We start from the raw sequence: 115,343 nt of genomic DNA on the forward strand, positions 1-115,343 counted from the left end.
GCACACCATCGCCGGCGACGGCGACCCGGTGGACGTGCTGGTCGTCACCCCCTTCCCGCTCGCCCCGGGTGTCGTCATCCGCTGCCGCCCTGTCGGCGTGCTGAAGATGGAAGATGACGGCGGTGTCGACGCCAAGGTTGTGGCCGTGCCGGTGTCCAAGCTGACCCCGCTGTACGACAAGGTCCAGACCACCGACGACCTGCCCGAGCTGTTGATGAAGCAGACCGTGCACTTCTTCGAGCACTACAAGGATCTCGAGCCGGGCAAGTGGGTCAAGGTCCTGGGCTGGGGCACCGTCGAGGAGGCCAAGGCCGAAATCGTCAACGGCCTGGCTGCCGCCAAGAAGTAATCCGGATCGAACGATCCGCCCGTGGCGCCGGCAAGGGCGCCACGGAAGCGAAGAAACCGCGGAACGCTCCGCGTTTTTTTTTCGCCCACGCGTGGCGCAGACCTGTTTCTCGGCCTGTTCGAGGTCGCGGCGGCGATGAGTGTGTTCTTCCTTGTGCTGGGCGACGGCGGCTGGCGCACGAGCGATGGACGTCCGGCCAGCCAGTGCCTTCATCGCACCGGTGCACGGGGGTATGCCGGGTCTGCGGTGCGGCCTCAGCGATTCACACGCATGATTGCCTCAGGAATCCCCTCCAGCGGCACGACGCTGTCGACGGCGCCCAGGCGGATGGCTTCTTTCGGCATGCCGAATACCACGCAGCTTGATTCGTCTTCGGCAATGGTCGGCGCACCCGCATCGTGCATTTCCTTCAGCCCGCGCGCGCCGTCGTCCCCCATGCCGGTCATGATGACGCCGACGGCGTTCTTGCCTGCGAACTTTGCGCAGGAGCGGAAGAGCACATCCACCGACGGCCTGTGGCGGTTGATCAGCGGACCATCGACCACCTCGACCGTGTATTGCGCGCCGCTGCGCGCCAGCATCATGTGCTTTCCACCGGGCGCGATCAGCGCTCGGCCCGCCACCACGCGGTCGCCGTGTCGCGCCTCCCGCACCTGGAGCGCACACAGGCTGTCGAGGCGCTCGGCGAACATCGCGGTGAAGCGCTCGGGCATGTGCTGAACGATGACGATGCCGGGGCAGACTGCCGGCAGTCGCGTAAGCACCGCTTCCAGCGCCTGCGTACCGCCAGTCGACGTGCCGATCGCGATGATGCGCTCGGTGGTGCGCACCATGTTCGATCCGCTGCCCAGACCGGCTCCGAGGATGGCATCGGCACTCAGCTTGGGTGCCGGCGCCTGCGGTGTTGCCGCCCGGGCCGCCAGCCGGCCGGCATTGGCGCGGGCGGCTGTCCTGACGGCCTGCACCACGTCGTTGGCACTGTCTTCGAGAAACTGCTTCACGCCCATCCTGGGCTTCGTGATGATGGCCACCGCGCCGGCCGACAGGGCCTGCATGGTTGCTGCGGCACCGCTTTCGGCGAGCGAGGAACAGATCACCACCGGCGTCGGGCGTTCGGTCATGATCTTCTTCAGGAAGGTCAGGCCGTCCATGCGCGGCATTTCGATATCGAGCACGATGACGTCGGGCCACTGGCGTTGCATGTGGCTCATCGCGAAGACTGGGTCCGATGCTGCGCCGATCACCTCGATGCCGGGCTCGCGTTCCAGCATCTGACGCACGGTTTGTCGCACCACGGCCGAGTCGTCAACGATCATGACCTTGATGTTGGCGCTCATCGGCTTTGCCTCTGGGCGCGCGCCGGGCCCGTCTTGCCGTGTGCGCTCAAGGGTCCAAGCATGTGCGGCCGGCAGTAGTAGGTGGGGCGGATCGTCGCCAGCTGGTCCGTCACGCCGGTGAGTGTTTCGGAATGACCGATGATGAAGATGCCGTCCTCACGCAGGTGCGGCACCATGTTGGCAACGACCTTGCGCTTGGTTTCATTGTCGAAATAGATCATTACGTTGCGCAGGAAGATGAGGTCGAACTGCCCAAGGTCGCGGGTTTCCGGGGCGATCAGGTTGATGTGGCGAAACTCCACACGCTCGCGCAGCTTGGGAACGACCAGGAAGTTGCCGTCCTGGCTGCGGACCCCTTTGAGGCAGTACTTCTTCAGCAGTTCCGGCGGAATGCCCTTGCCGCGCTCCATCGGGTAGAGCCCGGTCTGCGCCTTCTCGAGGATGCTCAGGCTGATGTCGGAGGCGACGACCTCCCAGTCGGCCGCCAGGCCGAGCGTCTCGGCCAGCACCATGGCGATGGTGTAGGGTTCCTCGCCGCTGGACGAGGCACCGCTCCAGACCCGGAACGGACGGCCTCGCCGGCTGGCGGCAAAGCTCTGCAGGAAGTCGAAATGCGCGGCTTCGCGGAAGAAATACGTTTCGTTGGTGGTCAGCAGGTCGACCATCAACTGCAACTCGTCACGGTGCTCGTCGCTGGTCACCAGCTTGTAATAGGCACCGAAACTGTCCAGCTCGAAATGCCGCAGCCGGCGCGACAGGCGGCCGGCCAGCAGGGGCTTCTTGCTGTCGGCCATGTTGATGCCGGCGAGGCGGTAGATCAGTTTGCGAAACAGGGCGAATTCCTGGTCGCTGACGCCATGGTTGTCTATGCTTTGGGCGGGGCTCTGCACTCAGAACAGCTCGACGTTGGACTTGGGGGGCGGGCGCTTCAGCGACTCCGCATAGGCTTGCTCGGCGACCGCCACCTCCTGGGCGGTAGCCATGGTCGTGGTCATGCGCCGGCAGTAGGCGTCGCCGGTGGCGGGCACGAACAGCACCTTGCGCGAGCAGGCGCCAAGAAAGTCCGAGGACACCAGCTCGATGCCTTCGCGCGCCAGCCATTCCCGGGCGAAATCCACATTGCGTTTGCCGATGCCCGACGCGGCGATGCCGCTGATGATGGTGCCGCCGCCAAACGCCTTGGCCTTGAGTCGGTGGCGGGCGCCGCCGCGCTGAACGATACCGTTCAGCAGCACTTCCATCGCATAGTCGCCCGACAGCAGCGAATCGACGTCCACGCCGCCTTCGCGCTTGCGCATGTTGGGCAGCATGAAGTGGTTCATCCCGCCGACACCGACGGCCGGATCGAACATGCAGACCGCTACGCAGGAGCCGAGCAGGGTGGCGATCGGCCGCTGCATGTCGACGGCCCATTCGCCGGGCGAGATGTTCTGCGCCCGGCGTTCAACCTCCTGCGGAGACATGTTGTGCCAGTCGATCATGGTGGCGGTGGCTAAGCCGTTCATGCGTACGTGCGTGCCTGGGACTCGGGCAGCGAGAAGAAATCCATCAGCTCCTGCAGCTGCCCGGCCTGTCCGCCGAGCTCTTCGGCGGTGGCGGCGAGCTCCTCGGAGGCGGAGGCGTTCTGCTGGGTGGCCTTGTTGAGCTGGCCCATGGCGTTGTTGATCTGTCCGACGCCGGCGGTCTGCTCCTGGCTGGCGGAGGCGATCTCCTGCACCAGGTCGGAGGTCTTGTTGATCGAGGGCACCATCTCGTCGAGCAGCTTGCCCGCGCGCTCGGCCAGATGCACCGAGTTGCCGGCCAGTTCGCCGATCTCCTGCGCGGCGACCTGGCTGCGTTCGGCGAGCTTGCGCACTTCGGCCGCGACCACCGCGAAGCCCTTGCCGTGTTCGCCGGCACGCGCCGCTTCGATGGCGGCGTTCAAGGCGAGCAGGTTGGTCTGGTAGGCGATGTCGTCGATGATGCCGATCTTGCCGGCGATGTTCTTCATCGCCTGGACGGTCGACTTGACCGCCTCGCCGCCTTCGCCGGCCTCGGCCGAGGACTTGCTGGCCATGGCGTCGGTGATCTTGGCGTTCTCGGAGTTCTGGTTGATCGAGGCGCTCATCTGCTCGATCGAGGCCGAGGTTTCCTCGACGCTGGCGGCCTGCTCGGAGGAGGACTGGGACAGGCTCTGTGCGGTGGCCGAGACCTGTCCGGCGGCGTTGGTGAGCGCGTCGGCGGCGCCACGGACCTGCTCGATGATCTCGGCGAGCTTGTCCATGGAGTCATTGACCGCGTTCTGCAGCACCTGGAAGTCGCCGGCGTAGTTGTCGGTGATCTTCTGGGTCAGGTCGCCGCCGGAGAGCGCGACCATGACGCGCTTGACCTCGTTGATCGGCGCGATGACGGCATCGAGGGTCGAATTGACGCCTTCGACGATGCGGCGGTAGTCGCCCTGGTGCTTGGTGGCGTCGGCGCGGGTCTCCAGACGCCCCTCGACGGCCGCCTGGGCGAGCATCACCGCATCGGCGACCAGCTCGTTGACGGCGTCGATACAGGTGTTGAGGTTGTTCTTGATGGTGTTGAAGTCGCCGTTGTAGCTGTCGGTGATCCGCGCCGGGATGGCGCCGCGGGCGATGCGGTCGACGTAGTCGGCGGCGACGTTGAGCGGTCCGATGACGGCGTCGAGCGTGTCATTGACGCCCTGCACGATGCGCGCGTAGTCGCCCTGATGCCTGGCGGCGTCGGCGCGGGTGGCCAGCTTGCCCTCGACGGCGGCCCGGGAGAGCATGCCGGCGTCGGCCACCAGGGCGTTGATGGCGTCGATGGCGGTGTTGAGGTTGTTCTTGAGGGTGTTGAAGTCACCGTTGTAGGGGTCGGTGATCCGGGCCGGGATGGCGCCCTTGGCGATGCGGTCGACGTAGTCGGCGGCCACGTTCAGCGGCCCGATGACGGCGTCCAGCGTGGTGTTCACGCCTTCCACAATGCGCTGGTAATCCCCCAGGTGGCGCGAGGCGTCGGCACGCGTGCTCAGGCGCCCTTCGACGGCGGCCTGCGAAAGCATGGCTGCGTCGTCGATCATGGCGTGCAGGTTGGACTGCACTTCGGCGAGCGCATGTTCGATTTCGCCGAGTTCGTTCTGATTCTGCACCTCGATCTTCTCGTCCAGCTGGCCGAGGGCGATGCGGTGCGCGATCGCCGCGTTGCTACGCATGCCCCGCAATACGCCGGTCACCTGCAGACCGAAGAGAATGGCCACGATCAGCACCGCGCCCGTCATCGCGAGCGAAATGAAGAACCGGGTCGATGATGCTCCACGCAGGGCGTCGGCCTGATCCATCAAGGTCTTGGCGATGCGATCTTCCTCGACCTTGAGCAGGTCGATCTTGAGGGTGATGGTGCCGAACCAGTTGGTCGGCTCGACGCCGAAGGTGCCGGTGTCCATGCGTTCGAGCGCGACCTGGCGCATGGCTGCGGTTGCACGGCCGGGTTCGCTGTCCAGAACGGCCTGCAGCGCATCGTTCCAGGCCTTGGGTGCCATGGAGCGGAAAGTGGACAGGTAAGTCTCCTGCGTCGTCAGGATGGTGATGATGCGACGGTGCAGGGCAACGTCGGCCGGACTGTTCGCCGCGAACAGTCCGTTGATGGACGCGCGTTCCCGGCCGGCCTCTTCCTTGGCGCGCACGAACATCAGATAGGCCGTCATGCCACGCGCCAGCCCGACGTCCTCGGCCGCGTTGGCTGCAATCTCCAGACCTTTGACAAGCTGCTCGATCGTGCTGGTGTAGAAGGCGAAGGACTCGGGGCCGGCGATCGACAGGCCGCTCACCTTGGCGCGCGTGTCCTGCAGTTCGGACAGGCGTTTCTGCGCTGCGGATACCGCCTCCATCATGGCGGAACCCAGCACCGCGGGGTCTGCTTCACCCAGCCAGCCGTCCAGGGCAGCGCGTGCCTTGTCGGTGTCGCCGTGCTGTGTCGCCAGTTCGGAGCGGAAGCGGGCGCCACGCGAGCCGATGAAGCCGGCAGACATCCCGCGCTCCTTCTGCAGCTCGTGCACCACGCCGTTGATGCGCACCGACAAGGCACTGTAAAGCTGGCCCCGCGTCATCGCCTCGCGTGTCTGCCATTGCGTGCCCACATCCAGCAGGGCGTAGAACAGCACTGCCGCGATGACGAATGCAAAAAGCAGGAAAAGGCGCAGGCGAATCGAGCGCCAGCCGTAGGATTTTGTGCTCATGTCGATGTGCTCGTTGTTCATGAAGCGGTGCGCCCCGTCGTGACGGGGCGCAGACCGTCACTGGTCTTCGCCAGTCTGTTCGCCGTTGATGCCCGTGAGCATGGCGATCTCTTCGGTCGACAGCACTCTGTCGACGTTGAGGATGATCACGAAGGTGCCTGCCACCTTGCCCATGCCCTGGATGAAATCGGCGCGGATCTTGGCGCCGAAACTTGGCGGTGGTTCGATGTCGGCGCGGGGAATTTCCAGCACCTCGTTCACGGCATCAACGATCACGCCCAGATCCTGCCGGTCGTCGCCACTGCCCAGCTCGACGATCACGATGCAGGTGCGGCGCGACACCGTCGATGCCGCCCCGCCGAAGCGGGCCGACAGGTCGATCACGGGCACGACCGCGCCGCGCAGGTTGATCACGCCGCGGATGAAGGCCGGCATCATCGGAATCTCGGTGATGTTGCCGAACTCGATGATTTCCTTGACGTTGAGGATGCCGAGGGCGAACACCTCGCCGCCCAGGCTGAAGGTGAGGTATTGCTGCGGACTGTTGTCCGCAGCGCCTGCAAGCTGCTGCTTGTTCGTGGTGGTAAGGCTCTGGCTCATGGCCTGGCTCCTGCTGTCTGGCACACGCTCAGAATTTTTCGAAATCGCTTTCGTTGAAGCTGACCGGCTTGCCCGTCAACATGCGGCCGGCGCTGCGGGCAGGCTTGGGCGCTGCACGCTGGGACTGTGCGCCGGAGAGCGACGCGGGTTTCGCCGCGGCGCTGCGGGCAAAGCGCTTCTCGGCCTGATTGCCGGCAAGTGAGAAGAAGCCCATCAGCTCCTGCAGCTGCCCGGCCTGTCCGCCGAGCTCTTCGGCGGTGGCGGCGAGCTCCTCGGAGGCGGAGGCGTTCTGCTGGGTGGCCTTGTTGAGCTGGCCCATGGCGTTGTTGATCTGTCCGACGCCGGCGGTCTGCTCCTGGCTGGCGGAGGCGATCTCCTGCACCAGGTCGGAGGTCTTGTTGATCGAGGGCACCATCTCGTCGAGCAGCTTGCCCGCGCGCTCGGCCAGATGCACCGAGTTGCCGGCCAGTTCGCCGATCTCCTGCGCGGCGACCTGGCTGCGTTCGGCGAGCTTGCGCACTTCGGCCGCGACCACCGCGAAGCCCTTGCCGTGTTCGCCGGCACGCGCCGCTTCGATGGCGGCGTTCAAGGCGAGCAGGTTGGTCTGGTAGGCGATGTCGTCGATGATGCCGATCTTGCCGGCGATGTTCTTCATCGCCTGGACGGTCGACTTGACCGCCTCGCCGCCTTCGCCGGCCTCGGCCGAGGACTTGCTGGCCATGGCGTCGGTGATCTTGGCGTTCTCGGAGTTCTGGTTGATCGAGGCGCTCATCTGCTCGATCGAGGCCGAGGTTTCCTCGACGCTGGCGGCCTGCTCGGAGGAGGACTGGGACAGGCTCTGTGCGGTGGCCGAGACCTGTCCGGCGGCGTTGGTGAGCGCGTCGGCGGCGCCGCGGACCTGCTCGATGATCTCGGCGAGCTTGTCCATGGAGTCATTGACCGCGTTCTGCAGCACCTGGAAGTCGCCGGCGTAGTTGTCGGTGATCTTCTGGGTCAGGTCGCCGCCGGAGAGCGCGACCATGACGCGCTTGACCTCGTTGATCGGCGCGATGACGGCATCGAGGGTGGCATTGACGCCTTCGACGATGCGGCGGTAGTCGCCCTGGTGCTTGGTGGCATCGGCGCGGGTCTCCAGACGCCCCTCGACGGCCGCCTGGGCGAGCATCACCGCATCGGCGACCAGCTCGTTGACGGCGTCGATACAGGTGTTGAGGTTGTTCTTGATGGTGTTGAAGTCGCCGTTGTAGCTGTCGGTGATCCGCGCCGGGATGGCGCCGCGGGCGATGCGGTCGACGTAGTCGGCGGCGACGTTGAGCGGCCCGATGACGGCGTCGAGCGTGTCATTGACGCCCTGCACGATGCGCGCGTAGTCGCCCTGATGCCTGGCGGCGTCGGCGCGGGTGGCCAGCTTGCCCTCGACGGCGGCCCGGGAGAGCATGCCGGCGTCGGCCACCAGGGCGTTGATGGCGTCGATGGCGGTGTTGAGGTTGTTCTTGAGGGTGTTGAAGTCACCGTTGTAGGGGTCGGTGATCCGGGCCGGGATGGCGCCCTTGGCGATGCGGTCGACGTAGTCGGCGGCGACGTTCAGCGGCCCGATGACGGCGTCCAGGGTGTCATTGACGCCCTGGACGATCCGGCGGAAGTCGCCCTGGTGCTTGCTGGCGTCCGCCCGGGTGGCCAGCTTGCCGGCCACGGCGGCCTCGGACAGCATGCCGGCGTCGGCGATCATGGTCTTGATACTGGCCTGCACGTCGGCGACCGCGCGCACGACGTCGCCGACCTCGTCCTTGGCGTCCGACTTGAGCTCGAAATTGAAGTCGCCCTGGGCCATCTTCTTCGCGGCCGCACTCACCTCGCTCACCGGGCGGGTGATTGAACGTGTAATGAAGATTGCGAACACGATTCCGATCAGCAGCGCGGTAAGGGCTAGACCAACCAGTAGCATTACGGATTGCGCTCCGAGCGCCTCCGCCTTGCGGCCCGTTTCCTGTGTTAGCTGCGTTTGATAGGCGATAAATTGCTTGAGCGCGTCGAGGTAAGTGAGGAAAGCCGGACGGTAGGTTGCAGAAAACACCGAGATGGCTTGGTCGAAGTCGCGCTGCTGGATCAGCCTTTCGAATTCCTGCTGAATGCCGAGGAAGGCTTGCCGGGCAGACCTGATCCCGTTAAGCAAACGTTTACCCTCATCACCGTAGGATAGCTTCTCGAGGCCCTCCAGGTTCTTGAGGAGTTTGGCCCGCTCTTCGGTGACGGTCTGGGTGAATCCACGGATGTCCTCATCCCCGCGCATGATCAGCATGTTCCTATGGAGCATGCCGATCAGATCGATGGACGCGATCATCTCGTTCGAGGTCGCGAGCTTGACGTTCTTGTCGCTCACCATGTCGGTAATTTCAGTCTGCAGATTGCTGAGCCGCAGGCTGCCTAGGATGGCAATCGCGACCAGCAGCGTCAGGACGACGGCAAAACCGATACCAAGCCGGATGCCGATTTTCAGGTTCTTCATGACGAGCTCCAAGGGAAGGCTGGGGAGAGCAACAGGGCGTTGGAATGCTTCAAGGCTGCGCGCCGGTCGGCAGTGCGCGCGGGCCTGAGGAAGTGGGGATGAGCTGGGCCTCGTTGTTGGCGCAGCGTTTCACGAGTGCCTGGACGTCGAGGATCAGGGCGACCTCGCCGCTGCCGAGGATGGTCGAGCCGCCGATGCCGCGAATGTTGCGGAAGATGCTGCCGAGCGGCTTGATGACGGTCTGGAATTCGCCCATCAGCTGGTCCACTACGATGCCCGACTTCACCCCGGCATACTGCACGACGACGACGTTCTGGCGCGCGGGCGCTTCGCCCGAGATGGCAAACAGCTGGCGTAGGCGCACCAGCGGCAGCACTTCGCCCCGCAGGTTGACGTAGTCGCGTCCGCTGCCGTCGACGGCAAGCTCGATGCACTCGACCACGCTGTCGAGCGGGATCACATAGGCGGCGTTGCCCACGCCGACCAGGAAGCCGTCGATGATCGCGAGCGTCAGCGGCAGGCGAATCGCGAAGCGCGAGCCCTTGCCCGGTTCGGAGCTGACGTCGACGCTGCCGCGAAGGCCCTGGATGTTGCGGCGCACGACGTCCATGCCGACGCCCCGCCCCGAGATGTTGGTCACCTTCTCCGCAGTGGAGAAGCCGGGCTCGAAGATCAGGTTGAAGACCTCGGTATCGGTCAGGGCCTGTCCGGGCTGGACGATACCGCGCTCGACGGCCTTGGCGAGGATGCGGTCGCGGTTGAGGCCTGCGCCGTCATCCGCCACTTCGATGACGATGCTGCCGGAGTCGTGGCAGGCCGTGAGTTCGAGGCGGCCGCGCGCGGCCTTGCCATTGGCCTCGCGCACCGACGGCAGCTCCAGCCCGTGATCCATCGCGTTGCGCACCAGGTGCATGAGCGGGTCGCCGATCTTCTCCACCATCGACTTGTCGAGCTCGGTCTCGCCGCCGCTGATGACCAGCTCCACCTCCTTGCCCATCTCGCGCGAGGTGTCGCGCACGACGCGGTGGAAGCGGTTGAAGGTCTCGCCGATCTGGACCATGCGCAGCTGCAGGGCGGCATCGCGAATGCTCTCGACCAGGCGGCCGGTCAGCGAGGTGGCTTCGATCAGTTCGCCGAGCCCGGTCTTGCCGGCCAGCAGGCTGACGCTGGCGCCGGCGATGACGAGTTCGCCGACGAGGTGGTCGATCAGGCAGTCGAGCTTGTCGGCCTGGATGCGGATCAGGCGCGCCTCGGCCGCCTTTTTCTCGGTGACCTGCTTCTGCTTGGCGACCGCCGCTTCGACGAGTTCGGGCTGCACCGCCTTGTGCTCGACGAGGATCTCACCGAGCGGTTGCGGCTCCGCGACCGTGGCCTCGTCGGGGGCGTCCTCGGCGGGCTGGGGGGCGCTCTGTTCGGCCAGGCCACTGTCCAGTTCGCCCTGCGTGAGCGCGCCGACCTTCACCAGGATTTCGCCCAGGCGCATCGTGTCCTCGGGCAGCGCGCTGATCAGCGCGATGTAATCGGTCAGACGGCTGTGCGGCGGCAGGATGTTGAGCGTGCATTCGTCGCGCACGAAGTCGAACACGCGTTCGATGGCCGCCTTGTCCGCCGTGGACGAGAAGCTGATCTCGAAGCCGAGATAGCAGCTCTCGGGGTCCATCTCGTCGGCATTCGGCATGGCGTCGGCCATGGTCTCGAGGCGCTCGATGCGGCCGATGGTGGACAGATAACGCAGGAAGCTGAGCGGGTCCATGCCGTTGCGCAGCACGTCGGGGCCGAAGCGCAGCGAGATGTGCCAGCAGTCGGTTTCCACAGCACTGCCGCCGCTCGACTCGATCGGCGGCGCGATGGCGGCGGGCGGTCCGGAGGGCGATTCGGCCGTGCCCGGGTCGCGCTGCAGGCGCTTGAGCAGGGCTTCGCCTTCTGCAGCGAGATCTTCGTCCGGGCCGTTTGCGCCGGAGACGAGAACGCCGAGCAGGTGGCCCATGTGGTCGCCGCAGGCGAGCAGCAGCGCGATGAGATCGCTGTCGAGCGTGATCTCACGATTGCGCAGCTTGTCGAGCACGTTCTCGACCACGTGCGTGAATGCCACGATGTAGTCGCATTCGATGACGCCCGCGCCGCCCTTGATGGTGTGGGCGCTGCGGAAGATCGCGTTCAGGGTGTCGCTATCGTCCGGGTTGTCTTCGAGCTGCAGCAGCGCCGATTCGAGCGCGGCGAGTTGTTCGCGACTTTCGGTGACGAAGACGGAGGTGATTTCGTCCATGGTTCGCTCGGTCTCCGCTCAAGCCTTGTGGGCCGGGATCAGCAGGGGATCGCCGAATTCCGCCGCCATGTTGTAGAAGTCGATCACTTCGCGCACGGCTTCGCTGTGGGCGACGATCTGTGCCTCCTTGCCCAGCCGGCGTGCTTCGCGCTTCACCAGCATCAGCAACTGGAAGCCGGCGGTATCGATCTCGCCCACGGCGGACAGGTCGATTTCCAGCCGCTGGCCTGCCGCGAGGGCGTCGATCAGGGCCTGCTTCTGTACCGCGGCGTTGTAGATGGTCATGTCTTCGCCGATGGCGATGCGCTTGGCGGCGTTCTTCTTGCGTGTGGCCATGATCCGCCTCAGAACAGTTCGATCTTGGAGTTGGCGCCCCGTGCCGACGAAGACCTGCCGATGGCTTCGTCATGGGTGTTGCGCTGCTGGTCCATCACGTAGTGCGAATAGATCTCGTCCAGGTGCTCGGCGAGGGGCGTGTAGGAAAAGCTGGGGTTGTCGCTTTGCTCCAGCCGTTCGGCAAGCGCGGCCAGATGCTGGTCGAGCTTGATGATCGCGTCCGATGTGTGCTCGATCTGCTGCCGCGTTACGTCCTGGAACTGCACACTGGCCAGGGCGTCCATGAACATCGATGCCAGCTCCTCGCTGCTCTGGCGTACCGTATCCATGGCCGAGGACTGGGTGCGCAGGATGTCCTCGTAGCTGCGGCCCAGCTCGGCGAGCTGGTCCGCGAACTGGTTCAGCGCCTTGCGCTCTTCACCCAGGTCGGATGAGTTGAGCTTCTCTTCGAGCTGGGTCTCGATCGTGTTGGCGACGCCCTGGATGCCCTGGTTGATCGAGAGCACGGCCTTCTCGGTTTCGCTCGAAAGCTTGCGGACCTCGTCGGCGACGACGGCGAAACCGCGTCCCGCCTCGCCTGCACGCGCAGCCTCTATTGCCGCGTTCAGGGCCAGCAGGTTGGTCTGGTCGGCAATGTCCTTGATCAGCCGGGTGAGGGATTCGAGCGAGCGGGCCTCCTTCACCACCTGTGCCACGCTGGCCTGGTCCTCACGCGCCTCGCGAATGCGGAATTCGATGTACTCCTGCATGCGGGCGATCAGTTTCTGATTGTTCTGGATACGGACTTCGGAGTCATGCACCAGCTCGGCGGACTCGTTGGAGCGATCGGCGACGAAGGTGTTGAGCCGCTCGACGACCGTGTCGATCGTCTGCAGGCGTGCGCCGATACTGTTGGCCGCTTCTTCAGTCTGTTCCACGACCGAGCCGAGCTGCTTGCGAAGCACCGCGCTGAATGCGGGCACGGAACGCAATTCCTTGGCGATCTCGCGAATGACCTGTTCATTCCGGTCGCGCAGGTGGGACAGATCCTCGAGCTTTTGCCCCTGCCCGAACGCCTGGTCGCGAAAGAAGGCGAGCGAGACCACACGCACGCCAAAGAAGGACGCCACCACGACCAGTATCGAGCCAAACGCGTTGCCCAGGGGCTGCGAGATGCCGATTGAGGGCAGGAAGGTGCCGTTGAACCAGGTGTTCAGGAGATACACGGTGAGGCCGGTTGCCACCGCGATGGCAATCATCATCAACACCGAGCGGCGCAGGAAGGTCGAGGAACTCATGGTCAGCGGATGACGAGCTTGATGGTATTGAGCAACTCGTCGGCCGAGGCGGGCTTGACGATCCAGCCGGAGGCGCCCGCCGCCTTGGCCTCGGCCTTCTTCGACTGCTGCGATTCGGTGGTGAGGAACAGGATCGGCATGAAGCGATAGTTCGGCAGCTTGCGCACCTCCTTGATGAACTCGATGCCGTTCATGCCGGGCATGTTCAAGTCGGTGATCAGCAGGTCGACCTTGACGCCGGCCTGGAACTTCTTGAGGGCGTCCAGTGCACTGGGTGCCTTCTCGACCGCGTAACCGGCCTTGCTCAGGATGCCGGAGATGGACAGGAGGATGGTGGCGGAGTCGTCAACCAGGAAAATCGTTTTCATTGCGCAGAGGGGCTGTCTATGAAAAAAGCATTTTTTGGCGAATTTTTTTGGTCAAGGGCGATGCATCTTGATGCTTCGCTGACCGACATCCAGTGGGGCGAACAGGGGCGGGAGCCATTCCGTTCAAGTGCTTCATCGGCGCCGATGCTGAGAACTTGAGGCTTGGCCCGACTTCAGTACACCACGGAATCGATGTTAAAGCGTTCCGGCACGGCGCCCCGTGAAGGAATTGTGTCGCCGCCGAATATTATTCATTTTTAGAGATTGACTGTTTTTGAGTTTTTTGACAGTGCGGGGTGCAGCCCGGCGGGCTCGCCCATCACATGCGTGGCCGCCACTGCACGATCGTCGCCCAGCATCATCAGGACGAACAGGCGTTCGTCCAGGCTCGCGCAGTTCGCCATCCTGCGCGCGAGCAGGGGCGTGGCCTGTGGGTCCAGCACGACGAAGTCCGCCTCGTGGCCGGAGAGGAAACTGCCGATCTGCGCGTCGAGATACAGGCTGCGTGCGCCGCCCAGCGTGGCGAGGTAGAAAGCGTCTGTCGCCGACAGTCGCTGGTTGTTCAGCTGCAGCACCTTGTAGGCCTCGTTCAGCGTCTGCAGCATGGAGAAGCTGGTGCCGGCGCCGACGTCGGTGCCGATGCCGACGCGAATGCCCTGCGCCCGTGCGCTTGCCAGGTCGAACAGGCCCGAGCCGAGGAAGAGGTTGGAGGTCGGGCAGAAGCTCATCGCTGCACCGGTCGCGGCCATGCGCGCGCGGTCGGCGTCGTCGAGCCAGATGCAGTGCGCGTAGACGCTGCGCGGGCCGAGCTGGCCGAATCCGTCATAGACGTTGAGGTAGCTGCGCGCGTCGGGGTAGAGGCGGGCGATCCATTCGATCTCGCAGCGGTTCTCGGCGACGTGCGACTGCAGGTAGAGCCCGGGATGCTCGGCAAACAGCCGACCGGCACGCGTCATCTGCTCGGGGGAGGAGGTGGCGGCGAAGCGCGGTGTCACCGCGTACAGCAGGCGGTCGCGGCCATGCCAGCGTTCGACGAGGGCGCGCGATTCGGCATCGCCCGATTCGGCCGTATCGCGCAGGAAGTCCGGACAGTTGCGGTCCATCAGCACCTTGCCGGTGATCAGTCGCATGCGCCGTTGCCGAGCGGCCTCGAACAGCGCATCGACCGAGGTGCCATGCACGGTGGCGAAGGCCATTGCCGTGGTCGTGCCATTGCGCAGCAGTTCGTCGCAGAAGAAGCTGGCCACGGCCGCGGCGTGGTCCGGGTCGGCGAAGCGGGCTTCGGCAGGGAAGGTGTAGCGCTCGAGCCAGGCCAGCAGCTGCTCGCCATAGCTGGCGATGATGTCGGTCTGCGCGTAGTGGATATGGGTGTCGACGAAGCCGGGCAGGATCAGCTTGCCGCGGTAGTCGTCGAGCACGATGTCGGACGGCAGCTTGGCCAGCATGTCCTCCGCCGGCCCGAGTTCGGCGACATGGCCGTCGCGGATCGCGAGGATACCGTCGGCGAAGTGCTCGGACGCCGCCGCGCCGTACGCTGCGGGGTCGGACAGGAAGTGCAGGATCTCGCCGCGCACGGCGCGCAGGGTTTGGGGGGCGGGCAGGGTCATGGGCGCGGGCCCTCGAGGGTCTGGGGGGCGTGTGTGCCGTCCGTCCGGCGCTGTGCGGGGCGGGCGTCGAAGCGGGTGCCCCGCAGCTGCAGCAGTTCGGCCGCGACCGCGATCGCGACCACTTCGGGTTCCTTGCCATTGATGCCGGGCGCACCGATCGGACAGTGCAGCCGGGCGATGGCCGCTTCGCTGCAGCCGCGTGCCCGCAGCCGCCGCGCGAAGTTCTCGTGCTTGGCGTTCGAGCCGATCATGCCGCAGAGGCGGGCGTCGCCGCGGTCGAGAATGGCGCGCACCAGATCGAAGTCGAGCGCATGGCTGTGCGTCATCACCAGGAAGACGGCGTCCGACGGCGCGTCGCTGACTTCCGCCAGTGGCGTATCGGTGCTGCGGCAGTCGATACGGGACATGAACCCGGCTGCAGGGTCGGCCGGGAAGGCGTCGTCGCGGCTGTCGACCCAGGTCAGGCGCAGCGGGAGGCGCGCCAGTACCCTAGCCACGGCGCAGCCCACGTGGCCGGCACCGAACAGCACGACCTGCAACTCGGGGGGCACGCTGGCGTCGAGCAGCCAGTCGGCGTCGCCGCCGGGGCGGGTGTTGGCCAGCAGCGCGCCATCGGCGTGGCCAGCCAGCAGCGTGGCGGCGCGTTCGGCAAGCACCCGCACGCTGTCCGCGTCATAGCCTGCATCCGCATGCAGGGCGTGCAGGTGCGCATCGAACACGCGGGTCGGGGCGGGTGTCGCGCCGATGGCGACGACACGACCCCAGGGGCGGTGTGCCCCGGCGTGCGTCAGCGCCACACGCACCCATTCGCCCGTGTCCGCGCCGATGGGCTCGAACGCCAGTTCCATCACGCCGCCACAGCACTGGCCCACGCTGGCGCCGAGCGGGAAGCGCTGCACGCAGGGCCGGGTCGCGCCGTCGGCGATCATCGTGCGTGCCAGTTCGATCGCACGCAGCTCGAGCTGCCCGCCACCGATGCTGCCTGCGCTGTCCCGTGGCCCGACCACCATGTGGGCGCCCGGGGCACGCGGGGTCGAGCCGCGGGCGGCGGCCACCGTCACCAGAACGGCCGGCTGGCCGCTGTCGAGGCGGGTTGCGAGATCTTCGATCCACGACTTCATGTGCTTGCGTTCTCGCGGGCGGTTGGGAGTGAAGGCCGTGCAGGCCGGCGACAACATGGTACTGGATTGCACGGCGTGGACTGCGCGCCCGTCGCCGAATCGACGTGGCAGGTGGGGGGCGCGCGTGCTTGAATGGAAGCGGTGATTGTCTCCGCGCCGTGCCGATGCCCAGCCTGTTCATTTCATACCGCCGTGACGACAGCGCCGGATTCGCCGGCCGGCTGACGGATGCGCTCGAGCACCGCTTCGGCGCGGGCAGCGTGTTCCGTGACGTCGACGACATCCCGCCGGGCGCCGATTTCGAGGCGGTGATCGAGCGCGGCTTGCAGCAGGTGCAGGCCGTGCTGGTGATCATCGGCCCGCACTGGCTCACGGCTTCTGCCGCAGGGCAGCGTCGCCTCGATCTTGCTGACGACTACGTGCGGCGCGAGGTCGAGCGGGCGCTCGCGTCGGGCAAGCCGGTGGTGCCGGTGCTGGTCGGCGGGGCGGCGATGCCGTCCGCCGAGGCCTTGCCCATCTCGATCCGGGGCCTGGCCAACCGCCACGCCCTGTCGCTTAACGACGCCTCATGGACGACCGACCTGCAGCGGCTGCAGGACGTGCTGACGCAGTGGCTCGCCGCCCCGCCGGCGCCGCGCCGACGATGGCGGGGGGCGGCGCTGGGCGCAGGGTTGGCCGGCATCGCCCTGGCTGCGTGGCTGGCGTGGTACGACACCGCGCCCGGGGCGGAGGTCTTGCAGGGCGAGTGGCTGGCGGACGTGGTCTATCCGTGGAACCTGAGCGTGCAGGAGCGTTTCGAGTTCAAGGTGCGCGACGGCACGGTCGAGGGCACGGCGAGTTTCCTCGGTGTGCCACGCGAAATCGAGGCGCTCGAATGGCGGGATGACAGACTGCGCTTCGCCACGCGCGCCGAATCCGTCTCGGGCGACGATCCCCCGCGCGAACTGGTGCAGCGCTACGAACTGTGGCCCGAGGATGAGGCGCTGCGCGTGCGCCTGACGATCCATCGCAGCCACAGCGTGGATGCGCCGCTGGAGTTCGTGGCGCGCCGACCCTGAAACGGGGCGGGCCGCCCTGATTGCGCCACCGGTGGCCAGGCGCCCGCGCCGCGCTGGAATGCCGGCGGCCTGCATGGCAAAGTAGCGCCTCGATTCGTTCGAACGGAAATCCCCATGTTCTACGGCGTCACCGACCTCGCGACCTTCATCCTCGGCACGGTCTTCATCGTGCTGCTGCCTGGCCCCAATTCGCTGTACGTGATGGCGACGGCGTCACGCTGGGGCGTGGCGGCTGGCTACCGTGGCGCGGCGGGCATCTTCGTCGGCGACACCATCCTGATGCTGCTGGCGGTCACCGGCATGGCCTCGCTGTTGCGTGCGACGCCCGAACTGTTCATGGCGATCAAGTATGCGGGCGCGGCCTATCTGGCCTGGGTGGGCTTCAGCCTGCTGCGCGCCGGGCTTGCGGGATGGCGCAAGCGGGGCGATGAGGCGACGGGTGCGGCACCCGACTATCCGGCGGTGCGCGGAACGCCGCACCCCTTCCGCACGGCCTTGATCATCAGCCTGATGAACCCGAAGGCGATCCTGTTCTTCGTGTCCTTCTTCATCCAGTTCGTCGATCCGGCCTACGCGCACCCAGGCCTGTCCTTCCTGATCCTCGGCGTCATCGTGCAGGTCTGCAGCCTGCTCTACCTGTCGGTGCTGATCTTCGCCGGCGCCCGGCTTGCTGCCCAGTTCCGCCGCCACCGTCGCGCCGCGGCGGGCGCCACGGCCGGCGTGGGCGGGGTGTTCATCGGCTTCGGCGCCAAGCTGGCGACGGCGACACTGGGCTAGCGGTCCTCGGGCAACGCGACTACGTTGCGCAGCCAGCCTTCGAAGTCGCCCGCGGGCATCGGCCGCGCGAAGTGGTAGCCCTGGGCCTCGTCGCAATTCAGGCTGCGCAGCGCGGCGGCAAGGTGTTCGTGTTCGACGCCTTCGGCGATGGTCTTGAGCCCGAGGCTATGGGCCATCTGCACGATGGCGAGGACGAGGGCGGCGCTGTCGGCGTCGCGATCCATGTCGCGCACGAAGGATTGGTCGATCTTGAGCTTGTCGACGTCGAAGCGCTTCAGGTAGGCGAGGCTGGAGTAGCCGGTGCCGAAGTCGTCGATGGACAGTTGCAGGCCGAGCGCCTTGAGCTCGCGGACGGTCTCGAGCACGCCGTCGGCGTCATTGATCAGCAGCGACTCGGTCAGTTCCAGTTCCAGGCAGTCGGGTGACAGGCCCGAATCGGTCAGCGCGTCGGCGACGGTCTGGCAGAAGTCGGGCAGGCGGAACTGCACGGCCGACAGGTTGACCGCGACCACGAAGCGCGGCAGCCCCGCATCCTGCCAGGCCTTGGCCTGCCTGCAGGCTTCGCGCATGACCCAGTTGCCGATCGGGACGATCAGGCCGCTTTCCTCGGCGATCGGGATGAAGCGCGCGGGCGACACGACGCCCAGTTCGGGGTGCTGCCAGCGGATCAGCGCCTCGGCGCCGATCACCTCGCCGGTATGGAGGTCGATCTGGGGTTGGTAGTGCAGCCGCAGTTCGTGACGTTCGAGCGCACCGCGCAGCAGGCTCAGCAGGTGGCGACGCTCGACGAGCTGGGCGTGCATCGCTTCGTCGAAGAAACGGAAGGTGTTGCGACCCGCGGTCTTGGCCTGCGACATCGCCATGTCGGCCTTGCGGTACAGGGTGTCGAAGTCGGTGCCATCGTTCGGGAAGCGGGCGATGCCGAGGGAGACGGTGCAGGTCTGGAAGGTGCCGTCGAGCTGCACGGGCTCGGCAAGCAAGGCAAGGGTGCGCTCGGCGAAGGCAGCGAGCCGCTGCTGGTCGCCGGCATCGCCGACAAGCACCAGGAACTCGTCGCCGCCGACGCGACAGGCGAGGCCATGCTCATCGATCAGGGTTCGTACGCGCGCCGCGAGCTCGCACAGCAGCGCATCGCCGACCGCATGGCCGAGGGTGTCGTTGACGGCCTTGAAGTCGTCGAGATCCAGATACACCAGTGCGCAGTTGCGGCCCTCGCGTTCGGCGTTCAGCAAGGCTTCGTGGCATTGCTGCTGAAACAGCAGCTTGTTCGGCAGGGCGGTCAGCAGGTCGTGGTGGGCGAGGTATTCGATGCGCGCCGCGGCAGCCTTGCGACCGCTGATGTCGCGCACGAAGCAGTAGTAGCGTGGCACACCGCCGTACACCAGGCACTGCACGCTGAGCTCGACGTCGCGCAGTTCGCCGTCCTTGCGCCGCCAGCGGCTGTCGATGCGGGACGAGCCGTCACGTGCGATGTTGCGCATCGCCGCCTGCAGCTTGGGTTCGTCCACCGCAGTGTCAAGGTCGGAAACGCGCAGCCGCAGCAGCTCCTCGCGTGTGTAGCCGCTGAGTTCGCAGGCGGCGTCGTTCACTTCGAGCAGGCGGGCCTCCTCGTCGACCATCATGAAGGCGTCCATCGAGCTGCGGATGATGGCGCCGTAGCGTTCCTCGGCGATCAGGCTGTCGGTGACGTCCGTCGCGATGCCGCCCATGCCTACGACCGCACCGTGCTCGTCCTGCAGCGGGAAATGGACCGACTTGAAGTGGCGCGTCTCGCCCTGCTGGCTGGTGCCGACGTCCTCTGTCTCGAGCAGCGCCTGGTTGGTGGCGATCACGTTGTGATTGCGGCGATCGAGGCGAAAGGCGACGTCCTGCGGGAAAAGCTCGAAGGCCGTCTTCCCCAGGATCTCGCGCCGCGGCCGGCCGACCAGGCGCTCGAACGCGGCGTTCGCGAGGGTGTAGCGACAGTCGAGATCGGTGAGGTAGATCACGGCGGGCGAATTCTCGACCACGGCACGGTTCAGGGCCTGGCTCTTGCGCAGCGCCGAGGTGCGTTCGACGACCTTGCTTTCGAGCTCGGCCTCCTTCTGCTTGAGACTGCGGAACAGCAGGTCGAAGGGGGTGGCAAGGCCGGCGACCAGCACCGCACGGTAGAGCAGGAAGCTCGAGATGAAGAGCAGGTAGTGACCGACTTCGTTGGCGGAGTCGAATACGCCGGCATAGCTGGTGAAGGCGAAATCGGCCAGCGCGGAGATGAGCATCGAGGCGATCAGCAGCCGTGCGACGCTGGGGGCGAAATGCTGGCGCTGCAGGTAGATCGCGCCGGCGCACATCGAGAAGATCCCGATCAGGATGAACTCGCTGACGATCTTGAACGGCGTGAGGCCGCTGCCTTCGATGTAGCAGTCGGGGAAGTTGCCGCTGAAGATCAGGGTGGCGAGCAGCACCGTGACGATGCCCGTGGTGGTCAGCAGGAGGTGGGCCTGTACCGGCCGTCGGAGCCGGTGCACGGCGAACAGGAAGGCAATCCCTTCCATGTAGCGGAAGGCGATCCAGAGCTGGGTCGGCAGGTTGGCGTCATAGCCGGGAAACAGGTTGAGACCCTTGAACGCGAGGGTATGCAAGATTTCCAGCGCCGCAACCCCGAGCGAGGCGATGCCGACGATCACCAGGAAGCCGTCGCTCACCCAGCGCCGTGCGTTCCAGGCCAGTACGAAGATGCTGCCGAGCACGACGATGCGGATGGTCTCGACCAGCGTATGGAACAGCAGGTAGTTGTAGCGGGCGCTCAGGTGGAGCAAGGCACAGAACACGACCAGGCCGCCGACATGGCCAAGGCCCAACAGCGGCGTGGCCTTTCCCGGGGCAGCGTGGTCTAGGTTGAGTGCGATCATGAGCGGTTGCCCATTCTGGGGCGTTGTTTCGGTTTTCCGCAGTCTATCGACATATGCCGCAGGCAGCCAGTGCGGCAGGTCACGAGCGGACGCGGTAAGCGCCTATAGCGTGGAAAATGTCACACGAATCCTGCTGCGGATCGGAGGCACGCCTGCGGATCAGGCCTCGCCTCCATGGCATGAGCCGGTATCCCGATGCAGCTGCCGCAGCCCGGTTCGCTTTCCCCTCCCGCCCGCCTCAGCGCCCGTCGTGCGCCAGTTCGCAGCGTCAGCGCGCGATGTGCCGTGCGAGCTTGCCGAACAGCGCCTCGCGGTCGAAGGGCTTGACGAGGAAATCGATCGCTCCCGCCTTCAGGCTGGCCTCCAGCACCTGACGTTCGCTGTGACCGGTGATCATCACGATCGGGATGTCCGCCAGGCGCGGGCTGGTCTTCATGCGTCGGGTGATCTCGACGCCGTTGAAGTCGGGCAGCGCGACATCCATCAGCACGACGTCGGGATGCTGGCGACCGAGGACGGCAAGCGCCTCCGCGCCGGTGTGCGCGAACACGGTGCGGTACTTCTCGCTGCCCAGCATGCGTTCGAGCAGCTTGCACTGGAACGTGTCATCGTCGACCACAAGGACCAGCGGCATCGTGGTGTCGTTGAGCGCGCCGAGCTGACGAGCCGCGTCCAGCTGCGGCTTCACCGCCTGCTTGATGCCGCCGATCCACTCGGTGAGTGGTGTGATCCTGCGTTCCGCCTCATCGACCCTCAGCTTGACGGTATCGCGGATCTGCTTTGCTGCGGCCTGGAACAGGCGTGTCCGGTCGACTGCGCCTTCGGGCACGCCTTCGGTGTCGAAATCGAAGGTAAGTGGCGCCTCGGACGCCTCGGGGGCTGCAGCGTTTCCTGCAGCGATCCCCGGATCTAGCAACGGCGTCTGGCCGACATCGTGGATGGCCTGCCGCAGTGCCTCGCTGCGCTGCCGGCCGGTCTCGATGCTCTTGTCCAGCACCGCCTCGAGCGCACTGACCGAGCGCGCATGAGCGGCGACGGCGCGAACCGGCGTGCTGTGGCGCTGCGCCTCTAGCGAGCGTGCCGCGAGGATGATCGACATCGCCAGGCGGGGGGTGTCGTACACCAACGGCCAGTACATCACGTAGTCGTCGAAGTATTCCTTGCAGCACAGTTCGAAGGCGCGGTGAACGGTCTCCTTGCTGCAGAGCACGATGCTGCGGTGCGGCAGGGTATGCACCACCGTGCTGTGGCGATAAAGGCCCAGCGCGTAGCGCTCGGCCCGCTCCAGGCTATTGAAGGCCAGCACCACGACGTCGGGCTCGAAGCGCTCGAAGTCGGCGACAAAGCTGGCCTCATTGGTCGACAGCATTACTTGCTCGAACTGGTCTTCGAGCAGCTTACCGATCTGGGTCGCATCGGCCAGCACATCGGTGACGACGAGCACCTTCGTCTTCTCGGCTTTCATCGGGAGGCCTCCCACGTCGCCAGCGGTGAAGTGAAGCAGGGGGTAAGGGCGTATAGGGACGTCATGGGCATCCGCGGCGCGCCTCGATGGCAGACGATACCGCATCCACTGCGGCACGGAAGCCTTGCATCAGTTGCCCTGCATCCGCGGCGCGGCCGGCATGTCCCGCCGCTTCGAGGGCGGCGCACAGCTCACCGAGCTGCAGCGCACCGACGGAACGCGAGGCAGACTTCAGGCGGTGGGCGACCTCGCCCAGGCGCTGCCAGTCGTTCGCGGCGAGGGCGGCCCGCATCTGCCGCGCCGAGTCGAGCAGCGAGACGCGGTACTCGACGAGGAGCGCCTCGATCATGGCCTCGTCGTTACCGATCAGGTTCGCCAGCACACGCGGGTCGAGCAGGGCGAGGGCCGCTCCGGTCTTCGGGGCGGCCGGTGAGGGCGCAGGGTCGGCGATCCGGTCCGGAGCGCTCGGCAGTGACGCCGCCGGTGTCGAGCCGGAGGGTGCCCAGCGTTGCAGCGCGCGGCGCAGCGTCTCGAACTGGACGGGCTTGGCGATGAAGTCGTCCATGCCGGCGTCGAGGCAGTGTCTGTCCTCGCCACGCATCGCGTTTGCGGTGACGGCGATAATCGGCAGGCGCTTGCCGGTGCCGGACTCTTCGCGGCGAATATGGGCGGTCAGCTCGTAGCCGTCCATCTCGGGCATGTGCAGGTCGGTCAGCAGCAGTGCGTAGTCGCCCGTGCGCCAGCGTTCGAGCGCCTCGCGCCCGTTCTCCGCCATGTCGCACTGCAGGCCCAGCAGCGTGAGCTGGTGCTCGATCACGCGGCGGTTGATCGGATTGTCCTCGGCGAGCAGGATGCGGCCGAGCGCGATGTCGCCTGTCACCTGTCCCTCCCGGCCGCGGTCCGTTGCCGTCAGGGACGGCATGGCGGCCGCAGCGGGACTGACCGTGGCCAGCGGCAGCGTGACGACGAAGCGCGAGCCGCGCCCGGGAATGCTCCTGAGGTCGATGCGTCCCTTCAGCAGCTGGACCAGCCGTGCGGAGATCGTCAGCCCCAGGCCGGAGCCGCCGAAGCGACGGGTGGTGGAAGACTCCGCCTGCGAAAAGGGCTGGAAGATCTTCTCGAACACCTCGGGGGCGATGCCGATGCCGTTGTCGGTGACCATGAAGCGGATCAGGCCGGCGTCGGACACCTCGACCCGCAGTTCGACGCGGCCCGGGCGGTCGCGCCCTGCGGAGAACTTGATCGCGTTGCCGATCAGGTTCGTCAGTACCTGCCGGAGCCGCAGCTCGTCGGTGAGCATGAGCTCCGGGACGGTGTCGCCGATGTGCGTGCGCAGCTGCACGGCCGTCTTGCGGGCGTGGACGGCGAGGCTGTGTTCGATGTTCGCCATCAGCCCGCGAATGGAGACCGGCGCGATCTCGAGCTGCAGCTGCCCGGATTCGATCCGGGAGAAGTCCAGGATGTCGTCGATCAGGCGCAGCAGGGTCGCCGCCGATTCGTCCATGATGGCCACCAGTTCCGCCTGGTCGGCGGACAGCCCCTGGTGTGCGAGCACATCGAGGATCCCGATCACGCCATTCATCGGCGTGCGGATCTCGTGGCTCATCGTCGCGAGGAATTCGTCCTTGGCGCGGCTGGCGACCTTGGCCGCTTCGAGCGCCTGCTGCAGTTCGGCGGTGCGGCTCTCCACCAGGCTTTCAAGCTGCTCGCGGTGGCGCAGCAGCTCTTCTTCCATCCGGCGCTTTTCGGTGATGTCCTCCTTGACGGCGACGTAGTGCGTGGTGCGCCCGCCGTCGTCATCGTGGATCGGCGTGATCGTCACCCGCTCTAGCAGGATGCGGCCGTCGCGGTGCCGGTTGTGCAGTTCGCCGCGCCAGGTTTCGCCGCAGGTCAGCGTCGCCCACATGTCGCGGAAGGTCTCGCGTGGTGTCAGGCCCGATTGCAGGATGCGCGGGTTCTTGCCCAGCACCTCCTCCAGTGTGTAGCCGGTCTTCTCGACGAAGGACTGATTGACGTACTCGATCTCGCCGTTGGTGTTGGTGATGACGAGGCTCTCCGGGCTTTCCTCCACCGCGCGCGAGAGTTTGCGCAGCTTTTCTTCCGCGGCCTTGCGGGCGCTGATGTCGAGCGTGAACACGAAGCGGGCGACCGTCTCGCCACTGTCGTCCTGCAGTGCGGTGATGCCGATCAGCAGCGGAATCCGGCTGCCATCCTTGCGGAAGTGCACCGACTCGAAGCTGACGTTGCCGACCCGGTCGGCTTCGGCTAGCCGTGCCGGCAGCAGCGCACGCTCCTCGGGCGTGTACATCGCCATCACCCGCGTGCCGCGCAGCTCGTCGGGGGTGTAGCCGTGCTGCCGCGCGTACGCGTCGTTGACGTCGATGAAGGTATTCCCATCGACCTCGTGCATCGCGATGCCCAGGTGCGACAGGCGGAAGAAGCGTTCCCAGCGGCGCATCACCGTCTCGGCGCGCTTGCGCTCGGTGACGTCGTGCACGATCGAGAACAGCAGGGCGCGGCCTTCATCCTCGGTGGGGCCGCTGTAGACCTCGACATCGCGGATCGAGCCGTCCGCCCGCCGGTGGCGGAATTCGAAATGGTGGCGGCGCGTCGTTCGCGCGGCCTCGAGCTCCGCCTGCAGTTCGTGGTCGGACAGCGTATTGATCTGGCCGATGCGCATGCCGAGCAGCGTGGCCCGCGGCCAGCCGTAGAAGCGCTCCGCAGCCGGGTTCGCGTCGACGATTCGGCCCGTCTGCGGGTCGAGGATCAGCATGACTGCGTGGCCGTTGGCGAAGATGCCCTGGTAGCGCCCGCTACTGTTCGTGCTGGCGTGTTCGGCGTGGTGCTGGCGCGTCAGCTCGTTGATGTAGGACAGGATCGACACCGCGCGACCGGCCGAGTCGCGCCGGATGACGTTGCGCCACTCGGTGTGCGCGAGCGTGCCGTTGCGCGCGTAGTTGCGGACCCGTGCCTGATTGCGTTCGACCGTGCCCGCGAGCAGTTCGCCGACGGCCGCCTGGGCGACAAGGAGATCGTCGGCATGGAAGAAGGCCCATTCGTCCGGCCGGCGCCCGCGGACCTCGTCCTCGCGCCAGCCGAACAGCGATTCCGCGCCCTGCGACCAGCGCCGGACGCGCAGGTCGCGATCCCATTCGATGATGGCGAATGGCGCGCTGCGGATGAAGAAGTCGAGTTCCGTGCCGTCGTTGGGCGGCATCGCCTCCATGGCGGTAACCCTTTCGAAAGTGCGGCCGGGCGTCCGCACGCGAAGGCAGGAGCAGACCATGCCCCCGTCCTTGTGGGCTACAGATTAATACAGTGGGTGCGTTTTTTCTTTGTCTGAATCAATAAATTTGTTCTTGACGGTACGAATGCTTTTTTTAGCGCGCCTGCGGGTCGGCCTTGGGCTGCCTGTCACGCGGCGGTCTGCGGCTGACGCTGCCAGATGCGCCCCTCGAAGTCGCCGATCGCCTCCGGGCGATGGAACCTGAAGCCCTGGAAGTTGCTGCAGCCTTCGTCCAGCAGGGCTTGCACCTGGTGCGGTTCCTCGACGCCTTCGGCAATCACGCGCAGGCCGAGACTACGGGCCAGCCCTACGATGGTTCTGACGATGGCGAGGCTGCTGGCGTTGTCCGGCAGGTTCTGGACGAAGGAGCGGTCGATCTTGAGTTCGTCCAGCGGCAGGCGCTGCAGGTAGGCGAGCGAGGAGTAACCGGTGCCGAAGTCGTCGATGGAGAAGCGGATGCCCATCTCGCGCAGCGCGGTCATGGTCCGCACCGCGGTCTCCATGTCGTCCACCAGCATCGATTCGGTCAGCTCGAGGACCAGGCGGTCCGGCGGGCAGCCGGTGCGGGCCAGCAGTTCGCGCGTTTCGGTGACGAAGTCGGGCGAGTAAAGCTGCGATGCGCTGACGTTGACCGACAGGCGCAGGCTGGAGAAGCGCGCGTCGCCGGCCCAGCGCCCGAGCTGGGCGCAGGCCATCGCGATGAGCTCGCGACCGAGCGCCGGCATGAGGCCGGAGCGTTCGGCGATCGGGATGAACAGTCCGGGTGACACCATGCCGCGCACCGGATGGCGCCAGCGCGCCAGCGCCTCGACGCCATTGATGCGTCCATCGGCATCGCATTGCGCCTGGTAGTGGAGCTCGAACTGGCCTTGCGACAGGGCGTCGCGCAGGTCGTTCTCAAGCAGCAGGCGCTCCGACACCGTGCGATGCATGATCGGGTCGAAGAAGCGGATGCGGTTCTTCCCCAGGCGTTTCGATTCGTACATCGACAGATCGGCGCTCTGCATCAGCTCGTCCACGGTCTGCTCGTGGTCGCAGAACATGGCGATGCCGATGCTGGCCGTGCACACCATGCGTTGGTCGCCGATGAGATAGGGCGCGCCGAGCGTGGAGAGCAGGGCCTCCCCGAGTCGCTCGGCCGCGGCGGCGGCGGCGAGCGCGTCCTTGGGAAGCTGTTCGAGCAGGACGACGAATTCGTCTCCGCCGAAGCGGGCGACGGTGTCGGTCTCGCGCACGCTCGCCCGCAGCCGACCCGCTGCGCGGGCGAGCAGGGCGTCGCCGGCCTGGTGGCCCAGCAGGTCGTTGGTGTCCTTGAAGTCGTCGAGGTCGATGAACATCAGCGCGCCGCGCGAGCCGTCGCGGTTGCTTTGCGCGAGTGCGTGGCGCAGGCGGTCGGTGAGCAGGCGGCGGTTGGGCAGGCCGGTCAGCTGGTCGTAGAAGGCGAGGGCGTGGATCTCCTCCTCGTTCGCCTTGCTCAGCGAGATGTCGGTGAAGCTGCCCACGTAGTGCGTGACCGTGCCGGACTCGTCACGCACAGCGCTGATCGACAGGCGTTGCGGGTATACGTCGCCGTTGCGGCGGCGGTTCCAGACCTCGCCCTCCCACAAGTCGTGTGCCTTGAGCTGCTGCCACATCTCGCGATAGAAGCTCGGCCCATGGCGGCCAGACGCCAGGATTCGCGACGACTTGCCGATCACCTCGTCCGCAGCGTAGCCGGTGACCTCGGTGAAGGCCTTGTTGACGCGCAGGATGCGCGTGCCCGCATCGGTGACCAGCATGCCCTGCTGAGACTCGAAGGCGATTGCTGCGATCCGCCGCTCCTCCTCGAGCTGGGTGCGATGGGTGACGTCCTGCACGATCAGGACCACCATGCGCGGCCGCGCCTCGCTCTCGATGGCCTGGAGGCGCCCTTCGAAGATACATCGGCCTCTCGGCATGTCCAGCGCATACGTGGTGCTGACCGGCGCGCCCGAGTCGATCGTTTCCCGGATCGCGGCCATGATCTTCGATGCGGCCGGTTCGGGGAGCAGGGTGCGGATGTTCTGTCCGACCACGTCCTTGGCATCGCGGTAGAGCTGCCGCTCGTCGCGTGTCATCACCTCGACATAGCGCCCGTTCTCGTCCAGCACGAACAGGATGTCGGGTACGGCACCGGCGATCGCCCGCAGCCGCGCTTCGCGCTCCTTCAGTGCGTTCTCGTTCCGTCGGCGAACCTCCAGATCCCGCAGCAGCAGGCCGAGGAGGGCGGTCGCGGCCCCCATGATCAGCAGGTAGGGCAGGCCCAGGCGTTCGAACAGGCCGGCAATGCTCTGTCCGGGCACGAGGCCGACCAGCACGATCGAAACGCCATGCACTGCCACGCCGAAGGCGAAGAGACACTGGGGCCTGCGTGACAGCCTGCGGCCGCGCCAGGCGGCACGGTAGAGAAGGCCGAACGCCACCCCGAGCGCGATCGAGATGGTGCCGATGATCATGCCGTCGCCGCCGAGGGTGACGCGATAGATGCCCGCGATCGCGCCGGTGATCACGCCGGCGAGCGGACCGCCGAACAGACCTGCCATCGACAGGACCACCGAACGGCCATCGATGATCACGCCAGGCGCGAGCGTGATCGGAATCATCATCCCGATCACGCACACACCGCCGAACACGAGCCCGGATGCAATCTCCGCAAGCCGCGGGCGGTGCGACAGGAAGCGCAGGCAGAGCCCTTGCAGCAGGCTGAGGGCCAGCAGCAGGGCCGAGGTCTGGATCAGTTCGAGCGTCATCGGGGCCGCGGTCGAGGAGACTGAGCGCAAGCGTAATGCAGGCAGGCGCGTGTAGCCCGTAGCGGAATGCACGGCGACGGCGATAAGGCCGCAGACGATAGGGCCGCAGGCTTGATGCCTGCGGCAGGGTACGACAGCAGCTTCATGCGTCAGGCCGGTACGGTTTGCCCAGGGAGACGGGCGAGTTGAGTCGGATCGTGCCGGCGTTGCGCGAGATCGCCACCAGCACCACGATCGTCGCCCAGTACGGCAGGGACGACAGCAGTTGCGACGGGAAGTCGATCTGCAGCCCCGAGCCCTGAATGAAGAGTTGCGTGATCATCACGCCGCCGAACAGGTAGGCGCCGAGCATCACCCGAAGCGGTCGCCAGGTAGCGAACACCACCAGGGCCAGTGCGATCCAGCCGCGGCCGGCGACCATGCCTTCGGCCCACATCGGTGTGTAGAACACGGACAGGAAGGCGCCGCCGATACCGGCCATGGCGCCGCCGAACAGCACCGCCAGGTAGCGGATGCGGATCACCGGATAGCCGATGGCATGCGCCGACGCCGGCGATTCGCCCACCGCGCGCAGCACCAGGCCGGCGCGGCTGCGGTACAGGAACCACAGCAGGCCCCAGAACAGGGCCCAGGAGAAATACACCAGCGCCTGCTGGTTGTAGAGCGCCTCGCCGATCAGCGGCAGGTCGGCGATGAAGGGGATGCGGATCGGCGGCACCGCCTGCAGCGCCACCGCCTCGTAGGGTTTGCCGACGAAGGCCGCCAGGCCCACGCCGAAGATCGCCAGCGCCAGCCCGGAGGCCACCTGGTTCGCCATCAGCGTCAGCGTCAGCACGCCGAAGATCAGCGCCATCGCCATGCCCGCGCCCATGCCGGCCAGCACGCCCAGCCAGGGGTTGCCGCTCTCGTGGGTGACGGCGAAGGCGGCGACCGCGCCCATGGCCATCATGCCCTCGGCGCCGAGGTTGAGCACGCCGGCCTTCTCGCTCACCAGCAGGCCGAGCGCGACGATGATCAGCGGCGTACCCGCCACCACGGTGGCGAACAGCATCGAGGTGAAGAGGCTGGCGTCCATGTTTCGCTCGTCCTCAGGCCGCGCGGCGGCGCAGCCGCAGGCGGTAGTTGATGAACACGTCCGACCCCAGCAGGAAGAACAGCAACATGCCCTGGAACACCATCGAGATCGAACTGGGCAGGTTCAGGTACTGCTGCGCCTGCTCGCCGCCGATGTAGAGCAGCGCCATCAGCAGGCTGGCGAGGAAGATGCCGAAGGCGTTGAGGCGGCCGACGAAGGCGACGATGATCGCGGCGAAGCCGTAGCCGCTGCCGACCTTGTCGGTGAGCTGGCCCATCGGTCCGGCGACCTCGCCCATGCCGGCCAGCCCCGCTGCGGCGCCGCCCAGCAGCAGGCCGATCCAGATCATGCGCGGGGCCGAGAAGCCCGCATAGCGTGCGGCGTCCGGCGCTTCGCCCGCGACCCGCATGCGGAAGCCGGCGAAGCTGCGGTTCATGAAGGCGTAGCCCGCCACCAGCACCGCGAGCGCCAGCGCAAAACCCAGGTGCAGGCGGGTGCCCTCGAGCAGCACGGGCATCAGCGCTGCGTCGCCGAACATCTTGGTCTGCGGGAAGTTGAAGCCGTCCGGGTCCTTCCACGGTCCGAACACCAGCCACGACACGAACAGGTGCGCGACATAGACCAGCATCAGCGAGACGAGGATCTCGTTGGCGTTGAAGCGGGTGCGCAGCAGCGCCGGGATCGCCGCCCAGGCTGCACCGCCGAGGGCGCCGGCCATGATCATCGCCGGCAGCAGCAGGGCGCTCTCCGAGCCGTCGAAATACAGCGCCACCCCGGTCGCTGCCACCGCGCCGAACATGAACTGGCCTTCGGCCCCGATGTTCCACACGTTGGCACGGAAGCCGATCGCCAGACCGATCGCACACAGCATCAGCGGCGTGGCCTTGAGCAGCAATTCGGAGAGGCCGTACAGGTCCTTGACCGGGTTCAGGAAGAAGATGCGGAAACCTTCCAGCGGGTCCTTGCCGAGCGCAGAGAACACCAGCATGCCGCCGGCGAGCATCAGCACCACCGCGAGCAGCGGTGACAGGAAGGACATCAGCCGCGAGGGTTCGGCGCGGGCTTCGAGCTCAAGCATGCAAGGACTCCGCGCGGTTCGCAGGCAGCGGTTCGGAGGGTTCGTCGCCCGGCCACATGCCGCTCATCCACACGCCGATGTCCTCCACCGTCGTCTCGGACGCGGGGCGGGTGGGCGACAGCCGGCCCTTGGCGATCACGGCGATGCGGTCGCAGATCTCGAACAGCTCGTCGAGCTCTTCCGAGATGACCAGCACCGCGCAGCCGCGGTCACGCAGGTCGATCAGCGACTGGCGGATGAAGGTGGCCGCGCCCACGTCGACGCCCCAGGTGGGCTGGGCGCAGACCAGCAGCTTCGGCGCCTGCAGGATCTCGCGCCCGACGATGAACTTCTGCAGGTTGCCGCCCGACAGCGATTTGGCTGCCGCGCCGGGGCCGCCGCACTTGACGTTGAAGGCCTCGATGCAGCGCTGGGCAAAGTTGCGTGCGCGGTCGAAGCGCAGGAAGCCCCCTGCGAGCAGGCCCTGGCTGTGCGCAGCGGTCAGCAGGGCATTGTCCGCCAGTGACAGGCCGGGCACGGCGCCGCGGCCCAGGCGTTCCTCGGGCACGAAGCACAGGCCGAGCTTGCGCCGCGGGCCGGGGCTGAGCCGGCCGGCCTCGACGCCGCAGATCTGCACCGGGAATTTCTCCGCCAGCACGTCCTCGCCGGAAATCGCGCGCAGCAGTTCCTGCTGGCCGTTGCCCGACACGCCGGCGATGCCGACGATCTCGCCGGCGCGCACGTCGAGGTGGATGTCCTTGAGGTCGGTGCCGAAGGGGTCGTCGCTGGCGTGCGACAGCCCCGCCAGGCGCAGGCGCACCTCGCCATCCGTTCTGGCTGCGCCATGCTCGCAGTGCGGCAGATCCTTGCCGATCATCAGTCGTGCCATCGACTGCGGTGTTTCCTGCGCCGGAATGCATTCGCCGGTGACCTTGCCGCCGCGCAGCACGGTGGCGGTGTGGCACAGCGCCTGGATCTCGTCGAGCTTGTGGCTGATGTAGAGGATCGAGCAGCCTTCGGCCGCGAGCTGGCGCAGGGTCTCGAACAGCTTGCGCACCGCCTGCGGCGTCAGCACCGAGGTCGGCTCGTCCATGATCAGCAGGCGCGGGTTCTGCAGCAGGCAGCGGATGATCTCGACGCGCTGGCGCTCGCCCACCGACAACGCGTGGACGTGGCGGCGCGGATCGACCGGCAGGCCGTAGCGTTCGGACACCTCGGTGATGCGCTGCGCCAGTTCGTCCAGCGCCGGGTTGCCGGGCAGGGCCAGCGCCACGTTCTCGACCACGGTGAGGGTTTCGAACAGCGAGAAGTGCTGGAACACCATGCCGATACCCAGGCTACGGGCGTGTGCCGGATTCTCGACGCGGACTTCCTCGCCTTCCCAGTAGATCTGCCCGGCGCTCTGGTGCGTGACGCCGTAGATGATCTTCATCAGCGTCGATTTGCCGGCCCCGTTCTCGCCCAGGATGGCGCGGATCTCGCCGGGCCGTACCGACAGATCGACCTGGTCGTTGGCGACCACGGTCGGATAGACCTTGCTGATCCCCCGCAGCTGCAGGCGTGGTGCGGCCGGAGGCGGGACGGGTTGGGAGGTGCTCTGACTCATGGTCGGTGCATCTGCGGCATCGGCGGACGGGGCAGGTTGTGCTCGTGGGGGCGCATTGTGCCTCAAGTCCCGCGGATCTCCCGCATCGCGTCGGCGGCGCGGAGGATCGCTTCGGGCGTCGCCGGCGCATCGAGCGGCGGCGCGACGCGGTGTCCGGCGAGGCTGCCGAGCGCGTCGCGGAGGGCGAAGAACACCGAGAACGCCAGCAGCAGCGGCGGTTCACCCACCGCCTTGGAGCGCAGGATGGTGTCCTCGCGGTTGACGTTGTCGAACAGCCGCACACGGAAATCGGGCGGGCAGTCGTGGACGGCCGGAATCTTGTAGGTGGAGGGCGCGTGCGTCAGCAGGCGGCCCTCGTCGTTCCACACCAGCTCCTCCAGCGTCAGCCAGCCCAGGCCCTGCATGAAGCCGCCCTCGACCTGGCCGCGGTCGATCGCCGGGTTGATCGAGCGGCCGGCGTCGTGCAATAGGTCGGCCCGCAGCAGCGTCCATTCGCCGGTCAGGGTATCGAGCGCGACTTCGGACACCGCCGCGCCGTAGGCGAAATAGTAGAAGGGGTGGCCGGTGAGCGTGCGGGCGTCCCAGTGCAGGCCGGGGGTGGCGTAGAAACCGTCGGACCACAGCTGCACGCGGGCGACGTAGGCCTCGCGCACGAGCTGGGCGAAAGGGGTGCGTGCGGCACCGGCCTGCACCTGGTCGTCGGCGAACACCACGTCGGCGGCGGCAACGCTGGCCCGCTCGGCGGCGAACGCGGCCAGGCGGCCGCGGATGCGGCGCGCGGCGGCTTCGGCGGCCTTGCCGTTGAGGTCCGAGCCGCTCGACGCCGCCGTGGCCGAGGTGTTGGCGACCTTGCCGGTGTCGGTGGCGGTGCAGCGGATGCGCGCCAGCGGCACGCCCAGCGTGTGCGCCACCACTTGCGCGACCTTGGTGTTGAGACCCTGGCCCATCTCGGTGCCGCCGTGGTTCACCAGTACCGAGCCGTCGGTATAGACATGCACCAGCGCGCCGGCCTGGTTGAGGTGGCTGAGGTTGAAGGAGATGCCGAACTTCACCGGTGTCAGCGCCAGCCCCTTGCGTATCACCGGGCTGCCGGCGTTGAAGGCGGCAATGTTCGCGCGGCGGGCGCGGTAGTCGCTGTCTTCTTCCAGCTGCGCGACCAGGGCGTGGATGACGTTGTCGGCGACCGGCTGGCCGTAGGGCGTGGTGTCGCGGCCGGTACCGGCCTGTGCCGCGTAGAAGTTGCGCTTGCGCACGTCCAGCGGGTCCAGGCCGGTGGTGTAGGCGATGTCGTCGAGGATGTGCTCGATCGCGAAGGCGCCCTGCGGTCCGCCGAAGCCGCGGAAGGCGGTGCTCGACTGGCGGTTGGTGCGCGCGCAGCAGGCGGAGATGTCGGCCGCGGGCAGGTAGTAGGCGTTGTCGACATGGCAGACGGCGCGCGTTGCGACCGGGCCGCTGAGGTCGGCCGACCAGCCGGCGTCGAGCACCATGTCGATGCGCACGCCGTGCAGCAGGCCGTCGGCCCCGAAGCCGGCAGCCCAGTCGTAATGCACGGCGTGGCGCTTGCCGGTGACGAGCATGTCGTCGTCGCGGTCGGGTCGCAGCTTCACCGGGCGCTGCAGCCGGTGTGCGGCCAGCGCCGCGATGCAGGCGAACACGGCGGACTGCGACTCCTTGCCGCCGAAGCCGCCGCCCATGCGCCGCACCTCGACCCGCACCCTGTTGCTGGTCACGCCGAGCATGGTCGCCACGGCGTGCTGCATCTCGGTCGGGTGCTGGGTGGAGCTGTGCAGGTGCAGGTCGCCATCCTCCGTCGGCCAGGCGTAGGCGATCTGGCCCTCGAGATAGAAGTGCTCCTGCGCGCCGACCCGGGCGCGGCCGGCAAGCTGCAGCGGGGCGTCGGCGAGGGCCGCGCCGGCATCGCCGCAGGCGAGCTTGAGCGGCGGCAGCACCCAGGACTGCTGGCGGCGGGCTTCGAGCGGATCGAGCACGGCGGGCAGCGGCGCGTAATCTGCCGCGACATGGCGCGCGGCGTGGCGCGCCTGTTCGCGCGTGTCGGCGACGACGGCGAACACCGGCTGGCCGAGGTAATGGACTTCGCCCGCGGCCAGGATCGGCTCGTCGTGCAGCACGGCGCCGCAGTCGTTCAGACCGGGAATGTCGGCCGCGGTGAGCACCGCGCGTACGCCGGGCGCCGCGCGCACGGCCTCGAGGTCGAGGGCCGTGATCCGTGCATGCGCATGTGGCGACAGGCCGAGGGCGCAGTGCAGTGTGCCGGCGAGTTCGGGCAGGTCATCCACATACGGGGCGCCGCCGGTGACGTGCAGGTGGGCGGACTCGTGCGGCGGGACGGGGCGGCTCATCGCGGTGCTCCTTCGCGCAGCGCGGACACCCGGGTTGCGGTGCCGGGCAGCGGGTCCTGCGGGCGGGTTTCGAGCCAGAGGCGCCACAGCAGGTTGCGCGCCACGCGGCGGCGATAGTCGGCGCTGGCACGCAGGTCGGTGAGCGGCGCGTAGTCGGCGTCGAGCGCAGCCATCGCGGCGCGGACCGTCGCCTCGCTCCACGGCTGGCCGGCGAGGGCCGCCTCGGCGACCGTGGCGCGGCGCGGTGTCGCCGCCATGCCGCCGAAGGCAATGCGCGCGTCGTCAATCCGCGGCACGGCGCTGCTGGCAGCCGGCGCGAAACGCAGCGCGAACGCGGCGCAGACGGCGGAGATGTCGGAGTCGAAACGCTTGGCGAGCTTGTAGCTGCGGAACACCTGGCCAGCGTCGGGCAGCGGCACTTCGATCGCGGTCAGGAGCTCGTCGGGCATCATCGCGGTTTGTCGGTAGCCCATGTACAAGGCCTCCAGTGGCAGGCGACGTCGTCCGCGCACACTTGCAAGTTCGACGCTGGCGCCGAGCGCGATCAGTGCCGGCATGGAATCGCCGATGGGCGAACCGTTGGCGACATTGCCGCCGAGCGTGCCGGCGTTGCGGATCGGTGGCGAGGCGAAGCGTTCGGCAATCTCGGCCAGCTGCGGCCAGTGTGCGACCAGCGCCGACCAGGCCGCGGTGAGGCTCGCGCCGGCGCCGATGCGCAGCCGGCCATCGTGCACATCGATCCGTTTCAGCTCATCCACGGTGCCAAGATGAATGACGTCGGCGAGGTCGCGAAGCTGCTTCGTCACCCACAGGCCGATATCGGTGCAGCCGGCCAGCAGCGTCGCATTGGGCGATTCCGCGCGGGCGGCAAGCAGCGCGTCGAGCGTGCGGGGGGCGCGGAAGCGGCCTGCGGGGTGATGGAGGTCCAGGGGCGCGCCGGTGTCCAGGCTGCGCAGCCGGTCCCGCAGTGCGGCGCGGTCGAACGCTGCTGCGGGCAACTCGAACATGCGCTGCGCGGCGTCGAGGATGGGGCGGTAGCCGGTGCAGCGGCACAGGTTGCCGCTCAGCGCGCTGCGCGCGGCTTCAGTTGGCGGGCGCGATGCGTCAGCGGACGCGTTCGTGTAGTGCGCCCACAAGGACATCACGAAACCCGGGGTGCAGAAGCCGCACTGCGAGCCGTGGCAGTCGATCATGGCCTGCTGCGCCGGGTGCAGGCTGCCGTCCGCTGCGCGGATGCCCTCCACGGTGAATACCGCCTTGCCGTCGAGTGCTGGCAGGAACTGGATGCAGGCGTTGAGGGCGGCGAGGCGGACGCCGTCCGGGGCGGACGGGTCGAGTTCCCCGACGACCACCGTGCAGGCGCCGCAGTCGCCCTCGGCGCAGCCCTCCTTGGTGCCACGGAGTCCGCGCGATTCGCGCAGCCACGCCAGCAGGCTGCGGCTGGGGGCGCAGTCAGCGATCTCGACGGCCTCGTCGTTGAGCAGCAGGCGAATCGGACGTGACGGTGCGGCGGCGCGGTTCATCGGATCGACTCCTGCGGCGTGGCTGGGTTGTCGTGAAATGCGTCACGGAGACCCGTCCGGCGGGGTGAAATCGCTCGGGGATGTCGGGCTCCTGTACAGCCGAAGGTCTCAGACCGGGCGGAGCCTTGTCAATCGGGGATTTCGGACCCCTTGAACGGGGTGGCGGAGGGCGCGGGAATGAGGCCTTCAGCTGCGCTTGAATTCGTACTTTCTATCGATAAATCAGAAACTTGTTTGAAAAGACGGTTTGTCGCGCGCAGCGGGGCGGCTATACTGCAGCCATTGTGTTGCGGTGCAGCAAGTGCTGTCGCCGCACATCGGTGCTTCCCGGCTGCGCGAATGCCGGCCCGGGCTCGAAGCGACCGATGCGAACGCGCCCCTTTGCCAACTATCAGGAACCGATCATGACAACTCGCACGCATTTCATTGCTGCCGCCCTCGCGCTTGGCCTGGCGGCTGCGCCCGCCCTCGCCGAGACCGCCACCATGAAGGTTGCGCTGGCCGACTCCGCCATGCAGACCCAACCCCTGGCCGTGATGCTCGACCAGCCGACGGGCGGCGCCTTTGTTTACCTGCCGGAAGAAGGCTGGAAGTTCGCGGGCCGCAATGCAGCAGCGGGCAATGTCGACGCGCCCGTGCCGGGCGCCGGCCAGCCGGTGAGCCTGTTCGTCGATGGCCCGACCGGCTTCGTGTTCAGTTATGCCGTGGACAAGGGCTGGACCTATGCCGGCCGCGTCGGCGGCGCCGAGTAAGTCTTGTCGCGGGCGCGGCCTGTCGCGCCCGCCTAGTCCCGTGCGATCGGGCCCGACAGCGGCAGCGCCGGATCGCCCTCGGCCGCGACGGATTCTGCCTGCGCGGCCTTCAATTCGTCCGCGGACAGCTTCAGCGCGATGCTGTCGCGCTCATGCACGCCATCCATGTTCATCTGCGCGGCCGCGCGATTGAACCAGACGTAGGCCGTGATCGCGTTCTGCTCCACCCCCAGGCCGCTGCGGTAGAGCCGGCCAAGCTCCACCATGCCATCGGTGTTGCCGGCATTGGCCGACGCACGCACCCATTTCTCTGCGTACGCGTAGTTCTGCGGCACGCCCACGCCGCTGCGGTAGAGCTTGCCCAGTTGCAGCATCGCGCCCGAATGTCCGCTGGCGGCGGCACGGCTGAGCCAATGTACCGCTTCGGCGCCCGCGGCCTTGCCGTGCGAGGTGTCGAGCAGGGCGGCGCGCCCGATACGGTACTGCGCCTCGGGGTCGCCGGCCTTGGCGGCTTCGAGCGTACTCGAGGTCGGGGGCGCCTCCTGCTCTGCGGCAACGCTCGCCTCGCCGTTGTCCTCGCGGGTTAGCAGCGCGGCGGCAACCAGGCCGATGCCTGCCAGTAGCACCGCGGCGACAAGCGTCGCCAAGGAGCCCGTCCGTGGTGTGCGCATGCTGTTGCGCACCGGCAGCGCGGCGATGAAGCGATGGGAGCAGGCCAGGCAGCGGTAAGGCTGGCCGCCCGGATGGGAGAGCTTCTCTTCGTGTGAGCGCCAGCGTGACTCGCGGCAGCGGCTCGCACCACATTCGGGGCAGCAGGGCGCGGCGCGAGCGCTCATGATGTGGAATGCCTTCAGCGGTCTTCCCGGCGCCTCGGAGCGGCCCGGGTGTTTCGGGGAATACCGCGTGTGTGTGCAGCACGCGATTTCTGGGATGTGTCGAGATGCGATTCTCGATCAAACAGGGCTGCAGTTCAAGGCGGACGCGGGGTCTGGACGCGCGCGGGCCTGCGCATGGGGACGGACGATATGAAAAAGGGGTGCCGAGCGGCACCCCTTTTCAGTTGGGGGCTTGCCCCCGATTCAGCCCTGATCCCGGAATCAGCCGCAGGTCCCCACTGCACCGCAGGCCGTGCAGAAGTCGCAACCGTCCTTGCGGATCACCGTGTGGTTGCCGCATTCGGTGCACAGCGCGCCCTGCATCAGCTTGGGCTCGTTGTCGTCACGCGGCGATTCGAGAATGCCCATCTCGCGCGTCGGATAGCCCTTTTCATCCAGCACGCCGAGCATGGCGTAGCGGTGGATGATGAGCTGCGCCAGATAGGCCACGGTGCTGGGCCAGTTCTGCTGGCGGCGGGTGCCGGGCACGAAGGCCATGAAGTCGCCCAGCGGCTCGGGGTAGTCGAGCAGCTTGCGCAGCTTCATGCCGATCCAGGCCGGATCCATGACGCGCATGTCGAGCGACAGGATGCGGGTCAGGCCGTCCAGGGCGCGCGGGTAGTTGCCCGACAGCCACACCGAGTACGGGCGGGTGACGCCGTCCGGCAGGGTGATTTCCTTCAGGCCGAGCACGAAGTCTTCACTGGTGGCCGGGTTGTAGATGTCCACCGTCCACGACAGCGTGCCGTCGGTGCCGGTCTTGGGCTCTTCGAGGCTGAACAGGGTGTCGAGCACACCGTTGCTCTCGTCTTCCTTGTCGAACACGCCGAGCTTCTCGCAGCGGTAGTTGACGACCTGGGCGAAGGCCGACACCACGCCGGGCACCAGCTTCTTCTCGCCGTGCGGCGGGAAGGGCATCTCGAACGAGCGCTCGCCGACGGTGCGGGCCAGGGTGTCGAGCTTGAGCTTGAGCCAGGCGCGGTCGTTGGCGCGCATGTCCATCGACAGGGTCTTCGCCACCGCACCCAGGCCGCGCGGCTGGTCGGCGCCGTTCACCCACACTTCGAACGGGAAGGTGCCGCCATTGGTGCCGAACTGGCCGACGAACAGCGCGAAGTCGCCGGTCGGGGTGTTGAGCATGTAGGTCCAGGCCATGTTGCCGTCCGGCATCTCGGGGCGGCCGGGCCAGCGTAGGCTGGACAGCACCGGGGCGGGCAGGCTCTTGATCGACAGGCGCTTGTTGGCGTCGACGATCTCGACGTCGTGCGGCTGCTTCTGCTCGGCGGTCGGGGTCACCGACAGCACGGAGCCCAGCACGTTGTTGGGGCGGTAGGTGGCGAGGCCCTTCAGGCCGGCCTTCCACGCGGTGAGGTAGAGGTCCTCGAACTCTGCGTACGGGTAGTCCTCGGGCACGTTCACCGTCTTGGAGATGGACGTGTCGATGTAGGGCGCGACCGCGGCGACCATGTCCTTGTGCGCCTGCGCGGAGATCTCCAGCGCGGTGACGAAGGATTCCGGCAGCTTGTCCACGTTGCCGCCGAGGTGGCGGTACAGGCGCCACGCGTAGTCCTCGACCGCATACTCCTTGAAGGTGCCGTCGGCCATGCGCTTGCGGCGGGTGTAGGTGTAGGAGAAGGGCGGTTCGATGCCGTTGGAGGCGTTGTCGGCGAAGGCCAGGCTGATGGTGCCGGTGGGCGCGATCGACAGCAGGTGCGAGTTGCGGATGCCGTTCTTGCGGATCTTGTCCTTCACCTCGGCCGGCAGGCGCGAGGCGAAGTTGCCGCCCGAGAGGTACAGGTCGGCGTTGAACAGCGGGAAGGCGCCGCGCTCCTTGGCCAGGTCGGACGAGGCCAGGTAGGCGCGGTTGCGCATGAACTCGGAGATCTTGCGTGCTTCCTCGCGCGCTTCAGGGGTGTCGTAGCGCTTGCCGAGCATGATCAGCGCGTCACCCAGGCCGGTGAAGCCCAGGCCCACGCGGCGCTTGGATTGCGCTTCGGCGTGCTGTTGCGCGAGCGGCCAGTGGGTCGCTTCGAGCACGTTGTCGAGCATGCGGATGGAGACGTCGACCACCTTGCCGAAGCCGGCGTAGTCGAACTCGGCCTTGTCGGTGAACGGGTTCTTGACGAAGGGCGTGAGGTTGATCGAGCCCAGGCAGCAGCAGCCGTAGGGCGGCAGCGGCTGTTCGGCGCAGGGGTTGGTGGCCTCGATGGTCTCGCAGTAGTACAGGTTGTTGTCCTGGTTCATGCGGTCGAGGAACAGGATGCCCGGCTCGGCGTGGTCGTAGGTCGAGCGCATGACCTGGTCCCACAGTTCGCGCGCGCGCACCTTGCGGTACACCCACAGGCCGTCGTCGCGCTGGTAGGCGCCGGCGTCCTTCAGTTCTTCGGTGGGCTCGGCCTTGTGCACCAGCTCGACGTCGCCGTCGGCCTCGACGGCCTGCATGAAGGGGTCGGTGACGCCGACCGAGATGTTGAAGTTGGTGAGGTCGCCTTCGTCCTTGGCGTGGATGAATTCCTCGATGTCCGGATGGTCGCAGCGCAGCACGCCCATCTGCGCGCCGCGGCGGGCGCCGGCCGATTCGACCGTTTCGCACGAGCGGTCGAACACGCGCATGTAGGACACCGGGCCGGAGGCGTTGGAGGCCGTGCCCTTGACCAGCGCGCCCTTCGGACGGATCGACGAGAAGTCGTAACCCACGCCGCCACCGCGGCGCATGGTTTCGGCGGCCTGGGCCAGCGCGGTGTAGATGCCGGGACGGCCATCGACGGCTTCGGTCACCGAGTCGCCGACCGGCTGCACGAAGCAGTTGATCAGCGTGGCGGCCAGCGTGGTGCCCGCGGCACTGTTGATGCGGCCGGCGGGCACGAAGCCCTTTTCCTGCGCCTCGAGGAACTTCGCCTCCCAGTGGGCGCGCTTGTCTTCGGCCTCGATCGCGGCAAGGGCACGCGCGACGCGCTGGCGCACCTGCGCAACGGTCTGCTCGTCGCCCTTGGCATATTTCTCGATGAGGACTTCGCCCGAGATTTCCTGCATTGCCAGGTTAGCGGCGGTGGGCTTGACGTTGCCTTGGGTGGGTGCGCTGGTGGTCTCGCTCATGGTCTTTTTCTTCATCCGTGGGTAGTTCAGAAAACGGACTGAAGAATAGCGCCTAAACCGCGTTAGCGCAAAAAAATAAAATGCTTTAAAAACAGTCTCTTAATTGTTTCTTTTGTGTTGCATTTAAAAAAATAATACTAGATGTAGTAGCAACAAGCGGCCCGTTTCTTGTACGAAAACCCAGTGTTCTCGCGGGTTTAGAGGTCTCTGGCGACCCGGCGGGGGGCAGACGGGAAGAACAGGGACAGGTAGGCCGCGAGGTTCAGTTCGGCCTCCTCGCGCACTGCGGCGATGCATTCCGCATCGAGTTCGAGCAGGTCCCACACGGTCTGGTCGATGCGGGCGCCGACCTGTTCGCTCGACTCGCCAATCCTGTCCGCGGCGACGATGTGGCTGGCCAGGTTGAGTGCTGCGGCGTCGGCGGCGTGTTCTCCGCCGAGCCGCGGCAGCGTCTGCGCACCGATGGCTTCGGCGAAGGCTCGGGGCACCCGCCACTGGTCCATCAGCGTCGCGCCGACCTCGGCGAAGTCGCAGCCGACGATCCGCCTTTCGACGAGGTGCAGGGGCTCTCCGCCTTGCCCGGCAATCGTGCGGGCCTCCGCGGCCAGTTCCGGCGCGGTCTGGAACAGCACGAGGTGGCCGATGTCGGCCAGCAGGCCCATCACGAAACTGCGTTCCGCCGCGACCGCGCCCGTCCGTTGTGCGATGGCGTGGGACGCCAGCGCACACAGCACGCTCTCGCGCCAGAAGCGGTTCATGTCCAGCTGCGCAGGGCGGATGCCTGCGAACACCGCATGCAGCGACATCGCCAGCACGAGGTCGTGAACCTGCTGCAGGCCAAGGATCTGCACCGCGCGCACGACGTTGTCGATCTCGCCCCGATAGCCGTACATCGCGCTGTTGACCAGGCGCAGCAGCCGGGCTGTGAGGGCCGGGTCAGCCGAGACCAGGCGCGCGACCTCGAACACCGATCCGTCCGGCGACTCCAGTTGCTCGCGCACGCGTTCGTATACCGTCGGCAGCGAGGTCAGGGCTTCGATCTGGCTGACCAGTTCCTGGGCTGAATGCATGGAGGACTCCTGTTGCGTAGCGCCGATTATCCGTGATCGACCCTGGCGCTGGAATTGCGGGGCGTGAACACGAGCGGGACGGCGGGGGGCAGTTCGGGCTGCAGGGTGACGTGCTCGATGGCGAAGCGCGCGTGCAGCAGCGCCCGTTCCGCATCCAGCACGGCCTGCCATGGCTGTTCGCCGTTGAGCAGGATGTGAGCCGACAGCGCGGTGCGGCGCGAATCCAGGCTCCAGATGTGGAGGTCATGGACCGAGCGCACGCCGGGCACCGCCGCCATGCTGCGGCCCACTTCGGGCAGCGACAGGCCGTCGGGCACGCCTTCGAGCAGGGTATGCAGCACGTTGCGCAGCAGCGACAGCGTGGAGAACAGGATCAGGCCGCAGATCAGCATGGTCAGCAGCGGATCGATCGGCGTCCAGCCGGTGAACTGGATGACGAGGCCGGAGCCGAGCGCCGCCACCGAGCCGAGCAGGTCGCCCATCACGTGCAGCAGCGCGCCGCGGGTGTTGAGGTCGCCTTCGCCGCGGGTCAGCAGCCAGGCGACGGCGAGGTTGAGCACGAGGCCGCCCAGCGCCACCAGCGTCACCATCTCGCCGGCGATCTCGCGTGGCTCGAGCAGCCGAAGCACCGCCTGCCACAGCAGCAGGGCCACCACGGCGAGCATGAACAGGCTGTTGGCCAGCGCTGCGAGCGCCTCGACCCGACGCAGGCCATAGGAGTGGCGCGGACCCGTCGGGCGCAGCGCAATGCGCGCCGCAATCGCGGCCAGCCCGAGCGACAGCGCGTCGGTGACCATGTGTCCGGCGTCGCCCAGCAGCGCCAGCGAACCCGACCACCAGCCCGCCAGCGCCTCGACTGCGGCGAAGCCGAGCGTCAGCGCGAGCGCCAGCGGCAGGTAGCGGCTGGCGGCGTGGTCGTGATGGTGATGGCCGTGCCCATGTCCGCCATGCACGTGTTCGTGGTCGTGCGCGTGGGAATGGTCGTGATCGTGGTGGTGTCGTGGTTCGTGCGTCGCTGCCATGCGTTGCGGTCCCTCTTGCGGATGACGCGATTATGCGGCGCGTGGCCGGCCGTGGCACGCGGCGGGCGCGGCGGCGGGCAGGAGGGCATCGGGCAAGGGGAGGCGCAATAGGTAAAACCATCTAGCGCGCTGCCTCATTTCCCCAATTTCTGTAGGGACATCGGAGGCCTAGAGTGGCAACCACGCCAATGGCACCTGGAGTCCCGTCATGAAGTCCCGTTCCGAATCCCCTGCAATCCCGGCCTCGCCCTCGCGCCGTGCCTTCCTGCGCGGCGTGCCGGTGGTCACCGCTGCCGCGGCGATCGCGCCCACGCCGGCGATCGCCAGCACCGGCAAGCACCAGTGGGCGATGCTGATCGACGTGCGCAAGTGCATCGGCTGCCAGGCCTGCACCGTGTCCTGCATCCAGGAGAACGCGGTGCCCGAGGGCAGCTTCCGCACCGTCGTGTCGACCTACAGCGTCAAGCTCACCGACAGCGCCCAGCCCGCCGGCACCTACGTGCTGCCGCGCCTGTGCAACCATTGCGACAACCCGCCGTGCATCCCGGTGTGCCCGGTGAGCGCCACCTACAAGCGCGAGGACGGCATCGTCGCCGTCGATGGCGACCGCTGCGTGGGCTGCGCCTACTGCGTGCAGGCCTGTCCCTACGACGCGCGCTTCATCAACCACGAGACCAACAAGGCCGACAAATGCACCTTCTGCGCGCACCGCGTGGATGCCGGCCTGTTGCCCGCCTGCGTCGAGACCTGTGTCGGCGGCGCGCGCATCTTCGGCGACATCAACGACCCCGACGGCGAGCTTGCCCGCCGCCTGAAGGACGCGCAGCCGCAGTTGAAGGTGCTCAAGCCCGAGCTCGAGACCGCGCCGCGGGTGTTCTACATCGGCCTCGACGAACGCTTCACCGGCAAGGTCGAAGGCGAGGGCACGCTGTGGAAGCCCCGCAACCTGCCGCACGCCTGAACCGCACGCGAGGAGATCCATCATGAACCCGAACATCGTAGAAACCATCAACGTCGCGCGTGAAGTCGCGTGGCTGCCGTGGGCGGTGCAGTACTTCTTCCTCATCGGCCTGTCCTACGGCGCCTTCCTGCTGTCGCTGCCGGGCGTCGTCTTCCGCCGTCCGGGCTGGGCGGGCATCTCGCGCCTGGCGCTGCTTGGTGCGCTGGTGTGCGGCCTGGCCGCGCCGGTGGCATTGCTGGCCGACCTGCACCAGCCGGGCCGCTTCTGGCATTTCTATGCCTACTTCACGCCCACCTCGTGGATGTCGTGGGGGGCGTTCTTCATCCCGGTGTATCTGGTCGGCTTGCTGACCTACGCCTGGCTGGCCTTGCGTCCTGACCTGGCGCGCCATGCCGCCGCCGGCGGCAAGCTGGCCGCTGTGGCCGGCCTGCTCGCCTATGGCGGGCATGAAAGTCGCGGTGCGCTGAAGGCCGCGGCCCTGCTGGCCTTGGTCGGTGCCACGCTGGTGGCGCTGTACACGGGGGCTGAAGTGGCCGTGGTACAGGCGCGTCCGCTGTGGAACACGCCGCTGCTGCCGGTCCAGTTCGTCGTGACCGCGCTGGCCGGGGCCGCCGGTCTGGCGCTGCTGTTCAACCGCTACAGCGCCCGCAACCCGGCGAGCACCCGCAGCCTGGCGCATGTGCTGGCAGCGACCCAGCTCGTTGCGCTGGCCATCGGTGCGCTGTGGCTGGCGCTGGGACTGTCCGGCGTCTCGCCGGTCCATGCCCGGGCGCTGGCCGAAGTCGGCCCCTCGGCCAACTGGCAGCTGTCCGCCGCATGGGCGGTCGCCGCGACCGTGCTGACCCTGCTGCTGGCGTGGAAGCGCCCCGGCTCCGGCCTGCTGATCGGCCTGCTGGCACTGCATTCGGCCTGGATGATGCGCTGGTCCATCTTCATCGGCGGCCAGGAAGTGCCCAAGACCGGCGCCGGCTACTACAGCTACTCGCTGCCGCTCGGCCCCGAAGGCCTGATGGGCATCGTCGGTACCGCCGGGTTGTGCGTCTTCCTCTTCGTTCTCATCACCACCTTGCTGCCGCTCGACCGCCTCGCAGCCGGTTCCACCGACAAGGCCGGCGCCTGAGCGTGCGCGACCAAGGAGAAGCATCATGAAAATCGAACGTCGTGAAATCATCGCCGCCGGCGGCCTGGCTGCCGTCGCCGCCGGCTTCTCGCAGACCCTCGGCCGCATGGTGGCCAACTTCACCGGCCCCGAAGAAGAGAAGATCGCCGAGGGCCGCCACATCCACGGCCGCTCGGCCGCGCCGGAGTACACCGTTGATCCGGTCACCGGCGAGCTCACGCCCAACCCCGATCAGCAGGTCAGCTACACCGCCTGTCTGGGCTGCACCACGTTGTGCGGCGTTCGGGTGCGCGTCGACAAGCCCACCGGCAACATCATCCGTGTCAGCGGCAACCCTTACAGCCCGCTATCGACCGATCCGCATCTGCCGATGAAGGCCTCGGTCAAGGAAAGCCTGATCGCCCTGTCGCGCTTCCAGGACAAGGGCCTGGCGGGGCGCTCGACCGCCTGCGGTCGCGGTAATGCGGCGATGGACCAGATGAATTCGCCCTTCCGCGTGCTGACACCGCTCAAGCGCGTCGGCCCGCGCAATTCCGGCCAGTGGCAGCCGATTTCCTTCGAGCAGCTGGTGAAGGAGGTCGTCGAGGGCGGCGACCTGTTCGGCGAAGGCCATGTCGAGGGGCTGGCCGCGTTGCGCGACCTGAAGACGCCGATCGACGCCGACGCGCCCGAACTGGGGCCGCGGGTGAATCAGGTCGGCGTGCTGACCAGCGTCAACGACGGCCGCGAGGCCTTCAGCCGGCGCTTCTGGAACAAGGCCTACGGCACGCTCAACCATGTCGGCCACGGCTCGTACTGCGGCGGCGCCTACCGTTCCGGCTCGGGCGCCCTGTTCGGCGACCTCAAGGCCATGCCGCATGCTAAGCCCGACCTGTCGAATGCGGAGTTCGTGCTCTTCATCGGCACGGCGCCGGGTAACGCCGGCAACCCGTTCAAGATCACCGGCGCCAAGCTTGCCAAGGGGCGCATCGAAGGCACGCTGGACTACGTGGTGATCGATCCGGTCCTGAACAACTCCAACAACCTGGCGGCCGGCGACCGCGGGCGCTGGGTGCCGATCCGCCCGGGCACCGACGGTGCGCTGGTGATGGGCATGATGCGCTGGATGTTCGACAACGACCGGGTCAATACCGCCTATCTCGCCCATCCGAACCAGAAGGCGGCCGAAGCCGGCGGCGAGCCATCCTTCACCAACGCGAGCTGGCTGGTGATCGTGCAGGACGGGCATCCGCGTCAGGGCCGTTTCCTGCGCGGCTCGGACATCGGCATGACGGTGGCCGAGGCCGAGCGCTACAAGGACGCCGATCCCTACCTGGTGCTGGGCGCCGACGGCCAGCCGGTGCCGGCCGGCACGGCGACCGGCCCGGCGCCGCTGGAAGCGAACGGCGCGACCGTGATGCTGGGCGACAGGCCGGTGCTGCTGAAGACCGCGTTCGAGCTGCTGCGCGAATCGGCACGCACGCAAACGATTGCCGAGTACGCGGCAATCTGCGGCATTCCGGAGGAGATCATCGTCGGCCTTGCGGACGAATTCACCCGCCACGGTCGCAAGGCGAGCGCGGTGGCGCATGGCGGCATGATGGCAGGCAACGGCTTCTACAACGCCTACGCGGTGGTGACGCTCAATGCCCTGATCGGCAACCTGAACTACAAGGGCGGCTTCGTCATCAACGGCGGCGGCTTCAAGGATGCTGGTGCCGGTCCGCGCTACGACCTCGACGGTTTCCCCGGCCAGATCAAGCCTTCGGGCACGCCGCTGGGGCGCAACGTGGCTTACGAGCGCTCGGCCGAATTCGCCCGCCGCAAGGCCGAGGGCAAGGCCTACCCGGCGCGCGACGCCTGGTTCCCCAATGCCCCGGGCCTCGGCACCGAATGGTTCACCGGCGCGTTGCGCGGCTACCCCTACAACCTGAAGGCGCTGATCCTGTGGAGCTGCAACCCGATGTACGGCATCACCGGCATCCGGCCGCTGATCGAAGCGGGCCTGGCCGATCCGAAGCAGCTGCCGCTGATCATCTCGGTCGATCCGCTGATCAACGAGAGCAACACCTTTGCCGACTACATCGTGCCGGATTCGATCATGTACGAGAGCTGGGGCTGGGCTGCGTCGTGGAACGGCGTCCCAACCAAGGCCAGCACCGCGCGCTGGCCGGTGGTGGAGCCCAAGGCGGCGAAGGCGGCCGACGGCCAGCCGGTGGGCATGGAGACCTTCTACATCGCGCTCGCCAAGGCCATGGGCCTGCCGGGTTTCGGTCCGGAAGGGCTGGCCGACATGGACGGCAATCGCCTGCCGCTGGAACGCCCGGAAGACTGGTACCTGCGCGGCGGTGCCAACGTCGCCTTCGCCGGCAAGGCGCCGGTGGGCGATGCGAGCGACGAGGACCTGGCGCTGTCGGGGGTGGAGCGCATCCGCCCGGCGCTGGAGTCGGTGCTCAAGCCCGAGGAATGGCGCAAGGTGGCCTTCCTGTTCACCCGCGGCGGACGCTACCAGCCCGCCGGCGAGGCGCAGGACCCGGAACGCCCGGACTGGCAGGTGCACCGCTTCACCAAGCCGCTGTGGCTGTGGAACGACAACATCGGTGGCAGCCGCAACACGCTCACCGGCAAGCGCTTCACCGGCTGCGCGACCTGGCAGCCGCCGGCCTTCTTCGACGGTACGCCGGTGCGTGCGCTGCACACCGAGGCGGACTGGCCGCTGCAGATCGTCAGCTACAAGTCGCCGCTGCAGAACTCCTACAGCATCGCTACCCGCATCACCGGCCTGCACCCGGACAACCCGGTCATCGTGCATCCCGACGACGCGGCCCGGCTGGGCCTGCAGACCGGCGACAGCGCGCGCATCCGCACCCCGGGTGGGGCGGCCGAGTGCACCGTGATCGTGCATGAAGGCGTGATGCGCGGCGTGATGGCGATCGAGCACGGCTACGGCCACCGCGAACTGGGCGCGCGCGCCCATCGCATTGGCGATCAGTCGCAGCCCGACCGTCCGGACCTGCGCACCGGCATCAACCTTAACGATCTGGGCCTCAGCGACCCCACGCGGAACAACGAGGGCGTGTGGGTGGATGCGATCTCCGGCACGGCCGTGCGCCAGGGGATCCCCGCGCGCCTCGAGCGCGTCTGAGATCAGTCCAGCGCCGCCGGGTCCGCGCGCAGCATCAGGCGCGCGAGCTCGGCGGCGCTGCCGACGCCGGTTTTCTCCATGACGTGATGACGGTGCACATGCACCGTCTTCTCGCTGATGTCGAGCTCGCGCCCGACCAGCTTGTTGGGCAGCCCCTGCGCCACCAGGCGCGCGACCTCGCGCTCGCGCGGCGACAGGCGGTCCAGCAGTTTTCTGGCCTCTTCGCAGCGTGCCGCCCTGTCGCGCGCCTCGCAGCCGAGCTTGAGCGCCCGCCCCACGGCGTCGAGCAGGGCCTGATCCTTGAAGGGCTTCTCGAGGAAGTCGCAGGCGCCGTGCTTCATCGCCAGCACCGCCAGATCGACGTCGCCGTGGCCGGTGATGAACACGATGGGCACTGTCCAGCCGCGGCTGCGCAGCACCTGCTGCAGTTCCAGGCCGCTCATCATCGGCATGCGGATGTCGAGCACCAGACAGCCGACGACGTTGGCCTCGGGCAGGGCCGCGAGGAAATCCTCGGCCGAGGCGTGGGTGGCGACCCGCCAGCCCACCGATTCGAACAGGAACACCAGCGAGCGGCGGAAGGCGGCGTCGTCATCGACGACGTGGATGGCGAGATCTTCAGGTTCGGTCATGAGCGGGATCGTGTTTCAGTCCGGGCAGGGACAGGGTGAAGCAGGTGCCGATGCCGTCTGCAGGCGTGCCGGCGAACAGGCGCCCGCCGTGGGCTTCGGCGATGCTGCGGCAGATCGACAGGCCGAGCCCGAGGCCGTCGTCCTTGGTGGTGAAGAAGGGCTCGAACAGCCTGGCACGCGTGGCCTCGTCGATGCCGCTGCCGCGGTCGCGGACGATGATCTCGAGCCTGTCGCCGGTGGCGGCGAGCCGGATTTCGAGCGCCTGTCGCTCGGGGGGCTGGTCGCGGCTGGCGTCGTAGCCGTTCTTGAGCAGGTTCAGCAGGACCTGCTGGATCTGCAGGCGGTCGACCTCGATGCGGCTGTCCGGCGGCAGGGTGTCGGCGAAGGTGATCGCCGGCGCGCGCGCCATCATGCCGCGGAACAGGGCGATGGCCTCGGTGGCGAGTTCGACCGGCGCGACCGCCTCGCGGGCCGCGGTGCGCTTGCGCGCGAAGGCGCGGATGCGTGACAGGATGCCCGAGGCGCGTTCGGCCTGGGCGGCGATCTCGCCGGTCGCTTCGCGCAGCGCGGCGTCGGTCAGGCGGCCATTGTCGGCGCGGCGGATGATGCTGTTGGCGTAGTTGGCGATGGTGGCCAGCGGCTGGTTGAGTTCGTGGGCGAGCGTGCCCGACAGCTCGCCCAGCACCGACAGGCGGGCGAGGTGGTCGGCTTGTTCCTGCGTCGCGCGCGCGGCCGACTCCAGACGGTCGCGCTCGGCCAGTGCGGCGCTGAGGGCCGCGGTGCGCAGTTGCACCAGGTACTCGACGCGCACGGTGTACAGGATCCAGCCCAGCAGCACGAGGGCGAAACCTGCGACCCAGGGCCAGTAGCGCTGCGCCATCACCATCAGCGTGGGTTCGCGCAGGTAGGCGTAGGGACCGATCTCCAGCTTGCGGAACAGGTCATGCACCGACTGGTAGTCGGCCGGCACCGCCCAGGTCGGGTGGTCGCTGTCCGCATCCATCGACAGCAGCGCGATCGCGACCTGCCGGGCAAGCTCGGGTGGCGTGTGGCGCAGGCTGGCGAGCGGCCAGTCGGGGTAGAGCGGCGTGCTGGTGGCGCAGGGAAAGCCCGGCTCGTTGCGCGGCGCCAGCACGCGGAAGGCGCGGCCCGCCTCGCCGAGGCCCTCGAGCAGGCAGGCGCGCACGATGCCGGCGTCGGCACGGCCGCTGGCCACCGCGTCGAGCACCGTGCTCATCGGAAAGCCCACGCTCTGCAGTTCGGCGAAATCCTCGTCGGGGGACACGCCGATGTCCGCGAGCACGCCCCACGCGAGCTGAAACCCGCCGAAACCTTCCCGACCCACGATGGCGACGCGCTTGCCGCGCAGCTCGATCAGCGACTGAAGGTCGCTGCGGTCGGCGCGTACGATCACCGCCGAACCCAGCGCCCGCGCAGGCGTGCGTCCGCCGCCCGCGTCCAGCGTGAGGATGCGGCTGACGCCGAGTTCGGCCTCGAGTTCGACGTAGTGACCGGGATTGGTGACGATGAAGTCGAGCTTTCCCGCGGCAACGGCGGCACGCATGCCGGCGTGGTCGAGCTGTTCGAGCCGCACGGTCCGGCCGGGCAGCGCAGCCTCGAGGTGGTGCAGCAAGGGCGACCATTCGCCGACCGTGGCCTCCGAGCCGAGGAAGTCGAGCACGCCGATGCGGATCTCGCCGGATGTGCGCGCGGTCGCTGGCGGACTGGCCGCGAGGAGCAGCAGGGCCAGCGCGAGGCCGATTGCGCGCAACGGGTTGCAGATGGAAGGCATGGGCGCAAAATCGCCTTTTGCACGGCGGTCGTCAAGCTGCATGGACGGCGCGACCGCCCGCCCTGTAACGTTTCGGGCCCAAGCTGCCGCCTCTGGGCGAAGGAGTTTTCATCGATGAGACTGTTGAGCTGGAACATCCAGTGGGGCCGCGGGGCCGATGGCCGCGTGGAGCCGGCGCGAACCGTGGCGGCGATCCGGGCCGCGGGCGAGTTCGACCTGATCTGCCTGCAGGAGGTGGCCTGCAACTTCGAGGGCTTGCCGGGTGGATCGGGCGGCGACGAGGTGGCGCTGTTCGCGGCGGCGTTTCCCGGCTACACGCCGGTATTCGGAGCCGGCATGGATGTCCCGGACGGACGCGGTGGGCGGGCGCTGTTCGGCAACCTGTTGCTGTCGCGCCTGCCGGTGGGGCAGGTGTTCCGTCACATGCTGCCGGCGCCGGCTGATCCGGGGCTGCCGGCCATGCAGCGGGTGTGCGTCGAGGCAGTGGTCGGCGCACCCGGTGGCCCGTTGCGCATCCTGACGACGCACCTGGAGTACTACTCCGCCCGCCAGCGCGGCGCGCAGGTGGACGCGCTGCGCGCCCTGCAGGCCGAGGCCGCGGGGCAGGCGAGGCTGCCGGCGGCAGGCAAGGAGTCCAACCCGACCTTTGCCGCCTGGCCGCGTCTGGCCTCGGCCATCGTCTGCGGCGATTTCAACTGCGAACCGGGGTCGGCCGAATACGCGCGCATGCAGATGCCGCTGGGCGACGATGTGCCGGCCTGGCGCGATGCCTGGTCACTGCTGAATCCCGGCGTGCCGCATCCGCCCAGTGTCGGGCTGCATGGCGCGGACTGGCCCGACCGCGCCTACTGCTGCGACTTCTTCTTCGTTACCGAGGATCTCGCGCCGCGCCTGCGGAGCGTGCAGGTGCTGGCCGACACGCCGGCCTCGGACCACCAGCCGGTGGTGCTGGCGCTGAGCGACTGAGGGTGGGCGGAGCCCGCCCTCGCGTGATCCTCAGGATCTTTCCGCCATCGGTTCGACGAGGTCGCGGTAGGCGTGCCAGGTGGCGTGGCCGACGATGGGCATCGTCAGGACCAGGCCGACGTGAAAGGTCAGGAAACCGATCAGGGTCAGCGAGACGATCAGCACGGCCCACAGCAGCATCGGTGCCGGGTTGCGCAGAAGGGCGCCGAAGCTGGCCAGCATGGCGCTGACGGCATCCTGGTTGCGGTCGAGCATCAACGGGATGGAGACTACGCTGGCGGCGAAGGCGACGAAGGCGAAGATCAGGCCCACGCCGAAATACACGCCGAGGAACTCCAGGTTCTCGAGCCGCAGCATCTGGCCGACGAAGCCGGACAGGCTGGGCATCTCCTCGGTATAGAAGAGGGCGAACACGACCAGCGAGGCGCGCGCCCAGACGAGGAAGACCACGCCCAGCACGACGGCGAACACGCCGATGTTGCCCGCATTGCGCCGCCACACCGTCAGCGTCGGCGCCAGCGTGCAGGACTCGCCACGTTCGCGCCGGCGGCTGAGTTCGTACAGGCCCATGGCGAGGAAGGGGCCGAGGATGAGAAAGCCGGAGGTCAGCGCCGCGGTGTATTCGTAGGCGTGGCGGAACATGACGGTGAGCAGCAGCCCCATGCCGGTGAAGCAGAAGCCATAGAACAGGCTGGGGATGGGGCAGGCGCGGAGGTCGCCGAGGCCACGCCCGATCCATCGCAGCGGCGCGCCCGCCGGGACTTCGCGCACGCGCGGGAAGGGCGGCCCCGGGTCGTCGTCCGCCGGTTTGTGTGAGTCGGGACGGTTTTCGTTCTGCTGCGCCATGTCTCTCTCCTGTCGGGTCCTTGTTCGTGGCAGCGGAACGGGGGCGGCGCCTGTTGTCTTCTACCCGGAGGGTGTCAGTTCGGCCCCCGCAAGGCGTCGACCAGGGCATGCGGTGCTTCCTGCATCATCGCGTGGCCGGCGCCGGCAAGCACGATGATACGCGCGCTGCAGCCCGCCTTTTCAAGCGAATCGGATAGGGGTTTTACCGCATCCGCGGGCGTCATGCGGTCGAGCTCGCCGCTGATCAGCAGCGTGGGGCAGCGCACGCGTGCGGCGGCGGCCAGCCCGTCCTGCCACGCGTTGCAGGCCGCGAGGTCGCTGGCGAGGGCGCGCGCGCCCTGCTGCTGCATGCGCTGCAGGTTGGCCAGCTCGAACGCTGCGCGGCGTTCGGCGCCGAGCACGTCCGCGGGCGCGAAGGAGAACTTGTTGATCAGCGCGAAGGCGCGCTCGGGCTCGTTCTGTGCAGCGTCGAGCAGGAAGGGCGAGACCGGCATCGGCACGCAGCTGCCGACCAGCGCGAGGCGCTCGATGCGTTCGGGTGCCTTGCCCGCCGCGGCGAGTGCGACCAGCGAGCCCATGCTGTGGCCGCACAGGCGGATGCGGTCGAGGTCCAGGGCGTCGGCGAGTGCCAGCACCCAGGCGGCCATCGCATCGATGTCGGCCAGTGGCCCACCGGCCGATCCGCCGTGGCCGGGCAGGTCGGGCACGAGCACCCGTTCGCCGGCGGCGGCGAGCCCGGCGGCAATGTCGTCCCACACCGCGTGGTCGTGTCCGGCGCCATGGATCAGCAGCCAGGGCGCGGTGTCGCCGGGCTGTCGCGGGGCGAATTCGAACAGGGCGACCGGTTGGCCCTGGAGGTCGAGTTGTTTCATCGGCAGCGTCCGTGAGGGGTCTGTCAGGCGTGAAAGTCGGGTGTCCGGCCGGCGCGGGACGCGGGCCGGACGCAGGGAATGCGAAGGCGATGCGGGGTCAGGCGCGCTCGTCCGGCTCCAGCAGGTGCTCGATGGCGGCGATGCGGTCCTTGAGGACGAGCTTGCGTTTCTTGAGTCGGCGCAGCATGAGTTCGTCGCCGAGCGGAAGCTGCGCCAGCCGGCTGATCGCCTCGTCCAGGTCGTGGTGCTCGGTGCGCAGTTCATCCAGCCGGCGGCGCAGGCTGGTGGCATCGTCGAAGGGTTCGTCGCTCATGATTGACCTGTGCGCTCGGCGTCTGGGGAATGAAAGGCTTGGGCCGATGGTATTCGCCACCCCGCATGCTGACAACCGGAGCCGCCTTGCAGCGGCCGCCGGACAGGTGCCCTCGCAACCGGATGGCTGCCGCGGAGCGCGCGGATTCCCTATCATGCGCGCCTTGGATCATGAACTGGAGCAGCGCGCAGTGAATAAGGCGTTCGTGAAGGAAAACGACGGCGGGGACGATGATGAGGAACTCTCGCCCGCGCTACGCCTGCCGGCGGGCAGCAAGAACTACATGACCCGGCGCGGCTACGATGCGCTGCGCGCGGAACTGGACCAGCTGGTTCGCATCGAGCGACCGAAGCTGGTCGAGACCGTGGCCTGGGCGGCCGGGAACGGCGACCGCTCGGAGAACGGCGACTACATCTATGGCAAGAAGCGCCTGCGCGAGATCGACCGTCGCATCCGCTTCCTGATCAAGCGCATCGAGAGCGCCGAGGTCGTCGACCCGGAGCGGCAGCAGGAACTGGAGCAGGTGTTCTTTGGCGCGACCGTGAGTTTCTGCGACCTCGATACCGAGGAGGAGCAGACCTGGCAGATCGTCGGCGTGGACGAGGCCGATGCCTCGCAGGGGCGGATCAGCTGGATCTCGCCCCTGGCGCGCGCGGTGCTGAAGGCGAGGGTGGGCGACGTGGTGCGCTTCCAGAGCCCGGCGGGCATGCGGGAGATCGAGGTGGTGGAGATCCGGTACGTTTGAGCGGACAGGGCGGCGGGCGCGAGACGAACTATTTTTTGTAAGCCTGCTAAAGGTCCGGCCGGTCGCGCCGAAGATTGCCTCTGCCGACCCGGCGCTGTTGCGCCGCCGCGCGTGCGCGGGGTCCACGTCTTTCAGGAAGAAACCTATGTCGCTCAAGAACCTTACCGTATCGCAACGGTTCGTCCTCCTCGTTCTCGCCGCGCTGCTCGGCATGTTGCTGCTCGCCGTGCTGGGCCTGACTGGCACGCGCAGTGCCATGGAGGACGGCAACAACAAGTCCGTCCGTAATCTGGTTGAAAGCGCTCATGGCGTCGTCGCGCACTACGAGGCGCTGGAGCGTGCGGGCAAGATGAGCCGCGCCGAAGCGCAGTCGGCCGCGATGGAGGCCCTGCGCCCGGTGCGCTACGACACGACCGAGTACTACTACATCTGGACGCTCGACGGCGTCTCGGTGATGCATCCCGCCCGTCCCGAGATGGAGGGCCAGAACATGATCGGCAAGATCAGGTACGGCGACGGTCGTGACCTGATCGGCGACCTCGTCAGCGTGGTCCGCACTGCGCCGGAAGGCTTCCTGATGACCGAGTTTCCGCGTCCGGGCTCGACCACGGCGGTGCCGAAGCTGCAGTTCGTCAAGAAGGTTGACGGCTGGGGCTGGATCGTGGGGTCAGGGATTTACGTGGATGACGTCGATGCCCGCTTCATGTCCGGTGCCCTGCAGTTCGGCGGCATGGTCGCCGTGCTGCTCATCGCGCTGGTCCTGATCGCCTGGCGCGTCGCGCGCAGCGTGACGACGCAGCTCGGCGGCGAGCCAGCGTACGCAAACGAGATCATGCACCGCGTGGCGGAGGGCGACCTGCGCGTCGATGTGGAGGTCAAGGGCGGGGCCGACAGCCTGCTCGGAACCCTGGCGGGCATGGTCAACCAGCTGCGCGGCATGATGCGCGACATTGGCCGTAATGCCGAACAGGTGGCGGACAACTCGCGCGAGATCTCGGGGGTGTCGCGTTCGGTGTCGCAGGCGACCGAGAACCAGACCGGTGCGACGGCGGCGATTGCGGCCGCCATCGAGGAAATGACGGTCAGCATCGGCCAGATCACCGAGAACGCGGTCGGTGCCGAGCGCAACTCGGCGCGGGCGAGCGAACTGGCGGGCCAGGGCGCGACCCGTGCGGAGCGCGCGGCCAGCGAGATGCAGGCGATCGCCGGTACCGTCGGCGAGGCGGCGGGCAAGATCCAGTCGCTGGTGAGCAAGGCAAACGAGGTCGGCACGATTGCGAGCGTGATCAAGGAGATCGCGGCGCAGACCAACCTGCTGGCGCTCAACGCCGCGATCGAGGCGGCGCGCGCCGGGGAGCAGGGCCGCGGCTTTGCGGTGGTGGCGGACGAAGTGCGCAAGCTGGCCGAGCGCACGAGCACAGCGACGGTTCAGATCGAGGAAGTGATCGCGGGTATCCAGACCGAGACCCAGAGCACGATGGACGCCATGTCGCGCGTGTCGACGCAGGTGGATAGCGGCGTGGGCCTGGTGATGGATGCGAGCGAGTCGCTGCGCACCATCAACCAGGGTACGGCCGAAACCCTGGGTCAGATCCGCAGCGTGGCCGAAGCGACGACCGAGCAGAGCGCGGCCTCGACCGCGATCGCGCAGGAAGTCGAGCAGATCGCGCAGATGGTCGAGGGCACCAGCGACTCGATGCGTTCGGCGGTGTCGGCGGTCGAGCAGCTCGAGCAGCTATCGCGCGACCTGCACGACATGGTGGCGCGCTTCCGCGTCTGATCCCTTGCAACGTCGAGATGCAACGCCCGCGGGACCGCTGGTCCTCGCGGGCGTTTTTTTGCTTGCGTCAAGGCGTCGGCGATACGCCATCGGTCATGCTTGCTGTCACTCAAGTTATCTTGACCCGGGCCGATATCCGGCCCGTGAAGCGGGCAGATTGCTATGGAAAATGGGTAGCGGTTGCTGATTCATCCAAGAGGGGCATGAGCCGCCGACGCGTCCAGAAGCGCGGCCATATGCGTCCATCTTGCTTCAGATATGCGGTTTTTCGAGGGAGGGAAGATGTCATTTCAATCCATGCCGGTTGCGCGCCGGTTGATGCTGATCCTGGTGATTGCGCTGTTGGGTCTGATCGCACTGGCGGCAGGCTCGCTTTATGAACAACGGGCCGACATGGAGGCGGGCTACGAGCGCTCGATCAGGGGACATGTCGAGGTGGCGCACGGCATCGTGACTCACTACCACGGCCTCGAGCAGTCCGGCGCGATGACGCGCGATCAGGCCCAGGCTGCGGCGAAGGCCGCGCTCAGAGGGCTGCGCTACGAGGGCAATGAGTACTTCTGGGTCAATGACAGCGGCCCCCGCATGCTCATGCATCCGATCCGTCCCGAACTCGAAGGGCAGAACCTGGGCGAAAACAGGGACCCCAACGGCAAGTTCCTGTTCCGCGAGTTTGCCCGCGTGGCGAACGAGTCCGGGCAGGGCGTCGTCGATTACATGTGGCCGCGTCCGGGTTCGGAGGCCCCGCAGCCCAAGATGTCCTACGTGAAGATGTTCAAGCCCTGGGACTGGATCGTGGGTACCGGCGTCTATGTCGACGACATCGATCGCACCTTCAACGCATCGGCACTGCGCTTTGGCGGCATCGTCGCTGTCTTGCTGGTTCTGCTGGTCGTCGTCGCGTGGCGTGTCGTGCGCAGCGTGACGCGCCAGCTGGGCGGCGAGCCTGCCTATGCGGCCGAGGTCATGCATCGTGTGGCAGACGGCGACCTGCGCGTCGACGTGAAGGTGGATGGCGGCGCGGACAGCCTGCTGGGCACCCTGTCGTCGATGCTGGGCAAGCTGCGTCACATGATGGGCGAGATCTCGCATTGCTCGCAGCAGGTCGCGGGCAATTCGCGCGAGATCTCCGAGGTGTCGCGCTCGGTGTCGAGGGCCGCCGAAAGCCAGACCGACGCGACGTCGGCGATTGCGGCTGCCATCGAGGAGATGACGGTCAGCATCGGCCAGATCACCGAGAGTGCGATGGGCGCCGAGCGCAATTCGGCCCGCTCTGCCGAGCTCGCAAGCCAGGGCGCAAGCAAGGCCGAGCGTGCAGCGGGCGAAATGCAGGCCATCGCCGGCACGGTCGACGAGGCCGCAGGAAAGATCCAGCATCTGGTGAAGCGTGCTGACGAGGTCGGCACGATCGCCAGCGTGATCAAGGAGATCGCGGCGCAGACCAACCTGCTGGCGCTCAACGCGGCGATCGAGGCGGCGCGTGCGGGCGAGCAGGGCCGCGGTTTCGCGGTGGTGGCCGACGAGGTGCGCAAGCTGGCCGAGCGCACGAGCACCGCGACGGTGCAGATCGAGGAGGTCATTGCCGGCATCCAGAGCGAGACCCAGGGCACGGTGGATGCCATGTCGCGCGTGTCGACCCAGGTGGGCAGCGGCGTGACGCTGGTGCTCGACGCCACGGTCTCGCTGCGCGAGATTGCCGGCGGCGCGCAGGAGGCGCTGGGCCAGATCCGCAGCGTGGCCGAAGCGACGACCGAGCAGAGCGCGGCGTCGACCGCGATCGCGCAGGAGGTCGAGCAGATCGCGCAGATGGTCGAAGGCACCAGCGCGTCGATGCGTTCGGCGGTGTCGGCGGTCGAGCAGCTCGAAAGACTGTCGGTCGACCTCAGCGGCATGGTCGGGCGCTTCCGGGTCTGATCGATCGCATGTGAGGCGGGCGGGCTTGAAATCCGCCTCGCCGCCCCCAGCTAAGGCTCCATTCGAATAACCCCGACGGAGCCTTAGCGACATGTCCGAAGCGCAAACCGCATCCTCCCAGACGCTGAATTTCCAGGCCGAGGTGAAGCAGTTGCTTCACCTGATGATCCACTCGCTGTACTCCAATCGCGAGATCTTCCTGCGCGAACTGGTCTCGAACGCCTCCGACGCCTGCGACAAGCTGCGTTTCGAAGCCCTCGACAACGGCAGCCTGTACGAGAACGACGCCGAGCTGAAGATCCGCATCGGCTTCGATGCGGAAGCCAAGACCATCACCATCGCCGACAACGGCATCGGCATGAGCCGCGACGAGGCCATCGCCCACCTGGGCACCATCGCCAAGTCGGGCACGCGCGAATTCTTCGGCAAGCTCACTGGCGACCAGAAGAAGGACGCCAACCTCATCGGCCAGTTCGGCGTGGGCTTCTACTCCGCCTTTCTCGTCGCCGACCGCGTCACCGTGCTCACCCGCCGCGCCGGTCTGCCCACGGGCGAGGGTGTGAAGTGGGAATGCTCGATGGCCGGCGATGAAGCCGGCGCCTACACGGTGGAAGCGATCGAGAAGGCGGGCCGCGGCACCGAGATCGTCCTGCACCTGCGCGAGGGCCAGGAAGACCTGCTGTCGTCGTGGAAGCTCAAGAGCCTGATCCGCAAGTACTCCGATCACATCGTGCAGCCGATCGTGATGAAGAAGGAGGAATGGAACGAGGAGCAGAAGAAGCAGGTGCTGACCGAGGAGGACGAGACGGTCAACCAGGCCAATGCGCTGTGGACGCGCTCGAAGAACGACATCACCGAGGACGAGTACAAGGCCTTCTACAAGCACGTCGCCCACGACTTCGAAGACCCGCTGGCGTGGACCCACTCGCGCGTCGAGGGCCGCCACGAGTACACCAACCTGCTCTACATCCCGAAGAACGCGCCCTTCGACCTGTGGGACCGCAATGCCAAGCACGGCATCAAGCTCTACGTGAAGCGCGTCTTCATCATGGACGACGCCGAAAAGCTGATGCCGACCTACCTGCGCTTCGTGCGCGGGGTGGTGGATTCGGCCGACCTGCCGCTCAACGTGTCGCGCGAGATCCTGCAGGAATCCAATGACATCGACACCATCCGCGCTGGCTGCACGAAGAAGGTGCTGACGCTGCTCGAGAGCCTCGCCAATAGCGACGACGCGGCGGACAAGGAGAAGTATGCCGACTTCTGGAAGGCCTTCGGCAAGGTGCTGAAGGAAGGCGTGGGCGAGGACTTCGCCAACAAGGAGAAGATCGCCGGCCTGCTGCGCTTCGCCTCGACCCAGCTCGACACGCCCGATGAGGTGGTCTCGCTCGCCGACTACATCGGCCGCATGAAGGAAGGCCAGGACAAGATCTACTTCGTCACGGCCGAGACCTTCAATGCCGCGAAGAACAGCCCGCATCTCGAGGTCTTCCGCAAGAAGGGCATCGAGGTGCTGCTGCTGTCCGACCGCGTCGATGAATGGGTGACCGGCAACCTCACCGAGTTCGACGGCAAGCCGCTGGTCTCTGTCGCCAAGGGCGGCCTGGACCTGGGGGCGCTGGAGGACGAGGCCGAGAAGAAGGAGGCCGAGAAGGCTGCCGACGAGTACAAGGAACTGCTCGACAAGATGAAGGCGAGCCTGGGTGAGCGCGTCAAGGACGTGAAGGTGACCCTGCGCCTGACCGATTCGCCCGCCTGCCTGGTGGCCGATGAGCATGATCTGGGCATGAATCTCGCACGCATCCTCAAGGCGGCGGGCCAGAACGCGCCAGTCTCGAAGCCGATCCTCGAGATCAACCCCAACCATCCGGCCGTGCTGCGCCTGAAGTACGAGGACAAGCACTTCGACGACTGGGCGGCGGTGCTGTTCGACCAGGCCCTGCTGGCCGAGGGCGGCACGCTCGACGACCCGGCGACCTTCGTCAAGCGCATCAACCAGCTGATGATGGCGATGAGCGGGAACTGAAGCGATCGCCGGCCCGTGGTCGGCACAACCGTCAGGAAGGATGCCTGAATGAAACGGGCGGTGGGACGCAAGTCTCACCGCCCGTTTGCATTTTCCGGCGGCCGCGCTGCCGTGGCTGCGCATCCTGAGGGATGGGCCGCAATCGGGGTAAACGATGCTTGTCCGGGCGGATGTCCGAAGCAAGACTGATGGCGGAATAAGAAAAAGCAATACTCGGTAATGCGAACCTCATCCTCTGCCGGCCGCCAGCGGCGGGGCAGCCTGCCAGGACCGAACATGAGCGAGTTCATCCTCGAAACGCGGGGCCTGACGAAGGAGTTCAAGGGCTTCGTCGCAGTCTCGAATGTCGACCTGAAGGTGCAGCGAGGGCATATCCATGCCTTGATCGGTCCCAACGGGGCCGGCAAGACGACGGTCTTCAACCTGCTCACCAAGTTCCTGCCGCCGAGTGCTGGCACGATCCTGTTCGAGGGCCAGGACATCACCCGTGAGGCGCCGGTGGCGACCGCCCGGCGTGGCATGGTGCGCTCCTTCCAGATCTCGGCGACCTTTCCGCACCTGACGGTGATGGAGAACGTGCGCATCGGCCTGCAGCGTAGGCTGGGTACGGAGTTCCACTTCTGGCGTTCGAAGAAGTCGCTGGATGTGCTCAACGGCCGCGCGATGGAATTGCTCGAGTCGGTGGACCTCGGCAGCTTCGCCGACACCGTCACCGCCGAGATGCCCTACGGCCGCAAGCGCGCGCTGGAGATCGCGACCACCCTGGCGCTCGACCCGAAGATGATGCTGCTCGACGAGCCCACGCAGGGCATGGGTAGCGAGGACATCGCGCGGGTGGTCGAGCTCATCCGCAAGGTGTCGGCCAACCGCACGATCCTGATGGTGGAGCACAACCTGTCGGTGGTCGCGAACCTCTGCGACCGCATCACCGTGCTCACCCGCGGCAGCATCCTGGCCGAAGGCCCTTATGCCGAGGTGTCGAAGAACCCCAGGGTCCTCGAGGCCTATGTCGGTTCCGACGACATCAACGATGCCCACCACTGATCCTCAGCGAACGCAGACATGACCAGCGCCTTCCATCCCCAACCCGAAATGCTGCGGATCCACGACCTGCACGCGTTCTATGGCGAGTCGCACATCCTGCACGGCATCGACCTGAAGGTGGCACGCGGCGAGTGCGTCACCCTGCTGGGACGCAACGGCTCGGGCCGGTCGACGACGCTCAAGTCGGTCCTCGGCCTGGTCGGGCGGCGCAGCGGTTCGATCATGGTCAATGGCAAGGAAGTCATCGCCGAGCCGACCCATCGCATGGCGCGCTACGGCGTGGGCTACGTACCGGAAGAGCGCGCGATCTTCGCCTCGCTGTCGTGCGAGGAGAACCTGCTGCTGCCGCCGCAGGTGGCCAGCGGCGGCATGTCGATGGACGAGATCTACCGCATGTTCCCGAACCTGCTCGAGCGTCGCAACAGCCCGGGCTCGAAGCTTTCCGGCGGCGAGCAGCAGATGCTGGCGATGGCGCGCGTGCTGCGCACCGGCGCCAAGCTGCTGTTGCTGGACGAGATCACCGAGGGCCTGGCGCCGGTCATCGTCCGCAAGCTCGGCGAGGTCATCATCGAGCTGAAGTCGCGCGGCTTCACCATCGTGCTGGTCGAACAGAACTTCCGCTTCGCCGCGCCGCTGGCCGACCGGCATTACGTGCTCGAGCACGGAGAAATCATCGCCACCATCAGCGCCGAGGAACTGCCCGGCCGCATGGGCTGGCTGCACCAGACGCTCGGGGTGTGAGCGGCCCGCCCGCCTGACTCCTGCGTATCACCACCCAAACGAGACGGAGACGAACGATGCACATGAAGAAGCTGACGACGCTGGCCTGCGCGGCTGCCCTGGCAACGCTGTCGGGCGCAGCAAGCGCGCAGATTTCCGGCAACACGGTGAAGGTTGGCGTGCTCACCGACATGTCGGGGACCTATTCCGATCTCGCGGGTGCAGGTGCGGTGCTGGCCACGCAGATGGCGATTGACGATTTCATGGCCGAGGCCAAGCCAGCCTTCAAGGTCGAGATGGTCTCGGCCGACCACCAGAACAAGGCCGACATCGCGTCGAACAAGGCGCGCGAATGGTTCGAGCGCGAAGGCGTGGACACCGCGACCGAGCTGGTCACGACCTCGACCGCGCTGGCGGTGATGAAGATCGCCAAGGAGATGAACCGCGTCGCCCTGATGAGCGGTCCGGCCTCCACGCCGATCACCAACGAGCAGTGCAATGACGTCACCGTTCATTACACCTACGACACCTACGCGCTCGCCAACGGCACGGCCAAGGCGGTGACCCAGCAGGGCGGCGACACCTGGTTCTTCCTCACTGCCGACTACGCTTTCGGCCAGGCGCTGGAGAAGGACTCGTCCGCAGTCGTCATTGCCAACGGCGGCAAGGTGCTGGGCTCCGTGCGCCATCCCTTCCCGGCGTCTGACTTCTCGTCCTTCCTGCTGCAGGCGCAGGCCTCGGGTGCCAAGATCATCGGCCTTGCCAACGCCGGCGCCGACACCACCAACGCCATCAAGCAGGCCGCCGAGTTCGGCATCACGCCCAAGCAGTCGCTCGCGGGCCTGCTGATGTTCATCTCCGACGTGCATTCGCTGGGGCTCAAGAACACCCAGGGCATGTACCTGACCACCGGCTTCTACTGGGATCTCAACGACGAGACCCGCGCGTGGTCGAAGCGCTTCTTCGACAAGCACAAGCGCATGCCGACCATGGTGCAGGCCGGGCAGTACTCGTCGGTGCTGCATTACCTGCGTGCGGTCAATGCGGTGGGCTCGGACGAGGCGGGCAAGGTCATGGCGCAGATGAAGAAGACGCCAATCAACGACTTCTTCGCCAAGAACGGCCAGATCCGGGAAGACGGCCGCATGGTGCATGACATGTATCTCGTCCAGGTCAAGAAGCCGGAGGAGTCCAAGTACCCATGGGACTACTACCACATCCGCCAGACCATCCCGGCGGCGGAGGCCTTCCAGCCGCTGTCGCAGTCGAAGTGTCCGCTGGTGAAGAAGTGATCTGATCGCGGAAGCTTCCGCTCTTCACGACGCACGGGGCGGCCAGACCGTCCCCGTGCGGGAGTCGCACATGGAAATATTCGGTGTCCCGAGCGCGCTGCTCGGTAGCCAGTTGCTGGTGGGCCTGATCAACGGATCGTTCTACGCGATCCTGAGCCTGGGCCTGGCCATCATCTTCGGCCTGCTCAACATCATCAACTTCACCCACGGCGCCCAGTACATGATGGGCGCCTTCGTGGCCTGGATCGCGCTGAACAAGCTCGGTGTCAACTACTGGGCGGCACTGCTGCTGGCGCCACTCGCCGTCGGCGCGCTCGGCGTGCTGATCGAACGCACGATGCTGCGCAAGCTGTACAAGCTCGACCATCTGTACGGGTTGCTGCTCACCTTCGGTCTGGCGCTGATCTTCGAAGGCATCTTCCGCGACCAGTACGGCATTTCGGGGCAGTCCTACCCGGTGCCCGAGTTGCTGCAGGGCGGCGTAAACCTCGGCTTCATGTTCCTGCCGATCTATCGCGGCTGGGTGGTGGTGGCCGCGCTGACGGTGTGCTTCGCAACCTGGTTCATCATCGAGAAGACCAAGCTCGGCGCCTACCTGCGCGCCGGCACCGAGAACCCGCAGATGGTGCAGGCGCTGGGCATCAACGTGCCGCTGCTGATCACCTTCACCTACGGCTTCGGCGTCGCGCTGGCGGCCTTTGCCGGCGTGCTGGCGGCGCCGATCTATCAGGTCAGCCCGCTGATGGGTTCGAACCTGATCATCGTGGTGTTCGCGGTGGTGGTGATCGGCGGCATGGGATCGATCATGGGCTCCATCCTCACCGGCATCGGCCTCGGCCTGATCGAGGGGCTGACGCGGGTGTTCTACCCCGAGGCTTCGGCGGTGGTGGTGTTCGTGATCATGGTGATCGTGCTGCTGGTGCGGCCGGCCGGCCTGTTCGGCAAGGCCTGAGCGACTCGAAGAGGATAGACGCTGATGAACAACACGAATTCGATGTTCGCCCGGGCCACGCCGCTGCTGTTCGGTGCGCTGTTCGTGATCGGGCTGGTGGCGCCGTTCGCGGTGTATCCCACCTTCCTGATGAAGATCCTGTGCTTCGGGCTGTTCGCCTGCGCGTTCAACCTGCTGCTGGGCTTCGTCGGCCTGCTGTCCTTCGGGCACGCGGCCTTCCTCGGCACGGCGGGCTATATCTGCGGCATGCTGGTGCGTGACGCCGGCGTCACCCCCGAGCTCGGCATCATTGGCGGAACGCTGGCGGCGGGCGTGCTGGGCTGGGTGTTCGGGGTGCTGGCCATCCGTCGCACCGGTATCTACTTCGCGATGATCACGCTCGCGCTGTCGCAGATGGTGTATTTCGTCGTCCTGCAGTGGAAGGCGACCGGCGGCGAGGACGGCCTTCAGGGGGTGCCGCGCGGACACCTGTTCGGCCTCATCGACCTGTCGAACAACATCGCGATGTACTACCTGGTGTTCGCGGTGTTCTGCATCGGTTTCTTCATCATCTACCGCACCATCCATTCGCCCTTCGGCCAGATCCTCAAGGCGATCCGCGAGAATGAGCCGCGCGCGATCTCGCTCGGTTACGACGTGGCGAAGTTCAAGCTGCTCGCCTTCGTGCTGTCGGCCTCGCTCGCGGGCATGGCGGGGGCGACCAAGACGCTGGTGTTCCAGCTCGCCTCGCTGACCGACGTGCATTGGCACATGTCGGGCGAGGTCGTGCTGATGACCCTGCTCGGCGGCCTCGGCACCATCCTCGGCCCGCTGGTCGGCGCTGCGACCATCGTGTCGCTGCAGACCGAGCTGGCCGACTCGGTGGGCTCGTGGGTCACGGTCATCATGGGTGTCATCTTCGTGATCTGCGTGCTGCTGTTCCGCCGCGGCATCGTCGGCGAACTGCAGGCGCTGATCCAGCGCGCAGGCATCCGCTAGCTTGTTGCGGAAGAGGGGGCGGCGGCGCGGTGCAGCCGCCCTTCGGCCTTGCGCAGTGCGGGGTAGGCGAGCGCGTGGTACAGCGGTACGGGTGCGACCGAACGCGAGATGCCGTGCGCCACCACGGCGGTGGCCATCAGCGGCAGCAGCATCTGGTGGTTGGCCGTCATCTCCATCACGATCACGAAGGAGGTGATCGGCGACTGTGTCATGGCGGCAAGGAAGGCCACCATGCCCAGCACCAGAACCGCCGCATCCGCATCGGCTTCGCCCGGCAGCAGGAGCGCGATGTCCGAGCCGAGGCCCGCGCCGACCGCCAGGGCGGGGGCGAACACGCCGCCGGGGATCCGCGACACGAAGGCGAGCCAGATCACCGCCAGCTTGGCCACCACGAACAGGACAGGCAGGGTGGCCGAGCCTTCGAGCGCGGCCTTGGACTCGGCATAGCCGGTGCCGTAGGTCATGCCGCCGCTCAACAGACCGAGGATGGCGGTTGCAAGCCCGCAGCCGGCGGCGAAGGCGATGGGGCGCGACAGTGCGAACATGCCCAGTTTTCCCGGCAGGCCGCGGGCTGATGCGATCAGTAGGCGAGAGAATCCGCCGCCCAGCAAGCCACCGGCGAGGCCGCAAGCTAGCACCGGCCAGAGGCCGTCCGGCCATGCGAGTGCTGCGGGGGTACGACCGAAATACGTGTAGTTCCCAAGAACCGCAAGCGACATCAGGCCGGCGAAGATCACCGCGGTGAGGGTGGTGCTGTTGGCGCGAAAGGCCCGGTGGCGGCACATCTCCTCGATGGCGAACATGATGCCGCCCAGAGGCGTGTTGAACGCCGCCGCGATTCCAGCGCCGCTGCCGGCGACGATCAGGTCGCGGCTCGAGGCGATGCGGCCGCGCTTGCGCCCCGCCAGCATGTGCATGACCGAGGCGCCGATCTGCACCGACGGACCCTCACGTCCGATCGAGGCGCCCGAAAGCAGCCCGCCCAAGGTCAGCACGACCTTGCCGAGCGCGATCCTGAACGACAGGAACTGCCGGCGCACTGCGCCGTCGTCCGACAGCGAGGCCGCGATCGCCTGAGGAATGCCGCTGCCCTCGGTGCCCGGGAACAGACGCCGCGACAGCCACGCCATGGCGGCAAAGCCGGCGGGTGCGATCAGCAGGGTGAGCCAGGGCCGCTCCCGCATGATCCGTGCGTGGGTGTCGATGGCGATCTCGGCGCCGATGGCAAAGAGGATGGCGATCAGGCCCGCGAGCAATGCCGCGCCGACGAGCAACAGGCGCTTGTGCCAGCGCCCGATCGAAAGCCAGGGAAGCGCGTAGCGGCGTCCTCCGCGCGCGAGTTGCCTGAATGCCTTGCGGGTGGAAGAGGCCTGGTCTGCGGGCGGCGTGGCGTCGGGGTGCATTTCGATTCGGAGGAGGAGGCGGTCAGAGTGATGCGTGTTGGCAACAGGCGTGGCGTGTGTCGCATGCGCAAGCCGAACGATACCGCTACCATGCCGGGGAGTGTGGCAGGTGATGTATTTTTGACAATACTGATTCAGGCAAATATAGTCGGAGCAATTGGTAAATGGCGGAAACGCAACAGAAGGTGAAAAAGGCGGTCTCGCAGGTCACGCCCCTGTCGGTGCTTCAGCGCTTCAGGGTGCTCATCCGCACCGCCCAGCGTCATTCGCAGTGGATCGAGCGCCAGAGCGGCGTGACGGGCGCGCAGTTGTGGGCGCTGCAGGAACTGGCTGAAGTCCCGGGCCTGCGTGTTGGCGAGCTTGCGAACCGCATGGCGCTGCATCAGTCGACAGCATCGAACATGGTCGACCGCCTCGAGACTGCAGCCCTGATCCGCAAGGAGCGCACCAGCGCCGACCAGCGCGTCGTGCGCCTGTACCTGACGGAGGCTGGAACTGCACTGCTTGCGCGCGCGCCTTCTCCGGCGCGCGGGGTGCTGCCCGAGGCGCTGCGCCTGCTTGATCCGGAGGCGCTTGCGCGCCTGCAGGGCGAACTGGACGGCTTGCTCCTGCAGATCCGCGATCTGGACGAAGGTTTCGGCATGCAACCGCTGCCCTTTACCGAATGAGTTCCCTGTATCTGGGGGGGTGTGATTGCCCCGGGTGCGGACAGCAGCTTGAGCGGCCAGAAGGCCGCTCTTTTTTGTCCTTGTGTATTCGAATGGAATTATTGGTCGGTGTCGCAGCATCGTTGTGATCCAACGGTGGCAACAAAAAGGCGCTCCCGAGGGAGCGCCTTTGCTTGCAACCGGCCTGATTCGTCAGTACCTGCTCACCAGAGCTGCCACCAGGGCTTGTCGCTCTTCGGTCCGCCGCTGAAGTAGACGCTGTTCGGGAAATTGGTGCGCATCACGCGGTCGGCGTCATCACGCAACTGTGTCATGCCGAGCGCGTCGTAGCTCTTGACCAGCAGGAACAGAGCCTCTTCGTTCGCAGGGGCCTGCGGGAAGTTGGTGATTGCCGCCTGGGCGCGGTTGATCGTCGCGACATAAGCGCCGCGGTTGTAGTAATAGCGCGCCACGTGAACTTCGTGAGAGGCCAGCGAATTCACCAGATACTGCATCCGCGCACGCGAATCGTCCGCGTAACGGCTCTCAGGGAAGCGGGTGACCAGCTCGCGGAAGCTGTCGAAGGCCTCGCGCGCGCCCTTCGGGTCGCGCTCGGACAGATCCTGACGCGACAGTCCGGCGAGCAGGCCGAGATCCTCGTTGAAGTTGACCAGCCCCTTCAGGTAATAGACGTAATCGACATTGGGGTGGTTGGGGTGCAGCTTGATGAAGCGGTCCGCCGCGGCAAGGGCGAGCGCCTGTTCGCCTTGCTTGTAGTACGCGTAAGCGACCTCGATCTGGGCTTGCTGGGCGAAGCGACCATAGGGGTAGCGCGCCTCGAGCTTCTCGAACATCTGGATGGCGCGGTCGTAGGCACCCTCGGTCATCGAGGTCTTGGCCTCGGAGTAGAGCTTCTGCGCGTTCCAGCCTGCAGTTTCGTCGATCTGTTCGGGCAACAGGCCGCAGCCGCCGAGCAACAGGGCGCCGATCAGCGCCGCTTTTCCCGCTAAACTTCCAAGGGTGAACCTGGCCATCGAAAAAACTCGCGTGAATGAACGCGCTGATTATATAGCAGGCGACGAGTCCGACCCGCCTGCCGTGATTACGATTCCTGCCGAGCTTGGCGGGCTGCGGCTCGACCAGGCGCTGGCCCGGCTGTTTCCCCAGCATTCTCGCAGCCGACTGCAGGGCTGGCTCAAGGACGGGCGTATCCGGCTCGACGGCGCTTCAGCCGGCTCGCGCCAGAAGGTGAGCGGCGGCGAGCGCGTCGAAGTCGATGCTGCGCCCCCGCCCGAGATTGCCGCCGAGCAGCCCGAGGACATCCCGCTGAAGATCGTGTTCGAGGACGCGCACCTGCTGGTGATCGACAAGCCCCCCGGGCTGGTCGTGCATCCCGGCAGCGGCAACTGGAGCGGGACGCTGCTCAATGCGCTGCTGCATCACGCGCCGCAGGTTGCGGAAGTGCCGCGTGCCGGCATCGTGCATCGTCTCGACAAGGACACCAGCGGCCTGCTGGTGGTGGCCAAGACGCTGACGGCGCAGACCGATCTTGTGCGCCAGCTTCAGGCCCGCACGGTCCGACGCCATTACTGGGCGCTGGCCCAGGGGCGGGTGCCGGCCGGCGGCACCGTCGATGCCCCGATCGGGCGCCATCCGACGCAGCGCACGAAGATGGCCGTGGTCGGCAACGGCCGCCCGGCGGTGACGCATTACGCGGTGGTCGAGCGCTTCGAGCGTGCGACGCTGCTCGAGTGCCGGCTGGAAACGGGGCGCACGCACCAGATCCGCGTGCATATGGCGCACATCGGTCATCCGCTGGTCGGCGACCCAGTGTATGCCGCACGCCGGGTCGCAGAACCCGCCTGGGCGGACTTCGAGCGCCAGGCCTTGCATGCTTTCCGGCTCGGCCTGGTTCATCCGGCCACGGGCGAAGCGATGGAGTGGGAGATTCCGATGGCAGCGGATTTCGATGCGTTGCTGCTGCGGTTGAGGTCGGTGCGATGACACAGGGCGCCGGCTTCATCGTGCCTGACTGGTCCGTGCCGATGGGCGTGCGGACGCTGGTCACCACGCGTGCTGGTGGCGTCAGCCTGCCACCCTACGCCAGCTTCAATCTCGGCGACCATGTCGGCGATGATCCGGCCGCCGTAGCGCAAAATCGCGCACGTTTGCGTGCCTGCCTGCCGACGGAGCCGACGTGGCTCGCCCAGGTGCACGGCATCGTCGTGGCGGACGCCGATCAAGCCTCCGGCGTGCCGGAAGCCGATGCGGTCGTGGCGCGAGGGCAGGGGGCGGTGTGCGCAGTGTTGACGGCAGATTGCCTGCCGGTGCTGCTGTGCGACGACGATGGCTCGGTGGTGGCCGCCGCGCATGCGGGCTGGCGGGGGTTGGTGGCCGGCGTGCTGGAAGCGACGGTTGCACGCATGGCGGTTGCGCCGTCCTCGATCCGTGCCTGGCTGGGGCCGGCGATCGGCCAGGGAGCCTTCGAGGTGGGTGACGAGGTGCGCCAGGCGTTCGTCACCGCTGATCCGGGAGCGGCTGCAGCTTTCGTGCCCGGTGCGGTGCAGGGTAAATGGATGGCCGACCTCTTCCTGCTCGCGCGGCGACGGCTGTCGCAGGCAGGTGTGCATCGTGTCGAGGGCGGAGGCATATGCACCTACACGGATGCCGCGCGCTTCTACTCCTACCGCCGCGACGGCCGCACCGGACGCTTCGCCTCGTTGATCTGGATCGAATCCTGATGCGGCCTGCGGCCTCGAGGCCTGGAACGCCCGACCGGGGCAATGGCAGGCGTTTCGCTATTGATCGGCGTCCGATTCACCTCTATCGTTGAGGCCGCCTGCTTCCCGTTCGCGCTGCCGGCGACGCCTGGCGGGGGTGCCGAACAGCCAGAAGAACAGGGCCATCGGAGCGATCCCGTAAAAAATGAAGGTGAGTACGCCGCCGACGACCGTATTTTCGGAGATGGCGGCGAGCAGCGCGACGTAGAGCCAGGCGATTGCGATCAAATACATGCCGTCGATTCTAAGCCCGTCGGGTGCCGGGCGAGGGCTGAAAAACGGAAAATCCGGGCGCTGGCCTTGCGTCGCGCCGTAAACAGGAGACAGGGATGTCGGATTCGGAAGGCAGGCAGGAGAACCCGGGCGTGCAGGCCATGCTCGCCGCCGGTCAGGCGATGGCGCAGCAGTTCTTTGATGCGCTGGCGCGCCAGCATGTCGCCATGCAGGATTCGTCGGGACTTGCCGCACCCAAGCTGCCCATGCCCGAGACGGAGGCATTCGCGAAGCTGCAGAAGGACTTTGCCGAGAAGCATGCCGCGCTGTGGTCCGCGATGCTGGGGCGAAAGCAGGGGGCTGCAGGCGAGCCGGTCGTGCAGCCCGAACCGGGCGATCGCCGTTTTTCCGCGCCCGAGTGGTCCGAGAGCCCGGTGTTCGACTACATCCGCCAGGCCTACCTGCTCAACGCGGGTTTCCTGAAGGACGTTGCCGAGGCGCTGCCGATGGCCGACGGGCGAGCCAAGTCCCGGCTGCAGTTCCTCACCCGGCAGTACATCGACGCGCTGGCGCCGACCAACTTCGCGGCGACCAATCCCGAGTTCATCAAGACGGCCATCGAGACCAAGGGCGAGAGCATCACGCGCGGCGTGCGCAACATGCTCGGCGACCTTGAAAAGGGCCGGATCTCGATGACCGACGATAGCGCGTTCGAAGTCGGGCGCAACCTCGCGCTGACGCCGGGCGCGGTGATCTTCGAGAACGAGCTGATGCAGCTGATCCAGTACGCGCCGCTGACCGACAAGGTCGCGCAGGTGCCGCTGCTGATCGTTCCGCCCTGCATCAACAAGTTCTACATCATGGATCTCCAGCCGGAGAACTCCCTGGTGCGCTTCATCGTGGAGCAAGGGTTCACGGTCTTCCTCGTGTCGTGGAAGAACCCTCGCGCCGACAGCGACGGCCACCATACCTGGGACGACTATCTCGACAAGGGGCCGCTGAAGGCGCTCGAGGTCGTGCGTTCGGTGACCCGCGTGAAGAAGCCCAGTGTCCTCGGTTTCTGCGTGGGCGGCACGATGCTGACTTCGGCGCTGGCGGTCGCGCGCGCGCGCGGCGAGGAGCCGGTGGCCAGTCTCACGCTGATGACGACGCTGCTGGACTTTGCCGATGCCGGCGAGATTGGCTGCCTTGTGGACGAGGCCAGCGTTGCCGCACGCGAGGCTGCGATTGGCAAGGGCGGCGTGCTGCGCGGCCAGGAACTTGCGAACGTGTTCTCGTCACTGCGCGCGAACGACCTCGTGTGGCAATACGTGGTGGGCAACTACCTCAAGGGCAACACGCCGCAGGCCTTCGACCTGCTGTACTGGAACTCGGATTCGACCAATCTGCCGGGCCCCTTCCTGACCTGGTACCTGCGCAACATGTACCTCGAGAACAACCTGCGCGTGCCGGGCAAGCTCAAGATGCTGGGCGAGAAGATCGATCTCGCCAAGGTCGACATGCCTGCATACCTGATGGCGGCGCGCGAGGATCACATCGTGCCGTGGAAGAGCGCCTACCTCGCCCGCAACCTGCTGGGCGGGGAAACGACCTTCGCGCTGGGGGCCAGCGGACATATCGCCGGTGCGATCAATCCGGCCTCGAAGAACCGTCGCAGCTTCTGGACGGCTGACGTGAAGGCGACCGACCCGGACGAGTGGCTCGAGCAGGCGAACGAGCACAAGGGCAGTTGGTGGTTGCACTGGATCGAATGGCTGCGTCAGTATGGCGGCAAGCAGGTTGCCGCGCGCGGCCGGCTCGGCAGCACGAAGTACGAGCCGGTCGAGCCTGCGCCGGGGCGCTATGTGAAGGAGCGTGCCTGAGCGGAGCGGCTGTACCAACGGTTGGACCGGACGGCAGCGGGTGGGGAGGGCGCTGTGCAGTCCACGATCACCCCACCCCCAGAAGAACCCGATTAGGGAGAGGAGAGGCGTATGTCGAGAGTTGCACTGGTTACTGGTGGTATGGGCGGCCTCGGCGAGGCGATCTGCATCAAGCTCGCCGCGCTGGGCTACCGCGTCGTCACCACCCACTCGCCTGGCAATACCAAGGCGGCGGAGTGGCTGCAGACGATGAACAACATGGGCTATGGCTTCAAGGCCTATCCGTGCGACGTGGCGGACTTCGATTCGGCCAAGGCCTGCGTCGAGCAGGTGACGCGCGAGGTGGGGGCAGTCGATGTACTGGTCAACAACGCGGGCATCACGCGTGACATGACCTTCAAGAAGATGACGAAGGCCGATTGGGACGCGGTCATCAGCACCAACCTCGATTCGGTGTTCAACATGACCAAGCAGGTCATGGATGGCATGGTCGAGCGCAAGTGGGGGCGCGTCATCAACGTGTCCTCGGTCAACGGCCAGAAGGGGGCTTTCGGCCAGACCAACTACTCGGCGGCCAAGGCCGGCATGCATGGCTTCACCAAGGCCCTGGCGCTCGAGGTGGCGCGCAACGGCGTGACGGTGAACACCATCTCGCCGGGGTACATCGGCACCAAGATGGTGATGGCGATCCCGCAGGAGATTCTCGACTCCAAGATCCTCCCGCAGATCCCGATTTCCCGTCTTGGCAAGCCGGAGGAGATCGCCGGCCTGGTCGCCTACCTGGCGTCGGAGGAAGCGGCGTTCGTGACGGGAGCCAACATCTCGATCAACGGCGGTCAGCACATGTTCTGATTTCGGGTTTCCCGAGAGGCGGCAAGAGACGGCGCGTCCCCACAGGGCGCGCCGTTTTGCTTTTGGCATCACGGGTTTGTGCCATGTATTGCATTGCAGCAAGAGTCGTCGAGAGTGTTTATAATGCAAGGGCAAGGCCGCTGACGCGCTGCGGCAAAATGCGCCGAAAGCCCCATCCGGGCACAGTTTCGTGATGGACGCTCGGTATCGAAAATTGCTCCAGAAGGAATTCAAGATGTCGCAGAAAATCGCTCTCGTTACGGGCGCCATGGGTGGTCTCGGCACCGCAATCTGCCAATCGCTGGCCAAGGACGGCATGAAGGTCGTGGCCAACTGTCTGCCGGGCTTCGAGCAGAAGGACGCCTGGCTCGCCGCCCAACGCGACCTCGGCTTCGATTTCGCCGTCGCCGAAGGTGACGTCTCAAACTACGAATCCTGCGCAGCGATGGTCGCCAAGGTCGAGGCCGAAGTCGGCCCGATCGACGTGCTGATCAACAACGCCGGCATCACGCGTGACAAGTTCTTCCCCAAGATGGAGAAGGGCCAGTGGGACGCCGTCATCAACACCAACCTGAACAGCCTGTTCAACGTTACCCATCATGTGTCGGCCAAGATGGCCGAGCGTGGCTGGGGCCGCATCATCAACATCTCGTCGGTGAATGGCGTGAAGGGCCAGGCAGGTCAGACCAACTACTCGACCGCAAAGGCCGGCGTGCTTGGCTTCACCAAGGCACTCGCCGCCGAGCTGGCGACCAAGGGCGTGACCGTGAACGCCGTGGCCCCGGGCTACATCGGCACCGAAATGGTCATGGCGATTCGCGAGGACATCCGCCAGGGCATCATCGACACCGTCCCGATGAAGCGTCTGGGTCGTCCGGACGAGATCGGCGACCTGTGCGCCTACCTTGCGTCCGACAAGGCCGCCTACATCACCGGCGCCACCATCAACATCAATGGTGGCCTGCACATGTGCTGATGTTGCACTGTGCCATGTTCGAAATCACGAAACCCCGTCGATTGGCGGGGTTTCCTTTTCGCAGCGCGATATAATTCGATTTGAAATTGAAGAGCGGAATGACCGCCGCAGAGGAGATGGGGAAATGTCTGAGCAGTCGCGCCTGATCAAGAAGTATCCGAACCGCCGCCTGTACGATACGCGCACCAGTTCGTACATCACGCTCGCGGACGTCAAGGAACTCGTACTCAACAACGAGGAGTTCCAGGTGGTCGACGCCAAGACCGGCGAGGACCTGACCCGCAGCATCCTGCTGCAGATCATCCTCGAGGAAGAGGCTGGCGGGGCGCCGATGTTTACCAGCGACCTGCTCGCGCACATGATCCGCTTCTACGGCAATGCGATGCAGGGCATGATGGGCAAGTATCTCGAGAGCAACATCAAGGCGTTCACCGAGATGCAGGGCAAGCTGCAGGACCAGGCTCGCGCCATTTATGGCGAGAACAGTCCGGTCGGACAGGACCTCTGGGCGCAGTTCCTCAATTTCCAGGGGCCCGCACTGCAGAGCATGATGGGTGCCTACGTCGACCAGTCGAAGAAGATGTTCGAGCAGATGCAGCAACAGCTCGAAAGCCAGACGCGCAACATGTTCACCGGCTTCAAGTTTCCGAATTACGGTGCACCGGGCGAAGACCCGTCCGCATCACTGGGCGCCGCCGCCGACAAGAGCGGCGTACGCAAATAAGCTTCCCGACGGCCGCCGTGGACGGCGGCCGCGCCGACCCCGACAGGCCTTCAAGCATGACCACTTTCAAGACACCGGACCTGCCGCGCGTCGGCTTCGTATCCCTCGGTTGCCCGAAGGCGACGGTCGATTCGGAGCATATCCTGACCCGGCTGCGGGCCGAGGGCTACAGCATCACGGGTTCGTACGACGATGCCGACCTGGTGGTCGTCAATACCTGTGGGTTCATCGACGCCGCGGTCGAGGAGTCGCTCGATGCGATCGGCGAGGCGCTCAACGAGAACGGCAAGGTCATCGTCACGGGCTGTCTCGGTGCCAAGGACGACGTGATCCTGGCCGCGCATCCGCAGGTGCTCGCAGTGACCGGTCCGCACGCGACTGAAGAAGTGATGCATGCGGTGCACAAGCACCTGCCCAAGCCGCACGATCCCTTCACCGACCTCGTACCGCCGCAGGGTATCCGGCTCACGCCGCAGCACTACGCCTACCTGAAGATTTCCGAAGGCTGCAACCACCGCTGCACCTTCTGCATCATCCCGTCGATGCGGGGCGACCTGGTGAGCCGGCCCATCCACGAGGTGATGCGTGAGGCCGAGGCGCTGGCCGATTCCGGCGTCAAGGAAATCCTCGTCATCTCGCAGGACACCTCGGCCTACGGCGTGGACGTGAAGTACCGCACCGGCTTCTGGGGTGGCCGGCCGATCAAGACGCGTCTGCTCGAACTGGCCAAGGCGCTGGGCGAACTGGGCATCTGGATCCGCATGCACTACGTCTATCCCTATCCCAGCGTGGATGACCTGATTCCGCTGATGGCCGAGGGCAAGATCCTGCCTTACCTGGATGTGCCGTTCCAGCATGCCAGCCCGAAGATCCTGAAAGCGATGAAGCGTCCGGCCAACGCCGAGAACGTGCTCGAGCGCGTGCGCAAGTGGCGCAGCATCTGTCCGGAACTCACCATTCGCTCGACCTTCATTACCGGCTTCCCCGGCGAGACCGAAGAAGACTTCGAGATGCTGCTGAACTTCCTCGAGGAGGCCCAGCTTGACCGCGTGGGGGCGTTCGCCTACTCGCCGGTCGAGGGAGCGGCTGCCAACGAGTTGCCGGATGCGGTTCCCGATGAGGTGCGCGAGGAGCGTCGCGCGCGCCTGATGGACTTCCAGGAAGACATCTCCACGCAGCGCCTCGAAGCCAAGATCGGTCGCGAGATGACGGTGCTGGTGGACGAGGTGGATGAAGAGGGGGCGCTTGCGCGCTCGCCGGGCGATGCGCCCGAGATCGACGGCCTTGTCGTCATTCCCGATGGCGAGGGCCTGGAGGCCGGTGACTTCGTGCGCGTGCGCATCACCGATTGCGATGTTCACGACCTTTACGCCGAGCGCCTCGATTGAGTTTCCGGGCGCCGAGTGCGGAGGCCGGCCGTGGTTGTAAGCCGACAGCCCGCCCGCCTCGTCGCTGAATCGCCGTCGCCTGCCGGCGGCCACGGGCGTGCGCCGGTAATCGGGCTTGCGCTCGGCAGCGGTGCTGCGCGTGGCTGGTCGCATCTCGGCGTGTTGAAGGCCCTGGCGGCCGAGGGCGTGGTCCCTCAGGTCATCTGCGGCTGCTCGATCGGTGCCTTCGTCGGTGCCGCCGCGGCATCGGGTGATCTTGCCAAGCTCGCGCAATGGGCTGAATCCCTGAAGTGGCAGGATGTCGTCTCCTTGCTCGATGTTTCGCTGCGTGGCGGGCTCATCAAGGGCGACAGGCTCATCGGTTTCTTCGAGCGCAATTTCGTCGATCGCGATTTCACCGAACTTGATACGCGCTTCGCCTGCGTCGCCACCGAGCTGACGACGGGTCGCGAGATCTGGCTGCAGGAAGGCAGTGTTTCCGCGGCCGTGCGCGCCTCGATCGCGTTGCCGGGGCTGATGACCCCTGTCATGCATCATGGTCGGCTGCTGGTCGATGGCGGGCTGGTGAATCCGGTACCGGTGTCGCTGTGCCGCGCGATGGGCGCGGATGTCGTGATCGCCGTCGATCTCGGTTCGGACATGGTGGGGCGGGCCTTTCGCCATACCGCCATCGAACCGACGCCAGCGGAGGAGACCGAGGCCGGCTGGACGGATCGCCTGCTCGCCCGCTTCGGGTTCGCAGGCGGCGACGAACTGGCGGTGCCGCGGCCGGCCAGCTCGAGTAGCGAGGCCTTGCCGTCACTGGTTTCCGTCATCAGCTCGAGCATCAATATCATGCAGGTGCGCATCGCGCGGAGCAGGCTCGCGGGCGAGCCCGCCGATGTCATGATCTCGCCGAGGGTCGGTCAGCTGGGGCTGATGGACTACCATCGGGCGGCCGAGGCAATCGCCGAGGGAGAGGCCGCCGTGATGCGCATGCGACCGCTGCTGCGCTACGTGCTCGGTCACGATCCCGACTGACTGTCATCACCCGCGACACGTGGGGGTGCGTTTCCTGGAGTTCTCCGAGTGGATCCTTTCATTCGTGCCCTGATCGCAGTGGTCGGCGCCGAGCGTGTCCTTTCCGATCCTGCCGACATGGCGCCTTACCTGACGGACTGGCGCGGCCGCTACCGCGGTGTAGCGCGTGCCGTCGTCTGTCCTGAAAGCACGGGAGAGGTCGCTGCGGTCGTCAGGCTGTGTGCCGGGCACGAAGTGCCCATCGTCCCGCAGGGCGGCAATACAGGGCTGTGTGGCGGGGCAACGCCGGGTGCTGATGGCGAGGCCATCGTCCTCGCGCTGGGGCGCCTCAACCGCATCCGCGACATCGATGCCGATAACAACACGATCGTCGTCGAGGCGGGTTGCACGCTCGCGGCCGTGCAGACCGCCGCAGTGGAGGCGGGGCGGCTGTTTCCGCTATCGCTCGCGTCCGAAGGTAGCTGCACCATCGGCGGTAACCTGTCGACCAACGCTGGCGGCGTGCAGGTGCTGCGCTACGGCAACACCCGCGAGCTGGTGCTCGGCCTCGAGGCCGTGTTGCCTGACGGGCGCGTGTGGGATGGCCTGCGCGGCCTGCGCAAGGACAACACGGGTTACGACCTCAAGCAGTTGTTCATCGGTGCCGAGGGCACGCTCGGCGTGATCACGGCCGCGGTGCTAAAGCTTTATCCTGCGATCCATCAACGTGCCACCGCCTGGGTGGCGGTGCCAGACCCGGTTTCAGCCGTGCATATGCTGGGGCTGATGCGCCGACACTGCGGCGATCGTGTCACCGCCTTCGAGATCGTCGGGCGGTCGGCGCTGGATCTGGTGCTTGCCCACATTCCGGGCAGTCGCGATCCCTTGCTGGGGCGGCCCGAGTGGAGCGTCCTGATCGAATTGTCCGATCCTGCCGAGTCAGCCGACACCAGAACGCTTCTGGAGGCTGCGTTGTCCCACGCCGTCGATGAAGGGCTCGCCTGCGATGCGGTCGTTGCCAACAGTCTCGCCCAGGCTTCCGCCTTGTGGGCGTTGCGCGAGAACATCTCCGAGGCTCAGCGCCTGGAAGGCGTCAGCATCAAGCACGACGTATCCGTGCCGGTGAGCCGCATTCCCGATTTTCTCGATCGTGCCCGACAGCGCCTGACACAAATGTGGCCAGACATCCGTATCGTGGCTTTTGGCCACATCGGCGATGGTAATCTGCACTACAACCTCTCCAAGCAGGCGGCGGAGGCAAACGCTGCATTCGTTGGCCGTACAAGTGAGGCCAACCGGATCGTGCATGATCTGGTCGCCTCGCTCGGTGGGTCGATTTCCGCCGAGCACGGACTTGGACAGCTCAAGCGGGACGAGATCCTCCGCTACAAGCCGGCCGTTGAGATGGAGTTGATGCGAAGCATCAAGCGCACCCTGGACCCGCAGGGCCTGATGAATCCCGGTAAGGTGCTCGATGTGACGGTGCGGGCAGGCAGGGCGAACGAGAAAATCTAAAAAAGGTGTTTACAGGGTTCAATTGCAGACCTATAATGCGCGCTCTTCGGTGACGGGGGTATAGCTCAGCTGGGAGAGCGCTTGCATGGCATGCAAGAGGTCAGCGGTTCGATCCCGCTTACCTCCACCAAATCGAAGTTGTGGTTGTTGCAGTACGTAGTCCCCATCGTCTAGAGGCCTAGGACACCGCCCTTTCACGGCGATAACCGGGGTTCGAATCCCCGTGGGGACGCCAATTCAAGGCGTTTTAGCCTGGATGGGCTGGAATGCAGGGCCGGCAGAACGTCGGTGCAGTTTGGTGCGGAGTGGTAGTTCAGTTGGTTAGAATACCGGCCTGTCACGCCGGGGGTCGCGGGTTCGAGTCCCGTCCACTCCGCCAGTTTTAAGTCGGGCCATGCTCAAAGTCTGATCTTCATAGGCCGAAGATCTTGCTGAAAGCGTCAGTGGTGGCTATAATCGCCGGCTCGTTGTGGGGGTATAGCTCAGCTGGGAGAGCGCTTGCATGGCATGCAAGAGGTCAGCGGTTCGATCCCGCTTACCTCCACCAAGGGTTTTAAAGCAGTACCGCAGTCCCCATCGTCTAGAGGCCTAGGACACCGCCCTTTCACGGCGATAACCGGGGTTCGAATCCCCGTGGGGACGCCAACATCGCAGTCTGGCGTAGCCAGATTGCAGTGCCGGAGATATCCGGCGGCAGGTTCGGTGCGGAGTGGTAGTTCAGTTGGTTAGAATACCGGCCTGTCACGCCGGGGGTCGCGGGTTCGAGTCCCGTCCACTCCGCCAAATGATCAAGGGAGCCCATGGGCTCCCTTTTTTTGCGTTCACGTCCCAGGCGGCGTTGCGTTCGGCAGCGTCGCCCGATTCTTCCCGTCTTCTCTGCTATTGCCCGGCCAGCCTCGCTGGCGCGCACTGATCAAATCCGTTAAAGTCACGCTCCATACGCAGCGGTATGGAGTCCGAGATCTCTCGGTTCCTGCTCGCGTAGCGAACCTGATTGGGAGAGTTTTCGAGATGACTATCAGCAAGATCGGTGTGGTGGGTGCGGGAACGATGGGTAACGGCATTACGCAGGCCTTCGCGGTTGCGGGTCTCGACGTGGTGATGATGGACATCGGCGAGCCGCAGGTGCAGCGCGGCCTGGCGACGATTGGTGCAAGTCTGGATCGGCTGATCAAGAAGGAAAAGATGAGTGCCGAGCAGAAGGCCGCAGCGATGGCGCGTATCTCGACCGCCACGGCGGTGTCGGCTCTCGCGGATTGCGATCTGGTGATCGAGGCTGCGACGGAGAACCTCGAACTCAAGCTCGACATCTTCGCGCAACTCGACGCTGTAATGCGCGCAGACGCGATTCTCGCCAGCAATACCTCGTCGATTTCGATCACCAAGCTTGCAGCGGCGACCGAGCGTTCTGCCCAGGTGATCGGCATGCATTTCTTCAACCCGGTGCCGATGATGGCGCTGGTGGAAGTGATCCGCGGCCTGCAGACCTCGGATGAGACCTACGCGAAAGTCGAGTCGGTTGCCAAGGCGATTGGCAAGACGCCGGTCCAGATCAAGAACAGTCCGGGCTTCGTCGTGAACAGGATGTTGTGCCCGATGATCAACGAGGCCGTGTTCGCGCTGGGCGAAGGTCTCGCGACGGCTGCCGAGATCGACGAGGCGATGAAGCTGGGGTGCAACCACCCGATCGGCCCGCTCGCGCTCTGCGACCTTATTGGTCTCGATGTCCAGCTGGCGGTGATGCAGGTGCTGTTCGACGGGTTCAAGGACCCGAAGTATCGTCCGGCACCGCTCCTTGTCGAGATGGTGGAGGCGGGCTATCTGGGTCGCAAGACTGGCAAGGGTTTCTTCGATTACAGCTGAGTCCTGTGCCGCATGCGCCCGCTTGGGCATGCGGGCTTGCGGAAAAAGAAAACGCCACCCTTGGGTGGCGTTTGTACTTGCGGAGCATGCCAGGCGTTAGCCGCGGCCGGAACGCATGGCGTCGAAGAACTCGGCGTTGCTCTTTGTGGCCTTGATCTTGTCGAGCAGGAACTCCATCGCGTCGATGTCGTCCATTCCGTACAGCAGCTTGCGCAGGATCCAGACCTTTTGCAGGATGTCCTGCTTGAGCAGCAACTCCTCGCGACGCGTGCCCGAGCGGTTGACGTTGATCGCCGGATAGACGCGTTTCTCGGCCATGCGGCGATCGAGGTGGAGCTCCATGTTGCCGGTGCCCTTGAACTCCTCGTAGATCACGTCGTCCATGCGGCTGCCGGTGTCGATCAGCGCAGTGGCGATGATGGTCAGCGAGCCGCCTTCCTCGATGTTGCGTGCCGCGCCGAAGAAGCGCTTGGGCTTCTGCAGTGCGTTGGCATCGACGCCGCCGGTCAGTACCTTGCCGGAGGCAGGGACGACCGTATTGTAGGCGCGCGCCAGGCGGGTCAGCGAGTCGAGCAGGATCACGACGTCGTACTTGTGTTCGGTCAGGCGCTTGGCCTTCTCGATCACCATCTCGGCGACCTGCACGTGACGCGTGGCCGGCTCGTCGAAGGTGGACGCCACGACCTCGCCCTTCACCGAGCGGAGCATTTCCGTCACTTCTTCCGGGCGTTCGTCGATCAGCAGTACGATCAGCTTCACGTCAGGATGATTGGCCGTGATCGCGTGGGCAATGTGCTGCAGCATGACCGTCTTGCCGCTCTTGGGCGGGGCGACGAGCAGGCCGCGCTGGCCCTTGCCGATCGGTGCGATCATGTCGATCACGCGGCTGGTGATGTTTTCCTCGCCGCGGACATCGCGCTCGAGCTTCAGGCATTCCTGCGGGTGCAGGGGCGTGAGGTTCTCGAACAGGATCTTGCTCTTGCACTCTTCCGGCGGTCGACCGTTGATCTTGTCGAGCTTGGTCAGCGCGAAATAGCGCTCGCCGTCCTTGGGCGTGCGGATTTCGCCTTCGATCGTGTCCCCGGTGCGCAGGTTGAAGCGCCGGATCTGCGAGGGGGAGACGTAGATGTCGTCCGTCCCCGCGAGATACGAGGTGTCCGGGGAGCGCAGGAAGCCGAATCCGTCAGGCAGCACTTCGAGTGCGCCGTCGCCACAGATCGGTTCGCCCCTGCGGGCACGGTTGCGGAGCAGCGCGAAGACGAGTTCCTGCTTGCGCAGCCTGTTCGCGCCTTCGACGCCGGCTTCAGTGGCCATCTGCAGCAGTTCGCTGACGTGCAGGGCCTTGAGTTCGGACAGGTGAAGGGCGGGGACGTCGGGGTTGCGGGGCGTGACGTTGCCGTCCTCGCCACCATTGTCGACGTCGAACAGATCGTCTTCGGTCTGCGGATTCTGGGGGGGATTACCGTCGCGATTGCGCGCGCCACGGCGACGGGCGCGCGAAGAACCGCGAGAACGGGCCGGACCTTGGTCTGGCTTAGATGTTGCTGTCAATGAAGGCGGTCAGTTGAGATTTGGAAAGGGCGCCCACTTTGGTCGCCTCGACGTTGCCACCCTTGAACAGCATCAGCGTGGGAATGCCGCGGATGCCGTACTTGGCGGGAGTGTCCTGGTTTTCGTCGATGTTGAGCTTGGCAACCTTGAGTTTGCCAGCGTAGTCCTTGGCGACGTCATCCAGAATGGGGGCGATCATCTTGCACGGACCGCACCATTCGGCCCAGTAATCGACCAGAACAGGGGTCTGGGACTGCAGCACTTCGGACTCGAAGTTGCCGTCGGTCACATAGTGGATATGCTCGCTCATGATTCCTCACATCAGGGGTGGCGGGTATTGACGCGATGCAAACACGCTCGCGGGTACTGCTTGGACGGGGAGGCAAGGTGTACGCGGGTCCGCTCACCTTGGAGAGAAACGTGAATTTCTCAGGAGAATTTGGTCGAAAGTTATGCGATGCAGTCGGCTGCGTCAAGCAAATTGGCGCAGGAAACAGTGCGTGCTCGCGCGGATCGTGGCGAAAATGCAAAGGGCTGGACTATATTGTGGCCTGCGCACGCGTCCCCGATACGCGGCGAACCCAACAGGCTGGAGAGAGCAATGACTTACGTGGTGACTGAATCCTGCATCCGCTGCAAATACACCGACTGTGTGGATGTGTGTCCGGTGGACTGCTTTCGCGAGGGGCCGAATTTTCTCGTAATCGACCCCGAGGAGTGCATCGACTGTACCTTGTGCGTGGCCGAGTGCCCGGTGGAGGCGATCTACGCCGAGGACGACGTGCCGGCGGACCAGCATCAGTTCATCGCGCTCAACGCCGAACTGTCCAAGAAGTGGAAGCCCATCGTGGAGCGCAAGGATGCGTTGCCCGATGCTTCGGACTGGGCGAAGGTCAAGGACAAGCTGGGTGAGTTGCAGCGCTGACACTGCCGGGTTCTGCCTTTGCGGCGCCGGTGCGATGCACTAATATGGCGCATCGAACCCACGGTCCGAGCGACTGAACAAGGCACGGAGAGCAACATGCTGGTAAGCGAGATTCTCGCCATCAAGGGCAAGGTGCTATTCACCATCGCACCCAACAAGAGTGTTGCCGAGGCAATCGAGATCATGAACGAGCAGGATGTTGGCTCGCTCGTGGTCTTCTCGCGCGGTGAGATGGTCGGCATGTTGACCTTCCGTCAGGTCCTGCAGGGTGTGCAGAAGGGCAGCGCTGACTTGCATGCGCTCACCGTCGAAGCGGTCATGATCCGGAATCCGTTTGTGGCTTCCCCCAATATGGAGATGGACGAGTTGCGGCGGATGATGGTGGAGCATCACCAGCGCTACCTGCCCGTGATGGACGGCCATACCCTGCTGGGCGTCGTGAGCTTTCACGACGTCGCCAAGGCAGTGCTGGAAGAGCAGAGCTTCGAGAACCGGATGCTCAAGAACTACATCCGTAACTGGCCGGCACAGGAGGAAGAAGAGCGCTGATCAGATTTCGGGGCTGACCGCCCCAGGTGGTGGCGGATTCGCCATCCCTCCATGGCAGGCGCGTCGCGTCTGCCGACGTCGACTTCTGCACACAAGACAAGGAAGCGACGAGCGTTGGAATTCAGTGGTGGAGCCGGCTGCTCGCGGCTCCGCATGACGCCTTGGGAGGGCGGGGCTGGCCGGGATCGAACCGGTCGGCAATTTCCAGCATAAGGAGGAGACCGCGTGGAAAAGATCTGGCTGCAAAGCTATCCGAAGGGCGTACCGGCTGAGATTGACGTCGATCAGTTCAAGTCGATCGGTGACCTTTTCGAGCAGGGGGTCGCGCGCTTCGGTTCGCGCACGGCCTACGTGTGCATGGGCAAGGGCATCACCTACGGCGAACTCGACGAGTTGTCGCGTCGTTTCGCCGCGTATCTTCAGGGTGAGCTGAAACTTCCCCGCGGTGCGCGCGTGGCGTTGATGATGCCCAACGTGCTGCAGTATCCGGTTGCCCTGTTCGGCACGCTCCGCGCCGGCTACACCGTCGTGAACGTCAATCCGCTCTACACGGCGCGCGAGCTCGAGCATCAGCTGTGCGACGCCGGCGCCGACGTGGTCGTCATCCTCGAGAACTTCGCCCACACGCTCGAGCAGGTGCGGGGCCGGGTGCCGATCAAGCATGTCGTCGTCAGTAGCCTGGGCGAGATGCTGGGGTTTCCGAAGTCTGCGCTGGTCAACTTCGTCGTCCGGCGGATCAAGAAGATGGTGCCGGCCTGGAAGCTCGATGGGGCGATCACCTTTGCGGCGGCACTGGCGCGCGGCGATCGCCATCGTCTCCAGGCCGTGGAGATCGGCCATGAGGACATCGCCTTCCTGCAATACACGGGCGGCACCACCGGCGTGGCCAAGGGCGCCATCCTCACCCACCGCAACATCATCGCCAACCTGCAGCAGGCTCATGCCTGGATCAAGCCGTTCGTGCGCGAAGGCGAGGAACTGATCATCACGGCGCTGCCGCTCTATCACATCTTCTCGCTCACGGCGAATTGCCTGACCTTCTTCAAGATCGGTGCGACGAACGTGCTGATCACCAATCCGCGCGACATTCCCGGTTTCGTCAAGGAACTGTCAAAGCACAGGTTCACCGCCATCACCGGTGTCAATACGCTGTTCAACGCGCTGCTCAACAATCCGGATTTCGGCAAGCTCGATTTCTCGAGTCTGCATGTGGCGCTGGGGGGTGGCATGGCGGTGCAACAGGCCGTTGCCGAGAAATGGCGGAAGGTGACGGGCATTCCGCTGGTCGAGGCCTACGGGCTCACGGAGACGTCCCCGGCCGTCACGATCAACCCGCTCGATCTGCCCGAGTTCAACCACTCGATCGGCTTGCCGGTTTCGTCAACCGACATCAGCCTGCGTGATGATGCCGACAACGAGGTGCCGGTCGGACAGCGCGGCGAGCTCTGCGTGAAGGGCCCACAGGTGACGCGGGGCTACTGGAATCGTCCGGACGATTCGGCGCGGGCATTCACGCCGGATGGCTTCCTGCGCACGGGGGACATCGCGGTCATCGACGAGAAGGGCTTCGTCTCCATCGTTGACCGGAAGAAGGACATGATTCTGGTGTCGGGCTTCAATGTCTATCCCAACGAGGTCGAAGACGTGGTCGCCAGTCACCCCGGCGTGATCGAGGTCGCTGCGGTCGGCGTGCCGGACGAGCGCAGTGGCGAGGCGGTGAAGATCTTCGTGGTGCGCAAGGATCCTGCGTTGACCGAAGCGGCGTTGATCGCCTATTGCCACGAGAATCTGACGGGCTACAAGGTGCCGCACCGCGTCGAGTTCCGCGATGAACTGCCCAAGAGCAATGTGGGCAAGATCCTGCGGCGCGAGTTGCGCGAGGGGCCGGTGAGACAAGACGCGTGATCGCGTGATCGCATCAGGAATGCACGGGGTGCTTGTGTAGGCGGCAGTTTCGTGCTTTCATCTCTCCCGCAATTCATTTCGAGCCATCATGCGTTCTTCCACCCGTTTCTTCGCCGTCGTTTCCGTAGCTGTACGCGTAGTAGGCGTAGGCATGCGCGCGTCGTAACGGGACAGAACACTCGAACAGCAGGATTCCAAACCCCCGTCGGCGCGCAAGCCCGGCGGGGGTTTTTGCATTCTGGGGCCGCGCCGGTGATGTCGCTGAAGTCAAAACCAAGGAGAGCATCATGACTCAACTCACCGGCGCGCAACTGATCGTGCGCCTCCTCGAACGCCAGGGCGTGCGTACCATCGCCGGCATCCCCGGTGGCGCGATTCTTCCGTTCTACGACGCGCTGTCGGCCAGTGCGCAGATCCGGCACGTGCTGGCGCGCCACGAGCAGGGCGCTGGCTTCATGGCGCAGGGCATGGCGCGGGTGTCGGGCGTGCCCCAGGTGTGCATCGCCTCGAGCGGTCCGGGGGCGACCAACCTCGTCACCGCGATTGCCGATGCCTGCCTCGATTCGATTCCGATGGTCATCATCACCGGCCAGGTGCCGCAATCCATGATCGGGACCGACGCCTTCCAGGAAGTGGATATCTACGGCATCACGGTGCCGATCACCAAGCACAATTTCCTTGTGCGCTCGGCGCAGGAGTTGCTCGAGGTCGTGCCCGACGCGTTCCGCATCGCCATGTCCGGCCGACCGGGTCCGGTGCTGATCGATGTGCCCAAGGATGTGCAGAACCAGCTGATCGAAGTCGACGAACTGCCGCCGCCCGCAGTGCCCGACGCGCCGCCGCAGCTGGACATGGCGGCCATCGATACCGCAGCGCAGATGATCAACTCGGCCGTGCGACCGGTGCTCTATCTGGGCGGCGGTGTGGTCCATTCCGGTGCTTCCGCACTCGCGGTGACGCTGGCAGAGCAGGGCGCGCTGCCGACGACGATGACCCTGATGGCGCTGGGTGCGATGCCGATGGACCATCCGCTGTCGGTCGGCATGCTCGGCATGCACGGTGCCCGCTACACCAACTTCGTGCTCGAGGAGGCGGACCTGCTGATCTGCGTCGGTGCGCGCTTCGACGACCGCGCCATCGGCCGGGCCGCCCAGTTCTGCCCCAACGCGAAGATCGTCCACATCGACGTTGATCGCTCCGAGTTGCACAAGATCAAGACCGCGCACGTCGCGATTCATGCCGATGTCACGGAGGCGCTCGAGGCCCTGCTGCCCCGTGTCAAGGCCGTGCTGCGCACCGACTGGCTGGCGCAGGTCGCGGATCTCAAGCAGCGGTTTCCGATGCAGCTCCCGGGCAGCGACGATCCGCGCAGTCACTACGGCCTGATCAAGGCGGTCGCCGACGCGCTCGACGACGAGGCGGTGGTTGCCACCGACGTGGGTCAGCACCAGATGTGGGTCGCTCAGGCCTATCCTTTCCGCCGTCCGCGCCAGTGGTTGACCTCGGGCGGGCTGGGCACGATGGGATTCGGCCTGCCGACGGCAATCGGCGCCGCCCTGGCCGAGCCCGAGCGCACGGTGGTGTGCTTCTCGGGCGACGGCAGCTTCAAGATGAACATCCAGGAGCTTGCGACACTGGCCGAGGAGGGGCTCAACCTCAAGGTCGTGCTCATGAACAACAATGCGCTGGGTCTGGTGTACCAGCAGCAGGCGCTGTTCTACGGCAAGCGCCAGTTCGCGTCCAGGTACCGCACCGAACCCGATTTCGTGAAGATCGCCGAAGGCTTCGGCGTGCCGGCCATCGACCTCGACAAGGCCGACGATCCCCGTGCCGCGCTGGCCGAGGCGCTGAATGCGCCCGGACCGTGCCTGATCCACGCGACGATCGATCGCGAGCAGTTTGTCTATCCCATGGTGCCGCCGGGTGCCGCCAACACCGAAATGATCGGAGGCTGATGATGATCGAACAAGTTGCCGACCCGCTGCCGCAAGCCGGCCACGCAAAGGTCATTCTAGAGATCGATGTGAATAACCACGCCGGGGTGATGAGCCACATCTGCAATCTTTTTGCGCGCCGCGCCTTCAACGTCGAAGGCATTCTGTGCATGCCGGTTTCCGACGGCAGGCGCTCGCGCATCTGGCTGCTCGTGTTCGACGACCAGCGCCTCGAGCAGATGGTCCGCCAGGTTGAAAAGCTGGAGGACGTGCTCGCGGTGCGTCGCCATGGGGCGGAGCACGAAGTGTTCGAACGCCTGGAAGACTTCTTCCACTGAGCGCTGGCCGGCGCCCCGTGCGCCGTGGCCGAAGGGGATGGGGCGCGTGCTAGACTCGCGCCCCATCCCCCTCTTGTTCCTCTGCGCCCCGTGGGGCAGCGGGTTCATTGCTGATCAGGCAGGAAAGTCATGTCCGGAAACACCATCGGTACCCTATTCACCGTCACGTCCTTTGGCGAGTCGCACGGCCCGGCGATCGGCTGCGTCGTCGATGGCTGCCCGCCGGGACTGGCACTGACAGCGGCTGACATCCAGATCGAACTGGATCGGCGCAAGCCCGGCACCTCCCGTCACGTGACCCAGCGTCGCGAGCCCGACGAGGTCGAGATCCTGTCCGGGGTATTCGAGGGCGTGACCACCGGTACGCCGATCGCACTGCTGATTCGCAACCAGGACCAGCGCAGCAAGGACTACGGCAACATCGCCGATACCTTCCGCCCGGGACACGCCGATTACCCCTATTGGCAGAAGTACGGCATCCGCGACTACCGTGGCGGCGGCCGTTCTTCGGCGCGCGAGACCGCAGTGCGCGTGGCGGCAGGTGCGATCGCGAAGAAATGGCTGCATGAGCGCTACGGTATCGTGATCCGGGCCTGCATGACGGCGCTCGGGCCGATCGAGATCCCGTTCATGTCGTGGGACGAGGTCGATCGCAATCCCTTCTTCGCGCCCAACGCCGATATCGTGCCGCAACTCGAGACCTACATGGACGAACTGCGCAAGTCCGGCGACTCGATCGGTGCGCGCATCGACGTGGTGGCCAGCGGCGTGCCCGTGGGCTGGGGCGAGCCGGTGTATGGCCGCCTGGATGCCGACATCGCCTACGCGATGATGGGCATCAATGCAGTGAAGGGCGTCGAGATCGGCGCGGGGTTTGCCTCCGTTGCGCAGCGTGGCACCGAGCATGGTGACGAGATGACGCCGGAAGGCTTCCTGTCGAACAATGCGGGTGGCGTGCTTGGCGGCATCTCCACCGGCCAGGACGTCATCGCCAGCATCGCGATCAAGCCGACCTCGAGCATCCGCCTCGATCGGCGCTCCATCGACCGTGCAGGCAACCCGGTCATCGTCAACACCCACGGTCGCCACGATCCCTGCGTCGGCATCCGTGCGACACCGATCGCCGAGTCCATGCTCGCACTGGTGCTGATCGATCACGCGCTGCGTCATCGCGCCCAGTGCGGCGACGTCCGCACCGACACGCCGCGCATTGCCGGGCTCGCGCCACTGGGACAGCAGCGCCTGCCGTCGCCGCGCTGACGGTCGCTCCCGGTTCGCGCGAGGCGCAGGCGCGCATGCTCCCGTACTGGCGCCTGTCGGCGTATTACTTCTTCTATTTCGCCTTCGTCGGCGCCTTTTCGCCGTACTTCACGCTGTACCTGCAGGCGGCGTCGCTGAGCGCGACCGAGATCGCGCTGCTGATGTCGCTGATGCAGTTGATGCGCATCCTGGCGCCGAACCTGTGGGGCTGGCTGGCCGAACGGCTCGGCATGCGCGTGGCGATCGTCCGGCTTTCGGCCCTGATGAGCCTGGTCGGCTTCTCGGGCTTCTTCCTGACCACGGAGTTCGGCGGCCTTTTCGCCGCGATGGCCCTGATGGCCTTCTTCTGGAGTGCCGCGCTGCCCTTGATCGAAGGGCTCGCCTTCTCGCACCTCGGCGACGAGGCGCATCGCTACGGCAGCATCCGTGTCTGGGGTTCGGTCGGCTTCGTCGTTGCGGTGCTGGCATTGGGGCTGGTGCTGGATCACGTTGCGATCGATGCGGTGTTATGGGTCACGGCCGCAATCCTGCTTGGCATCCTGGCGTGCTCGTTCACGATCCCCGAGGCCGTGTCCGCACATGTCGAGCGTGCATCGCTCAGCCTGCGCGAGACGCTGCGCCGGCGTGAGGTCAGGGCCTTGCTGGGCGCGTGCTTCCTGATGTCGGCGGCGCATGGGGCCTTCTACGTCTTCTATTCCATCTATCTCGTCGACAATGGCTACGACAAGGCGCTGGTCGGTTGGATGTGGACCCTCGGCGTGGTCGCGGAGATCATCCTCTTCATGCTGATGCCGCGGCTCATGCGGCGCTTCAGTCTACGGGCGATCCTGCTGTTCTCCTTTGCCTGTGCAGTCGTGCGCTTCGTGCTGATCGGCTGGGGGGCTGACAGCCTGCCAGTGTTGCTGTTCGCGCAGATCCTGCACGGCGCCACCTTCGGCGCCTATCATGTCGCGGCGATTGCCGCGGTGAACCTCTGGTTCCCCGGACGACTCCAATCGCGAGGCCAAGCCCTGTACGGCAGTGTGTCATTCGGGGCGGGCGGCATGCTGGGCGGCCTGCTCAGCGGCTATACGTGGGAGGCGATCGGTGCGGCGTGGACCTTCACGCTGGGGTCCGTGTTCGCGCTGGCGGGGCTCGTTTGGCTGGCGCGCGGATGGCCGTCGTCGACGCACGGCGAGGCTGGCCCTTCGTGAGGAGAGAGGAATGATCGGGACGATTTCAAGAACCGTGTTGCCGGCCGTGCTGGCGGCCACGATCACCGTGGCCTGCCAGACGGTGCAGACGACGCAGGGCGGCGCGGTCGGCGTGCAGCGCTCGCAGCTGATGATGGTTTCGGCGCAGGAAGTGGAGCAGGCGTCGAACAAGCAGTACCGGCAGATGCTCGACGAGGCTCGCCGCAAGAACGCGCTCAACCGCGACGCCGCCACGGTACAGCGGGTGCGCCGCATCGTGTCGCGACTGACGGCGCAGACGGCCGTGTTCCGGCCCGATGCACCCGCCTGGCAGTGGGAGGTCAACGTATTCACGTCGAACGAACTGAATGCCTGGTGCATGGCCGGCGGCAAGATGGCGATCTACACCGGACTGATCGACCGGCTCCAGCTCAGCGACGACGAGATTGCGGCGGTCATGGGGCACGAGATTGCCCACGCCCTGCGCGAGCATGCCCGCGAGCGCGTCTCCAAGGCGATGGCAACGGGGCTCGGTGTGTCGGTGGCGGGCGCGCTGCTCGGCGTGGGGCAGGTGGGGCAGGACCTGATGAACACGGTCGCCAAGGTGACGTTCGAGTTGCCGAATTCGCGCGAGCACGAGATGGAGGCCGATCGCATGGGCGTGGAGCTGGCCGCGCGTGCGGGCTACGACCCCAGGGCCGCCGTCACGTTGTGGGACAAGATGGCCTCGCAGTCGGCAGGCGCTCCGCCGCAGTGGCTATCGACGCATCCGTCGCACTCGACGCGCAAGCGGGATCTGACCGAATACGCCGCGCGCGTGATGCCGCTTTATCAGGGCGTCCGCCGCTGAAACGGCCTGTCATCGATCAGTCCGGGTCAATCTGGTCAGTTTTCGCTGCTTTGTGAAATAATCGATTTCTTTTTTGCGCGGATTACACGGGATGGCAGCTCAAACCCTGTACGAGAAGCTCTGGTCGAGCCACGTCGTTCACGAAGAAGCCGACGGCACGGCGCTGATCTACATCGATCGTCACCTGGTGCACGAAGTCACCAGCCCGCAGGCCTTCGAGGGGCTGAAGCTGGCCGGGCGCAAGCCGTGGCGCATCAGCTCGATCGTCGCCACCGCCGACCACAACACGCCCACCGACCACTGGGATCTCGGTATCCAGGATCCTGTGTCGCGTCAGCAGGTCGAGACGCTGGATGCCAACATCCGCGAGGTCGGCTCGCTCGCCTACTTCCCGTTCAAGGACGAACGCCAGGGCATCGTCCATGTGATCGGGCCCGAGAACGGCGCGACACTGCCGGGCATGACCGTCGTCTGTGGCGATTCGCACACGTCCACGCACGGCGCCTTTGGCTGTCTGGCGCATGGCATCGGGACCTCCGAGGTCGAGCACGTGATGGCCACGCAGTGCCTGCTGCAGAAGAAGTCCCGGACGATGCTGATCAAGGTCGACGGGCAACTCGGCAAGGGCGTGACCGCGAAGGACATCGTGCTCGCCATCATCGGCAAGATCGGCACTGCCGGTGGCACCGGCTTCGCGATGGAGTTCGGCGGGAGCGCCATCCGCGCGCTGTCGATGGAAGGCCGCATGACGATCTGCAACATGGCGATCGAGGCGGGCGCGCGTGCGGGCATGGTCGGCGTGGATGAGACGACCATCGCCTACCTCAGGAATCGTCCGTTTTCGCCCAAGGGCGAAGCCTGGGATCAGGCGGTTGCCTACTGGCGCACGCTTCACAGCGACGAAGGCGCGCAGTTCGACAAGGTCGTCGAACTCAAGGCCGAAGACATCCTGCCGCAGGTCACCTGGGGAACATCGCCCGAGATGGTCACTACGGTCGATGGCCGTGTGCCCGATCCTGCCGCAGTGGCGGACCCGGTGCGCCGCGAAGGCGTCGAGCGCGCGCTGAAGTACATGGGACTCGAGCCGAACACGCCGATCACCGACATCAAGGTCGACCAGGTCTTCATCGGCTCGTGCACCAACTCGCGCATCGAGGATCTGCGCGAAGCCGCGGCCGTGGCCAAGGGGCGCAGCAAGGCCGCCAATGTCAAGCGCGTGCTGGTGGTGCCGGGGTCGGGTCTCGTCAAGCGCCAGGCCGAAGAGGAGGGCTTGCACGAGATCTTCCTTGCCGCCGGATTCGAATGGCGCGAACCGGGCTGTTCGATGTGCCTGGCGATGAATGCCGACCGCCTCGAACCGGGCGAGCGCTGCGCCTCGACCTCGAACCGCAATTTCGAAGGCCGTCAGGGCGCGGGGGGGCGTACCCACCTCGTGAGCCCGGCAATGGCCGCGGCGGCTGCGGTGACCGGCCATTTTGCCGACGTGCGCACGCTGGCCTGAGCGCCGGTTTGATCAAGATTGAGGAGCATGCAATGAAGAAACTTGCACTGGTCGTCGCCGCGCTGGTGGCCGGCTTCGTCTCCATGGCTTGCAACACCGTCCAGGGTGTCGGTAAGGACATCGAAAAGGGTGGCGAGGCCATCCAGAGGGCAGTGAAGTAATGAAGCCATTTACCCGACTCGACGGTCTGGTCGCGCCGCTCGACCGTGCCAACGTCGACACCGACGCGATCATCCCCAAGCAGTTCCTGAAGTCGATCAAGCGCAGCGGCTTCGGTCCGAACGCCTTCGATGAGTGGCGCTATCTCGACGTTGGTCAGCCTGGCCAGGATTGCAGCACGCGTCCCCTGAACCCCGACTTCGTGCTCAACCAGCCGCGCTACCAGGGCGCGCAGATCCTGCTGACGCGCGACAACTTCGGCTGCGGCAGTTCGCGCGAGCACGCACCATGGGCGCTGGAGGACTACGGTTTCCGCGTGCTGATCGGGCCGAGCTTCGCCGACATCTTCTTCAACAACAGCTTCAAGAACGGCCTGCTGCCGATCAAGCTGGATGCGGTGGAAGTGGACGAACTGTTCCGCCAGTGCGAGGCAAGCGAAGGTTACCGCCTGGTCGTCGATCTGGCGGCGCAGACCATCACGCGCCCCGACGGCAGGGTGATCGGTTTCGACATCGACCCCTTCCGCAAGGAATGCCTGCTCAACGGCTGGGACGACATCGGCCTGACGCTGCGCCACGCAGACAAGATCCGCGCGTTCGAAGACAAGCGCCGCGCCGAACACCCGTATTACTTTGCCTGAGCCCGTACGGCTCACCGAACCAAGGAAGACGATTCGATGAAGATTTGCGTGCTGCCGGGTGACGGCATCGGTCCCGAGATCATGGCGGAAGCCGTGCGCGTGCTGAAGGCCCTGGACCTGAAGCTCGAGATGGAGGAAGGGCTGCTTGGCGGCTGCGCGGTGGATGCCACCGGCACCCCGTATCCCGAGGCCACCCAGAAGCTCGCACGCGAAGCCGATGCGGTTTTGCTCGGCGCCGTCGGCGGCCCCAAGTGGGACACGCTGCCGCGCGAGCAGCGCCCCGAGCGCGGCCTGCTCGGCATCCGCAAGGATCTCGGCCTGTTCGCCAACCTGCGCCCGGCGATCCTGTATCCCGAACTGGCCAATGCCTCGTCGCTGAAGCCCGAGATCGTTGCTGGTCTGGACATCCTGATCGTGCGTGAGCTCACCGGCGACATCTACTTCGGCCAGCCGCGCGGCATCGAGACGCGAGAAGTCAACGGCACGCAGCAGCGCGTGGGCTGGAACACCATGATCTACGCCGAGTACGAGATCCGTCGCATCCTCAAGGTGGCCTTCGAGGCGGCACAGAAGCGCGGCAAGAAGCTGTGCTCGGTCGACAAGATGAACGTGCTCGAATGCACCCAGCTGTGGCGCGACATCGCCGAGGAAGTCGCCAAGGACTACCCGGACGTCGAGCTCACCCACATGCTGGTGGATAACGCCGCGATGCAGCTCGTGCGCGCGCCCAAGCAGTTCGATGTGATGGTCACCGGCAACATGTTCGGCGACATCCTGTCCGATGAGGCCTCGATGCTGACCGGCTCGATCGGCATGCTGCCCTCGGCCTCGCTGGATGCCAACAACAAGGGCTTGTACGAGCCCTCGCATGGTTCTGCACCCGACATCGCGGGCAAGAATCTGGCCAACCCGCTCGCCACCATCCTGTCTGCGGCGATGATGCTGCGCTATACCTTCAATCAGGAAGCGGCTGCGCAGCGCGTCGAGAATGCAGTCAAGAAGGTGCTCGCCCAGGGGTACCGTACCGGCGACATCTACGAGCCGGGCACCAGGAAGGTTGGGACGCGCGAGATGGGCGACGCGGTGCTCGCCGCGCTGTAAGCTGATGCGCCTGCAAGGGTTTTCGAAGAATCGTTTTTGTAGAGAGTGATGAACATGAATCGAGTCGGTCTGGTTGGCTGGCGTGGCATGGTCGGTTCCGTGCTGATGCAGCGCATGGTGGAAGAGGGCGACTTCGCCTTCATCGAGCCGGTCTATTTCTCCACCTCGAACGCCGGTGGCAAGGCGCCGTCCTTCGGCGGCAAGGAAGCCGCCGCGCCGCTGCAGGACGCGACGGACATCGACGCGCTGAAGTCCTGCGACATCGTGATCACCTGCCAGGGCGGCGACTACACCAAGGAAGTCTTCCCCAAGCTGCGCGCCACCGGCTGGAACGGCCACTGGATCGACGCCGCCAGCGCGCTACGCATGAACGACGACGCGGTGATCATCCTCGATCCGGTCAACCGCAACGTCATCGACGCCGCGCTCGCCAAGGGCGGCCGCAGCTGGATCGGCGGCAACTGCACCGTGTCGCTGATGCTGATGGGCCTGGGCGGCCTGTTCAAGCACGGCCTGGTGGAGTGGATCTCGGCGATGACCTACCAGGCGGCCTCGGGCGCCGGCGCGCAGAACATGCGCGAACTCATCAGCCAGATGGGCACCATTCACGACTCGGTCAAGGATCTGCTCGCCGACCCGGCCTCGGCCATCCTGGAAATCGACCGCAAGGTCGCCGAGACCATGCGCTCGGACAGCTTCCCGAAGAAGAACTTCCGCAACACCCCGCTCGCTGGCAGCCTGATCCCCTGGATCGACGTGCCGGTCGAACACGGCCAGAGCAAGGAAGAATGGAAGGGCGGTGCCGAGTGCAACAAGATCCTCGGCAACCCGGCCTTCCGCAGTCCGGGCTCGATCCCGATCGACGGCCTGTGCGTGCGCATCGGCGCGATGCGCTGCCACTCGCAGGCACTGACGATCAAGCTGAAGAAGGACGTGCCGCTCGACGAGATCACCGAGATCATCGCGGGCGCCAACCAGTGGGTGAAGGTCGTGCCTAACGACCGCGAGATCACCGAGCGCGAACTGACCCCGACGGCCGTCACCGGCACGCTGGGCATCCCGGTCGGCCGTCTGCACAAGATGGCGATGGGCCCCGAGTATCTCGGCGCGTTCACCGTCGGCGACCAGCTGCTGTGGGGCGCAGCCGAGCCGCTGCGCCGCATGCTGCGCATCCTGCTCGAGCGCTGAGCGCACGAGAAACGTCCGATGAACAAAGGGGCCACTGGCCCCTTTGTCTTTTCGATGGCATTCCAGCGTGCACGTAACTAATTCACGACAAAACACTGCGAATCATCGCGGATTGATGCGCCAAGGCCGGGAAAATGCTAGATTCCTAAGCCACGTCATGATGCATATGATTAAAAAGCTTGGCTTTCGGGGGAGTTGCAGTTTGAAGACCACGATGAATAAGTCGCTCAGGGCATCCGTGATCGCTGTCGCGATCGCCGCGATTCCGCTAGGGGCTCAGGCCGCAGGAATGGGGCAGATCAACGTCTTCAGCGGCCTGGGGCAGCCCTTGCGCGCAGAGATCCAGGTCAGTGCCACGGCACAGGAACTGCAGTCCTTGACGGCTCGTATCGCTTCTCCCGAGGCGTTCCGGCAGGCAAACGTGAACTACTCCTCGGCGGTTTCCGCCATCCGGGTCAGTGTGGATACGCGTGCCTCGCGTCCCGTGATCCGCCTGTCCAGCGATCGCCCGATCAACGATCCGTTCGTCGACCTGCTGGTCGAACTGAACTGGGCCAACGGGCGCATGGCGCGCGAGTACACGTTCCTGCTCGATCCCGTTGACCTTGCCGCGCCCCGGCCACTGGCCGCGGCGGTGGATGCGCCCGCCACGCCTGCCGCGCGCCCACTGCAGCCGGCGGTCCGTCCAGCGGTGCCGTCCGCCACGTCGGCGATCCCTGATGCCTACACGGTTCGTCGCGGCGACACGCTGCGGCGGATCGCTGCTGCCAACACGCCTCCTGGCGTGACCCTCGATCAGATGCTCGTTGCCCTCTTTCGGGCCAACCCGGGCGCGTTTGACGGCGGCAACATCAATCGTCTTCGTGCGGGTTCGGTGCTGAACGTGCCGAGCGTGGATGAAGCGTTGAGCGTTTCTTCGGTGGAGGCAAAGCGCGAAATTCGTGCGCAATCGGCCGATTTCGAAGCATACCGCCGCAGCCTTGCAACCGCTTCCGCGCAGCGTGCGCCGGTTGTCGCTGAGGAAGCACAGCAGGAAAGCGCCGGTCGGATCGTTCCCAAGGTCGAGGAGCCCGCGCCGGTCGCCGAGACGGCCGACCAGGTCAAGGTTTCGCGCAGTCAGGCAGCGGGTGCGCCTGGCACCGAAGCCGACATCCGGCTGCAGGCGCTCGAGGAGGAGCTCGCCACGCGCGAGAAGGCGCTCGAGGAGGCAAACGACCGCCTGAGGCAGCTCGAGCAAAGCGTGCGCGACATGCAGAAGCTCCTTGAGCTGCGCAGTGGCACGCTGGCTCAGCTGCAAGAAGGTGCGGTGGCGCCGCCGGCGCCTGCGCCCGTTGCTGGGGCCAGCCAGGAGGCGCCCGCTGCGCCGGTTGCCGCTGGAGCGCCCCAGGCTGTCGAGCCCCAGGCGGTCGAGCCGCAGGCTGCGCCGCCCGCGGAGCCAGTTCAGTCTGCGCCCCAGGCCGCCCAGGAAGAAGCCAAGCCGGCGCCCAAGCGTCCGGTCCGTCGTCCGCCGCCCGAACCCGTTCCCGAGCCTGGTCTGGTCGAGTCGATGATGTCCGATCCGACCGTAGTCGCCGGCGGTGCAGGTATTCTGGCCCTGTTGCTGGGTTACGCGGGATTCAAGCTGCGCGGGCGCCGCAAGGCGGCGTCCGGCAGTGGGCAGGTTGGCGATCTGGCGCCCAGCGGTCCAGGCGTCTTCTCGGCGACGGGTGGGCAGAGCGTCGATACCGGCGCAAGCAGCATCATCCAGACCGATTTCAGCCAGTCGGGGCTTTCGGCCATCGATGCGGACGAAGGTGTCGATCCGGTGGCCGAGGCCGACGTGTATATGGCTTATGGCCGGGATGCACAGGCCGAGGAGATCCTCCAGGATGCGCTGAAGGCAGACCCTTCGCGGCTTGCGATCTATCTCAAGCTGCTCGAGATCTACTCGCTGCGCAAGAGTGCGCGCGAGTTCGAAACGGTGGCGACCGAACTGTTCTCCCGTACGAACGGCCAGGGCCGCGAATGGGACAAGGCAGCGACCATGGGGCGCAAGCTCGACGCCGACAACCCGCTCTATGCCGAGCAGGGGAGTGCGGACGAATCCATCGCGCCCACCACCGAGGTGCCCTCGGGTATCGCGCCGGTCGCGACCGTCGGCGTGGCGGCTGCGGCAGGCGTGGCAAGTGCCCTGACTTCGCCTCAGGCAACGGATTCGATGCCGCAGGCGGAGGGGGTCGAGACGCGTGTCGATACCCTGGAAGAGGCGGCGCCGGCTGCCTCCTTGTCCAGCCTGGATTTCTCGTCGAGCGGGCCGGTTGAGCCGAGTCAGTCGCAGATGCGCGACACATGGACCGTCCCGGGCGATCTGCGTCAGTTTGCGGGTGACAAGCCCGACGGTGCGGCGCCCGACCTCGAGGGCTTGAGTGCCGCGATCGCAGCCGGGGTTGATCTCGAGACGCCTGCCGACGAGTTTGCGCCGGTCGATACGGGCGTGATCGACTTCGAACTCGATCTCGGGGAGGACGTTCAGGCTGCTTCGACCGAGCCGGAAGATCTTTCGATCGCAACGACCGGCAGCGATGGCGGTCTCTCGTTCGATCTCGATCTCGGCGAGCCGGAAACGCCTGTGGCGCCCGCAGCACTCGACGCTGCGCAACCGCAAGTCGCGAACTTCGATTCCTCTGCGGCCACCATCGTTGCCAGTGACGACAATCTGGCAGCGGCACTCGATTTCGAGCTGCCCGACCTTGACCTCGGTGGCGGGGCGCCTTCCCCCGATATGAACGCCACCGTGTTGCAGAGCGATGCGCTGCTTCAGTCGGATGCGGAGGAGTCGATTGCGGCGTCTTCGGAGCCCGGGAAGACGTCCGAGGCGCTGGTTGACCTGGAGAAGACGAGCTTCGACAGCAGTCTGCTCGACTTCGATTTCGACATCGATACGCCGCTCCAGCCGGCTGCCGCGGCGCCGAGCGGGCTGGACCTGACGTCGATCGACCTCGACCTCGATTCGCTGGACGCGGCAGCTGAAGCGGACGATGCCGAAGCCCAGTCGATGGAGGCCACCCAGCTCGGCGAGCTGACACCCCAGAGCGAGTTCGGCGATGCCCCGGCAGCGTCCGGTGGGGATGAAGTCGACACCAAGCTTGAGCTTGCCCGTGCCTACGACGACATGGGTGACAAGGAGGGGGCGCTGGAGTTGCTCGAGGAGGTCGTGCGGGATGGCTCCGCCGAGCAGCAGGCGGCCGCGCGCGAGATGATCGCCCGCCTGACCTGAGCTTCAATTCCATTGCCGCCGCAGGGCCCAGGCCCCGCGGCGGCTTCGCCGTTTACGCGCATGCATTCCGGTTTCCTTCTCCTGTTGTGGTTTGTCGGCGTCGCGTCGGTGCAGTTCGTGCCGTCCGCCGTGCTCGGGCTGCTCGTCACGGCCTGCCTCTTCTGCGCACTCATGTTGTCCAGGGCGCGCGTGATCCGGTTGTTGCGGCGTGTCAGGGTGCTGGCGATCGCCATCGTCGTGCTGTTCGGGTGGTTTACGCCGGGTGAGGCGCTGCTCGCAGAATGGCCTGGTTTCTCACCGACGCGCGAGGGCGTCGCGATGGCGCTGGTTCATGTCGGTCGCCTCGTCATCGTCGTCAGTGCGGTCGCGTTGCTGCTCGAACGCCTGCCGCTCGAGCGACTGGTCGGAGGCCTGTACAGTCTGGCCCGACCCTGGCAAGTGATCGGCCTGAACGCTCGCGACGTTGCATTGCGGTTGCTGCTGGTGCTGCGGTTCGTCGACGCGTCGCCGCGCGGCGCAGCGCCGATTCACTGGAAGGAGTGGCTGCGGGACGAGGCGGCGGAGGAAGCCTTGCCGCCGATTCAGCTTGTACGGGAGCGTTTTGGCCGTGGCGATGTCGCGGTCGCCTGTGTCCTCGTCGTATTCGCGCTAGGTTGGGGAGTGGCATGATGCGAGTCGCGATCGGCGTCGAGTACGCAGGCGATGCATTCTGCGGCTGGCAGAGCCAGGCGCACGGGCGAACGGTGCAGGATGTGCTCGAGCGCGCGCTGTCGGAGATTGCCGCGGAGCCGCTCAGGCTGCACTGCGCGGGGCGGACGGATACGGGGGTTCATGCCAGTGCCCAGGTGGCGCACTTCGATACGTCGGCGCGCCGTCCCCTGTCGGCGTGGGTGCGTGGGGTGAATGCGCTGCTGCCTCCCGCCGTGGTGGTGCGCTGGGCCGTGGAGGTGGACGAGACCTTCCATGCCCGCTTTCTCGCGACCGAGCGCCAGTACCGCTACATTCTGCACAATGCGCCGACCCGGCCTGCGATGCTGGCGGGGCGGGTCGGCTGGTTTCATCCCGCACTCGACGAGCAGCGCATGGCCGAAGCCGTCGCCTGTCTTGTCGGGACGCACGATTTTTCTTCCTTTCGTGCCGCGGGGTGTCAGGCCAAGACGCCCATTAAAGTGATGCACGAGGCGCGGGTCGCGCGGCAGGGCGAGTACCTGCTGTTCGATTTCCGCGCCAATGGTTTCCTGCATCACATGATCCGGAACCTCGTCGGGGCGCTGGTTTATGTGGGCAAGGGGCGTTACCCGGTCGAATGGATGAACGAACTGCTCTTGGCGCGCGATCGCACGCATGCGGCGCCGACCTTCTCGCCCGACGGTCTCTACCTTTGCGGCGTGAGCTATCCGCCGCGCTGGTCGCTCCCCAACGATGGGCGTATCATCGCGCTGCCCCAGCTTCCCCTCGTCTGAATGTCCCGTACCCGAATCAAGATCTGCGGCCTCACGCGGCCGCAAGACGTGCGCGCAGCCGTTGAACACGGCGCCGATGCGATCGGCTTCGTGTTCTATCCGCACAGTCCGCGCGCGGTCGGCATCGAGCAGGCCGCAGAGCTTGTAGCGCTGCTGCCGCCCTTCGTGACCTCGGTCGGCCTTTTCGTCAATGCTGCCGAGGCCGAGGTCAATGCCGTGCTGCAGCGCGTGCCACTGCAGCTGCTGCAGTTTCATGGCGACGAAACCGACGCGCAATGCGCGCGCCACGGGCGGCCCTGGATCAAGGCAGCGCGAATGCGGCAAGGGGTCGATCTGGTAGAATTCTCATCTTTGCATCCGCGCGCCAGCGGCGTTCTCGTCGACGCGTTCGTCGATGGCTATGGCGGCGGAGGCAAGACTTTCGACTGGTCGCTGATTCCTGAGGGATTCGAGCGACCGTTGGTGCTTTCCGGCGGTCTCGACGTCGACAACGTCGTCGAGGCCGTGCGCCGCGTCCGCCCCTGGGCGGTGGATGTTTCGAGCGGCGTGGAAAGCGCCAAGGGAATCAAGGATGCGGTGAAGATCGCCGCATTCATCGCCGGAGTTCGACATGCAGATGGCTGATACGCCTTACCAGTTTCCCGATGCGAGCGGGCATTTCGGCCCCTATGGCGGCATCTTCGTCGCCGAGACCCTGATGCCGGCCCTGGCCGAATTGCGCGAAGCCTACGCAGCCTGCCAGAGCGATCCGGCCTTTGTCGCGGAGTTCGAATACGAACTCAAGCACTACGTGGGCCGGCCGAGCCCGATCTACCACGCCAAGCGCTGGTCCGAGATCCTCGGCGGTGCGCAGATCTACCTGAAGCGCGAGGACCTGAACCACACCGGCGCGCACAAGGTTAACAACTGCATCGGCCAGGCCCTGGTGGCCCGGCGCATGGGCAAGCCACGCGTCATCGCCGAGACCGGCGCGGGCCAGCATGGTGTGGCGACAGCCACCGTGGCGGCACGCTACGGCATGGAGTGCGTGGTGTACATGGGCGCCGAGGACGTCAAGCGCCAGGCCGCCAACGTGTACCGCATGAAGCTGCTCGGCGCCACCGTCGTGCCGGTGGAGTCGGGCTCGAAGACGCTCAAGGATGCGCTGAACGAGGCGATGCGCGACTGGGTCACCAACATCGCCGACACGTTCTACATCATCGGCACGGTGGCTGGCCCGCACCCCTATCCGATGATGGTGCGCGACTTCCAGTCGGTGATCGGCAAGGAATGCCTGGTGCAGATGCCCGAGATGGTGGGGCGCCAGCCGGATTATGTGATCGCCTGCGTCGGCGGTGGCTCGAATGCGATGGGCATCTTTCACCCCTACATCGGTGTGCCCGGCGTCAAGCTCATCGGCGTCGAGGCGGCGGGCGACGGCATCGAGACCGGACGCCACTCGGCCTCGCTGAGCGCCGGGCGTCCCGGCGTGCTGCACGGCAACCGCACCTACCTGCTGCAGAACGAGGACGGCCAGATCATCGAGACGCATTCGATTTCGGCAGGGCTCGACTACCCCGGCGTCGGTCCCGAGCACGCCTGGCTCAAGGATGCCGCGCTCGCGGACTACGTCGGCATCACCGACGACGAGGCGTTGCAGGCCTTCCACAAGCTGTGCCGACTGGAGGGCATCATTCCGGCGCTCGAGTCCTCGCATGCGCTGGCCTATGCGGCAAAGCTCGCGCCGACGCTGCCCAAGGACCAAATCCTGCTGGTCAATCTCTCCGGCCGTGGCGACAAGGACATGCACACCGTCGCCGAGCGTTCCGGCATCCAGTTCTGAACCTGCCACGGGCCGCGCTGCGGCCCGTAGTGTGATCGAGACATGTCAAGAATCCAGACCGTTTTCAAGCGCCTGCAAGGCGAAGGCCGCAAGGCGCTGATCCCGTTCGTCACCGGGGGCTTTCCCGAGCCGGCGCTGACCCTGCCGCTGATGCGCGCGCTCGTCGAGGGCGGCGCCGACATCATCGAGCTCGGCGTACCGTTCTCCGACCCGATGGCCGACGGCCCGACCATTCAGCGTGCATCCGAATGCGCGCTTGCGCAGGGCATGAGCCTGCGCAAGCTGCTCGACATCGTGCGCGCCTTCCGCGTCGAGAACACCGACACCCCGGTCGTGCTGATGGGCTACGCGAATCCGATCGAGGCGATGGGCGTGGAGACCTTCGCGAGTGCCGCGCGCGACGCCGGTGTCGATGGCGTGCTCGTCGTCGACTATCCGCCGGAGGAGTCCGTCGCGTTTGCGACCGCGGCCAAGGGCGCGGGTCTCGATCCGATCTTCCTGCTGGCACCGACCTCTTCGGCGCAGCGCTTTGCCGATGTCGCGGCGGTCGGCAGCGGCTATATCTACTATGTGTCGCTGAAGGGCGTGACCGGTAGCGGCAAGCTCGACATCGACGAAGTCGCGCGCCGTATTCCCCTGATCCGCGCGGCCGTGGGCATGCCGGTCGGCGTCGGTTTCGGCATCCGCGACGCCGACAGCGCGCAACGCATCGGCGCCGTCGCCGACGCCGTGGTGATCGGCAGCCGCATCATCGAAGTGATTGAACAGAGCCCGCGTGATGAGGCCGCACAACGGGTCGCCACATTCATGCGTGGCATCCGCGAGGCGCTCGACACGATCGGGCCGGCGAAAGGAGTAACCCCATGAGCTGGTTGCAGAAGCTGCTGCCGCCCAAGATCAAGCGCAGCGACAGCGCTGCCCGTGGCAAGTCGTCGATTCCGGAAGGGCTGTGGAGCAAGTGCGGCGCCTGCGAGGCGGTCCTGTACCGTTCCGATCTCGACAGCAACCAGGGCGTGTGCCCGAAGTGCGGCCACCATCATCGGCTGCGCGCGCGCCAGCGCCTCGACCTGCTGCTCGATGCCGAAGGGCGGTTCGAGATCGGCGCCGAAGTGGTGCCGGTCGATGCGCTGAAGTTCAAGGATTCGCGCAAGTATCCCGAACGCCTGTCGACGGCCACCTCGGATACGGGCGAGGCCGATGCGATGGTGGTCATGCAGGGCGCGATCGAGAGCGTGCCGGTCGTCGTCGCCTGCTTCGAGTTCGAGTTCCTCGGCGGTTCGATGGGTTCGGTGGTCGGCGAGCGCTTCGTGCGCGGCGCCAAGGCGGCGTATGAGCAGCGCGTGCCCTTCATCTGCATCACCGCATCCGGCGGGGCGCGCATGCAGGAAGGCCTCTTCTCGCTGATGCAGATGGCCAAGACCACCGCGTCGATCACCAGGCTGGCGGAACGCCGCCTGCCGTTCGTGACCGTGCTGACCGATCCGACCATGGGCGGCGTCTCGGCCAGCTTCGCCTTCATGGGCGACATCGTCGTGGCCGAGCCCGGCGCGCTGATCGGCTTCGCCGGTCCGCGGGTCATCGAACAGACGGTGCGCGAGAAACTGCCCGAGGGCTTCCAGCGTGCCGAGTTCCTGCTCGAGAAGGGCGCCATCGACGTCATCGTCGACCGCCGCGAGATGCGTGCAGAACTGGCGCGCATGTTAAGCCTCCTGCTGCGCCAGCCAGCCGCCAGCGCTGCCTGATGAGTGCGTCGATTTCCGCGCTGCCGCAGACGCTTGATGGCTGGCTGCAGCTGCTCGAGCAACGCCACGCGCAGAGCATCCGCCTCGGGCTCGACCGGGTTGCGGCCGTGCGTGCTGCGCTCGGGCCTGATCCCGATGCGGTGGTGATCACCGTCGGCGGCACCAACGGCAAGGGTTCCTGCTGCGCGATGCTGGAGGCCATCCTTCTGGCCGAGGGCTACCGGGTCGGCTGCTACACCTCGCCGCACCTGTTGAAGTACAACGAGCGTGTCCGCATCGACGGCAAGGACGTCGACGATGAGGCGCTGGTCGCCGGGTTTGCCGCGGTCGAGGCCGTGCGTGGCGACACGCCGCTGACCTATTTCGAGCACGGCACGCTGGCGGCATGGTCCGTCTTCTGCGCGGCCCGACCGGACGTGATCATCCTCGAGGTCGGTCTCGGCGGGCGGCTCGACGCGGTCAACGTGTTCGATGCCGATTGTGCGCTGGTGACAAGTATCGCGCTGGATCACATGGATTACCTCGGTGACAGTCGCGATGCGATCGGGTTCGAGAAGGCAGGCATCTTCCGTTCCGGTCGCCCGGCCGTGTGCGGTGACCCGCAGCCGCCAGCAACCCTGCTCGCCCATGCCGAGGCCATCGGGGCGCAATTGTGGGCCAGTGGGCGCGACTTCGGCTTTGGCGGTGATCGCCAGCAGTGGGGCTACTGGCGTTACGAAACACCGCCTGCCAGGGGGGCACTGGTCAAGCGCGGCGGGCTCGCCTATCCGGCGCTGCGCGGCGTGAACCAGTTGCTCAATGCGGCGGCGGTCATGACGGTGCTCGAGACGCTGCGCGATCGCGTTCCCGTGTCCATGCAGGCGATCCGCCAGGGGCTGATGCTGGTCGATGTGCCCGGCCGGTTCCAGGTGCTGCCGGGGCGTCCCGCGGTGGTGCTCGACGTCGCGCACAATCCTCAGGCGGCCGGCGTGCTTGCCGAGAACCTGGGGAGCATGGGTTTCTATCCCGAGACGTGGGCGGTTTTCGGCATGCTCAATGACAAGGATGTCGAGGGTGTCGTCGACCTGATCAAGGGGCGGGTAGATCATTGGCTGCTTGCCGGTCTGCCCGGGCCGCGCGGACTCAAGGCCGAGGCGCTTGCCGAGCGCTTGCGTGCCGCGGGTGTCGAGGCCGACATCCGGTGTTTCGACGCGCCTGCGGATGCGTTTGCTGCGGCGCAGCAGGCGGCTGGCGAGGGTGATAGAATCCTTGCCTTCGGCTCCTTCCTGACGGTGGCTGATGTCCTGGCGGCGGTGAAGGCCGCGCGGCACTGACGAGAACTTTCCGTGAGCGACGCTGAGAACCTCGAGATCAAGAAACGCGCAAGGCGACGCCTGGTGGGGGCGGTCGCGCTCGCGTTGCTGGCTGCGGTCGTGCTGCCGATGATGATGGACCAGGAGCCGCGCCCGGCCAGCGGCGATATCCAGATCACGATCCCCGATCGCGATCCGGCGCAGGCCCGGCCGATCGCAGTGGCGCCTGAGGCTGCGGTGGCGCCGGTCGTCCCGCCGCCGCCTGAGGAAGAGGAATCCACGGCGGCGCCCGCGCCGCGTGAGGCCGAGCCGCCCAAAGAACCGGCCGTCGCGCCGGCTCCGGCAAAATCCGAGCCGCCGAAGCCTGAACCCAAGCGGGCGGAGCCCACGCCCCAATCCGGGACACCGCCGGCCACGACGAAGCCCGCGGCCGAAAGCGCAGAGGCTGCGCGCGCGCGCGCGGCGCTTGAAGGGCGCGAAGTCCCGGCGCGCGGCGACGCCTTCGTGCTGCAGATCGGTGCTTTCAGCGACGCGTCGAAGGCCGCGCGCATCACCGCCGACCTCAAGAAGCAGGGTTTTCCGGCCTACACCGAGCAGGCAGGCAATGTCACGCGTGTCCGCGTCGGCCCCGTGGCCGGACGCGCGGCGGCAGACAAGACGGCTGCACAGTTGAAGACCCTGGGCTTCAGCACGGTTGTGACTCCGCGCTGAAGAACGAGCATGACGGTCTTCGACTACGCTTTCCTCTCCATCCTCGCACTGTCGGCGGCGATCGGCATGTGGCGCGGCCTGGTCAGCGAGATCATGGCGGTGGTCGCGTGGGTGGTCGCACTGTATGCGGCGTGGCGCTATAACGAACAGGCAGCGCAGGTCTTTGTCGGGCTGATTGTCGAGCCGATGTGGCGACAGGTCGCCGGCGGTGCGCTGGTGGTGATCGGTGTCCTGATTCTGGCGGCTTTGTTGCGCTTTCTTCTGCGCCAGTTGTTGAAGGCGGCCGGGCTCGGTGCCACGGACCGCTTCTTCGGCGCGATCTTCGGCATTGCCCGAGGGCTTCTGGTGGCCTTCGTCGTCGTGCTGATCGGCGGCCTGGCTGGTGTGTCACGTGAACCCTGGTGGACGCAGGCGTTGTTCTCGCCACCGATGGAAACGGCAGTACTTGCTGCCAAACCCTGGCTGCCCGGTGTGGTGGCCGACAAGATTCGATTCAGATAGGCGTAAATCTCCATGTGCGGAATTCTCGGGGTCGTTGCCACCTCTCCGGTCAACCAGTTGCTGTATGACGGGCTGCAGGTCTTGCAGCACCGGGGCCAGGATGCGGCGGGTATCGCCACATCCGAAGGCGGGCGCTTTCACATGCACAAGGGGTCGGGCCTGGTGCGTGACGTGTTCCGCACGCGCAACATGCGCAATCTCGAGGGCAACTGGGGCATCGGACACGTCCGCTATCCCACCGCAGGTTCGGCATACAACGCCGCCGAGGCGCAGCCGTTCTACGTCAATTCGCCCTTCGGCCTGCTGCTGGCGCACAACGGCAACCTCACGAACTCCGAGGCGCTCAAGCGCGAGATGTTCCTGTCGGACCTGCGCCACATCAACACCAGCAGCGACTCCGAAGTGCTGCTGAACGTGCTGGCCCACGAGCTGCAGGCGGCCTGCAACGGTCTCAAGCTCGACGAGGACGCGGTGTTCCGCGCCGTGGCGGGTGTGCATCGCCGCTGTCGTGGCGCCTACGGTGTGGTGGCGATGATCGCCGGCTACGGCCTGCTGGCCTTCCGCGACCCCTACGGCATCCGTCCGCTGGTGATCGGTCGCAACGACACCGAAGCGGGCACCGAGTGGCTGGTGGCGTCCGAGTCGGTGGCGCTGGACGTGCTTGGCTTCAAGCTCTTGCGCGACATCGCCCCGGGCGAGGCGGTGCTGATCGACACCCAGGGCAATTTCCACAGTCGCCAGTGCGCAAGCAAGACCGTGCAGGCCCCCTGCATGTTCGAGTTCGTCTATCTCGCGCGCCCCGATTCGATCATCGACGGCGTGTCGGTGTACGAGTCGCGCATGAAGATGGGCGAGTATCTTGCCGACAAGATGAGACGCACGATGCCGAACGTCCACATCGACGTCGTGATCCCGATTCCTGATTCCAGCCGTCCTTCGGCGATGCAGATGGCCGAGTGCCTCGACCTGCCGTTCCGTGAGGGCTTCGTCAAGAACCGCTACATCGGCCGCACCTTCATCATGCCGGGCCAGTCCACGCGCAAGAAGTCGGTGCGCCAGAAGCTGAACACGATCCACCAGGAGTTCAAGGGCAAGAGCGTGCTGCTGGTCGACGACTCCATCGTGCGCGGCACGACGAGCAAGGAGATCGTCAACATGGCGCGCGAGGCCGGCGCCACCAAGGTGTACCTGGCCTCGGCCGCGCCGCCGGTTCGTTACGCGAACGTCTACGGTATCGACATGCCGACAAGGGGCGAGCTGATCGCATCGGGCCGCAGCGAAGACGAGATCTGCCGCGAGATCGGGGCCGATGGCCTGATCTATCAGGATCTCGACGACCTGAAGGCCGCGGTGCGGGCACTCAACCCGTCGATCAACTTCTTCGAGACCTCGTGCTTCGATGGCTGCTACGTGACCGGCGACATCACCGCGGAATACCTGAGCGGTGTCGAGAACCAGCGCGGGCAGGCCAAGCCGTCGAAGAACGATGGTCACGACGACGACGGAGGTCAGCTGGATCTCAACCTCGCATCGAACCCCGACCACTGAGCCGATCGCTCAACCGACAATCGGGCGGCCGTCAGGCGGCCGCCACCAGCCTGACCGACCCCGATGACGTTTCCCGACGACCTTAGCCTTCATCCCGACACCCTGGCGATTCGTGCCGGCATCAACCGCAGCCAGTTCGGCGAGCACAGCGAGGCGATGTACCTGACCTCGAGCTTCGTGTTCGAGAGCGCGGCGCAGGCCGCAGCCCGCTTCTCTGGGGCGGAGGAGGGGAACGTCTACGCCCGCTTCTCCAACCCGACCGTCACCGCCATGCAGACCCGGCTGGCTGCACTCGAGGGGGCCGAAGCGTGCGTGGCCACGGCCTCCGGCATGTCGGCGATCCTGTCGCTGGCCATGGCGGTGCTGCAGGCGGGGGACCACGTCGTGGCATCGAACGGCCTGTTCGGCGCGACCCAGCAGTTGTTCGGCAACATCCTGTCGAAGTTCGGCATCGAGACCAGCTTCGTGCCGGCGACCGACCTCAATGCCTATCGTGATGCCGTCCGCCCGCGCACCCGGCTGTTCTTCATCGAGACGCCATCCAACCCGCTGACCGAGGTCGTCGACATCGCCGGCGTCGCGGCCATCGCCCACGAGGCGGGCGCGCTGCTGGCGGTCGACAACTGTTTCTGTTCGCCCGCATTGCAGCGTCCGCTGGAGTTCGGCGCCGACGTCGTCGTGCACTCGGCGACCAAGTATCTGGACGGGCAGGGCAGGGTGCTGGGCGGTGCCGTCGCGGGCCGGAAGGCGGTCACCGATGAGGTGTTCAAGTTCCTCCGTACGGCCGGACCGACGCTCTCTCCGTTCAATGCCTGGGTCATCCTGAAGGGGCTCGAGACGCTGCGCCTGCGCATGGAGGCGCAGTCGGCGTCTGCGTTGGATCTGGCGCGCTGGCTCGAGGCGCAGCCGGGCGTCGCCCGCGTCTACTACCCCGGCCTGCCTTCGCATCCGCAGCATGAACTGGCGATGCGGCAGCAGAAGACCGGCGGCGCCATCGTCAGCTTCGACGTCGAAGGCGGACGCGATGCCGCGTGGAAGGTGGTTGACTCGACCCGTCTAATGTCGATCACCGCCAACCTGGGCGACACCAAGACTACGATCACCCACCCCGCGACCACGACGCACGGTCGCATCTCGCCCGAGGCTCGGGCCGCGGCCGGCATCGGCGAAGGCCTGCTGCGCGTGGCGGTGGGGCTGGAGTCGGTCGAGGACCTGAAGGCAGATCTGGCGCGCGGACTGGCGCGCTAGGCCACATCCCAACCCCTGGGAAGATGGAGCCGTCACCGCGGTAGCCGGGAATGCGCGGGGTATTCCTGGCGCAGGCGAGGACTGTCCGAGCCCGAAGGGCGAGTTCCGCAGCCTGCAGAAGGAATTCCCCGTGCAGGCCCGGCGGGTCGTGGGCCTTGGTGCGGCCTACCTAGAGAAGGGCGTGAAATCCCGCCCGTCGAACGCCAGCCCGCAGGCCTGCCCGTGCCAGTCCGGCAGCACATGCCGGACACAGGCGTGGCCATCCACCTCGAAGCGATGGCAAGCCGGCCGATGGGTGTGGCCGTGTACCAGCGTCGGGTAGCCGTGCGTGCGCAGCAGGGTGGCGACCGCGTCGGCGTTGACGTCCATGATCTCCATCGTCTTCTCGGCCTTGGCCGTCTCGCTCTGCTGGCGCAGCGAGGCGATGAAGGCCTTGCGCGTGGCGAGCGCTTGGCCGAGGAAGCCTGCCTGCCATGCAGGGTCGCGCACCTGTCGGCGGAAGGCCTGGTAGGCGTGGTCGTCCGTACATAGCGCGTCGCCATGCGCGAGTAGCAGCGCCGAGGTGCCGGCGTTGCCGAAGCGCACCAGCGTAGGGTCGTCGAGCAGGGTGGCGCCGATGGTTTCTGCGAATCCGCGACCGGCGAGCAGGTCGCGGTTGCCGGTCATGAAGAAGACCGCCGTGCCGCCATCGGCCAGCGCGCGGATCGCGGCAGCGATGCGTGCATTGAAGGGCGTGGCGAGGTCGTCGTCGCCCGCCCAGTACTCGAACAGGTCGCCGAGGATGAAGAGGCTCGCCGCCCGGCGCGCGGGGCCTGCCAGGAAGCCGAGAAAGGCGTCGACGTTGGCCGGCTCGTCCTCGTTGAGATGCAGGTCCGAAATGAACAATGCCGGAAGCGCCGCATGGACGGCTTCCGGCATGGGCTGCGGACACCCGCCCGGGGCGGGTGTCGCGTTGCCGTCGTGCGAGGAATCAGACAACTTCGGCGCGCTCGATGACCACGTCTTCCTTCGGCACGTCCTGGTGGAAACCGCTGGAACCGGTCTTGACCTTGCGGATGGCGTCGACGACGTCCATGCCCTCGGTGACGCGGCCGAACACGCAGTAGCCCCAGCCCTGCAGGTCAGGCTTGGTGTGGTTGAGGAAGTCGTTGTCGGCGACGTTGATGAAGAACTGCGCGGTGGCCGAGTGCGGTGCCTGGGTGCGGGCCATGGCGATGGTGCCGCGTTCGTTCTTGAGGCCGTTGTCGGCTTCGTTCTTGATCTGCTCGCCGGTCGGCTTCTGGTTCATGCCCGGCTCGAAGCCGCCGCCCTGGATCATGAAACCGTCGATGACACGGTGGAAGATGGTGTTGTTGTAGTGGCCCGCCTCGACGTATGCGAGGAAGTTGGCGACGGTGACGGGCGCTTTCTCCGCGTCGAGTTCGAGGGTGATGACGCCGTGGTTGGTGTGCAGTTTGACTGCCATGTGTCGTTCTCCTGGGTGATTGTGTCTCCACCGCGCTCGGGCGCGGCGGGCGTCTTGTAGCGTGTTCTTACTTGGCCGGCTTCTTCGCCGCGGCCTCGAGCACGCGGGCGCTCTCGACGACGACGGCTTCGACCGGCACGTTCTGGTGGAAGCCGCGGTTGCCGGTGGCGACCTTGCCGATCTTGTCGACCACGTCCATGCCCTTCACGACCTTGCCGAATACGGCATAGCCCCAGCCGTCGCGCGACGGGTAGTCGAGGAAGGTGTTGGGCACGAGGTTGATGAAGAACTGCGAGCTCGCCGAGTGCGGATCGGCGGTGCGGGCCATGGCCAGCGTGCCGCGCTCGTTCTTGAGGCCGTTCTTGGCCTCGTTCTCGATCGGCGCGCGGGTGCTCTTTTGCTTCATGTCGGCGTCGAAGCCGCCGCCCTGGATCATGAAGCCGTCGATGACACGGTGGAACACGGTGCCGTTGTAGTGGCCGTCCTTGACGTACTGCACGAAGTTTTCTGCCGACTTCGGTGCCTTGTCGGCGAAGACTTCGACCACGATCTCGCCCTGGTTGGTCTTCAGTTCGACCATCGGATTGGCGGCCAGCGCGCTCAGTGCGGTCGTGGCGAGCGCGGCAAAGGCGATCAGGTGCTTTCTCATGGAATCTCCGGTGCTTGGCCGTCTGGCCCTGGGCTGAATGGGAGGATGTCGCGAGCCGTGCGGCCCTTGTCCGGCAGGACGGGCGGACGAAATGGCGGGCAAGGCGGCCGTGGTATATTTGCGGCCTGCCGTTGCGGGCCCAAGGCTGCAGAACGACGCAAGATTCTAGCAACAAGGCCCACCCCCCACAATCGCGCTGCCAGCGTGGTTTTCCGACCCGTTTCCCAGTTCTCCCGATGCTCACGATCTACAACACCCTGTCGCGCAACAAGGAAGTCTTCACCCCGATCGAACCCGGCAAGGTCCGCATGTACGTCTGCGGCATGACGGTGTATGACTTCTGCCATCTCGGGCATGCACGTGTGATGGTCGTGTTCGACATGGTGGCGCGCTGGCTGCGGGCGAGCGGGCTGGACGTGACCTACGTGCGCAACATCACCGACATCGACGACAAGATCATCCGTCGCGCGCAGGAGAATGGCGAGACCATCCGCCAGCTCACCGACCGCTTCATCGCCGCGATGCACGAGGACGCCGACGCGCTCGGCGTGCTGCGGCCGGACCACGAGCCGCGCGCGACCGACTACGTCGCGCAGATGCAGAGCCTGATCTCGCGCCTCGAGCAGAAGGGCCTGGCCTACGTTGCCGCCAACCGTGACGTGTGCTATGCGGTGCGCAAGTTCGACGGCTACGGCAAGCTGTCGGGCAAGTCGCTGGACGAGTTGCGCGCCGGCGAGCGCGTCGACGTGGCGCAGGACAAGAACGACCCGCTCGACTTCGTGTTGTGGAAGCACGCCAAGACCGAGGAACCGGGCGAGGTGAAGTGGGCGTCGCCGTGGGGCGAGGGCCGCCCCGGCTGGCACATCGAGTGCTCAGCGATGAGCTCGGACCTGCTCGGCGACCATTTCGACATCCATGGCGGCGGCATGGACCTGCAGTTCCCGCACCACGAGAACGAGATCGCCCAGTCCGAGGGCGCGCATGGCCACACCTTCGTGAACTACTGGATGCACAACGGCTTCGTGCGCGTCGACGACGAGAAGATGTCGAAGTCGCTCGGCAACTTCTTCACCATCCGCGAGGTGTTGCAGAAGTACGACCCCGAGGTGGTGCGCTTCTTCATCCTGCGCGCGCAGTACCGCAGCGCGCTGAACTACTCGGATGCCCACCTCGAGGACGCACGCAGTTCGCTGACCCGTCTCTATACCGCATTGAAGAACGTGCCGGTCGAGGGGGCGGTCGAGGTCGACTGGAACGAGGCACACGCGAAGCGCTTCCGCGTCGCGATGGACGATGACTTCAATACCGCCGAGGCGGTCGCCGTGCTGTTCGAGCTGGCGAACGAGGTCAATCGCAGCATCTCCCCCGGGCTTGCGCGCCAGCTGAAGGCGCTGGGCGGTGTGCTCGGCCTGCTCGAGCGCGACCCCGTCGCCTTCCTGCAGGCTGGCACGCCGGATGCCGGCGGACTCGATGCCGCAACCATCGAATCCCGCATCGCCGCCCGCGCTGCCGCGAAGAAGGCGAGGGATTACGCCGAGGCCGACCGCATCCGCGCCGAGCTGACCGAGGCCGGCGTGATCCTCGAGGATGGTCCCGGCGGCACGACCTGGCGCCGCGCCTGAACGACGACGGCGGCGCACGCTGCCCCGATGGCGGTTGGGCCTTGCCGGCGGACCCGGGCTGACCCGGCTGGATAGCAGAACGCCCGCCCTGCGGTGACGCAGGAGCGGGCGTTTTGTCAGGTGGAGGTGCTCAGGCTTCGGCTGTCGAAGGCCCTCTGCTGGCCCTCAATTCCCGAAGAAATCGCGCACCTTGTCCATCCAGCCCTTGGCCTTGGGGTTGTGGCGGTCGGCGTTGCCGCTGGAAATCTCCTCGAACTCGCGCAGCAGTTCCTTCTGGCGCTCGGTCAGGTTCACCGGCGTTTCGATCACCACATGGCACAGCAGGTCGCCATGCACGTGGCTGCGAACGTTCTTGATGCCCTTGCCGCGCAGGCGGAAGACCTTGCCGCTCTGCGTTTCGGCGGGAATCTTCAGGCGCGCCATGCCTTCCAGCGTCGGAATCTCGATCTCGCCGCCCAGCGCCGCGGTGGTGATGCTGATCGGCATCTCGCAGTGCAGATCGTCGTGGTCGCGCTCGAACACCGCGTGCTTGCGGATGTGGATCTCGACGTAGAGGTCGCCCGGCGGGCCGCCATTGACGCCCGGTTCGCCGTGGCCGGCGTGGCGCAGGCGCATGCCTTCGTCGATACCCGCAGGAATCTTCACTTCCAGCGTCTTGTGCTTCTTCACCCGTCCGGCGCCGCCGCAGTCGCGGCAGGGGTCGGGGATGATCTTGCCGCTGCCGTGGCACTTCGGGCAGGTCTGCTGAATCGAGAAGAAGCCCTGCTGCACCCGCACCTGGCCGTGGCCGTTACAGGTGGGGCAGGTCTTGGGCTGGGTGCCGGGCTTGGCGCCGCTGCCGTGGCAGGTGCCGCATTCCTCGACGGTGGGGATGCGGATGGTCTTTTCGGCGCCGCGCGCGGCTTCCTCGAGCGTGATCTCGAGGTTGTAGCGCAGGTCGGCGCCGCGATAGACGTTCGAACGCCCGCCGCGGCCGCCGCCGAACAGATCGCCGAAGATGTCGCCGAAGGCATCGGCGAAGCCGCCCTCGAAACCCTGACCGCCGCCGCCCATCGACGGGTCGACGCCGGCGTGGCCGTAGCGGTCGTAGGCCGCCTTCTTCTGCGGGTCTGAGAGCATCTCGTAGGCCTCCTTGGCCTCCTTGAACTTCTCCTCGGCTTCCTTGTTGTCCGGATTGCGGTCCGGGTGGAACTTCATGGCCAGCTTGCGGTAGGCCTTCTTGATCTCGTCGTCGCCGGCGTCGCGGTTGACGCCGAGGACTTCGTAGTAATCCCTTTTGGACATGGTGCGTCGCTCAGTCTGGTATCAAGCAAAGGCCGAGCCGGCACCGGAGCAGGGCTCCGGCGGGGCTCGGCCGCGAAGGATTCGCCAGAGTGACGATTACTTCTTGTCCTTCACTTCGGTGAATTCGGCATCCACCACGTCGGCGTCGTCGGCCTTGCCACCGGTCTGCTGACCGCCCGCGGCACCCTGGGCGCCGCCTTCGGCCTGGGCCTGGGCGTACATCTGCTCGCCGAGCTTCTGCGCAGCCGTCGCCAGTGCCTGGCTCTTGGCTTCGATGCTGTCCTTGTCGCCGCTCTTGATCGCCTCTTCGGCGTCCTTGATCGCGGCTTCGATCTTGGACTTCTCGTCGTCCGACAGCTTGTCGCCGTACTCGCCCAGGGCCTTCTTGGTCGAGTGGATCAGCGCGTCGCACTGGTTGCGTGCGTCGACCAGCTCGTGCGCCTTCTTGTCTTCCTCGGCGTGCGCCTCGGCGTCGCGCACCATGCGCTCGACTTCCTCGTCCGACAGGCCGGAGTTGGCCTGGATCTTGATCTTGTTCTCCTTGCCGGTGGCCTTGTCCTTGGCCGACACGTGCAGGATGCCGTTGGCGTCGATGTCGAAGGTGACTTCGATCTGCGGCATGCCTCGCGGCGCCGGCGGGATGTCGGAGAGGTTGAACTGGCCCAGGCTCTTGTTGCCCGAGGCCATCTCGCGCTCGCCCTGCAGCACGTGGATGGTCACGGCCGACTGGTTGTCATCGGCGGTCGAGAACACCTGCGAGGCTTTGGTCGGGATCGTGGTGTTCTTCTGGATCAGCTTGGTCATTACGCCGCCCAGGGTCTCGATGCCCAGCGACAGCGGGGTCACGTCGAGCAGCAGCACGTCCTTGACCTCGCCCTGCAGCACGCCACCCTGGATGGAGGCGCCGACGGCCACGGCCTCGTCCGGGTTCACGTCACGGCGCGGCTCCTTGCCGAAGAACTCCTTCACCTTGTCGATGACCTTGGGCATGCGGGTCTGGCCGCCGACCAGGATCACGTCGTCGATGTCCGAGACCTTGAGGCCCGCGTCCTTCAGCGCGATGCGGCAGGGCTCGATCGAGCGCTCGATCAGGTCCTCGACCAGCGCTTCGAACTTGGCGCGGGTGATCTTGATCGCCAGGTGCTTCGGGCCCGAGGCGTCGGCGGTGATGTAGGGCAGGTTGATCTCGGTCTGCTGGCCGGAGGACAGCTCGATCTTGGCCTTCTCGGCCGCTTCCTTCAGGCGCTGCAGTGCGAGCACGTCGTTCTTGAGGTCGACGCCCTGTTCCTTTTTGAATTCGGTGACGATGTAGTCGATGATGCGCTGGTCGAAGTCCTCGCCACCCAGGAAGGTGTCGCCGTTGGTCGCCAGTACTTCGAACTGGTGCTCGCCGTCGAGGTCCGCGATCTCGATGATCGAGATGTCGAAGGTGCCGCCGCCGAGGTCATACACCGCGATCTTGGAGTCGCCCGGCTTCTTGTCCATGCCGAAGGCGAGCGCGGCCGCGGTCGGCTCGTTGATGATGCGCTTGACTTCGAGGCCGGCGATGCGACCGGCGTCCTTGGTGGCCTGGCGCTGGCTGTCGTTGAAGTAGGCCGGCACGGTGATGACCGCCTCGGTCACTTCCTCGCCGAGGTAGTCCTCGGCAGTCTTCTTCATCTTGCGCAGCACTTCGGCGGAGACCTGCGGCGGCGCGATCTT

95 protein-coding genes and 6 tRNA genes (2 of these 101 cut by a window edge) are annotated in these 115,343 nt (G+C 66.3%); 61 read left to right on the forward strand and 40 right to left on the reverse strand.

The window, feature by feature from the left end:
- Positions 1-349: the 3' portion of an inorganic diphosphatase gene (gene ppa, locus AC731_RS00320; protein ID WP_004264676.1), read on the forward strand. It extends 179 nt beyond the left edge of the window; the window shows 349 of its 528 coding nt (coding positions 180-528); its start codon lies off the left edge, out of view; it ends in the stop codon at positions 347-349.
- A gap of 254 nt (positions 350-603) precedes the next feature.
- On the opposite strand, the gene AC731_RS00325 is transcribed toward ppa, so the two are convergent.
- The 10 genes from AC731_RS00325 to AC731_RS00370 are packed head-to-tail and all read right to left on the reverse strand — an operon-like array spanning position 604 to position 13,258.
- Positions 604-1,686 carry a protein-glutamate methylesterase/protein-glutamine glutaminase gene (locus tag AC731_RS00325; RefSeq protein WP_004264678.1) on the reverse strand — a complete coding sequence of 361 codons (1,083 nt, stop codon included), beginning with the start codon at positions 1,684-1,686 and terminating at the stop codon, positions 604-606.
- Positions 1,683-2,555 carry a CheR family methyltransferase gene (locus AC731_RS00330; protein ID WP_048710407.1) on the reverse strand — a complete coding sequence of 291 codons (873 nt, stop codon included), beginning with the start codon at positions 2,553-2,555 and terminating at the stop codon, positions 1,683-1,685. Before AC731_RS00330 ends, AC731_RS00325 begins: the two co-directional genes overlap by 4 nt.
- Positions 2,556-2,576: 21 nt before the next feature.
- The gene (locus tag AC731_RS00335) at positions 2,577-3,167 is read right to left on the reverse strand and encodes a chemotaxis protein CheD (RefSeq protein ID WP_004264682.1); all 591 of its coding nucleotides are present in this window, start codon (positions 3,165-3,167) and stop codon (positions 2,577-2,579) included.
- Positions 3,168-3,187: 20 nt separating this feature from the next.
- Positions 3,188-5,905: a methyl-accepting chemotaxis protein gene (locus AC731_RS00340; RefSeq protein WP_237266573.1), complete on the reverse strand. Its 2,718-nt coding sequence runs from the start codon at positions 5,903-5,905 to the stop codon at positions 3,188-3,190.
- Between the two features lie 57 nt (positions 5,906-5,962).
- Positions 5,963-6,505: a chemotaxis protein CheW gene (locus AC731_RS00345; protein WP_004264687.1), complete on the reverse strand. Its 543-nt coding sequence runs from the start codon at positions 6,503-6,505 to the stop codon at positions 5,963-5,965.
- 28 nt (positions 6,506-6,533) lie between these two features.
- Positions 6,534-9,011 carry a methyl-accepting chemotaxis protein gene (locus AC731_RS00350; RefSeq protein ID WP_048708602.1) on the reverse strand — a complete coding sequence of 826 codons (2,478 nt, stop codon included), beginning with the start codon at positions 9,009-9,011 and terminating at the stop codon, positions 6,534-6,536.
- 49 nt (positions 9,012-9,060) lie between these two features.
- Positions 9,061-11,277 carry a chemotaxis protein CheA gene (locus AC731_RS00355; protein ID WP_048708604.1) on the reverse strand — a complete coding sequence of 739 codons (2,217 nt, stop codon included), beginning with the start codon at positions 11,275-11,277 and terminating at the stop codon, positions 9,061-9,063.
- An 18-nt stretch (positions 11,278-11,295) separates the two neighbouring features.
- Positions 11,296-11,613: an STAS domain-containing protein gene (locus AC731_RS00360; protein WP_004264702.1), complete on the reverse strand. Its 318-nt coding sequence runs from the start codon at positions 11,611-11,613 to the stop codon at positions 11,296-11,298.
- Positions 11,614-11,621: 8 nt separating this feature from the next.
- A complete protein-coding gene (locus AC731_RS20355) occupies positions 11,622-12,890 on the reverse strand; it encodes a methyl-accepting chemotaxis protein (RefSeq protein WP_004264706.1) in 1,269 nt (422 codons plus the stop codon).
- A 2-nt stretch (positions 12,891-12,892) separates the two neighbouring features.
- A complete protein-coding gene (locus AC731_RS00370; RefSeq protein ID WP_004264708.1) occupies positions 12,893-13,258 on the reverse strand; it encodes a response regulator in 366 nt (121 codons plus the stop codon).
- An 18-nt stretch (positions 13,259-13,276) separates the two neighbouring features.
- Between AC731_RS00370 and AC731_RS19730 the strand changes: the two genes are divergently transcribed.
- A complete protein-coding gene (locus tag AC731_RS19730; protein WP_156480626.1) occupies positions 13,277-13,417 on the forward strand; it encodes a hypothetical protein in 141 nt (46 codons plus the stop codon).
- Positions 13,418-13,515: 98 nt separating this feature from the next.
- Here AC731_RS19730 and guaD read toward each other — a convergent pair whose 3' ends face one another.
- Both guaD and xdhC read right to left on the reverse strand, forming a co-directional pair.
- The gene (gene guaD / locus AC731_RS00375; RefSeq protein WP_048708606.1) at positions 13,516-14,865 is read right to left on the reverse strand and encodes a guanine deaminase; all 1,350 of its coding nucleotides are present in this window, start codon (positions 14,863-14,865) and stop codon (positions 13,516-13,518) included.
- Positions 14,862-15,986 (reverse strand): xanthine dehydrogenase accessory protein XdhC, encoded by a 1,125-nt coding sequence (gene xdhC, locus AC731_RS00380; protein WP_048710410.1) that lies wholly within the window; start codon positions 15,984-15,986, stop codon positions 14,862-14,864. Before xdhC ends, guaD begins: the two co-directional genes overlap by 4 nt.
- A 164-nt stretch (positions 15,987-16,150) precedes the next feature.
- Between xdhC and AC731_RS00385 the strand changes: the two genes are divergently transcribed.
- Both AC731_RS00385 and leuE read left to right on the forward strand, forming a co-directional pair.
- Complete coding sequence (locus AC731_RS00385) at positions 16,151-17,044, forward strand: toll/interleukin-1 receptor domain-containing protein (RefSeq protein ID WP_048708608.1); 894 nt, start codon at positions 16,151-16,153, stop codon at positions 17,042-17,044.
- 114 nt (positions 17,045-17,158) lie between these two features.
- Positions 17,159-17,821, forward strand: coding sequence for a leucine efflux protein LeuE (gene leuE / locus AC731_RS00390; protein WP_048708610.1), 663 nt, complete (start codon positions 17,159-17,161; stop codon positions 17,819-17,821).
- On the opposite strand, the gene AC731_RS00395 is transcribed toward leuE, so the two are convergent.
- The 9 genes from AC731_RS00395 to xdhA all read right to left on the reverse strand — a co-directional run bounded on the left by AC731_RS00395 (position 17,818) and on the right by xdhA (position 35,852).
- The gene (locus tag AC731_RS00395; protein ID WP_053085855.1) at positions 17,818-20,712 is read right to left on the reverse strand and encodes a bifunctional diguanylate cyclase/phosphodiesterase; all 2,895 of its coding nucleotides are present in this window, start codon (positions 20,710-20,712) and stop codon (positions 17,818-17,820) included. The genes leuE and AC731_RS00395 overlap by 4 nt on opposite strands.
- A gap of 268 nt (positions 20,713-20,980) precedes the next feature.
- Positions 20,981-22,177, reverse strand: a complete 1,197-nt coding sequence (locus AC731_RS00400; protein ID WP_048708611.1) for a response regulator — start codon at positions 22,175-22,177, stop codon at positions 20,981-20,983.
- Between the two features lie 61 nt (positions 22,178-22,238).
- The gene (locus tag AC731_RS00405; RefSeq protein WP_237266574.1) at positions 22,239-25,403 is read right to left on the reverse strand and encodes a PAS domain-containing hybrid sensor histidine kinase/response regulator; all 3,165 of its coding nucleotides are present in this window, start codon (positions 25,401-25,403) and stop codon (positions 22,239-22,241) included.
- Between the two features lie 188 nt (positions 25,404-25,591).
- Entirely contained in the window at positions 25,592-28,231 is a 2,640-nt protein-coding gene (locus AC731_RS00410) for an EAL domain-containing protein (RefSeq protein ID WP_048708612.1), read from the reverse strand.
- A 142-nt stretch (positions 28,232-28,373) separates the two neighbouring features.
- Positions 28,374-29,306: an ABC transporter permease gene (locus AC731_RS00415; RefSeq protein WP_048708614.1), complete on the reverse strand. Its 933-nt coding sequence runs from the start codon at positions 29,304-29,306 to the stop codon at positions 28,374-28,376.
- A gap of 13 nt (positions 29,307-29,319) precedes the next feature.
- Positions 29,320-30,384 (reverse strand): ABC transporter permease, encoded by a 1,065-nt coding sequence (locus AC731_RS00420; protein ID WP_048708615.1) that lies wholly within the window; start codon positions 30,382-30,384, stop codon positions 29,320-29,322.
- Positions 30,377-31,969 carry an ABC transporter ATP-binding protein gene (locus AC731_RS00425; protein ID WP_048708617.1) on the reverse strand — a complete coding sequence of 531 codons (1,593 nt, stop codon included), beginning with the start codon at positions 31,967-31,969 and terminating at the stop codon, positions 30,377-30,379. The genes AC731_RS00420 and AC731_RS00425 overlap by 8 nt, the downstream gene beginning before the upstream one ends.
- Positions 31,970-32,031: 62 nt before the next feature.
- Positions 32,032-34,329 (reverse strand): xanthine dehydrogenase molybdopterin binding subunit, encoded by a 2,298-nt coding sequence (gene xdhB, locus AC731_RS00430; RefSeq protein ID WP_053085856.1) that lies wholly within the window; start codon positions 34,327-34,329, stop codon positions 32,032-32,034.
- A complete protein-coding gene (xdhA, locus tag AC731_RS00435) occupies positions 34,326-35,852 on the reverse strand; it encodes a xanthine dehydrogenase small subunit (protein WP_048708621.1) in 1,527 nt (508 codons plus the stop codon). The genes xdhB and xdhA overlap by 4 nt, the downstream gene beginning before the upstream one ends.
- Before the next feature lie 404 nt (positions 35,853-36,256).
- Between xdhA and AC731_RS00440 the strand changes: the two genes are divergently transcribed.
- Positions 36,257-36,604: a hypothetical protein gene (locus AC731_RS00440; RefSeq protein ID WP_038011568.1), complete on the forward strand. Its 348-nt coding sequence runs from the start codon at positions 36,257-36,259 to the stop codon at positions 36,602-36,604.
- Between the two features lie 32 nt (positions 36,605-36,636).
- Here AC731_RS00440 and AC731_RS00445 read toward each other — a convergent pair whose 3' ends face one another.
- The 4 genes from AC731_RS00445 to AC731_RS00460 form a co-directional block, all read right to left on the reverse strand.
- A complete protein-coding gene (locus AC731_RS00445; RefSeq protein WP_048708623.1) occupies positions 36,637-37,440 on the reverse strand; it encodes a tetratricopeptide repeat protein in 804 nt (267 codons plus the stop codon).
- Positions 37,441-37,701: 261 nt separating this feature from the next.
- Positions 37,702-40,575 carry an adenosylcobalamin-dependent ribonucleoside-diphosphate reductase gene (locus tag AC731_RS00450; RefSeq protein ID WP_038011581.1) on the reverse strand — a complete coding sequence of 958 codons (2,874 nt, stop codon included), beginning with the start codon at positions 40,573-40,575 and terminating at the stop codon, positions 37,702-37,704.
- 197 nt (positions 40,576-40,772) lie between these two features.
- Positions 40,773-41,645, reverse strand: a complete 873-nt coding sequence (locus AC731_RS00455; RefSeq protein WP_048708625.1) for an HDOD domain-containing protein — start codon at positions 41,643-41,645, stop codon at positions 40,773-40,775.
- 26 nt (positions 41,646-41,671) lie between these two features.
- Positions 41,672-42,667, reverse strand: a complete 996-nt coding sequence (locus AC731_RS00460; RefSeq protein WP_048708627.1) for a cation diffusion facilitator family transporter — start codon at positions 42,665-42,667, stop codon at positions 41,672-41,674.
- Positions 42,668-42,875: 208 nt separating this feature from the next.
- On the opposite strand from AC731_RS00460, the gene dsrO reads away from it, so the two are divergent.
- Genes dsrO through AC731_RS00475 form a run of 3 tightly spaced genes read left to right on the forward strand, consistent with a single transcriptional unit; the run spans position 42,876 to position 47,872 of the window.
- Positions 42,876-43,628, forward strand: a complete 753-nt coding sequence (gene dsrO / locus AC731_RS00465; RefSeq protein ID WP_004259302.1) for a sulfate reduction electron transfer complex DsrMKJOP subunit DsrO — start codon at positions 42,876-42,878, stop codon at positions 43,626-43,628.
- Positions 43,629-43,650: 22 nt separating this feature from the next.
- Positions 43,651-44,748, forward strand: a complete 1,098-nt coding sequence (gene nrfD, locus AC731_RS00470) for an NrfD/PsrC family molybdoenzyme membrane anchor subunit (RefSeq protein WP_048708629.1) — start codon at positions 43,651-43,653, stop codon at positions 44,746-44,748.
- 25 nt (positions 44,749-44,773) lie between these two features.
- The gene (locus AC731_RS00475; protein WP_048708631.1) at positions 44,774-47,872 is read left to right on the forward strand and encodes a molybdopterin dinucleotide binding domain-containing protein; all 3,099 of its coding nucleotides are present in this window, start codon (positions 44,774-44,776) and stop codon (positions 47,870-47,872) included.
- Between the two features lie 2 nt (positions 47,873-47,874).
- Here AC731_RS00475 and AC731_RS00480 read toward each other — a convergent pair whose 3' ends face one another.
- Entirely contained in the window at positions 47,875-48,504 is a 630-nt protein-coding gene (locus AC731_RS00480) for a response regulator transcription factor (protein ID WP_048708633.1), read from the reverse strand.
- The gene (locus AC731_RS00485) at positions 48,491-50,296 is read right to left on the reverse strand and encodes a sensor histidine kinase (RefSeq protein ID WP_205626615.1); all 1,806 of its coding nucleotides are present in this window, start codon (positions 50,294-50,296) and stop codon (positions 48,491-48,493) included. Before AC731_RS00485 ends, AC731_RS00480 begins: the two co-directional genes overlap by 14 nt.
- 114 nt (positions 50,297-50,410) lie before the next feature.
- Here AC731_RS00485 and AC731_RS00490 point away from each other — a divergent pair, with 114 nt between their 5' ends.
- On the forward strand, positions 50,411-51,262 hold the full coding sequence (locus AC731_RS00490; protein ID WP_048708635.1) for an endonuclease/exonuclease/phosphatase family protein: 852 nt from the start codon (positions 50,411-50,413) through the stop codon (positions 51,260-51,262).
- Positions 51,263-51,292: 30 nt separating this feature from the next.
- On the opposite strand, the gene AC731_RS00495 is transcribed toward AC731_RS00490, so the two are convergent.
- The 3 genes from AC731_RS00495 to AC731_RS00505 form a co-directional block, all read right to left on the reverse strand.
- Positions 51,293-52,108 carry a DUF2189 domain-containing protein gene (locus tag AC731_RS00495; protein WP_048708637.1) on the reverse strand — a complete coding sequence of 272 codons (816 nt, stop codon included), beginning with the start codon at positions 52,106-52,108 and terminating at the stop codon, positions 51,293-51,295.
- Positions 52,109-52,182: 74 nt separating this feature from the next.
- On the reverse strand, positions 52,183-52,980 hold the full coding sequence (locus tag AC731_RS00500) for an alpha/beta fold hydrolase (protein WP_205626616.1): 798 nt from the start codon (positions 52,978-52,980) through the stop codon (positions 52,183-52,185).
- A gap of 97 nt (positions 52,981-53,077) precedes the next feature.
- Positions 53,078-53,293, reverse strand: a complete 216-nt coding sequence (locus tag AC731_RS00505; RefSeq protein WP_004259319.1) for a YdcH family protein — start codon at positions 53,291-53,293, stop codon at positions 53,078-53,080.
- Positions 53,294-53,483: 190 nt separating this feature from the next.
- On the opposite strand from AC731_RS00505, the gene greB reads away from it, so the two are divergent.
- The 9 genes from greB to AC731_RS00550 all read left to right on the forward strand — a co-directional run bounded on the left by greB (position 53,484) and on the right by AC731_RS00550 (position 64,744).
- Positions 53,484-54,038: a transcription elongation factor GreB gene (gene greB / locus AC731_RS00510; RefSeq protein ID WP_004259320.1), complete on the forward strand. Its 555-nt coding sequence runs from the start codon at positions 53,484-53,486 to the stop codon at positions 54,036-54,038.
- 145 nt (positions 54,039-54,183) lie between these two features.
- Positions 54,184-55,818, forward strand: a complete 1,635-nt coding sequence (locus AC731_RS00515) for a methyl-accepting chemotaxis protein (RefSeq protein ID WP_048708639.1) — start codon at positions 54,184-54,186, stop codon at positions 55,816-55,818.
- 282 nt (positions 55,819-56,100) lie between these two features.
- On the forward strand, positions 56,101-57,732 hold the full coding sequence (locus AC731_RS00520; RefSeq protein WP_048708641.1) for a methyl-accepting chemotaxis protein: 1,632 nt from the start codon (positions 56,101-56,103) through the stop codon (positions 57,730-57,732).
- A 91-nt stretch (positions 57,733-57,823) separates the two neighbouring features.
- A complete protein-coding gene (htpG, locus tag AC731_RS00525; RefSeq protein WP_048708643.1) occupies positions 57,824-59,758 on the forward strand; it encodes a molecular chaperone HtpG in 1,935 nt (644 codons plus the stop codon).
- A 276-nt stretch (positions 59,759-60,034) separates the two neighbouring features.
- Positions 60,035-60,802, forward strand: coding sequence for an ABC transporter ATP-binding protein (locus AC731_RS00530; RefSeq protein ID WP_048708644.1), 768 nt, complete (start codon positions 60,035-60,037; stop codon positions 60,800-60,802).
- Positions 60,803-60,820: 18 nt separating this feature from the next.
- Entirely contained in the window at positions 60,821-61,543 is a 723-nt protein-coding gene (locus AC731_RS00535) for an ABC transporter ATP-binding protein (protein WP_048708645.1), read from the forward strand.
- A gap of 56 nt (positions 61,544-61,599) precedes the next feature.
- Entirely contained in the window at positions 61,600-62,814 is a 1,215-nt protein-coding gene (locus AC731_RS00540; RefSeq protein WP_048708647.1) for an ABC transporter substrate-binding protein, read from the forward strand.
- Positions 62,815-62,884: 70 nt separating this feature from the next.
- Entirely contained in the window at positions 62,885-63,766 is an 882-nt protein-coding gene (locus AC731_RS00545; protein ID WP_004259330.1) for a branched-chain amino acid ABC transporter permease, read from the forward strand.
- 24 nt (positions 63,767-63,790) lie between these two features.
- A complete protein-coding gene (locus AC731_RS00550) occupies positions 63,791-64,744 on the forward strand; it encodes a branched-chain amino acid ABC transporter permease (RefSeq protein WP_048708648.1) in 954 nt (317 codons plus the stop codon).
- On the opposite strand, the gene AC731_RS00555 is transcribed toward AC731_RS00550, so the two are convergent.
- Positions 64,741-66,147, reverse strand: a complete 1,407-nt coding sequence (locus AC731_RS00555; RefSeq protein WP_004259336.1) for a chloride channel protein — start codon at positions 66,145-66,147, stop codon at positions 64,741-64,743. The genes AC731_RS00550 and AC731_RS00555 overlap by 4 nt on opposite strands.
- Positions 66,148-66,311: 164 nt before the next feature.
- Here AC731_RS00555 and AC731_RS00560 point away from each other — a divergent pair, with 164 nt between their 5' ends.
- A complete protein-coding gene (locus tag AC731_RS00560) occupies positions 66,312-66,815 on the forward strand; it encodes a MarR family winged helix-turn-helix transcriptional regulator (protein WP_004259337.1) in 504 nt (167 codons plus the stop codon).
- Between the two features lie 203 nt (positions 66,816-67,018).
- On the opposite strand, the gene AC731_RS00565 is transcribed toward AC731_RS00560, so the two are convergent.
- Positions 67,019-67,828 (reverse strand): outer membrane protein assembly factor BamD, encoded by an 810-nt coding sequence (locus AC731_RS00565; protein WP_038011541.1) that lies wholly within the window; start codon positions 67,826-67,828, stop codon positions 67,019-67,021.
- Between the two features lie 13 nt (positions 67,829-67,841).
- On the opposite strand from AC731_RS00565, the gene rluD reads away from it, so the two are divergent.
- Positions 67,842-68,798: a 23S rRNA pseudouridine(1911/1915/1917) synthase RluD gene (gene rluD / locus AC731_RS00570; protein WP_418081421.1), complete on the forward strand. Its 957-nt coding sequence runs from the start codon at positions 67,842-67,844 to the stop codon at positions 68,796-68,798.
- Positions 68,795-69,535 (forward strand): peptidoglycan editing factor PgeF, encoded by a 741-nt coding sequence (gene pgeF / locus AC731_RS00575; protein ID WP_048708652.1) that lies wholly within the window; start codon positions 68,795-68,797, stop codon positions 69,533-69,535. The genes rluD and pgeF overlap by 4 nt, the downstream gene beginning before the upstream one ends.
- Positions 69,536-69,592: 57 nt before the next feature.
- Here the strand turns inward: pgeF and AC731_RS00580 are convergent, their stop codons facing one another.
- Positions 69,593-69,808 carry a hypothetical protein gene (locus tag AC731_RS00580; protein ID WP_004259349.1) on the reverse strand — a complete coding sequence of 72 codons (216 nt, stop codon included), beginning with the start codon at positions 69,806-69,808 and terminating at the stop codon, positions 69,593-69,595.
- 95 nt (positions 69,809-69,903) lie between these two features.
- On the opposite strand from AC731_RS00580, the gene AC731_RS00585 reads away from it, so the two are divergent.
- The 14 genes from AC731_RS00585 to AC731_RS00650 all read left to right on the forward strand — a co-directional run bounded on the left by AC731_RS00585 (position 69,904) and on the right by AC731_RS00650 (position 79,966).
- On the forward strand, positions 69,904-71,649 hold the full coding sequence (locus AC731_RS00585) for a PHA/PHB synthase family protein (RefSeq protein WP_048708653.1): 1,746 nt from the start codon (positions 69,904-69,906) through the stop codon (positions 71,647-71,649).
- A gap of 111 nt (positions 71,650-71,760) precedes the next feature.
- On the forward strand, positions 71,761-72,501 hold the full coding sequence (gene phbB / locus AC731_RS00590) for an acetoacetyl-CoA reductase (RefSeq protein WP_048708655.1): 741 nt from the start codon (positions 71,761-71,763) through the stop codon (positions 72,499-72,501).
- 235 nt (positions 72,502-72,736) lie between these two features.
- The gene (phbB, locus tag AC731_RS00595; RefSeq protein WP_004259359.1) at positions 72,737-73,477 is read left to right on the forward strand and encodes a beta-ketoacyl-ACP reductase; all 741 of its coding nucleotides are present in this window, start codon (positions 72,737-72,739) and stop codon (positions 73,475-73,477) included.
- 124 nt (positions 73,478-73,601) lie between these two features.
- On the forward strand, positions 73,602-74,201 hold the full coding sequence (gene phaR, locus AC731_RS00600; protein ID WP_048708657.1) for a polyhydroxyalkanoate synthesis repressor PhaR: 600 nt from the start codon (positions 73,602-73,604) through the stop codon (positions 74,199-74,201).
- A 56-nt stretch (positions 74,202-74,257) separates the two neighbouring features.
- Complete coding sequence (gene rimO / locus AC731_RS00605; RefSeq protein ID WP_004259364.1) at positions 74,258-75,589, forward strand: 30S ribosomal protein S12 methylthiotransferase RimO; 1,332 nt, start codon at positions 74,258-74,260, stop codon at positions 75,587-75,589.
- A 30-nt stretch (positions 75,590-75,619) separates the two neighbouring features.
- Positions 75,620-76,609: a patatin-like phospholipase RssA gene (rssA, locus tag AC731_RS00610; protein ID WP_048708659.1), complete on the forward strand. Its 990-nt coding sequence runs from the start codon at positions 75,620-75,622 to the stop codon at positions 76,607-76,609.
- A 48-nt stretch (positions 76,610-76,657) separates the two neighbouring features.
- The gene (locus AC731_RS00615; protein ID WP_048708661.1) at positions 76,658-78,103 is read left to right on the forward strand and encodes an FAD-binding oxidoreductase; all 1,446 of its coding nucleotides are present in this window, start codon (positions 76,658-76,660) and stop codon (positions 78,101-78,103) included.
- Between the two features lie 54 nt (positions 78,104-78,157).
- Positions 78,158-78,233 (forward strand) — tRNA-Ala (locus AC731_RS00620).
- Positions 78,234-78,262: 29 nt separating this feature from the next.
- Positions 78,263-78,338 (forward strand) — tRNA-Glu (locus AC731_RS00625).
- Positions 78,339-78,405: 67 nt separating this feature from the next.
- Positions 78,406-78,482 (forward strand) — tRNA-Asp (locus AC731_RS00630).
- 92 nt (positions 78,483-78,574) lie between these two features.
- A tRNA-Ala gene (locus tag AC731_RS00635) sits at positions 78,575-78,650 on the forward strand.
- Positions 78,651-78,672: 22 nt separating this feature from the next.
- Positions 78,673-78,748 (forward strand) — tRNA-Glu (locus AC731_RS00640).
- 61 nt (positions 78,749-78,809) lie between these two features.
- Positions 78,810-78,886 (forward strand) — tRNA-Asp (locus tag AC731_RS00645).
- A 228-nt stretch (positions 78,887-79,114) separates the two neighbouring features.
- Complete coding sequence (locus AC731_RS00650; RefSeq protein WP_004259377.1) at positions 79,115-79,966, forward strand: 3-hydroxybutyryl-CoA dehydrogenase; 852 nt, start codon at positions 79,115-79,117, stop codon at positions 79,964-79,966.
- 96 nt (positions 79,967-80,062) lie between these two features.
- Here the strand turns inward: AC731_RS00650 and rho are convergent, their stop codons facing one another.
- Positions 80,063-81,280, reverse strand: coding sequence for a transcription termination factor Rho (gene rho, locus AC731_RS00655; RefSeq protein ID WP_048710424.1), 1,218 nt, complete (start codon positions 81,278-81,280; stop codon positions 80,063-80,065).
- Positions 81,281-81,500: 220 nt separating this feature from the next.
- Positions 81,501-81,827, reverse strand: a complete 327-nt coding sequence (trxA, locus tag AC731_RS00660; protein ID WP_004259385.1) for a thioredoxin TrxA — start codon at positions 81,825-81,827, stop codon at positions 81,501-81,503.
- Positions 81,828-82,118: 291 nt separating this feature from the next.
- On the opposite strand from trxA, the gene fdxA reads away from it, so the two are divergent.
- The 25 genes from fdxA to AC731_RS00785 all read left to right on the forward strand — a co-directional run bounded on the left by fdxA (position 82,119) and on the right by AC731_RS00785 (position 108,622).
- Positions 82,119-82,442 carry a ferredoxin FdxA gene (gene fdxA / locus AC731_RS00665; RefSeq protein WP_004259390.1) on the forward strand — a complete coding sequence of 108 codons (324 nt, stop codon included), beginning with the start codon at positions 82,119-82,121 and terminating at the stop codon, positions 82,440-82,442.
- Positions 82,443-82,538: 96 nt separating this feature from the next.
- A complete protein-coding gene (locus tag AC731_RS00670; RefSeq protein WP_004259396.1) occupies positions 82,539-82,991 on the forward strand; it encodes a CBS domain-containing protein in 453 nt (150 codons plus the stop codon).
- A gap of 225 nt (positions 82,992-83,216) precedes the next feature.
- Entirely contained in the window at positions 83,217-84,896 is a 1,680-nt protein-coding gene (locus AC731_RS00675; RefSeq protein WP_048708663.1) for a long-chain-fatty-acid--CoA ligase, read from the forward strand.
- Between the two features lie 287 nt (positions 84,897-85,183).
- Positions 85,184-86,851, forward strand: coding sequence for an acetolactate synthase large subunit (gene ilvB / locus AC731_RS00680; protein WP_004259406.1), 1,668 nt, complete (start codon positions 85,184-85,186; stop codon positions 86,849-86,851).
- The gene (gene ilvN / locus AC731_RS00685) at positions 86,851-87,168 is read left to right on the forward strand and encodes an acetolactate synthase small subunit (RefSeq protein WP_004259410.1); all 318 of its coding nucleotides are present in this window, start codon (positions 86,851-86,853) and stop codon (positions 87,166-87,168) included. The genes ilvB and ilvN overlap by 1 nt, the downstream gene beginning before the upstream one ends.
- 129 nt (positions 87,169-87,297) lie before the next feature.
- The gene (aroC, locus tag AC731_RS00690; RefSeq protein ID WP_004259414.1) at positions 87,298-88,428 is read left to right on the forward strand and encodes a chorismate synthase; all 1,131 of its coding nucleotides are present in this window, start codon (positions 87,298-87,300) and stop codon (positions 88,426-88,428) included.
- A gap of 35 nt (positions 88,429-88,463) precedes the next feature.
- Positions 88,464-89,621 carry an MFS transporter gene (locus tag AC731_RS00695; protein ID WP_048708665.1) on the forward strand — a complete coding sequence of 386 codons (1,158 nt, stop codon included), beginning with the start codon at positions 88,464-88,466 and terminating at the stop codon, positions 89,619-89,621.
- Positions 89,622-89,631: 10 nt separating this feature from the next.
- The gene (locus tag AC731_RS00700; protein WP_004259421.1) at positions 89,632-90,450 is read left to right on the forward strand and encodes a M48 family metallopeptidase; all 819 of its coding nucleotides are present in this window, start codon (positions 89,632-89,634) and stop codon (positions 90,448-90,450) included.
- A gap of 91 nt (positions 90,451-90,541) precedes the next feature.
- Positions 90,542-91,951: a 3-isopropylmalate dehydratase large subunit gene (leuC, locus tag AC731_RS00705; protein ID WP_004259427.1), complete on the forward strand. Its 1,410-nt coding sequence runs from the start codon at positions 90,542-90,544 to the stop codon at positions 91,949-91,951.
- A 32-nt stretch (positions 91,952-91,983) separates the two neighbouring features.
- Entirely contained in the window at positions 91,984-92,112 is a 129-nt protein-coding gene (locus tag AC731_RS00710; protein WP_004259431.1) for an entericidin A/B family lipoprotein, read from the forward strand.
- Positions 92,112-92,750, forward strand: a complete 639-nt coding sequence (leuD, locus tag AC731_RS00715; RefSeq protein WP_004259434.1) for a 3-isopropylmalate dehydratase small subunit — start codon at positions 92,112-92,114, stop codon at positions 92,748-92,750. Before AC731_RS00710 ends, leuD begins: the two co-directional genes overlap by 1 nt.
- Before the next feature lie 36 nt (positions 92,751-92,786).
- Entirely contained in the window at positions 92,787-93,851 is a 1,065-nt protein-coding gene (leuB, locus tag AC731_RS00720) for a 3-isopropylmalate dehydrogenase (RefSeq protein WP_004259439.1), read from the forward strand.
- 54 nt (positions 93,852-93,905) lie between these two features.
- Positions 93,906-95,039 (forward strand): aspartate-semialdehyde dehydrogenase, encoded by a 1,134-nt coding sequence (gene asd / locus AC731_RS00725; protein ID WP_048710426.1) that lies wholly within the window; start codon positions 93,906-93,908, stop codon positions 95,037-95,039.
- 43 nt (positions 95,040-95,082) lie between these two features.
- The gene (locus AC731_RS00730) at positions 95,083-98,295 is read left to right on the forward strand and encodes a motility hub landmark protein FimV (RefSeq protein WP_237266577.1); all 3,213 of its coding nucleotides are present in this window, start codon (positions 95,083-95,085) and stop codon (positions 98,293-98,295) included.
- A 60-nt stretch (positions 98,296-98,355) separates the two neighbouring features.
- Positions 98,356-98,964: a CbiQ family ECF transporter T component gene (locus tag AC731_RS00735; RefSeq protein ID WP_004259449.1), complete on the forward strand. Its 609-nt coding sequence runs from the start codon at positions 98,356-98,358 to the stop codon at positions 98,962-98,964.
- Complete coding sequence (gene truA / locus AC731_RS00740; protein WP_038011553.1) at positions 98,961-99,758, forward strand: tRNA pseudouridine(38-40) synthase TruA; 798 nt, start codon at positions 98,961-98,963, stop codon at positions 99,756-99,758. The genes AC731_RS00735 and truA overlap by 4 nt, the downstream gene beginning before the upstream one ends.
- Complete coding sequence (locus AC731_RS00745; RefSeq protein ID WP_048708668.1) at positions 99,759-100,382, forward strand: phosphoribosylanthranilate isomerase; 624 nt, start codon at positions 99,759-99,761, stop codon at positions 100,380-100,382.
- Positions 100,369-101,580: a tryptophan synthase subunit beta gene (gene trpB / locus AC731_RS00750; protein WP_004259459.1), complete on the forward strand. Its 1,212-nt coding sequence runs from the start codon at positions 100,369-100,371 to the stop codon at positions 101,578-101,580. Before AC731_RS00745 ends, trpB begins: the two co-directional genes overlap by 14 nt.
- Positions 101,581-101,622: 42 nt before the next feature.
- The gene (gene trpA, locus AC731_RS00755) at positions 101,623-102,447 is read left to right on the forward strand and encodes a tryptophan synthase subunit alpha (RefSeq protein WP_004259462.1); all 825 of its coding nucleotides are present in this window, start codon (positions 101,623-101,625) and stop codon (positions 102,445-102,447) included.
- Positions 102,444-103,322: an acetyl-CoA carboxylase, carboxyltransferase subunit beta gene (gene accD / locus AC731_RS00760; RefSeq protein WP_004259466.1), complete on the forward strand. Its 879-nt coding sequence runs from the start codon at positions 102,444-102,446 to the stop codon at positions 103,320-103,322. Before trpA ends, accD begins: the two co-directional genes overlap by 4 nt.
- The gene (gene folC / locus AC731_RS00765; RefSeq protein ID WP_048708670.1) at positions 103,322-104,635 is read left to right on the forward strand and encodes a bifunctional tetrahydrofolate synthase/dihydrofolate synthase; all 1,314 of its coding nucleotides are present in this window, start codon (positions 103,322-103,324) and stop codon (positions 104,633-104,635) included. The genes accD and folC overlap by 1 nt, the downstream gene beginning before the upstream one ends.
- Positions 104,636-104,647: 12 nt before the next feature.
- On the forward strand, positions 104,648-105,325 hold the full coding sequence (locus tag AC731_RS00770; RefSeq protein WP_004259471.1) for an SPOR domain-containing protein: 678 nt from the start codon (positions 104,648-104,650) through the stop codon (positions 105,323-105,325).
- Positions 105,326-105,334: 9 nt separating this feature from the next.
- The gene (locus AC731_RS00775) at positions 105,335-105,826 is read left to right on the forward strand and encodes a CvpA family protein (protein WP_004259473.1); all 492 of its coding nucleotides are present in this window, start codon (positions 105,335-105,337) and stop codon (positions 105,824-105,826) included.
- A gap of 12 nt (positions 105,827-105,838) precedes the next feature.
- Complete coding sequence (gene purF / locus AC731_RS00780) at positions 105,839-107,374, forward strand: amidophosphoribosyltransferase (RefSeq protein WP_004259475.1); 1,536 nt, start codon at positions 105,839-105,841, stop codon at positions 107,372-107,374.
- 63 nt (positions 107,375-107,437) lie between these two features.
- Positions 107,438-108,622 (forward strand): O-succinylhomoserine sulfhydrylase, encoded by a 1,185-nt coding sequence (locus AC731_RS00785; RefSeq protein ID WP_004259477.1) that lies wholly within the window; start codon positions 107,438-107,440, stop codon positions 108,620-108,622.
- Between the two features lie 165 nt (positions 108,623-108,787).
- Here AC731_RS00785 and AC731_RS00790 read toward each other — a convergent pair whose 3' ends face one another.
- From AC731_RS00790 to AC731_RS00800, 3 genes are all read right to left on the reverse strand, one after another.
- Positions 108,788-109,540 (reverse strand): UDP-2,3-diacylglucosamine diphosphatase, encoded by a 753-nt coding sequence (locus AC731_RS00790; protein ID WP_004259479.1) that lies wholly within the window; start codon positions 109,538-109,540, stop codon positions 108,788-108,790.
- Positions 109,541-109,592: 52 nt separating this feature from the next.
- Complete coding sequence (locus AC731_RS00795) at positions 109,593-110,087, reverse strand: peptidylprolyl isomerase (protein WP_004259480.1); 495 nt, start codon at positions 110,085-110,087, stop codon at positions 109,593-109,595.
- 67 nt (positions 110,088-110,154) lie between these two features.
- On the reverse strand, positions 110,155-110,736 hold the full coding sequence (locus AC731_RS00800) for a peptidylprolyl isomerase (protein ID WP_004259482.1): 582 nt from the start codon (positions 110,734-110,736) through the stop codon (positions 110,155-110,157).
- Positions 110,737-110,972: 236 nt separating this feature from the next.
- On the opposite strand from AC731_RS00800, the gene cysS reads away from it, so the two are divergent.
- The gene (cysS, locus tag AC731_RS00805) at positions 110,973-112,358 is read left to right on the forward strand and encodes a cysteine--tRNA ligase (protein WP_004259483.1); all 1,386 of its coding nucleotides are present in this window, start codon (positions 110,973-110,975) and stop codon (positions 112,356-112,358) included.
- A 165-nt stretch (positions 112,359-112,523) separates the two neighbouring features.
- Here cysS and dnaJ read toward each other — a convergent pair whose 3' ends face one another.
- Positions 112,524-113,642, reverse strand: coding sequence for a molecular chaperone DnaJ (gene dnaJ, locus AC731_RS00810; RefSeq protein WP_004259485.1), 1,119 nt, complete (start codon positions 113,640-113,642; stop codon positions 112,524-112,526).
- A gap of 96 nt (positions 113,643-113,738) precedes the next feature.
- Positions 113,739-115,343 carry the 3' portion of a molecular chaperone DnaK gene (dnaK, locus tag AC731_RS00815; RefSeq protein ID WP_048708673.1) on the reverse strand. 324 nt of this gene lie beyond the right edge of the window, so only the last 1,605 of its 1,929 coding nucleotides appear in the window; its start codon lies beyond the right edge, outside the window — the gene reads right to left on this strand; its stop codon occupies positions 113,739-113,741.

Source organism: Thauera humireducens, assembly GCF_001051995.2.
Taxonomy (GTDB): Bacteria; Pseudomonadota; Gammaproteobacteria; order Burkholderiales; family Rhodocyclaceae; genus Thauera; species Thauera humireducens.

Bases quoted from the DNA above. Each gene is read 5' to 3' on its own strand.
- AC731_RS00450 (WP_038011581.1), bottom strand. From the start codon at position 40,575: ATGAGCGAGACCACCAGCGCACCCACCCAAGGCAACGTCAAGCCCACC.
- folC (WP_048708670.1), top strand. From the start codon at position 103,322: ATGAGTGCGTCGATTTCCGCGCTGCCGCAGACGCTTGATGGCTGGCTG.
- dsrO (WP_004259302.1), top strand. From the start codon at position 42,876: ATGAAGTCCCGTTCCGAATCCCCTGCAATCCCGGCCTCGCCCTCGCGC.
- AC731_RS00460 (WP_048708627.1), bottom strand. From the start codon at position 42,667: ATGGCAGCGACGCACGAACCACGACACCACCACGATCACGACCATTCC.
- AC731_RS00485 (WP_205626615.1), bottom strand. From the start codon at position 50,296: ATGCCTTCCATCTGCAACCCGTTGCGCGCAATCGGCCTCGCGCTGGCC.
- AC731_RS00475 (WP_048708631.1), top strand. From the start codon at position 44,774: ATGAAAATCGAACGTCGTGAAATCATCGCCGCCGGCGGCCTGGCTGCC.
- phbB (WP_004259359.1), top strand. From the start codon at position 72,737: ATGTCGCAGAAAATCGCTCTCGTTACGGGCGCCATGGGTGGTCTCGGC.
- xdhC (WP_048710410.1), bottom strand. From the start codon at position 15,986: ATGAAGTCGTGGATCGAAGATCTCGCAACCCGCCTCGACAGCGGCCAG.
- AC731_RS00360 (WP_004264702.1), bottom strand. From the start codon at position 11,613: ATGGCCACACGCAAGAAGAACGCCGCCAAGCGCATCGCCATCGGCGAA.
- trxA (WP_004259385.1), bottom strand. From the start codon at position 81,827: ATGAGCGAGCATATCCACTATGTGACCGACGGCAACTTCGAGTCCGAA.
- leuC (WP_004259427.1), top strand. From the start codon at position 90,542: ATGGCAGCTCAAACCCTGTACGAGAAGCTCTGGTCGAGCCACGTCGTT.
- AC731_RS00420 (WP_048708615.1), bottom strand. From the start codon at position 30,384: ATGCTTGAGCTCGAAGCCCGCGCCGAACCCTCGCGGCTGATGTCCTTC.
- AC731_RS00415 (WP_048708614.1), bottom strand. From the start codon at position 29,306: ATGGACGCCAGCCTCTTCACCTCGATGCTGTTCGCCACCGTGGTGGCG.
- phaR (WP_048708657.1), top strand. From the start codon at position 73,602: ATGTCTGAGCAGTCGCGCCTGATCAAGAAGTATCCGAACCGCCGCCTG.
- guaD (WP_048708606.1), bottom strand. From the start codon at position 14,865: ATGACCCTGCCCGCCCCCCAAACCCTGCGCGCCGTGCGCGGCGAGATC.
- accD (WP_004259466.1), top strand. From the start codon at position 102,444: ATGAGCTGGTTGCAGAAGCTGCTGCCGCCCAAGATCAAGCGCAGCGAC.
- leuD (WP_004259434.1), top strand. From the start codon at position 92,112: ATGAAGCCATTTACCCGACTCGACGGTCTGGTCGCGCCGCTCGACCGT.
- AC731_RS00520 (WP_048708641.1), top strand. From the start codon at position 56,101: ATGTCATTTCAATCCATGCCGGTTGCGCGCCGGTTGATGCTGATCCTG.
- AC731_RS00340 (WP_237266573.1), bottom strand. From the start codon at position 5,905: ATGAGCACAAAATCCTACGGCTGGCGCTCGATTCGCCTGCGCCTTTTC.
- AC731_RS00550 (WP_048708648.1), top strand. From the start codon at position 63,791: ATGAACAACACGAATTCGATGTTCGCCCGGGCCACGCCGCTGCTGTTC.
- AC731_RS00545 (WP_004259330.1), top strand. From the start codon at position 62,885: ATGGAAATATTCGGTGTCCCGAGCGCGCTGCTCGGTAGCCAGTTGCTG.
- AC731_RS00335 (WP_004264682.1), bottom strand. From the start codon at position 3,167: ATGATCGACTGGCACAACATGTCTCCGCAGGAGGTTGAACGCCGGGCG.
- AC731_RS00790 (WP_004259479.1), bottom strand. From the start codon at position 109,540: ATGCCGGAAGCCGTCCATGCGGCGCTTCCGGCATTGTTCATTTCGGAC.
- AC731_RS00540 (WP_048708647.1), top strand. From the start codon at position 61,600: ATGCACATGAAGAAGCTGACGACGCTGGCCTGCGCGGCTGCCCTGGCA.
- ilvN (WP_004259410.1), top strand. From the start codon at position 86,851: ATGATGATCGAACAAGTTGCCGACCCGCTGCCGCAAGCCGGCCACGCA.
- AC731_RS00515 (WP_048708639.1), top strand. From the start codon at position 54,184: ATGTCGCTCAAGAACCTTACCGTATCGCAACGGTTCGTCCTCCTCGTT.
- AC731_RS00800 (WP_004259482.1), bottom strand. From the start codon at position 110,736: ATGAGAAAGCACCTGATCGCCTTTGCCGCGCTCGCCACGACCGCACTG.
- phbB (WP_048708655.1), top strand. From the start codon at position 71,761: ATGTCGAGAGTTGCACTGGTTACTGGTGGTATGGGCGGCCTCGGCGAG.
- AC731_RS00505 (WP_004259319.1), bottom strand. From the start codon at position 53,293: ATGAGCGACGAACCCTTCGACGATGCCACCAGCCTGCGCCGCCGGCTG.
- leuE (WP_048708610.1), top strand. From the start codon at position 17,159: ATGTTCTACGGCGTCACCGACCTCGCGACCTTCATCCTCGGCACGGTC.
- AC731_RS00560 (WP_004259337.1), top strand. From the start codon at position 66,312: ATGGCGGAAACGCAACAGAAGGTGAAAAAGGCGGTCTCGCAGGTCACG.
- aroC (WP_004259414.1), top strand. From the start codon at position 87,298: ATGTCCGGAAACACCATCGGTACCCTATTCACCGTCACGTCCTTTGGC.
- AC731_RS00385 (WP_048708608.1), top strand. From the start codon at position 16,151: ATGCCCAGCCTGTTCATTTCATACCGCCGTGACGACAGCGCCGGATTC.
- ilvB (WP_004259406.1), top strand. From the start codon at position 85,184: ATGACTCAACTCACCGGCGCGCAACTGATCGTGCGCCTCCTCGAACGC.
- cysS (WP_004259483.1), top strand. From the start codon at position 110,973: ATGCTCACGATCTACAACACCCTGTCGCGCAACAAGGAAGTCTTCACC.
- AC731_RS19730 (WP_156480626.1), top strand. From the start codon at position 13,277: ATGAAAAAAGCATTTTTTGGCGAATTTTTTTGGTCAAGGGCGATGCAT.
- truA (WP_038011553.1), top strand. From the start codon at position 98,961: ATGATGCGAGTCGCGATCGGCGTCGAGTACGCAGGCGATGCATTCTGC.
- AC731_RS00670 (WP_004259396.1), top strand. From the start codon at position 82,539: ATGCTGGTAAGCGAGATTCTCGCCATCAAGGGCAAGGTGCTATTCACC.
- AC731_RS00455 (WP_048708625.1), bottom strand. From the start codon at position 41,645: ATGCATTCAGCCCAGGAACTGGTCAGCCAGATCGAAGCCCTGACCTCG.
- AC731_RS00405 (WP_237266574.1), bottom strand. From the start codon at position 25,403: ATGGAGGCGATGCCGCCCAACGACGGCACGGAACTCGACTTCTTCATC.
- trpA (WP_004259462.1), top strand. From the start codon at position 101,623: ATGTCAAGAATCCAGACCGTTTTCAAGCGCCTGCAAGGCGAAGGCCGC.
- nrfD (WP_048708629.1), top strand. From the start codon at position 43,651: ATGAACCCGAACATCGTAGAAACCATCAACGTCGCGCGTGAAGTCGCG.
- AC731_RS00345 (WP_004264687.1), bottom strand. From the start codon at position 6,505: ATGAGCCAGAGCCTTACCACCACGAACAAGCAGCAGCTTGCAGGCGCT.
- AC731_RS00495 (WP_048708637.1), bottom strand. From the start codon at position 52,108: ATGGCGCAGCAGAACGAAAACCGTCCCGACTCACACAAACCGGCGGAC.
- AC731_RS00700 (WP_004259421.1), top strand. From the start codon at position 89,632: ATGATCGGGACGATTTCAAGAACCGTGTTGCCGGCCGTGCTGGCGGCC.
- leuB (WP_004259439.1), top strand. From the start codon at position 92,787: ATGAAGATTTGCGTGCTGCCGGGTGACGGCATCGGTCCCGAGATCATG.
- AC731_RS00425 (WP_048708617.1), bottom strand. From the start codon at position 31,969: ATGAGTCAGAGCACCTCCCAACCCGTCCCGCCTCCGGCCGCACCACGC.
- AC731_RS00370 (WP_004264708.1), bottom strand. From the start codon at position 13,258: ATGAAAACGATTTTCCTGGTTGACGACTCCGCCACCATCCTCCTGTCC.
- trpB (WP_004259459.1), top strand. From the start codon at position 100,369: ATGCAGATGGCTGATACGCCTTACCAGTTTCCCGATGCGAGCGGGCAT.
- AC731_RS00565 (WP_038011541.1), bottom strand. From the start codon at position 67,828: ATGGCCAGGTTCACCCTTGGAAGTTTAGCGGGAAAAGCGGCGCTGATC.
- AC731_RS00440 (WP_038011568.1), top strand. From the start codon at position 36,257: ATGACAACTCGCACGCATTTCATTGCTGCCGCCCTCGCGCTTGGCCTG.
- AC731_RS00490 (WP_048708635.1), top strand. From the start codon at position 50,411: ATGAGACTGTTGAGCTGGAACATCCAGTGGGGCCGCGGGGCCGATGGC.
- AC731_RS00395 (WP_053085855.1), bottom strand. From the start codon at position 20,712: ATGATCGCACTCAACCTAGACCACGCTGCCCCGGGAAAGGCCACGCCG.
- AC731_RS00735 (WP_004259449.1), top strand. From the start codon at position 98,356: ATGCATTCCGGTTTCCTTCTCCTGTTGTGGTTTGTCGGCGTCGCGTCG.
- AC731_RS00410 (WP_048708612.1), bottom strand. From the start codon at position 28,231: ATGACGCTCGAACTGATCCAGACCTCGGCCCTGCTGCTGGCCCTCAGC.
- dnaJ (WP_004259485.1), bottom strand. From the start codon at position 113,642: ATGTCCAAAAGGGATTACTACGAAGTCCTCGGCGTCAACCGCGACGCC.
- AC731_RS00325 (WP_004264678.1), bottom strand. From the start codon at position 1,686: ATGAGCGCCAACATCAAGGTCATGATCGTTGACGACTCGGCCGTGGTG.
- AC731_RS00775 (WP_004259473.1), top strand. From the start codon at position 105,335: ATGACGGTCTTCGACTACGCTTTCCTCTCCATCCTCGCACTGTCGGCG.
- htpG (WP_048708643.1), top strand. From the start codon at position 57,824: ATGTCCGAAGCGCAAACCGCATCCTCCCAGACGCTGAATTTCCAGGCC.
- AC731_RS00695 (WP_048708665.1), top strand. From the start codon at position 88,464: ATGCTCCCGTACTGGCGCCTGTCGGCGTATTACTTCTTCTATTTCGCC.
- AC731_RS00650 (WP_004259377.1), top strand. From the start codon at position 79,115: ATGACTATCAGCAAGATCGGTGTGGTGGGTGCGGGAACGATGGGTAAC.
- fdxA (WP_004259390.1), top strand. From the start codon at position 82,119: ATGACTTACGTGGTGACTGAATCCTGCATCCGCTGCAAATACACCGAC.
- asd (WP_048710426.1), top strand. From the start codon at position 93,906: ATGAATCGAGTCGGTCTGGTTGGCTGGCGTGGCATGGTCGGTTCCGTG.
- AC731_RS00480 (WP_048708633.1), bottom strand. From the start codon at position 48,504: ATGACCGAACCTGAAGATCTCGCCATCCACGTCGTCGATGACGACGCC.
- pgeF (WP_048708652.1), top strand. From the start codon at position 68,795: ATGACACAGGGCGCCGGCTTCATCGTGCCTGACTGGTCCGTGCCGATG.
- AC731_RS00585 (WP_048708653.1), top strand. From the start codon at position 69,904: ATGTCGGATTCGGAAGGCAGGCAGGAGAACCCGGGCGTGCAGGCCATG.
- AC731_RS00555 (WP_004259336.1), bottom strand. From the start codon at position 66,147: ATGCACCCCGACGCCACGCCGCCCGCAGACCAGGCCTCTTCCACCCGC.
- AC731_RS00500 (WP_205626616.1), bottom strand. From the start codon at position 52,980: ATGAAACAACTCGACCTCCAGGGCCAACCGGTCGCCCTGTTCGAATTC.
- AC731_RS00350 (WP_048708602.1), bottom strand. From the start codon at position 9,011: ATGAAGAACCTGAAAATCGGCATCCGGCTTGGTATCGGTTTTGCCGTC.
- AC731_RS20355 (WP_004264706.1), bottom strand. From the start codon at position 12,890: ATGAGTTCCTCGACCTTCCTGCGCCGCTCGGTGTTGATGATGATTGCC.
- xdhA (WP_048708621.1), bottom strand. From the start codon at position 35,852: ATGAACCGCGCCGCCGCACCGTCACGTCCGATTCGCCTGCTGCTCAAC.
- xdhB (WP_053085856.1), bottom strand. From the start codon at position 34,329: ATGAGCCGCCCCGTCCCGCCGCACGAGTCCGCCCACCTGCACGTCACC.
- rho (WP_048710424.1), bottom strand. From the start codon at position 81,280: ATGGCCACTGAAGCCGGCGTCGAAGGCGCGAACAGGCTGCGCAAGCAG.
- AC731_RS00580 (WP_004259349.1), bottom strand. From the start codon at position 69,808: ATGTATTTGATCGCAATCGCCTGGCTCTACGTCGCGCTGCTCGCCGCC.
- AC731_RS00795 (WP_004259480.1), bottom strand. From the start codon at position 110,087: ATGGCAGTCAAACTGCACACCAACCACGGCGTCATCACCCTCGAACTC.
- AC731_RS00710 (WP_004259431.1), top strand. From the start codon at position 91,984: ATGAAGAAACTTGCACTGGTCGTCGCCGCGCTGGTGGCCGGCTTCGTC.
- AC731_RS00400 (WP_048708611.1), bottom strand. From the start codon at position 22,177: ATGAAAGCCGAGAAGACGAAGGTGCTCGTCGTCACCGATGTGCTGGCC.
- AC731_RS00785 (WP_004259477.1), top strand. From the start codon at position 107,438: ATGACGTTTCCCGACGACCTTAGCCTTCATCCCGACACCCTGGCGATT.
- AC731_RS00355 (WP_048708604.1), bottom strand. From the start codon at position 11,277: ATGGACGAAATCACCTCCGTCTTCGTCACCGAAAGTCGCGAACAACTC.
- AC731_RS00745 (WP_048708668.1), top strand. From the start codon at position 99,759: ATGTCCCGTACCCGAATCAAGATCTGCGGCCTCACGCGGCCGCAAGAC.
- AC731_RS00535 (WP_048708645.1), top strand. From the start codon at position 60,821: ATGACCAGCGCCTTCCATCCCCAACCCGAAATGCTGCGGATCCACGAC.
- AC731_RS00530 (WP_048708644.1), top strand. From the start codon at position 60,035: ATGAGCGAGTTCATCCTCGAAACGCGGGGCCTGACGAAGGAGTTCAAG.
- purF (WP_004259475.1), top strand. From the start codon at position 105,839: ATGTGCGGAATTCTCGGGGTCGTTGCCACCTCTCCGGTCAACCAGTTG.
- rimO (WP_004259364.1), top strand. From the start codon at position 74,258: ATGACCACTTTCAAGACACCGGACCTGCCGCGCGTCGGCTTCGTATCC.
- AC731_RS00445 (WP_048708623.1), bottom strand. From the start codon at position 37,440: ATGAGCGCTCGCGCCGCGCCCTGCTGCCCCGAATGTGGTGCGAGCCGC.